The organism is Streptomyces morookaense, assembly GCF_013030945.1.
Classification (GTDB): domain Bacteria; phylum Actinomycetota; class Actinomycetes; order Streptomycetales; family Streptomycetaceae; genus Streptomyces; species Streptomyces morookaensis.
Window position 1 is genome coordinate 169,369 of record NZ_JABBXF010000004.1, and the last position, 115,343, is coordinate 284,711.

Below are 115,343 nucleotides of genomic sequence, written 5' to 3' on the forward strand. Positions count from 1 at the left end.
CGCGTGGTGGCGGACGTACTGCGGGACATCGCGGCGTACCCGGCCCGTCCCCCTGCACCGGCCGACGACCCGGACGGAGGGAGGGGCCGGTGGGAGCGGGACGGGTCGCCGGAGTGACCCGCGCCAAGGCCGTCCTCTCCAGACGCCTCGGGGCCTCCGGAGCGCGGGACATCGCGGCCTCCGGAACACCGGCCGGGGCTCTGCGGCGCCTGACGGACTCTCCGTACCGGCGAGGCGTCGACGCCGGAGCCACCCTGGAAGAAGCCCAACGCGCCGTGACCTCCACCCTGTTGTGGAATCTCCGGGTCCTCGCCGGATGGCAGCCCAGGGACGGAGTGAACGCGCTGCGGGTGCTCGCCGCCGGATTCGAGATCGCCAACGTGCGCGACCTGCTCCGTGCGTCGGCAGGGGCGGACAGCCCGCCGCCGTACCGCCTGCGGGCGTTGGCGACCGCCTGGCCGCGCATCTCCCGGGCCCGTACGAACACCGGCGTGCGCGCCGCACTCGCCGCGTCACCCTGGGGGGACCCGGGGGCGGACTCGCCCGCCGCCCTGGTCACCGGGATGCGGATCTCGGCCGCGGTCCGCATGGCGTCCACCGTGCCCTGCGCCGGGGACTGGGCCGCGGGCCGCGCCGCGCTGCTCGTGGCCCGCGAACGGTTCGTCAGCGGCCGCCGGCTGACGGAGCCGTCGGCACGCCGGGCCTCCCGCCTGCTCGGCCCGGAGGCCGTACGTGCCCCGTCCTTCCCCGAATTCCGGCGCCTGTTGCCGCGCGCCGCCCGCTGGGCGACCGAGGGCGCCGGCAGGGCCGAGGACCTGTGGCGCGCCGAGGCGCACTGGTGGAAGCGGATCGAACAGGACGGCCTCGCCCTGGCCCGGCGCTCCGGCTACGGCATCGAGCCCGTCGTGGGGGCCGTGGCCGTCCTCTCGGCGGACGCCTGGCGGGTGCGCGGCGCTCTCGAACTGGCGGCCCGCGGAGGACCGGCCGGGGAGGCCGACGATGTCCTGGTATGAGGCCGCACTGCCGGTGCGCATGCGCCGGGTGGCGATCGTCGCCCCCCGGGAGGCCCTGCGGGACACGCTCGTCCGCACCGCCGAAGCCGGCTGCGTGGAGATCGACACGGGCGGCGAGGCGGGGGACCGGCCCCGCGGGGAGGCGGAGCGCCGGTTCCTGCGGATGCGCGCGGGCACGGTGGCCCCGGTGCTCAGCGGCGGCGCCCCCGATCTCGACGCCCTGGAACGGGCCGGCCGCAGCGACCTGCTGGCCGGAGAAGCAGAGCTGGAGAGGTACGCGGCCGGCGCGACACGCCGGGGACCGGTCGCCGCACTCGCCGGCTGGTGCCCGGCGACGGACCTCTCCCGGCTCGGAGCACGGCTGGCCGCCGTCGGTGGCACGGTCGTCCCCCTGGAGAATCCCCGGGGCGTCGATCCGCCGACTTTGCTGCGCGGCGAGGGGCCGGTGCGCCGGTCCTTCACCTCGCTGGTCACGACCTACGGCACCGTGCCGTACGCCGACGTGGACCCCAGCTGGCCGGCCGGAGTCGTCTACGTGCTCATGTTCGGAGTGATGTTCGGCGACGCCGGCCACGGCATGCTGCTGCTCCTGCTGGCCCTGGCGCTGCGGTCCGGACGCCCGGCCCGGTGGGCGTTCCTGCGCCCCGTCCTGCCGTTCGTCGCGGGAGCGGGGGTCACCGCCACCCTGGCGGGCGTCGCCTACGGCGAGTTCTTCGGTCCCACGGGGGTCCTGCCCGCCCTGTGGCTCGACCCGCTGTCGGCGCCCGGGACGCTGCTGGCCTGTTCGGTCGCGGCCGGGGGCCTGCTGCTCGCACTCGCCCACGTCGCCGGGGCCGTCAACCGGTGGCGGGAACAGGGCCCGGCGTACGCCGCGTACGCGGCCTCCGGCCTGGCGGGTCTCGCCCTGTTCCTCGGGGTGGCGGGGGCGTTCGCCGGCGTGTACTTCCGCCAACCGGCCGCCGCACTCGCGGGAGCGGCCGTCGCCCTGTGCGGCCTGTCCCTGATCGGCACCGGGATGTACACCGCCTCGTCCGGCGGATTCGGCGGCGCCGTCCAGACCGGCGTGCAGCTCTTCGACACGGTCGTGCGCATCGGCGCGAACACCGTCTCCTTCGCACGGCTCGCCGCGTTCGGGCTGACCCACGCCGCACTCGGCGGGGTCGTGTGGCGCGGCACGACCGCCCTGGCGGGCCTCGGCCCGGCCGGAGTGCTCGGAGCCGCGGCCCTCTTCCTCGTGGGAAACGCCCTCACGTTCGCCCTGGAGGCCCTGGTGGCCGGGATCCAGGCGCTGCGACTGGAGTTCTACGAGCTCTTCTCCCGGCTCTTCGAGTCCCAGGGCCGGCCCTTCCGGCCCTGGCACCTGCCCGTCCAACGCACGGAGGCGACACCGTGATCACCGTCCTCATCTGCTGTCCCGTCGCACTGGCGGTCCTCCTCCCGGTCCGTCGGCTGCTCCGGCGGCGCGGTGCGGCCGTGCGCCGGAGGCCGGGCGTGGACGCGCTGCCGCTCGCCGCCGCCCTCGGACCGCTGATCGTGGCCCTGACCGCCGGGCCCGCGCACGCGGCCCCCGCGGCCGCCGCGTCGTCCGGGTCGAGTTCGGCCGCGCTCATCGGCGCGGCCGTCGCCGTGGCGGGGGCGTCCATCGGGGCGGCGATCGCCGTGGCCTACACGGGCGCCGCCGCCATCGCGGCGCTCAGCGAGCGACCCGAGCTGTTCGGCCGGGCGATGGTCATCGTCGGCCTCGCCGAGGGGATCGCCATCTACGGGCTCGTCATCGCCATCATCCTCATCGGCAAGCACTGAGGCGGGCGTCGGCCGTGGGCACGGTGGTCGCCGTGGGCGAGGAGACCGGGGTGGCGGGGTTCGCGCTGGCCGGTGCCGTGCTCCGCCCGGCCGCGCAGGCGGAGGAGGTCCGGGCCGTGTGGCGGTCCCTGCCCGCCGGCACCTCCCTGGTGATCCTCACACCGGCCGCCGCCGAGGCCCTCGGCGACGAGGCCCTGGAATGCCGCGACCCGCTGACCGTGGTGATGCCGCCATGACCGGGCCGGTCCAGGACGCGGGCGCGCTCGGCCCCGTACGCGCCGAACTGCTGCGCACCGCCCGGGCGGAGGGCGAGGCGCAGCTCGCCCGGGCGCGCGAGGAGGCCGCCGCGGCGGTCCGCGAGGCCCGGGCCGCGGCGGAGGAGATCCTCGCCGCCGCCCGTCGCCGGGGCGCCGCGGACGGTGCCGCGGCAGCGGCTGCCGAACTGGCCGGGGCCCGGCGCGCGGCGCGGCATCTGCTGCTCACCGCCCGGCGTGACGCCTACGACCAGCTGTGCGACTGCGTCGTGCAGCAGGTACGGGACCTGAGACGCAGCACGGACTACCCGCGTCTGCGCCGTCGGCTGGAGGCACGGGCCAGGGCGCTCCTGGGGCCGGGCGCCTCGCTCACCGAACCGTCCGGCGGCGGGGTGCTCGCCCTGGCCCCGGGGCGCCGCGTCGATCTCACCCTGGAGGCCGTGGCCGCCCGTGCGCTGGACCGGCTGGGCCCGGAGGCGGAGGATCTGTGGACGCCCTGACCGCGGCCGGACCACCGGAGTCCGGGCCGGGCCCCGCCACGATCGTGCGCGTCGCGGGCCCGCTGGTCGAACTGACGTGCTCCGGTGGTGTCGCGATGCACGATCTGGTCCGCCTCGGACGGGCGGGGCTGCTCGGCGAAGTGGTGGCGATCGGCCGCGACACGGCGACCGTTCAGGCGTACGAGTACACCGGGGGCCTGGCTCCGGGCCACGCGGCCCTGCCCCGGGGCCGTCCGCTGACGGCCCTGCTGGGTCCCCATCTGCTCGGCGGGGTCTTCGACGGGCTGCTGCGCCCGCTCTCCGGCGCCGGCGACCGGCTCGTACCCGGCCTGGCGCCCGAGCCCTCCCGGGACGACGGCCTGTCGTTCTCCCCGCGGATGCGGGCGGGCGACGAGGCCGGCGAGGGGGCCGTGCTCGGCGAGGCCGGCGGCCCGGGACCCGTGCCGTTCCGGGTTCTCGTCCCCCCGGGCGCCGGCGGAACGGTGACCTGGATCGCCCCCGAGGGGCGCTGCTCCACCCGGGAGCCGGTCGCCCGGGTGGGCCGGACAGACGTGTCCCTCACGACCGAGTGGCCGGTCCGCACGCCGCGGCCGGTGCGCGAGAGGGTTCCGGCGCGCGAGGCGCTGCACACCGGCCAGCGCGTCATCGATCTGCTGTTCCCGGTGGCCAAGGGCGGCACCGTCGCCGTGCCGGGCGGTTTCGGGACGGGCAAGACCGTCCTGCTGCAACAGATCGCCAAGTGGAGCGACGCCGACGTCATCGTCTACGTCGGGTGCGGGGAGCGCGGCAACGAAATGGCCGACCTCCTCACGGAGTTCGCCGGCCTGGAGGACCCCCGCACCGGCGGCCGGCTCGTCGACCGCACCGTCACCATCGCCAACACCTCCAACATGCCGATGATGGCCCGCGAGACGAGCATCCACACCGGCGTCACGGTCGCCGAGTACTTCCGCGACATGGGCCTCGACGTGGTCGTCATCGCCGACTCGACGTCCCGCTGGGCCGAGGCCCTGCGCGAGTTCGCCTCGCGCACCGGGGCCCTGCCCGCCGAGGAGGGGTACCCGGCCGAACTGGCCTCCGCCATCGCCGCGTTCTACGAGCGGGCGGGAGCGGTGACGACCCTCGGCGGCACGCGCGGCTCCGTCACCGTCATCGGAGCGGTCTCCCCGCCCGGGGGAGACATGACGGAGCCCGTCACGGCGCACACCGAACGATTCGTGCGCTGCCTGTGGGTCCTCGACCGCGACCTCGCCTACGCCCGGCACTATCCGGCCGTCTCCTGGGCGGGCTCCTTCTCCCGCGACGCCGACGTCCTCGACGCCGGGCGGGCACGGCCGGGGGACACCGCCGCCCCCGCCCCGCCCCCGGGCCGGGCGCGGGTCGCCGCCCTGCTGGCGGAAGCGGACCGGCTCGCCGGACTCGTCGACCTCGTCGGCATCACCGCGCTTCCCGCCCGGGAACGCATCAGCGTGCTGGCCGGCCGGCTGATCCGTGAGGGACTCCTCCAGCAGAGCGCACTCTCCGCCCGGGACGCCTTCTGCACACCGGAGAAGACGGCGGCGCTGGTCGATGCCACGCTCGCCGTCGTCGACCAGTGCACGCGGCTCGTCGACGCGGGCGTCGCCGTGACCGCGGTGGAGGAAACGGACTTCACCCCGCTCCTGCGGGCACGGGAGGAGACCGGCCCCGGCGACGCGGCGGGCGTGGCGGACCGGCGGGACGCCATGCTCGGCCGGCTGAGGGCGCTGCGATGACCCGTTGGAGCGAGACCGAGTACACCACCGTGCGCGAGCTGCGCGGCCCGCTGGCCGTCGTCCAGGGAGTCGGAGGAGTGGGCTGGGACGAGTACGCCCGTCTCACCCTCGCATCCGGCGAACGGCGCCACGGCCTCGTCCTGGAGGCCGACCGGGACCTCGCCGTCGTCCAGGTCTTCGAGGGCACCTCGGGCATGGACCCCGGGGGCCTGCGCGTCTCCTTCGCGGGCACCCCGCTGCGCATCCCCGTCGGGGACGGATGGCTGGGGCGGGTCTGCAACGGCCGCGGCGAGCCGCTGGACGGCGGACCGCCGGTCCTCGCCCCCACGAGCGCCCCCGTGAACGGAACCCCCGTCAACCCGGTCCGCCGCCGGCCGCCCGCCGAGCCCGTTCTGACCGGTGTGGGTGTCATCGACGTCCTCACCACGCTGGTCCGCGGGCAGAAACTCCCCGTCTTCTCCGCCGCCGGACTGCCGCACCTGCGGCTGGCGACCCAGATCGCGGCCCAGGCGAGCACGGAGGGCGAGGCGTTCAGCGTCGTCTTCGCCGGCATGGGCCTCACGCACGCGGACGCCGACTTCGCCCGGGACGCGCTGGAACCACGGGCCGCCGCCGGTGAGCTGGTGCTGCTGCTCAACACCGCCGACGCGCCGGTCATCGAACGGATCCTCACCCCGCGCCTGGCCCTCACGGTCGCCGAGCACCTCGCCTTCACGGGCGGCAGGCACGTCCTGGTCGTCATGACGGACATGACCTCCTACGCCGAGGCGCTGCGCGAGGTGTCGGCCGCCCGGGGCGAGGTGCCCGCCCGGCGTGCCTACCCCGGCTACCTCTACAGCGACCTCGCCTCGCTGTACGAGCGCTGCGGCCGGATCCACGGGCTGCCCGGATCCGTGACCGTGCTCCCCGTCCTCACCATGCCGGGCGGGGACATCACCCACCCGGTGCCGGACTTGACCGGTTACATCACCGAGGGACAGATCGTGCTCTCCCGCGAGATGCACGCCCGTGGCGTCTACCCGCCGGTGGACGTCCTGTCCTCGCTGTCCCGGCTGATGCGCAAGGGCGCCGGTGAGGGCCGCACCCGTGGCGACCACCTCGACGTCGCCGCACAGCTGATCGCCGCCATGGCCAGGGCCCGGGAGGTCCGCGAACTGGCCGACCTCGTCGGCCGCGCCGCGCTGAGCCCGGCCGACCTCCGGCACCTGGAGCTGGAGGAGAAGTTCGGCGGTCTCTTCGCCTCCCAGGGACAGGAGGAGCTCCGCACGCTCGACGACGCCATGGACCGCGCCTGGGAGGTGCTGCTCACCCTGCCGCGGAGTCAACTGGCCATGCTCCCGGGCGATTTGCTCGACGCCCACGGTGCCGGGGAGGCACGATGACCACCCCCCACCGGATCCCGCCCGGTCGCGCGGGACGTCTGCATCTCCGGCGCCGGCACGCGACCGCCACCCGGGCGGCGGACCTGCTGGAGCGGAAGCTGCGGGTGCTCCTGGCCGAGCACCGGCGCCTGCTGGAAGCGGAGGAGGAGACCCGCCGGGCCTGGCACGAAAAACTGCGCGCAGCCGGCACCTGGCTCTCCCGGGGCCTGCAGCTGGGCGGGGAGCAGGCCCTGGCCACGGCGGCCCTGCCGGGCCGGGCCGAGGTCACCGTCGAATGGACCACGACCATGGGCGCGCACCATCCCGCCCGGGCGGCCGTCGCCCCCGCCGTCCGGACCCCGTCGGAGCCGGCCCCCGGCAACACGGCCCTGGCCCGGGCGGAAGCCGCCTATGGCGACGCGCTGCGGGCAGCCGCCGCGCACGCCGTCGCCCGGGCCGCGGCCCGGGCCGTGGGCGAGGAGGTCCTGACGACCCGCCAGCGCATCCGCGCGCTGCGCCGGAACTGGCTCCCCCGCCTGGAACACGCCCTGGCCGCCGTCGAACTGGCCCTGGAGGAGGGCGAGCGCGAGGACACGGTGCGACTGCGCTGGGCGGCCGGCCGCCGCCCCGGGACGGGCCCCGGCTGAAGGCCGGGGGAGCGCGACCTCACCGAGGGCCCGTGGCGACACGGATGGTGCGCCCGCTGACCCGCGCCGGAACGATGCGGATCCACAGGCTCCGTACCCCGCCGGCCCACGGTTCCGCCCCCGGTCGTTCCGACAGGGACCGGACCGCGTCGGGATCGGTCACGTGATCCGCGCTCCCGGTCACGAGGACGCTCCAGCCGTTCTTCAGCTGTTCGTCGATGTGGTCGGTCTCGAAGGCCAGCCGGCTCCCGGCGGGCGCGGCCGCCGCACCTCCGGGATCCGTGCGGTAGACGACGGTGCGCGCGTCGACCAGGAAGTTGACGGGCAGCACCACGGGGCCGGCGTCCGTCGACAGGCCCAGGCGGCCGATGCCGTGGGTGCCGAGCCTGTTCCAGCACTCACGCTCCGTGAGCTGCATGAGGACCGGATGGGGCGCCGCCGGCGACCGGCCCGGCGCGGCGTCGCGGCGGCCCTCCACCAGGTCCTCGTAGGGCATCTCCAGCGTGGCGGCCAGCCGCATGAGGGCGGCGGGGTCGAAATCGCCGCCCATCGCCTCCAGATGGCGCAGGTACGCGACGGACATGCCGGCGCGCTCGGCCGCCTCTTCCCGTGTCATCCCGAGCTGCTCGCGCCGCAGCGTCGCACGGGTCGCCATGCTGTCGCCGCGGGACGATGCGGCGGCCGCGCCGCCGGGTTGCTCTTCGCCGTGCACGGCCGCTCCTCCGCCGCTCGCCCGTCAGTGTCTCCAGACGATCAGACAGGGCGGCGTCGTGCCAGCGCTGCTCGGCCGTTCAGCGGGGTGTCAGGCCTGCGGGCCGGCCGCGGGCGTGGTGAGCCGGAGCTCGACGTTCACGACGCCCTCCACCGCGCGGACGAGCCGGGCCACGAGGGGCACCATCGACGCGTCGGCCAGTGAGCCGGAGAGGGTGACGACCCCTTCCGTCACATGCACCTCCACCGTCGGCTCCTGGTTGCGGAACAGCCGGGCGACGATCTCCTCGCGGACCTCCCGGGCGATGTCCTCGTCGTCACGGAGGTACACCTTGAGCAGGTCGCTGCGGCTGACGATGCCGGCGAGCATCCCCTCCTCGTCCACGACGGGGAGGCGTTTGACGCCCTTGCGGGCCATCGCCCGGGCGGCCTCCGCCACGGTCGCGTACGCGTGGATCGTGACCGCGGGGGTGCTCATCAGGTCCTCGGCGGTGCTCCCGGCGGCCTTGGCCAGGTCGTCGATCCGGCGGAGCCGGTCGAAGCGGGCCGGATCGCTGTCCTTGAACTCCTCCTTCGGCAGCAGGTCGGCCTCGGAGACGACGCCGATGACGCGGCCTTCGCCCTCCAGGACCGGCACCGCGCTCACCTTCCACTCCGCGAGCGTCCTGGCGATCTCCTTGTAGGGGGCGGAACGGCTGACCGCCACGACCGTCTGTGTCATGACGTCGCTGACCGTGCGCTGGGTGCTGTTCATCTGTGACTCCTCGGCTCCTCGACTGCTCGCGCACCGGGGCTCATGGAGCGGGGAAGCGGCCGCCCGTGTCGTCGTCCGTGTAGGCGAGGTGCTCGTGGACCGCGACCACGCCGTCCACGGAACGGCACAGCCGCTCGATGACCGGGATCATGCTGCGGGCCTCGACCGTCCCGTTGAGCGTCACCTGTCCCTGCGAGACCTCGACGGTCACGGCCGACCGGGCCAGGCCCAGCGTCCTCTGCAGGAGGTCGCGGTGGATCTCCTCCCGGATGGCGGCGTCCTCGCGCAGGAAGACCCGCAGGATGTCGGCACGGCTGATGATGCCGACGAGCTTGTCGGTCTCGTCGACCACCGGGAGCCGTTTCACGCCCTGCACCGACATGAGCCGGGCCGTCTCCACCACGTTCCACTCCGGCCGGGCGCACACCGGGGGCGCCGACATCAGCTCCTCGGCCCTGGCGCCCTCGGCCTTGGCGCGCTCCCACGCCTCGAGGTTCGGGACCAGGGGGCGGCCGAAGGGATCGGGCTGGTCGGCGGCCTTGCGCATCAGGTCCGCCTCGGACACCACGCCGATCACCCGGCCGTCACGGGCCACGACCGGCACGGCGGTGACATCGTTCTCCGCGAGTTCCCTGACGATCTCCTTGAAAGGGGTGTCCGGTCGTACCTGGACCACTTTCCGGGTCATGAGCTCGTCGACCGTTCGGTGCTGGAGCATGGTCCCGCTCCTTCTCTCGAAGTTCTCCGTACCAGTTTCCAGCCTGACGGTCCGGAGCTGTACTGGAATGAGCCGGTCGGCCCAGGCCGGAGGACCCTCGGCCTCTCCCTGCGGCGGCCGGCCGGGGAGAGAACATGGAAGAGGGCCTGGTGGCCGGGCCTGCCATCCCCGGAAGGGAGATTCCGGTGACTGCACCACTCACGATCGACGACGCAGGCGTGGCGGAACTGGTGCGTGATGCGGTGGCCGCCCCGTCCATGCACAACGCGCAGCCCTGGCGGTTCCGCTACGCACGCGGCAGCCGCACCTTCCGGCTCCACGCCGACTTCGAGCGGGCCATGCCGCACTCCGACCCCGATGCCCGCGGTCTGCATCTGGGGTGCGGTGCTGCGCTGTTCAACCTCCGTGTCGCCGTCGCGAACGCCGGCTTCCACCCGGGGGTCACGCTTCTGCCGGATCCCGGCGACGCGACGCTGCTCGCCACGGTGGGGCTCGGCGCACCCGCCGCCGGTGACGTGGCCCTGGCCCTCCTCCACCCGGCGATCCACCGGCGGCACACCAGCCGGTACCCGTTCTCGGAGAAGGAGATCCCCGCGAACCTCCGGACGGCCCTGATCGAGGCCGCCCGGGAGGAGGGCATCGCGCTGGCCTTCCCGGCCTCCTGGCATCTGCGCTGGATGGAGGAGCTCGTCCAGGAGGCCGAGGCCCGCAACCTCACCGACAGCGGCAGCGAGGACGACCTGGCCCGGTGGACCCGCATCGGCGCGGCCGAGTCCGACACGGCCACCGACGGTGTGCCGGACTACGCCTTCGGGCCGCGCAAGCGCGGCGGCAGGGCCCCGATGCGCGACTTCTCGGGCGGCAGGCCGGCACCGGATCTGGGGTCCACGCCCTTCGAGAACGAACCGCACCTGGCCGTGCTGAGCACCGACGGCGACCGGCCGCGGGACTGGCTGTGCGCGGGCGAGGGCATGGAACGCGTCCTGCTCCTGGCCACCCTGGAGGGGCTGGCCACCTCCTTCTCCACCCAGGCCCTCGAATGGCCGGACCTGCGCTGGCCGTTGCGGGACCCGTCGTCCGGAACGGGCCATGTGCAGATGATGCTGCGCCTCGGGTACGGCCCGAAGGGGCCGAAGGTGCCGCGCCGGCCCGTCGAGGACGTCCTGGTCACCGAGGACTGAATCGAGGACTGAACGGCACCGGGGACTGAACGCCTCATCCGTGCGGGACGACCGCGACCGGGCAGCGTGCGTGATGCAGCACGGCATGGGCCACCGGCCCGATCCGGACTGCGGGCCCCGGCCGGTGCCCGCGCCGGCCGACGACGAGCAGGCAGGCCTCGCCGGCCGCCTCCACCAGGTGCTGCGCCGCCGGACCGGCCGGCAGCCATTCGTGGACCTCGACGGACGGCCACCCGCTCCGGTCCGGGAGCGCCTCGGCGGCGGCCCCCGCGTCCCCGGCCCGGACGATGTGCAGGTCCGCGCCCCGCACGGCCGCCGCCGCGAAGGCGAAGTCCAGCAGCGGGCCGTACGGCCCGTCGTGCCCCAGCCCGACCACGACCGGGCCTGCTCCGGACGGCCCGGACGGCTCCTCCGGGCCGTGCACGACCACGACGGGCCGGGACGCACGGGCGATCACCGGCAGGCTCACGGAACCCAGCAGGAACCCCTGCAGGACACCGAGCCCGCGTGAGCCCAGGACCAGGAACTCGGACTCCCGCGCGGCGTCGACGAGGGCCTTCACCGGCGGATCCGATACCCGGTCCACCTCGACCACCAGCTCCGGGCGGGTGACAGCCAGCTCCTCCCGCGCCACGTCGAGCCGGCTCTCGGCCCACTCCCGCTGGGCGGAGGCGCCGGGGGAGAACTGCAGGTTGCTCGCCCTCCACTCCAGGGCGTGCACGATGTGCAGCGACGTGCCGCGCAGCACGGCTTCCCGCCCGGCCCAGGCGGCAGCGGCCAGGCTCTCGGCGGATCCGTCGAATCCGACGGACACCGGTCGTACCACGAAGGTCACCTCCGGAGCTTCCGGGCCTGCAGGGGAGTCAGCGCACCAGGACGCGCTCGCCGGAGCGGGGGACGACCGCGGTCCAGCGGAGGCCGCGGTCGATCCGGTCCCGCAGCGCTTCGGCCGCCTCGGGCTCGCCGTGCACGAGGTAGGTGGCGTTCGGTGCCGGAGCCTCGCGGAGCCAGGCGAGGATCTCGGCGGCGTCGGCGTGCGCGGAGAAGCCCGGGACGTCGACGACTTCGGCGCGTACGGGGACGTATTCGCCGAACATCTTGAGCGTGCGCGCACCGTCGACGAGGTCGCGGGCCCGGGTGCCCTCGGGGGCGAACCCGCTGATGATCACGGTGTTCCGGGAGTCCGGCAGCAGGCGGTACAGGTGGTGCAGGACGCGTCCGCCGGTGGCCATGCCGGAGGCGGAGACGATGATGCAGGGCTCCCTGACGTTGTTGATCTCGATCGATTCGGCCGCGGAGCGGGCGGCGGCGAACGGGGCCGGGTCCAGCACGGATGCGCCCGCTGCCAGCACCTCCGGGCGGATCCCGTCGTCCTGGCCCGTCAGCGCGTCCTCGTAGACGTGCAGCGCCGCGAGGGCCATCGGACTGTCGACGTAGATGGGCACGTTCGCGGACAGCTGCCCGGATGCCCGGAGCCGGGCCAGTTCGTGGAGGACCACTTCCGTGCGGTCCACCGCGAAGGAGGGGATGACCACCAGCCCGCCGCGCCGGAGCGTGCGGTGCAGGGCGTCGGCGAAGACCGCACGGCTGGTCGCGGTGTCGTGCCGCCGGCTGCCGTAGGTGGATTCGAGGAGCAGCACGTCGGCTCCGGTGAAGGGCTCCGGCGGGCGCAGGAGCGGGTGGACCGGTCGGCCGAGGTCGCCGCTCGAAGCCAGCGTGTGCCCGTCCTCCAGGGTGAGGCACGCCCATGCCGAGCCGAGGATGTGTCCGGCGTGGTGCAGCCGCAGCCGCGTGTCCAGGGCGATCTCGGTGTCCTGGCCGAGGGGGACGGGCCGGAACAGTCTCATCGTGCGGTCGACGTCCATGTCCTCGTAGAGGGGTTCTGCGGGGCGGTGCTTGGAGTGGCCGCGCCGGTTGCTGTGCTCGGCCTGTTCCTGCTGCAGGCGGGCGCTGTCGCGCAGCACGATCTCGGCGAGCCGGGCCGTGTACGGGGTGCAGAAGACGTCGCCGTGGAAGCCCTGCCGGACCAGCCGGGGCAGGTAGCCGCAGTGGTCCAGGTGGGCGTGGGTGAGGACGACCGCGTGGATGGTGGAGGCATCGGCGGGGAGGGGCCGCCAGTTCTTGCGGCGCAGGTCCGCGAGCCCCTGGAACAGCCCGCAGTCCACCAGGATCCGCACATGGTCCGTCTCGACCATGAACTTGCTGCCGGTCACGGTGCCGACGCCGCCGAGGAAGGTCAGCAGTCCGGGTCGGCTCGTGCCGGTCATGCGGCATCCTCCAGGGTTCCGGTGGCGAACTCCCTCTCCGCGGCGGCCACATGCTGTTTCACGGTCACGAAGCTGTCCGGGGCGACCGAGAGGGAGTCGATGCCCGCCCGCACCAGGAACGCCGCGAAGTCCGGGTCGTCACTGGGGCGTTGGCCGCACAGCCCGACGGGCCGTCCTGCCGTGTGGGCGACGGCGATGAGGTGCTCGATGCTGCGGGTCACCGCCCGGTTGTTCTCGTCGAAGAGGTGGGCGAGTTCGGCCGAGTCGCGGTCCACGCCGAGAGTGAGCTGGGTGAGGTCGTTGCTGCCGATGGAGAAGCCGTCGAAGCGTTCGGCGAACTCCTCGGCCAGGAGGATGTTGGCGGGGATCTCCGCCATGACGTACACCTTCAGGCCGTCGCGGCCGCGCTCCAGGCCCTCCTGGGCCATGACCTCCAGCACCCGGTCCGCCTCGTGCGGAGTGCGGCAGAAGGGGATCATCACCACGACGTTGGTCAGGCCGAACTCCTGGCGCACCCGCGAGATCGCCCGGCATTCGAGGGCGAAGCCGTCCCGGTAGCCGTCGCTGTAGTAGCGGCTCGCGCCGCGCCAGCCGATCATCGGGTTGGCCTCGGCCGGCTCGAACGGACCGCCCCCGACGAGCTTGGCGTACTCGTTGGTCTTGAAGTCGCTGGTCCGCAGGATCACCGGTGCGGGCCAGCGGGAGGCGGCGATGGTGGCGATCCCGCGTGCGAGCCGGTCGGTGAAGTACTCGGCGGGGTCGGCATACCCTTCCGTGAACCGGTCGACCTGGCGCCGCACGTAGCGCACCAGCCGCTCGGGGTGCACCAGGGCCATCGGGTGCACCTTGACCTGGTGGGCCACCATGAACTCCATCCGGGCCAACCCCACGCCGTCCGCGGGGAGTTGCCACCAGCGGAAGGCGGCGGCCGGATCGGCCAGGTTCAGCATCACCCGGGTCCGGGTGCGCGGCAGGTCCGCCAGGTCGACCTCGGTCACCTCGTGGTCGACGAGCCCGGCGTAGACATGGCCCTCCGCACCCTCGGCACAGGACACGGTGACCGGCCGGCCCTCGGGCAGGACGGCGGTTGCGTCGCCGGTGCCGACGACGGCGGGCACCCCGAGTTCGCGGCTGACGATGGCGGCGTGCGAGGTGCGCCCGCCGTGATCGGTGACGATCGCGGCGGCCCGCTTCATCAGCGGCTCCCAGTCCGGGTCGGTGACCGGGGTGACGAGCACCGAACCGTTCGGGAAGCGCTCCAGCCCGACCGGTTCGGCCAGGGCGCACACCGGCCCGGCCCCGACGGCCTCGCCGACCGCGATGCCGGTCACCAGGCGTTCGCCGGTGCCGGTGAGGCGGTAGCGGCGCAGCACGGTGCCGCGGCGGCGGGAGCGTACGGTCTCGGGCCGGGCCTGCACGAGGAAGATCTCGTCCGTGCGGCCGTCCTTGGCCCACTCCACGTCCATGGGCGCCCCGTAGTGCTTCTCCACGGTGACGGCCCACTCGGCGAGTTGACGGACCTCGGCGTCGTCCAGGACACGGGCGGCCTGTTCGGCGGGCGTGGTGTCGACGGTGCGGGTGCTCCCGCCCTCCGCGTAGACGACCTTCCGGGCCTTGCGGCCGGTCTCCGCCCGGATGACCGGGTTGCGGGCCGGGTCCTCCAGCAGCGGCTTGAACGCCACGTACTCGTCGGGGTCGACCTGGCCGCTGACCACGCTCTCGCCGAGCCCCCAGGCGGCGTCGACGACCACGGCCCCGGGGAAGCCGGTCTCGGTGTCGAGGGTGAACACCACTCCGGCGCCGCCCAGGTCGGAGCGCACCATCAGCTGCACGCCGACGGAGAGCGCCACCGCGAGGTGGTCGAAGTGCATGCGTTCCCGGTAGTCGATGGCCCGGTCGGTGAACAGCGAGGCATAGCAGTGGTGACAGGCCTCCAACAGGGCTTGCCCGCCACTGACGTTGAGGAAGGTCTCCTGCTGCCCGGCGAAGCTGGCCTCGGGCAGGTCCTCGGCGGTCGCGCTGGAGCGGACCGCGACGTCGGGATCGGTACGCCCGGCCTCGTGAGCGAGCCGGGCGTACCCCTCGCCGATCTCCTCGGCGAGTGCGGGAGGCAACGGGGTGGCGAGGATGTCGGCGCGGATGGCGGTGCCGACCTCGGAGAGCGGAGCGCCCTCGTGCAGTGCGGCCAGCCGGTCGGCTGTGCGGCGGCGCAGACCGCCGGTGCCGAGCAGTTCCCGGTAGGCGTCGGCGGTGGTGGCGAACCCGTCGGGGACCTTGATGCCCGCGGGGGCGAGGCGGGTGATCATCTCGCCGAGCGAGGCGTTCTTGCCGCCGACGAGGCCGACATCCGCACGGCCCAGCCCGGTGAACGGGACGACACGTCGGTTCGGGGACATCGCCGCCTCCCTGGTGCCGAAGACCGCCCGCGTCCGCGGGCGGCTCCTGGGCGGGAAGGGCCCATCCGCTTCTCGCGGATCCTGATTGCGCGGTGCACGGTCTTTCACCGCTTCCCCGCGTCTCGCAGGTCCTTCCCGCCACTTCCAGCACACCACGCACCGGGCTTCGGCGCCAGGGCCGGGTGGCCCCGTCCCGGGACCGGCCGGCCCATGACCGCGGCACACTGGAAGCCGATGCTGGTATGAGCCGCATTCGGGATTCCGGAGCCCAGCACCGGCCCGGAGCGCACGGAGAGGGTGATGGCCCATGCGCGCGCACCTCGGAGACCGCCTCGTCGTCGAGAGCCCGGCGACGGGGGTGACCAAGCGCGACGGGGAGATCGTCGGCCTGCACCACGCCGACGGCACGCCTCCCTACGACGTGCGCTGGTCGGACAACGACAAAGTGACCATGGTCTACCCCGGGCCCGACGCCCACGTCCAGCACCTCGAACACGGGGCCGCGGCGCCGCGCTCCGGCTGAGCCCGTGCCGCCTCGGGCACAGGGGACGACGGCGACCGGGCAGGCCGCGTGGTGCAGCGCCGTGTGGCTGAAGCCCGCTCCTCGTGCGCGTAGGCGGTGTCGCCCGCCGCTGCGGTACGGTCCGCGGGCTGCCGATCGGTGCAGCGCCACGCCCGTACGGCCAGGACCTGGCGTCCGCGTGCAGCGGCCTCCCGGAAGGCGACCCGGCCGCATCCGCCACCGAGCCGAGCAGCACGCCCCGGACGGCTCCGCGTCCCGAAGGACCGGAGGCCGGGCGCCCACCCGGGCGGCCCGGCCCCTCCGAGCCCGGCGGCCGGCCGCTCAGTCGCCGCGCCGGACCGGAACGGTGCGGGTGACCGGTGTCTCCTCGGCCGCCCGCGGGACGGTCACGGTCAGGATGCCGTCGCGGTACTCGGCCGTGGGCCCCTCGTCCGGGATCGGGAACGGCAGCCGGACGGACCGTTCGAACGAGCCGTAGCGGAACTCCGAGTGCCGCTTGTCCTGCGTGCTCTCGGTGTGCTCGGCCCTGACCGTCAGGGTGTCGCCCTCGACCGTGATCTCGATGTCCTTCTCCGGGTCCATGCCGGGGAGCTCGGCACGCAGGACGTACTTCCCGCCGCCCTCCGTCACCTCGATGGGGATCACGTGGGAATCCCGGTGGCCCGGGACCACCGGCACATTGGGGAATCCTGCCCCCAGCCATTCCATCAGCTCCGGCAGACCTGACCGGTGCCGGTATGTCGATGAGCCTGCCATGACGGACCTCCTCGTGCCGTCTGCGCGTTTTTCCTCTCTTCCACCATCCTGCGCCGCGGCCCGCGACGCCCGGGGCCGGTCGTCGCACGTGTGGACCATTCGGCCCATGCCGGGCGGGGAACACACGGGATCATGCTCGAAGGAGCCCGGTCGGCACGACAAGGAGCACAGCACCATGGCGGGAATCGTCGCGTACGGAGTGACCACCGACGAGAGGCCGCTGCTGGAGCGCGCACTCGGCCGGGACCATGATCTGCGGTGCCTGGACCTCGTCCTCGACGCGGACACCGCGGCGACGGCGGCCGGCCGCAGCATCGTCTGCAGCAGTGTCAACGACGTCCTGGACGAGCACGTCCTGCGGACCCTCGCCGAGGGCGGCACCGAGCTGATCACCCAACGGGCCACGGGATACAACAACATCGACCTCGCCGCCGCCCGGAAGCTGGGGCTGGCCGTGTCCCGGGTGTCCTGCTACTCGCCCTACTCCGTCGCCGAGTTCGCGTGGGCCCTCGCTCTCGCCGTCGACCGCCGGCTCCCGCGGGCCGTCGCCCGCACCCGTGACTTCGACTTCCGCCTCGACGGCCTGATGGGCCGCGACTTCCACGGCCGCACCGCGGGTGTGCTCGGCACCGGCAGGATCGGTGCCGCGTTCGCCCGCATCGCCGCGGGGTTCGGGATGCGACTGCTCGGCCATGACGTCGTGCCGAACGAGGAGTGCGAGGCGCTGGGCATGAAATACGTCGACCGCAGGCGCCTGTTCACCGAATCCGACCTGCTCAGCCTCCATGCGCCGTTGGTGCCGGAGACCTATCACGTCGTCGACGCGGAGGCGCTGGCGCGGATGAAGGACGACGCCATTCTGATCAACACCAGCCGTGGCGGCCTGCTGGACGCCCACGCACTCGTCGAGACCCTGCGGGCCGGGCGGCTGGAGGGCGTCGGCCTGGACGTGTACGAAGAGGAAGCCGGCGTCTTCTTCTTCGACAAGTCCCTGGAGGTCATGACCGACGACACCCTCGCCCGGCTGATGACCTTCCGGAACGTCCTGATCAGCTCGCACCAGGCGTACTTCACGCGTGATGCGGTCGGCCAGATCGTGCGGACCACGGCGGACAACATCGCCGACCATTTCGCCGGACGGACCGGAGACAACACCCTCGTGCCGCGCCCTTCGCCTGTGTGAGCGACCGCCCTCACGCTCGTTCGACCGTTAGGTCGAGGAAGTGGGCGGAGCAGGAGATGCACGGGTCGTGGTTGCGGATGGCCCGCTCGCACAAGCGGGTCAGTTCGGCGTCCGTGGCGTCGCCCCGGGCGATCCGGTCCTGGACGATGCGGCGCAGGTCCTCCTCGATGGCGGCCTGGTTCTGGGAAGTCGGCGGGACGAGACGGGCGTCGGTGACGAGCCCCTCCGCGTCGAGGACGTAGCGGTGGTAGAGCGTGCCGCGCGGGGCCTCGGTCGCGCCGTGGCCGGTGCCGGGGCGTGGAATCACGTCCACGGCCGGGCGCGGCGGCGGCTCGTAGGCGTCGATCAGGCGCAGGGCTTCCCCGATCGCATACAGCACCTCCACGGCCCGGACGACGACGCTGCGGAAGGGGTTGCGGCACACGCCGTCCAGGCCCGCGGCGCGGGCGGCCTCCTGGACGGCGGGCGGGAGCAGGTGGCCGCTGATGGCGTACCGGGCGAGGGAGCCGGTCAGGTGCCGGCGGCCGTCGAGCCGGGCCTGGAGGGCGGTGGAGTACGGCACCTGCTCCTCCACCACGTGGGCGGTGAAGTCCCGCACGGGGAAGCTGCGCGGCTCCTGCCCGTCGCCGTAGGGGAGGACGGTGGGGATGCCGCCGTCGATGGCGTAGGCACCGGGTTCGGCGAGCGCCAGCAGATCCGCGTCGCATTCGGCGTCCGGGAAGTCGAAGCCCGCCACCCAGCGGACGGTTTCCTCCGCGTCGTCGCGCGCCCGGCGCAACTGCTCGGCCAGCGGCCGCAGTTCGGCACGGGTGGGCGTGCGGTGGAAACCGCCGACGCGGACGTTGACGGGGTGGATGGAGCGGCCGCCGAGCAGCTCCATGACGGCGTTCCCCGCCTGTTTGATCCGCAGGCCTCGTTCGATGTCCGCGCGGTGGTCGCGGGAGAGGTCGACGGCGCTGTCGTAGCCGAGGAAGTCGGGGGCGTGGAGGAGGTGGATGTGCAGGGTCTGGCTCTCGATCCACTCGCCGCAGTACAGCAGGCGCCGCAGTGCGGCCAGTTGACCGCCGACGGTGACGCCGCAGACGTCCTCGATCGCCCGGCAGGCGCTCGTCTGGTAGGCGACCGGGCAGATGCCGCAGACCCGGGAGGTGATGTCGGGCGGCTCGGTGTGCCGCCGCCCGCGCAGGAAGGCCTCGAAGAAGCGCGGCGGTTCGTAGATCTTCAACCGTGCCGCGGAGACCGTGCCGTCGTCGATGCGCAGGTGCAGTGCCCCTTCCCCCTCGACCCGGGTGAGGGAGCCGACGTGCAGGACACGCGAACCGCGGTGTGTCACGGCTCTTCCCTCTCCGGCTCGATCGCCGCGAACTTCGCGACGTTGAAGGTGTGGAGGATGCGCAGCACGTCCTCGTCGCTCATGCCGTCGCTGCGCAGCAGCGGGATCATCGCGGGCATGTTCGGCGAGCCGGACGGGCCGAAGCAGCCGTAGCAGCCGCGCCCGTACGCCGGGCACAGGGCGCCGCAGCCCGCGTGGGTGACCGGACCCAGGCAGGGGGTGCCGTGGGCGACGGTCACGCACGGGGTGCCGCGTCGTTTGCAGGCGAAGCAGACGCTGTGGCGGGGGATGTCCGGCCTGCGCCCGGCGAGGAAGGCCGTGATCACTTCCAGCAGCTGTCCGCGATCGATGGGGCAGCCCTGGAGTTCGAAGTCGACGGGGACGTGGGCGGCGATGGGGGTCGAGGTGGCGAGGGTCTCGATGTACTCGGGCCTGGCGTACACGATCTCGCGGAATTCGTCGACGTCCGCGAAGTTGCGCAGCGCCTGGACTCCGCCGGCCGTGGCGCAGGCGCCGATGGTGACGAGCGTGCGGGACTCGGCGCGGATCCGCCGGATACGTTCGGCGTCCTCGGCCGTGGTGACGGAGCCCTCGACGAGGGACAGGTCGTAGGGGCCCGGTCCGGGCGCACTGGACGCCTCCAGGAAGTAGGCGATGTCCATCTCCCCGGCCAGCGGCAGGAGTTCGTCCTCGCAGTCGAGCAGGGTGAGCTGGCAGCCGTCGCAGGAGGCGAACTTGAAGACGCCGAGTCTCGGACGGTGCGGGGTGGCGGCGTCCACGGTCACAACTCCCTCACCGAGAGCAGGGGCTCGGCACGTTCGTAGCCGACGACGGGGCCGTCACGGCACAGCAGCAGGGGCCCTAGCTGGCAGTGGCCGCAGTGGCCCGTGGCGCAGTGCATATTGCGTTCGAGGGAGACCAGGATCCGGTCCGGGGCCAGGCCGCGGTGCAGCAGGTCGCGGGCGGTGGCACGGATCATGATCTCGGGGCCGCAGACGAAGGCGGTGGTCCCGGCGGGGGAGAACAGCGCTTCGTCGAGCAGCGTGGTGACGACACCGACCCGCCCGCGCCACCCCGCCCCCGGGCGGTCCACCGTGATGCCGCAGTACGGCCTGGCCCAGCCGTCCAACTCGCCGCGGTAGAGCAGGTCGTCGGGGGTGCGGGCGCCGATGAGGACGTTCAGCCGGCCGTGGCCCTGGGGCGCGGCCAGGACGGCCTGCACCAGCGGCCGCAGCGGGGCCAGGCCGATGCCGCCCGCGACGACCAGCAGGTCGTCCCCTGCGGCCAGGGGCAGATCCCAGCCGGTGCCGAACGGTCCGCGCATCCCGACCACCGCACCCGGTGCGAGCGCGCACAGCGCACGCGACACCGCGCCGGCCGCGCGGACGGTGTGCAGCAGGCCGCCGTCGGGGAGGATACCGGCCACGGAAACGGGTGCCTCGCCCACGCCGAACGCGTACACCATCGCGAACCGGCCCGGTGCGAAGGGCGGCAGGGCCTCGTGGACCGGCTCCAGGCGGACGGTGACGGTGTCGGCGGTCTCGGGGCGGGTCTCCACCACGCGGTAAGGGAGGGGAATCGCCGTCACCGCGGCTCTCCGCTCCCGTACGGGCCGTACAGGTCGAGCAGGCGCGTGCGGGCGGACCGCAGCCGGTGGCCGATGGTCCCGACGACGTAGGTGAGCAGGGCGTGGTCGAGCGCCGGGTCGTGCTCGCACAGCCGCAGGACCTCCTGGGCGTCGAACTCCCAGGCGCGGACCGGGCTGACGGCCTCGGCGCCCAGGTGCCACTGCCGGGGCGGGCACACCCAGGACCAGCCGAGCAGTTCGCCGGCCCCGATGGTCTCGACGACGGCGGGGCGGCGGCCGGGCACGTGCAGGTCGAGGGCCACGGCGCCGGTGTGGAGGACCCAGAAGCGGTCGGCCTTGGACCCCTCCTCGAAGATGCGGGCGCCGGCGGGGAAGGCCACGTCGCGGCCGAGGTCCATCAGCCGGTCGCGGTGGTCCTCGGGGATGGTGGAGAAGAGTCCGGTCCTGGTCATGACGGGCTGTCCTTGTCGAGGGCCTCCTGGTGGAGGGCGTGGGCTTCCTCGGTGATGTCGATGGCGACCGGGCACCACACGATGCACCGGCCGCAGCCCACACAGCCCGAGCTGCCGAACTGGTCGTGCCATGTGCCCAGTTTGTGGGTCATCCACTGCCGGTAGCGGCTGCGCCCGGAGGCCCGGACCGGGCCGGCACCGGACAGATGCGAGAAGTCGAGGTCGTAGCAGGATTCCCAGCGGCTCCAGCGCTCCGCGTGGTCACCGGTGAGGTCGGTGACGTCCTCGGTGGTCGTGCAGAAGCAGGTGGGGCAGGCCATGGTGCAGTTGCCGCAGGTGAGGCAGCGGGAGGCGACGTCGTTCCAGCGCTCCGCGTCGAGTGTCCCGGCCAGCAGCGCCCGCAGGTCCACCGGCGGCATGGTGCGGCCCATGCGGCCCGCGGCCGCGTCGACCGCCTCGTGCGCCGCCGTGCGGGTGGCGGGGTCGGCGGCCCGGTGCGGCAACTCGGCCAGGACATCGGCCCCTTCGGCGGTGCCGGCCCGGGCGAGGAAGCGGTGCCCGGCGCCGTCGAGCACCTCCGTCATGGCGATGTCGTACCCCGGCCCGGCGGCCGGGCCGGTGCCCATGGAGACGCAGAAGCACGTGGCGCCGGGCTCGGTGCATTCCACGGCGATCAGGAACGCGCCGTCGCGCCGGGCCCGGTAGGCATCGTCCTTGTGGCGCCCGCCGGTCAGCACCCGGTCCTGGATCGCGATGGCGCGCAGATCGCAGGGCCGCACGCCGAGGAAGGCGTACGAGGCCGGATCGTGCCGCTCGGGCCGCACGGTCAGTTCGCCGTCGGGGCCCCGGTCGGCCGTCCACTGGCGCACCCGCTGCGGGAGCAGGAAGTTCTTCCAGGACTGGGGACCGGCGCTGTGGGCGAACGCCGCTTCGTCGTCGCGCCGGATCACCCGGTAGTGGCCGCCCTCCAGCTCCACGCCCCAGCCGTAGGGCAGTTCGGCCGCGGACTCCAGCTCGGCCAGGACGATGGCGCCGTCGCGCTGCGTGGGGCCGACCACCGTGCGGCCACGGGCACGGAGCACCCGGACGAGCGCGTCGAGTCCGTCGCGGTCGAGGACACAGGCGCTGTCCGTGGTCGCGGTACCCAATGGCCTCTCTCCTGTCCGGTCGTATGCTCCTGCTCCGATCGCCCTCTCAGCCTGACCACACTGTCCGGAACCCGCATGCTGAGTGTGGCGGGCGGCTCAGCGCAGCCGCCGCAAGTACGGGTCGTGCGCGCGGCGCGGTGCGAGCCGGATCCGGGCGTCGAGCGCCGTGACGCCGTCCGGGCACGCCACCACCGGGTTGAGGTCGGCCTCCACCAGCTGCGGCAGATCGCACGCCATCCGGGACAGCCGGAGCAGCAGCCCTTCCAGCGCCCCGAGGTCGACGGGAGCGATGCCGGGACCGCCGGACAGCAGGCGGGCGCAGCGCGGGGCGGTGAGCAGGTCGTCCACGTCGTAGGGGGTGAGCGGGGCGAGGCGGGCGGCATGGTCGGCCAGCACCTCGGTCGCGGTGCCGCCCTGGCCGAAGAGCACGAGGGGCCCGAAGACCTCGTCCTGCACCACTCCGGCCACCAGTTCGAGGACGGAGGACACCTGCGGCTGCACGACCACTCCGGAGAGCCTGTCGCGGAAGCGGCCCGCGAGGTCGCGGTAGGCGGCCCGCACCTCGTCGTCGCCCTGGAGTCCGAGCCGGAGGGCGCCCTCGGCGGACTTGTGCACCAGCCCCGGCCAGTACGCCTTGAGCACGACGCGGCCGCGGGGCCCGGCCAGTCGCCGCGCCGCGGCGACGGCGGCGTCCTCGCCGTGCACCCACTCCCAGGCGATCTGCGGAATGCCGTAGTGCCCCAGGATCCGTGCGCACACGGCCGGATCCGGCCAGCCGCCCTCCGGGTGCCCGGCGAGCCAGGAGACCACCTCGGCCCGTGCGCCCCCGGTGTCGGCATCGGGCGGTTCCGCCGCCTCCGCCTGCGGTCGTGCGCGCCACTTGGCGTAGCCGGCGGCGTACGCCAGGGCGCGGGCGGCGTCCTGCGGGTCGGAGAACGCCGGAACGGTGCCGTGGCCTTCGGCCGCCAGCAGTTCGACGCGCGTGGGCTGTTCGAGGAGCACGGCCGCCGTCGTGACGGGTGCGCGGTCCGGGCCGTGGGTGAGCGCGCGCGTCAGGTCGTCGCCGGTGGCCGCCGCGAGGGCCGTGGGCACGAACACGCCGAGCACGGCGTCGACGTCGCGGTGGGCGGCCAGCCGGTCGAGGCAGGCGCGCAGCTCCTGCTCGGAGACGGCCGCGGTGGCGTCGACCGGGTTGCCGACGGCGGCCCCGTCGGGCAGGACAGCTGCCAGTTCGGCCGCCAACCGGGGTTCCGGCGGCTGGACGTTCAGCCCCGCTTCGCTGCAGGCGTCGGCTGCCAGCACTCCGGCACCACCGGCATTGGTGACCACGACCACCGAGTTGCCGCCGGGCAGCGGCTGGGAGTGCAACAGCGCCATGGCATCGAGCAGTTCGCCGATGCTCCGGGTGGCGATGATGCCGGCCTGGGCGAAGAGCGCCTGCCGGGTCATGGTGGGCGTGGCGGCCGCGGCCGTGTGCGAGGCCGCCGCCCGGCGGCCGGCCTCCGAGCGGCCGGCGTCCACGGTGAGCACCGGCATCCGGCGGCCGACCCGGCGGGCGGTGCGCGAGAAGGCCCGGGGGTTGCCGAAGGACTCCAGGTGCAGGACGGCGAGGCCGGTGCGCCCGTCGCTCTCCCACCACTGGAGCAGATCGTTGCCGCTGACGTCGTACTTGTCCCCCAGCGAGACGAAGCTGGACACGCCGATGCCGAGCCGGGAGAGACCGCTCAGCAGGGCGATGCCCACCCCGCCCGACTGTGCGGCGACGCCGGCCGTACCGGGCAGGGGGGAGCGGGCCGCGAAGGTCGCGTCCAGCCGGACGCCCTCCTCCGTGTTGGCCAGGCCGAGGCAGTTGGGTCCGGCCAGCCGCATTCCGTACCGGCGGCAGGCCGTCCGCAGAGCCGCCGCCTGAGGGGCATCGAGCCCCGACGTCACGACGAGCAGCGCCCTCACACCGAACCGGCCGCACTCCTCCGCGACGGACGGCACGGCGGCGGCGGGAACCGCGACGACGGCCAGCTCGGGCGCTTCGGGCAGGTCCGGGACGGCTGCGTGGCAGGGGATGTGCTCGATGACGTGCGCGTGCGGGTTGACGGCGTGGACGCGGCCGGTGAAACCGCCGGCGCGGAGGTTGCGGAGGATCGCCCGGCCCACCGAGCCCGGCCGGCGGCCCGCGCCGATGACGGCGACGGACTGCGGACGCAGCAGCGGCCGCATGCTGGCGACGTCGGCGGTCCGGCCGCGGGTGTCCAGGGCGGCCAGGTAGCCCTCGTCCTGCGAGAGGCGGACGGTGACGTGGACCTCCGGCCCGTCGAACCGCCGGGTGAGCGGGAGACCGAGGTCCGCGAAGACCCTGAGGACCGGATAGTTCTCGCTGAGCGCCTCGGCGGTCAGGGCCTCCAGCCCGTCGGAGCGGGCGGCATCCACCAGGTGTTCCAGGAGCAGGGTGCCGACGCCGCGACCGTGCCACGCGTCGGCGACGGCCAGGGCGACCTCGGCCCGGGCCGGGAGCGCGGGGTCCGCGTGGTACTCGGCGAGGCCCGCGATCCCGCCGCCCGCTTCCGCGAGCAGGGCCCGCTCGCCCGGCCGCCCACCGGTGCACACCTCGTCCGCTGCCCGCTGTCCGTTGCGGGAGGAGCCCGCCGAGAAGAACCTCAGGCGCAGGCTCTCGGGAGACAACCGCTCGTACATCTGCAGGACGGCCGCGTGATCCTCCGGCAGCACCTGCCGGACCCTGACGGTCGTGCCGTCCGCCAACAGGGCGTGCACGGACGGTGAGGATCCGTCCGGGGTGTTCTTCATCCTCCCGCCGCCTCCCTCGGTCACTTCCAGCTTCGGCCGGGTCCGGCGCGGGCGGATGGGCCGGCCGGGCACGGGGCAGGGCCGTCCGGCCCGGTGCGCCCCGCGCGTCGCCCGCGTCCGTGGTGCCGCGCGATGTCCGCCTCGATGCGCTCCGCCAGCGGATCCACCGCTGCGGCGACGGCTTCGGTGAGCCCCGTCCCCAGCGAGATGTCGGCGCCCTCGACCGCGTACACGATCAGGCGCCGGGGCAGCCGGCCCAACGCCCGTGACAGTGCGACCGCCTCGGCGAGGCCGAGCCCGTGCGTGCCCGCGGTCCCCGGTTGCGGACACCCGCGCCCGTCCGGCTCCAGCCGGTGCACCCGCCCCGGGTGTCCTGGACGCGCGTGCGCGGCATCCACGACCACGGCCAGCCCGGCGTCCTCCCACAGGGCGATCAGCCGGCCCGGATCCCCGTCGCACGCCGACAATGTGGTCCCCGCCGGCAGCGGCCGGTCCGCGGCACGCGCCTGCAGCCGGGCGACGACTGCGGGGCCCACGCCGTCGTCCCGCCGGAACCCGTTGCCGATGCCGATGACCGCGATGCGGTCGGAGACCGCCATGCTTCGCTCCCTGTGCCGGGCCGCCCCCTCCCGATGATCTCCGGAACGGGCTGCCGGCACGATTCGCGGCGGGCGCGGGTACCCCCGTACGGGGAACCGCAGACCCGCCTGGCCGACCGGCGCCCTCCGTCGGCGGTCATGTCTGTTCTCCTGAACGGGAGACCGGAAGCGAGGACGGCCATGCCGGAGTGGACCTGGGAGTACACGGGCTACGACCCGGCCGCCGAAGGGCTGCGGGAAGCGCTGTGCACGCTCGGCAACGGCTACTTCGCCACCCGCGGCGCGGCGCCCGAGAGCCCGGCCGGGCACGGCCACTACCCGGGCACGTACGCGGCAGGCTGCTACGACCGGCTGGTCTCCACCGTGGCGGGCCGCGACGTCGAGAACGAGGACGTCGTCAACCTCCCGAACTGGCTGCTCCTGCGCTTCCGGCTGCCCGCGGCCGACGGTGCGCCCGGGCCGTGGTTCACCATGGGCGACGGCGAGGTCCTCGACCACCGGCTGGTCCTGCGCCTGCGCAACGGCACGCTCACCCGGACGTTCCGGTACCGGGCGCCCGGCGGCCGGGTGCTGAGGGTGGAGCAGTACCGGCTGGTCCACATGGGCGACCCGCACATCGGCGCCCTGCGGACCGTCTTCACCCCGGAGGGCTGGTCCGGCTGCATCGAGGTGGAGTCCGGACTCGACGGGAACGTCGTCAACGCCAACGTGGACCGCTACCGGGATCTCGACGGCCGTCACCTCACGGGGTTCGACGCCGGTACGGCCGAGCCGGACACGGTCTGGCTGCGGTGCCGCACCAGGACGTCGGACGTCGGCATCGCGATGGCCCAGCGCACCACCGTCACCGGCGGCACGCCGACGTCCTCGGTGACCGAGGCGGCGGGCCGTCGTGCCGTTCACCGCCTCCGACTCGCCCTGTCCGACGGGAAGTCCCACACCGTGGACAAGACGGTCGCGCTGCACACCTCCCACGACCGGGCGATCAGCGCCCCTTTCACCGCGGCCCTCGAACGGGTGAGGGCGGCCCTGGACTTCCCGGAGCTCCTGGCGTCGCACACCGTCGCCTGGGAACACCTGTGGCGGCGGGCGGACATCTGGGTGCCGGGGGAAGCGGGCCGCGTCCTGCACCTGCACCTCTTTCACGTCCTCCAGACGCTCTCCCCGCACACCACGGGCCTGGACGTGGGGGTGCCGGCACGCGGGCTGCACGGCGAGGCGTACCGGGGCCACGTCTTCTGGGACGAGCTGTTCGTCCTGCCGTACCTGAACCTGCACTTCCCGGAGGTGTCCCGGGCGCTGCTCAACTACCGCCACCGCCGCCTGCCCAAGGCGCTCCTGGCCGCGCGGCAGGAGGGACGGGCCGGGGCGCGGTATCCGTGGCAGAGCGGGAGCGACGGACGCGACGAGACCCAGACGATGCACCTCAACCCGCGCTCCGGCCGCTGGGTTCCGGACCGTTCCCGGCTCCAGCACCACGTCGGCTCCGCCGTCGCGTACAACGTGTGGCAGTACTGCCAGGCGACCGGGGACGCGAAGTACCTGCACACCAAGGGTGCGGACATGCTGCTGCAGATCGCCCGTTTCTGGGCGGGCAGGGCGGTGCCGGACTCCGGCGGCGACCGCGGCCGCCGATACCGCATCCGCGGCGTCGTCGGGCCCGACGAGTATCACGACGCCTATCCGGAGGCGCAGGCCGGGCAGCCCGGCATCGACGACAACGCCTACACGAACGTCACCGCCGCCTGGGTCCTCACCCGCGCCCTGGACCTGGTCCGGAGCCTGCCCGGCCGGCTCCGCCAGGAGCTCTACGAGCGCGAGACCCTGGACGCCGACGAGCTCGCGCGCTGGGAGGAGATCTCCCGCCGCCTGTACGTCCCCTTCCACCGGGGTGTCATCAGCCAGTTCGAGGGCTACGGGGACCTGGCCGAGCTGGACTGGGCCGGCTACCGCGAACGGTACGGCGACATCAGGCGGCTGGACCGCATCCTGGAGGCCGAGGGTGATTCGGCCAACCGCTACCAGGCGTCGAAGCAGGCGGACGTGCTGATGCTCGGCTACCTCTTCTCGCCCGCCGAACTGTCCACTCTGTTCGGGCGGTTGGGGTACGAGCTCACCGACGAGATGTGGCGCCGCACGGTCGACTACTACCTGCAGCGCACCAGCCACGGCTCGACCCTCAGCGGCCTGGTCCATGGGTGGGTGCTGGCCCGGGCCCGCCGTGCGGATGCGTGGCGGTACTGCAGGGAAGCGCTGGAGGAGGACGTCGCGGACGTCCAGGGAGGCACCACCGCGGAAGGCGTCCACCTCGCGGCCATGGCCGGCACCCTGGACCTGGTGCAGCGCGGCCTCACCGGTCTGGAGACCCGCGAGGACGCCCTCTGGCTCGACCCGGTGGAGCTCCCCGGGCTCTCCGAGTTCGGCTTCACCGTCCGCTACCGCGGCCACTGGGGGGTCGGCGTGCGGTTGCAGGGTGACCAACTGACCATCAGCGTCCCGGACTCGGCGGAGTCCGCGCCGAGGATCGTGCTGCAGGGCCGTTCCGTGACCGTCCCACCGGGGGAGACGGTCACGCTGGGGCTGCGTCGCGACGGCCGCTGATCCGGTCGGCTGCCGCAGGCTCATTCGGTGCCTGGCACGTGGAGCACCGAGCGGCCTATGCTCGTCGGCGCGCAGAGTCGATGAGTCGATGAATCGTTTCCCCAGGCGGAGGGTTGCCGTGACATCGGAGCTGGAGAACGAGCTGGAGCGCAAGGGAACCCCGGATCCGCCGACCATCGGTCTCGAGGAGGAGTTCTTCCTCGCCGACCGGGAGACCCGGGCGACGGTCGGCCGGGCACCCGACGTCGTCAAGCGGGCCCGGCAATGCCTCGGCGACCAGGCGGGATTCGAGCTCTATCCCACCATCGTCGAAACACGCACCCGCCCCGTCGGAACACTCGCGGAATTACGGCAGCAACTGCAGTGGCTGCGCGCGGGACTCGGCAGGGCGGCGGCCGAGGCCGGATGCCGGGTGGTGGCCTCCGGTACCGAGATCATCCCCGTGACCGGACCGCAGCCCATCGTCGACGATCCCCGCTACTGGCAACTGGCCGACCGGTACCCGCAGTTCGTCGGGGGCGACCGGAGCATCGCCTCCTGCGCCTGCCACATCCACATTCACGCTCCGGACCGTGAAGAAGCCGTGGAGCTCCTGAACCATTTACGGCCCTGGCTGCCGACGTTGCAGGCGATTGCGGCCAACTCGCCGTTCCGTGACGGACGGGACAGCGGGTTCGCGAGCTGGCGGTCCCTGCATTTCGGACAATGGCCGCACGTGGGCCCGACACCGCTGCTCCGGGATACGGCGGCATACGACAGCCTGCTGGACGCGCTCGTCGAATCCGGCATGCTGTTCGACCGAAGACACCTCTACTGGTACGCCCGCCTTTCGGAACGGTGGCCGACGCTGGAGATCAGGCTCCCCGACATCAATGCGGATCTGGACACCGTCCTGTTCGTCGCCTGCCTGGCCCGTGCCCTGGTCGGCGTGCTGCTGGCCGATGTCCGGCGGGGTGCGCCGGCCCCCGGCATCAGCGATCCGCTGCTGCGGGCCGCGCACTGGCGGGCCGCCCGCGACGGAGTGCGGGGTTCCGGCCTCGACCTCTTCACCGGCCGCCTGCGGCCCTTCCCGGACCTTGCCGTGCGGCTCATCGACCGGGTGGCCCCGGCCCTCGAGGAGACGGGCGCACTGCACTTCGTCCGGCACACGTGGCAACGCCTGCACGCGAGCGGCGGAGGGGCGGAGGAACAGCGGGCCGCGTACCGGCGCCGCGGGGATCTGCGGGACGTCGTCGACCTGCTGACCGTGGCCGGTGGGTCCGGCGAGTCCGAGGCGGACGCCCCTTCGCCGTGACCGGCGCCCGGACCGTACATCCGGGTCCGGTATCGTGCCCCGATTGCGACGCGGCGGAGGCCGCGTGCGGAGGGAAGGGCACGGAGTGACCTCGTACAGGAACAAGCTCGTCAGCGGCGTGGTGCTGCTGGTCGCGCTGGCAGGGCTGGGCTTCGCCGCGAAGACCCCGGCGATGACCCGCACGGACATCTCGGCGAACGAAGAGGTGGCGACCTGGCGGGACGGGGCACTGACCACGCTGGCCAAGGTGGCCACGCACGCGGCATCGTCCACGGTGGGCGTGGCCCTCGCCCTGCTGATCCCCGCGGTGCTGTGGCTGCTGCACCGGCGGCGGGACGCGGTGCGGACGCTGCTGGCGATGGGCGGCGCGCTGGCCGTCGCCTTCGCGGTGAAGATGGCGGTCTCCGAGCACCGGCCCCCGAGCCGGCTGTGGGTGATCCCTCCGGACAACGCGCAGAGCTTCCCCAGCGGCCACACCACGGTCGCCGCGGCCTTCGCGCTGGCCATGGTGATGCTGGTGCGCGGTCCGCTGCGGGGCCTGGTGGCGCTCGCCGGTCTCGTCCTGACGGCGGCGGTGGCCTTCGCCCGGGTCTACCTCGGTGTCCACTATGTGCCGGACGTGATCGGCGGCGCGGTCAGTGCGGTCGTCGCCGCCGTGCTGGCGTGCGCCATCGTGGAACTGCCGCCGGTACGGGACCGCTTGGACGCCCTGGAGGGCGGGTCCAGGGGCCGGGGGCGGCACGCCGGGCGCCGCGGGCGGTAACGAGCGGGATGCGCCGGCGGCGCATGGCGGCCGGTGCCCCGGCGGCGGGGTCACGGGCACCGGACCGCCCTCGCCGCCGCCCGCGCGGGGCGATCGTCTACCGGCGTGCGGACCCGGCGGACCGGCCCCGGCCGGAACCCAGCCGGGCGTCGACGGACCACGCGCCCGCACCCACGATGAGCAGGAAGAGACTGCCGCACAACTGGGCGAAGTCCAGACGGGCCTCGTGGGCGAAGTCCCACCAGCCGGACTCGCCGTGGAAGAGCCCCGAGCCGCCCCACAGGATCGGCACTTTGGTGATCAGCAGGGCGCCGAGCATGTCCACCACCATCGGCACCGCGGCGAGCCGGGTGAGCAGCCCGGCGAGGATCAGCACCCCGCAGAGGATCTCGAAGACCCCGTCCAGCGCGGCGAAGAAGTCCGGCGCGGGGATGCCGGCCTTGTCGAAGCGTCCGGTTCCCAGCGTGTGCTCGCGCAGGAACTTCAAGATCCCCTCGACGAGGAAGACCAGCCCCACGTACAGCCGGATGAGCACCACCGCACGCGGTGCCGTGGTGGCCGTCAGCCTCGTCGACCAGGCACTGAGCTGGGTCATGCTCGTCAGCCCTTTCGCATCAGCGGCATATCGGACACCGGTATCGTCCCGCGGGCCGCTCGTCCGCGGGCGGTTTCACGTCCATTCGGCGTAACCCGCCGGTTCTACGGCCGCCGGCGCGAGGCGAGGACCGCCCGCACCCCGTACGCGGCGACACCGACCGCCAGGACCACCGCTCCCCATATCACCGAGGACACCGGCAGGGCGAAGGCCAGGACCAGGCAGCCGACCAGCCCGGCGACCGGGACGACACGGGCCGGCCGGCCTTCGTCCGGGCCGAGGGTCCACGCGGAGGCGTTGGCGACGGCGTAGTAGACGAGCACCCCGAAGGACGAGAAGCCGATCGCCCCGCGCACATCAGCCGTCGCCGCCAGCACCGCCACCACCGCGCCGACGGCCAGCTCCGCCCGGTGCGGCACTTCGAAACGCGGATGGACGGCGGCCAGGGCGGCCGGCAGGTGCCGGTCCCGGGCCATGGCCAGCGTGGTGCGGGAGACTCCGAGGATCAGCGCGAGCAGCGAGCCGAGCGCGGCCACGGCGGCGCCCGTGCGCACCACCGGCACCAGCCCGTCGGCGCCCGCGGCCCGGACGGCGTCCGACAGCGGGGCGGCGGCATCGGCCAGTTGCCGCGGGCCGAGCACCGCGAGGGCGGCGACGGCGACGGCGGCGTAGACGGCGAGGGTGATGCCGAGCGCGATGGGGACGGCACGGGGGATGGTGCGTGCCGGGTCGCGTACCTCTTCGCCGAGGGTGGCGATGCGCGCGTATCCGGCGAAGGCGAAGAACAACAGGCCCGCAGCCTGCAGCACCCCGCCGAAGGTCGCATCGTCGCCGATGTCGAGGTGCGAGGCGTCCGCGGAGCCGGAGGAGAACACGGCGACCACCACGGCGGCGAGCACGGCCAGCACGACCGCCACGATCGCCCGGGCCAGCCAGGCGGACTTCTGCACCCCGGTGTAGTTCACCGCCGTCAGCACCACGACCGCCGCCACCGCCACCGCATGCGCCTGCCCCGGCCACACGTACGAACCGACCGTCAGTGCCATCGCCGCGCAGGAAGCGGTCTTGCCCACCACGAAGGCCCACCCGGCCAGGTATCCCCAGAAGCCGCCCAGCCGCTCGCGCCCGTAGACGTACGTCCCGCCGGAAGCGGGGTACCGCGCGGCCAGCCGTGCCGACGAGGTGGCGTTGCAGTACGCGACCACGGCGGCCACCGCCAGCCCCGGCAGCAGCCCGGAACCGGCCGCGCGCGCGGCCGGGGCCAGTGCCGCGAAGATCCCCGCGCCGATCATCGCCCCCAGGCCGATCACCACCGCGTCGAACAGTCCCAGCCGCCGGCCGAGTTCGTCCGGCATCGTGCCGACGGCCGACGGCTTGCTCATGGTTCGCTCCCGGAGGTTTCGGCACGACGGAATCCGATGTCCGGAGACGATATAGGGAACCGGACACTCCTGGGACGCGGCGGCGGCCGCGGCGCTGCTCCGGCCGGACGCGAGTGCGCGGCCGGATCGGCGTTTTCCGTGACCACTCACGGGTAGGTCGCGAGTCGTTCGGGACAGGTGGCCCATGCAATGAGTCACGTTGTACCCGGACTTGACCACGGGGCCGGGGAACGCGTGCGTACCTGGGGGCGAGTGTTGCGCGCAACGGGCTGCACGTACGAGGGGAGCCGGACCGGGTCGTCGAGGCCCACCGGCGCACCGGCGAGACGGAGCCGGCCGTTGCCGCGGGACTTGCCGCGGCCGCGCCCCTGTTCACCACGTCGGCCGTCGTGGTCGGTGCGGCGCTGCTCGGCCCGGCGGGGTGCGGCACGGCCACGATCAAGGTCATCGGTGTCACCGTGACGCTGTCGGTGACGGTCGACGCCTTGATCGTCCGCCCGCTGCCTACGTGAGTCCGAGGCCCGGGTCGACGCCGGTGAGTTCGCAACTGGCGTCCCACAGCTGTTCGGCGACGGCGGTGCGGGTCAGCTGATCCCACCGCGGCTCGCGCCGCGGTCTGCCGCGCAGGCCGAAGCAGCTCGGCCCCCACAACTCGCCCCCGGTCGCCTGAGGATCGAGAACGGCTCGCACCGCGGGCCATGCACCGGCGTCCTTGCCCTGGAGGACGAGTCCGGCAGGAAGGCCACGCAGCCGCCCTCCGGCGGTCCGTATGTGCACGGGCGGCCGTGAGGGGGTGAGGGAGTCCAGGGCGCCGCCGGGGTGGACCACCATGCTCAGCACCGTGCTGCCCGTTGCGCGCAGTCGGCGGTCGAGTTCGAGGCCGAAGCACATCTGGGCCAGTTTGGACCGGGCGTAGGCGCGTTTGGGCCGATAGTCCTTCACGGATTGCAGGTCGTCCAGGTCAAGTTGCTCGGACTTCGCCGCGAAGCTGCCGACCGTCACGACGCGCGCAGCGGGGGCGGCGGACAGCAGCGGTGCCAGCCACCGGGTCAGCGCGAAGTGCCCGAGGTGATTGGTCGCGAACATGAGCTCCAGGCCGTCCTCGGTTTCACGGCGCGGCGGGTGGTCGAGGGCGACCCCGGCGTTGTGGACCACGGCGTCGAGACGATCGAGGCACAGCCTCTCCGCAGCGGTGCCGACGGACGCCGGATCGGCGAGATCGATCCGTAGGTGCCCCAGACGTGCCCCGGGGACGCGCGAGCGGATCGATGCCATGGCACCTTCGGCCTTCACCTGATCGCGGCTGCCCAGCACCACGGTGGCCCCGGTGGTGGCGAGTTGCTCCGCCGTGAAGTAGCCGATTCCCGCATTGCCGCCGGTGACCAGGAAGGTTCTGCCGTCGGCGCGGGGCAGCCGGTGGACGTTCCACGGTCCGGTCCGTGACGGGTGTGACATGGGGCGAGCTCCCTTGTGCGAGTTGTACGAGTTGTACGAGCCCCCCTTGCACGGGCGGCGGGGCATGGGGGAGAGAAGCCCGGGTGCAGGTCCCAGCGTCGCAACGGCCACCGACAAGCTGCCGACGGCGAACCGATGACCGTCGAGCCGCTGGAGATGACCGATGTCCGGGGCCGCGTTGTCACATGTGCCAGACCGTGCCGCGCCGCTCGTACTCCTCGATCAGTTCCAGCTGCACCGCGAGATCGGACCCGGTCTCGCGCTGGACCGGCCACAACGCCAAGTCGATTCCCGACGTGACGCCGCCCGAGGTGACGAGGTCACGGTCGTCGACGACACGGGTGTCCTTCACCAGGCCGCCGTCCGAGCGCAGTTCCTTCTCGGCCCTCTCATGCGTCGTGCAGGGACGTCCCCCGGTGAGTCCCGCCGCCGACAGGAGCATGGCGCCGGTGCACACGCGATGGTCAGCCCGTCCCGCACGGCGGACGTCCATGACGGCTCCTTCGCAGCGATTCGCGCATGCGATGACCGGCCCCGCATGCTTGCGGGCCCGGACGGCAGCCAGAGGGCGAATCGGCCATGCGGAACGAGGGTGGGTGGATGGATGGGCCGGCGTCGGGCGCGTGGCCGAAAACGGAGCTGTGGGGCGGCCGTTGCGGGCGGACAGTGGATGCTCATGCCCGGCGGCGGTGGTTCCGAGAGGACGGCGAGAGATGACGTCGAGCGAGTCGCACCCTTCCCTGCCCGTCCTGATCAATGACGTGCGCGTCTTCGACGGCGTGCACGACGAAGTGAGCGCTACGCGCTCGGTGTACGTCGCGGACGGGAGGATCGCGGCCGAGGGGGAGACCCCCGCGCCGGAGGCCGAAGTCGTCGACGGCGGCGGGCGCGTGCTGATGCCCGGTCTCAGCGATGCGCATGTGCACATGTTCATGGCGGGGAGCACGGAGGAGGAGTTCCTCCACGCCCCCGCGGGGACGGTCCACTACAACGCGCTGACCGAGGCCGGGCGCATGCTCCTGCGCGGCTTCACCACCGTCCGGGACATGGGCGGCCCCGTGACCGCCCTCCGGCGGGCCGTCGACTCGGGCCGTTTCCCGGGGCCGAGGATCTACCCGAGCGAGGGGATGATCTCGCAGACGTCCGGGCACGGGGACTTCTCCGAGATCCATGACGCGGCGGTCCGGTTCGGCGGCCCGGAATCCCGGATCGAGGCGACGGGATGTGTGCGGGTGGCCGACGGGCGCGACCGCGTCCTGGCCGCGGTACGCGAGCAGCTCAAGAGGGGCGCGAGCCAGATCAAGCTGTATGCGGGCGGCGGGGTGTGCTCCCGGCACGACCCCCTGGACGCCCAGCAGTTCACGCCCGACGAGCTGCGGGCCGCCGTCGAGGCGGCGTCCGACTGGGGTACGTACGTGGCCGCGCACGTCTACAACTCCGCAGGCATCCGGCGTGCGGTCGAGGCCGGGATCAGGTCGATCGAGCACGGGCACCTCGCGAACGAGGAGACCGTGGCGATGCTCGCGAGGAAAGGGGTGTGGCTGAGCACCCAGCCGTGGCTGGAGAGCGACCACCACTACCCCGACCCCGACAGGGCGGAGAAGAACCGCCAGGTCTGCGAGGGCGTACAGCGGATCTACGCATGGGCCCGCGCGTACGGGGTGAAACTCGCCTTCGGGACCGACCTGTTCCTCAGCCCGGGCGAGACGCATCGGCAGAGCGAGATGTTCGCCCGCCTGTCCGGCCATTTCGGCTTCAGGCCGGTGGAGGCGCTGCGCATGGCGACGTCCGGCAACGCGGAGCTGTTCCGGTCGTGCGGAGCCCGGGACCCGTACAAGGGGGCGCGGCTGGGCGTGATCGAGCCGGGGGCGTGGGCGGATCTGCTGCTGGTCGACGGGGATCCGACACGGGACTTGGGCCTGCTGGCCGACCCGGGCAAGAACCTCGCGCTCATCATGAAGGGCGGCCGCATCCACAAGAACGGGCTCGGCTGAGCGGGAGCGCGAGGAACCTCACTCCAAGTGTGAGATGCGTGACGTTCTGTTGGGGAACCGGAAGTGGTCCTGCGGCGTTCCGGGTCACTCGTCGTAGGCAAACAGCGAGATGGCCGGTGTCGATTGACACGGAACAAGGGTGTGACAGGCGCCGAGGTGGCACTGGGTGCCTATATCCCCATGTGGCGGCGGGAGTTGACGTAACAGCGGATGCCGCCTCGTGCGGGTACGGTTATGCCCATCGATCCGCCCCTGGGGCCCAGGACGTCTCGTGAGCCTCCCGGGAGTCCACGAAGGCCGTGGACCCAGAAGGGGAGGAGCCCAATGGCACGGACGGAAGCGCCGGAGGGGCACTGCCGATGCTGCGGCAGGCGGGACCGCCCGTACAGGTGGGCCCGTTGGCTGGGGCCGGTCTACACGATCTACAAGATCGCGCGAGACCTGTGGTCCTGACGGTGCGATGTGCCCCGGCCCAACAGGCCGGGGCCACGCCGCAGACGGTGTGTTGAGAGAAGGCCTCACCTGGTTGCTTGGCCGGCACGGGGTGGGGCCTTCGCCGTTCCCGAATGCGTTACTGCGGCGTACGCAAGCCGAACGCCGCAGAAGTGACGCCGATCACGTTCTTGCGGCGACACGCTCCCCATCTTGCCTTGTCCTTCGCGCGGGGCGCGACGGGGGGAGCTCGATCGGTATGGTCCTTGCCCTGCGGGAGCCCGTAAGTAACCAGCTCATGGCGCCTCGCCGCACGGTCGTGTGACTCGGGTCACTGGGTGAATCAGTGCCGCAATTCACATGCAACCGGACGCCTGTTGACCGCATCTGATCGACTGTTTACGGGGTCACACAGACGTGCGAGCAGCTCTGGGGCAAAAGAGCTCAGAATGTCGACACCCACTGACACTCGTACGGGCTACGTCGGTGCGGGGCCGTGGTGGCGAACCGTACGCCCGGCGGCGACGGTTGATCAGCACCAGCTTCCGCGGGCGTTGGCGAACGACGCCCAGGCGGCCCTGGTCTTGGGCCCGGCGACGCCGTCGATGCCGCCCGTGTCCAAGCCGAAGGAGGCGAGGAAGCGCTGGAGGCCGCTGATGGTGTTGGGGCCGACGATGCCGTCGGCGGTTCCGGCGTCGTCCTCACGGAAATGACCGGTTTCGCGAGGCAGTAGAGGATTGTCGACGTCGCCGACCTCACAGCCGTCCGAGGACCGGACTTCCGGTCGTGTGGCCTAAGTGGCTGTTGTTGTTCCGATCTCGAGCGGTGCCGGTCGAACGGTCGGGGTCCCGTCGCTGCTCGCCGGGCCGTTCTCTCCGGGCGGGTCGGTGGTGCCGACCCGCCCGAAGGGAGCATGGCCTGCGCCGGGGTCGGTGCAGTCGGTGACATGGTCGCGTCGGCGGTCAGTTGGTGCGGTCGGACCAGCCGGCCGGGAGGTCGCCGGGGGCGACGGAGATGACGGACTCGTCGTCGGTGCCGACGTATTCGACGAGGGTGATCTTCGCGAACTCGGGGACGACGTAGATGGGGTAGGTGGGGCCCTGGTCGCGGTAGCGGCGCATGTCGTCCAGGTGGTCGTTCTGGAAGCAGACGGTGCGGTCGCCGTGCTGCTCGACCCAGTGCGGGAAGAAGATGACGCCGTGCAGGCGGCGCTTGCCGGGCATGATGTCGACCGCGACCGAGGTGCCGGTGGGCTCGTTCCAGGAGACCTTGTAGCTGTCGTCGTCCAGCTGGACGAGGTCGACATGCTGGTCCTTGACCCAGCGGCCGCCGACCATGCCGGAGTGGATCCGGTAGTCGATCGTGTGGTCGTTCTTCACGTACATCTCGTACTGCCAGCCGTTGGCGTAGGTGTAGATGATGCGGTGGCCGACGATCTTGGACAGGTCCTGCGGTGGGACGGGCTGCTCGACGGTGGTCTGGAAGGCCCCGTTCCTGGTGGTGTCGTCGTTTGTCATGGATGACCTCTTTGGGGGGTGCTTGCCGGCGTGGTGTGTCCGACCACTTCAGTTTGTCACAAAACTATTTTGCGACAAAATGATCTGGCTGGGAGAATCGCCGCATGGACACCGCTACCGAGTTCGGCCGCCTCATCGGCCCGCTGCGCCGGGCCGTGCTGCGCACCCGACGTGCCGCCGAGCTCCCCGATCTCCCCGAGGCCCAGATCGAGCTGCTCCGGGCACTCGCCGAAGCCGGACCGCTCTCACCACGCCAGGCCGCCCACCGACTGCGTCTGGCGCCCTCCACGATCAGCAACCTCGTCCGCACCATGACCGCCGCCGGTCTGGTCGAGCGCAAACCCTCCGCGACCGACCTGCGCACCGTCCACCTCATCGCCACACCGACCGCGCTGGAGATGCTCCACACCTACGACCGCACCAGCACGGCCGCCCTGCACCGCGCCTTGGCCAACCTGGCCCCGGACAACCGCGAAGCGATCGAGCGCGCCCTACCCGCCCTCGGCGAGCTGCTCACTGCCCTTGAAGCCGACAGCTGAAGCGTGTTGCAGAAGGCTGCGAGGCAGGTCCGCAACCTCCCGGGGAGCGACGGCACAACACGCCACCACTCCCACCTAGTTACCCACGCTATGCCTGACCAGCGAAGACGCTGCCCTCGGATGCGGAACGACAACAGCCGCCAAGAGGAGCCACTGCCGCAGACGACGGGCAGGCCGCCGTCGCGTCCGTGCCACCGTCCGGCTTCACATTGACCGGCCTCGTCCAGCACATGGCAGAGGTGGAACGGAACTGGTTCCGCCGGGTGTTCGCCGGAGAACAGGCCCCGCCCATCTACGACCCGCAGGCCGACCCGTCTGCCCCCGACGGCGGCTTCGAACTGGCTGAGGGCGCCACACTGCACGACGCCCTCGCCACCTGGCAGGCGGAGATCGCCCGCGCCCGTGAGCTCTGCGCCGACCGTGCTCTGACCGACGCGGGCCGCTTCATGGAGCAGGACGTCAATCTCCGCTGGATCTACGTCCACATGATCGAGGAGTACGCCCGCCACAACGGCCACGCCGACCTGGTCCGGGAGCGCATCGACGGCACCACTGGCGTATGACGCCACATCAAGTGGCGCCCGCCCTGCTGTGAGTGACGCGCCGCCGGTTCCGTGCCGGGCGGCGCGTCGTGCCAGGGTGCCCAGGGAGCTGAACGTGTGCGCGTGCGCGAGATCGATGACACGCTCGGCCGCATCCGACGGGTCAGGCGCCACAGCCCTCGGAAGGGTGGTTTGGAACCGGCTCTTCGCCGTCACGTCGAGCTGACCGGAAGGATGGGCCCGCTGTTGCCGGTCGGGAGCGACGTCCGGTCCGGCCGGATCAAGGGGAGGGAATCATGGTGGGAACGAAGTGGTCCGCCGCTCCATGGGGCACGGTGCTGACCCTGGTCACCGTCATGGCCGCTACCGCGGCACCGGCGGCCGCCCACGGCCAGGCACCCGACCCGGCCCGGCTGGCCCAGCGCATCACGCTCACGAACTCGGACAATGGCCGACCCGTGACCGCGAGCTTGGGCGACGACCTTCAAGTCCAGCTCACCGGCTCCCACGAAAACGGGCTCACCTGGAGCTGGAGCGCTCCGACATCCAGCAACTCCACCATTCTCCGGCGCACCACCGGCGGTACGAAGCCGAACGGTGACCCATCAGCGACCTTCCACGCGGAACATGACGGCACCGCCACTATCACCGCACAGCGACGCTGCCGCCCCGACTCAGGCCATTTGTGTCCCTTGGTGATCACGCCGTGGAAAGTCAAGGTCGAAGTGAAGTGACCTGCGGGCGGGCTGTGGGGTGCCTGGCGGATTCCGGCGAAGTCGTCGCTGCTGGACGCGGAACTCGCGGGTTCCCGGCCGTCTGTGATCACGTGGTGCTTCGCGCCAGGCCGGGCATTGGGACCGGCTGCACCAGATGCTGCTGACGAACACGATCCCCTGCAGGCACTCCCGGCCATCGAGTGATGGACGGCCAAGCTTGCGAAGCCGTTGCTGCGGCAGGCCGTCTGACACAAGCCACGGCGGCTCCTTCCCGCGACCTTCCCAACGAGCAGCGGAAGGAACGGGTATGGGCACCTTCTCCTCCTCGCAGCCGGGCACACGGCTGTGACCTGCTAGGTTGCGCCCAGGAGAACGTGTGTGCGGAGGTAGTGCTGTGATCGGGCTGGGAGCAATAGCAGGGATCGCCTTGGTGGAGCTCGGCATGGTGCTGACGCCGGGGCCGAACATGATCTACCTGGTCTCCCGCTCCATCGCCCAGGGCCGTCGGGCAGGGCTGATCTCGCTGGCCGGGGTCGCCCTCGGCTTCCTGGTCTACCTCCTCGCCGTGTCCGCGGGTATCGCCACCGTCTTCGCTCTGGTGCCGGAGATCTACCTGGCGGTCAAGCTGGCCGGGGCGGGCTACCTGCTCTGGCTGGCCTGGAAGGCCGTCCGGCCAGGCGGCCGATCCACTGTCGTCAACCAGGAGTTGACGCACGACAGGCCCCTCAAGCTCTTCCTGATGGGCCTCCTCACCTGCCTGCTCAATCCCAAGGTGGCGATCCTCTACATCTCGCTGCTGCCGCAGTTCGTCGATCCGGAGCGCGGCCATGTCGCCCTGCAAGGTCTGCTGTTGGGGCTGACCCAGATCGCGGTGGGGGTCGCGGGCAACGCGTTCTTCATCGTGACGGCCGGCTCCGTCGCCGGGTTCTTCGCCCGGCACCCGCTCTGGCAGCGCCTGCACCGCTATGTGATGGGCACCGCGCTGGCGGGCTTCGCCGTCAGGATCGCCACCGAACGAACGGGCGCGGCGGTCGCCCTGCGCTGACAGGCGATATCCACGCGGAGTTCCTCGAATTGGCCGGCTGCCGCGCGGCGGAGCACGCGGTTGGATGGTGGTGTGGTTCCAGGTATCCGATTGAAAAATGGCTGGAGTCGACAACGGCGCGGGACGGTCGGACCCGACTCGGGCCCGCTTCCTCGCCGATGGCGTCTGGAGCACACCGAGCACCCGGTGTGCCCGGCAGGGTGTTTGTCCACAGGGCCTTGCCGTTCGCCGAAACGATCGGGCAGCCAAGTTCCAGGGCAACAGCACCGCCCCCGCCGGTCGGCGTCAGCCGCAGTGTGAGTACGTGCCGTCGGTGCTGTAGCTGCCGTTGGAGAAGTTCCACGTCGGGGTCTGTCCGGAGCACGAGTGGCCACCGGCGGTGAAGTTCCAGTTGCCGTGGTACAGGCGGGTGTTCGACACGCCAGTCACCGGAATGTACCCGGAGTCCCACCACCATGTGCCGACGTTCGGCTTCGGTGAATCCGTGTTTGAGTTGTAGTGCGAGCTGGACTTCACGTCGATCAGGCCGCCGTGCCAGTTGCCGTTGACATAGTTGGTGTTCCAGAGGTTGACCTCGGTGTAGGCCTGCTTGCTGCAGGAGTTCCACGCGAGGTAGAACTGCCCAATCGTCCGCGAGCCCACTTTGATGCTCTGGATGGGGCCGAGCACCTGGCCACAGTCGGTTACGGAAGCGGAAGCGGATCCGGCTCCGGCCGTGGCGAACGTGAGGCTGCCCGCAACAACAGCGAGAGCAGCCGAAGCCGCGCGCACACGGGTACTTACCCGCATAATTCCCCCTGAGCAGCTATCGAGATGACGGGTGGACACCTGTTGGCGCGCTCATACTTCCATCGGACTTGCGTGCGGTCCAGCCTTCTGCGAGGCGTCAGAAGGGGGAGGGAAGGGGACCCTCGTGGACAGGGACCTCTGCCACCGGTGGATGCTGCGGGTATCACTTGAGCGTCGGCTGGGACGATCCCCAATACCGCGTCGTGTACAAGCGGTTGTCATCGCTGATCGCCCAGAAGCGCCGAGCCGGCACCTTCCCCTCCACCCCCGCCGACCTCGACCGGCCCGGGCTGCGGCAGTACGCTCTGCAGTCCGTCGGCGCCGCGCTCGCCGCAGGGGAGTGCCCTTGCGCCTATGCGGAGTTGGTGCGGCTGCGGCGGCCCCTGGAGGCATTCCGATGAGGATCGTGCAGGTCGCCAACTTCTACGGGCCCTCCTCCAGTGGCCTGCGCACCGCGGTGAACGCGGTCGGCGAGGGCTACGTCCGCGCGGGGCACGAGCGGGTGCTGATCGTGCCGGGCGGCCGGTACGGGTGCGTGCGCAGTGCCGCGCACGGCCTGCGGATGACGCTGCCGGGCATGCCCGTGGGCAGGGGCTACCGGCTCATGATCGCGCCGGGCGTGCTGCGCCGACTGCTGGAGCGGCTGGCTCCGGACTCGGTGGAGGTGTCGGACAAGTCCAGCCTCGTCCACGCCGGGACCTGGGCGCGCGCACGCGGCGTCCGCGCCGTGCTGTTCTCCCACGAACGACTGGATGCGATCCTCTCGCCCAAACTGCCGCGATGGGTGCCGCTGCGGCGCACGGCGGACACGTACAACCGCAGGCTGCTCACGGCGTTCGACGCCGTGGTCGCCGCATCGGCCTTCTCCTGCGCGGAGTTCGCCCGGATCTCGGCACCCGTGCTGCACCAGGTGCCGCTGGGCGTCGACTTGGAGATGTTCTCGCCCTCGGCGGCGGGCCCGGCGGCCGGACGCGACGACCATGGGATACGGCTGGTGTATGTGGGGCGGCTGTGGAGGGAGAAGTACCCCCAGCTGCCCGTCGAGACGCTGCGGGTGCTGCGCCGACGCGGCATCGCCGCGCGGCTGGACGTGTTGGGTGAGGGGCCCGAGCGGGCCGGGCTGGAGCGGCGGGCGGCCGGGCTGCCGGTGCGATTCCACGGCCATGTCGCCGGCCGCCGGGCAGTGGCGGCCATGACGGCACGGGCGGATGTCGCACTGGCACCGTGCCCGGTGGAGGCCTTCGGCCTGTCGGTCCTGGAAGCCCTGGCCTGCGGCACACCGGTGGTCACGGCGGACCGGGGAGGGGCGGCCGAACTCCTCGCCCCGGACGCCGGATTCGCCGCGCCGCCGTCCGCACCGGAGACGGCGGACGCCGTCCTCGCCGTGCTCGACCGCCCCGAGAGGCTGCGGCGGGCGGCCGCCCGGGCCCGGGCCGAGCAGTTCCCGTGGTCGCGAACGGTCGCCCGCATGCTGGCCGTTCACGCCGGGCCGACCGCGAGCTCGGCCCTGCCCCGAGCGGTCTGACCCAGACAAGAACGTGTGACAACGGCCGGACCCACTTCCCGGCTCGCGTGGGCGTGGGGCGACACGCGTTGACCCTTTGTTGAACGTGAGGCAGCAGTGTCCATTCCAGCAGCCGGCGCACAGTGCTCCGGCTCCTCGGAAACCGTCCTCACCCATGGAGCAAACATGAGATCCGTACGCACCGCACTCGCTCTGACGCTGGGCACCCTGGCCACCGTGGCGGCCGCCACCCCGGCCCTGGCGCAGCAGGGCACCGCCCCCAAGGCCGCCGAGGCCAGGCACTGCGTGGTCAACGTCGACAGTGGCGCCCGGTCCTGCTTCGGCACCTACCGGGAAGCCGTTGCGTTCAGCACGCACGGCCGGGTGACCGACGCCCCCAACGACACCAAGGCCGCGGCGCTGGACAAGACGCTCCAGGCGCGGATCAACGGCTCGGCGGGTGCCCGGAAGGCACTGGCCGCGGCGCAGTCGGACCAGGTCCTCGCCACGATCTACGCGGACAAGGACTTCGGCGGCGATTCCGTCAACCTCATAGGCAGTAGCTGCGGCACCCGCTTCTTCAGCCGCTTCGGGGCCGACATGAACGACCGCGTCAGCTCCGTCAACACCGGCGCCTGCAGGACCATCACCCTCTACCAGCACGCCGACTTCCTCGGCTTCAGCCAGTCCTACAGCGGCGCCGTCCCCTACGTGGGCGACACGATGAACGACCAGGCCAGTTCGGCCACCTTCTCCAACTGAGCGGCTCGGATGCACTCATGCGGGGCGCTGCGGGGCACGGTCCCGTACGCCCCGCATCGGCGCGTTCCGGTGTAACCCGCCGGGGCAGGCCGAACCGCTGACGCCCATGGGGCGGGCCGAGCAGTACGGGCGGATGGGGAGTGCGCTGCGCGGTGGTTACGTGGCCCCCTGGCAGCGGAAGGTGATCCGTGGGTTCGTCGTCGGGGCCGTCGTCGTCGGCGCGGTGTGTGCGCTCCTGGTGCTGTTCGGCTGAGCGGCAGGAGGCCGCTCAGCCGAACGCGGAGCCGGCTACCTGAAGTTGCGGAGCCGGAGGCTGTTGGTGACGACGAAGACCGAGGAGAAGGCCATCGCCGCCCCGGCGATCATCGGGTTGAGCATGCCGGCCGCCGCGAGCGGGAGGGCGGCGACGTTGTAGCCGAAGGCCCAGAAGAGGTTGCTCTTGATGGTGCCGAGGGTCTTGCGGGAGAGACGGATGGCGTCGGCGGCCACGAGGAGGTCGCCGCGGACGAGTGTGAGATCGCCGGCCTCGATGGCCGCGTCCGTGCCGGTGCCCATGGCCAGGCCCAGGTCGGCCGTGGCGAGGGCGGCGGCGTCGTTGACGCCGTCGCCGACCATGGCGACCGTACGGCCTTCGGCCTGAAGGCGCTTGACGACGTCGGCCTTGTCCTGGGGGAGGACTTCCGCGATCACCTCGTCGATGCCCACCTCGCGGGCCACCGTCTCGGCGACGGTCCGGTTGTCGCCGGTCAGCAGGATCGGGGTGAGGCCGAGGCGGCGCAGTTCGGCGACCGCCCTGGCGCTGGTGTCCTTGACCGCGTCGGCGACGGTGAGGATGCCGCGTGCCTCGCCGTCCCAGGCGACGGCCACGGCGGTGCGGCCCTCGGCCTCGGCAGCGGCCTTGGCGGCTGCGAGTTCGGCCGGCAGCTCGATCGCCCAGTCGGTGAGGAGCTTCTCGCGGCCGACGAGGACCGCGTGTCCGTCGACGACGCCCTGGACACCGAGGCCGGCGATGTTCTCGAAGTTCTCCGGTGCGGGCAGCGTGCCGGTCCGTTCCGTGGCGCCGTCGGCGATGGCCCGGGCGATGGGGTGTTCGGAGGCGTGCTCCAATGCACCGGCCAGGCGCAGCAGTTCGCTCTCACCGGCGCCGGGGGTCGTGATGACCTTGTGCAGGGTCATCTTTCCGGTGGTGACGGTGCCTGTCTTGTCGAGGACGACCGTGTCGACGCGCCGCGTGGACTCCAGGACTTCGGGGCCCTTGATGAGGATGCCCAGCTGGGCACCGCGTCCGGTGCCGACCATCAGCGCGGTGGGAGTGGCCAGGCCCAGCGCGCAGGGGCAGGCGATGATCAGCACGGCCACGGCGGCGGTGAAGGCCGCGGTGGCGTCGCCCGTGACCGTGAGCCAGGTGAGCAGGGTGCCGATGGCGATGAGCAGGACGACGGGGACGAAGACCCCCGAGATGCGGTCGGCCAGGCGCTGCACGGCGGCCTTGCCGTTCTGCGCGTCCTCCACCAGCCGGGCCATGCGGGCGAGTTGGGTGTCCGCGCCGATGCGGGTGGCTTCGACGACCAGGCGGCCGGAGGTGTTGACGGTCGCGCCGGTGACCGTGTCGCCGGCGGCGACGTCGACGGGGACGGACTCGCCGGTGAGCATCGAGGCGTCCACGGCGGACGTGCCCTCCACCACCGTCCCGTCGGTGGCGATCTTCTCGCCGGGGCGGACGACGAACCGGTCGCCGACCGCCAATTCCGCGGTGGGGATGCGGACTTCGTGTCCGTCGCGCAGGACGGCCACGTCCTTGGCGCCCAGTTCGAGCAGCGCGCGCAGGGCGGCACCGGCCTTGCGCTTGGACTTCGCCTCCAGGTAGCGGCCGGCGAGGATGAACGTGGTGACCCCGGCCGCGGCCTCCAGGTAGATGGACGAGGAGCCGTCCGTGCGGGAAACGGCGAAGTCGAAGCCGTGGCGCATGCCCGGCATGCCCGCGTCCCCGAGGAACAGGGCCCACAGGGACCAGCCGAATGCGGCGAGCGTGCCCATCGAGACCAGGGTGTCCATGGTGGCGGCGCCGTGCCGGGCGTTGGTCCAGGCGGCCCGGTGGAAGGGGAGGGCTCCCCAGACGACCACGGGCGCGGCCAGGGTGAGGGACAGCCACTGCCAGTTGTCGAACTGGAGGGCCGGGACCATGGCCATCAGCACGACCGGTACGGAGAGCAGCAGTGAGACCAGCAGGCGCTGTCGCAGCGGACCGGTTTCCCCGCCGTCTTCGTCCTGTGCCTGTTCCTGTTCCTGGACCGCCTCGGCTCGGGCCGTCGGCTCGGGCGGTTCCTCGGCCGTGTAGCCGGTCTTCTCGACGGTGGCGATGAGGTCGGCGACCTCGACCCCGGGAGCGTAGGTGACCTTTGCCTTCTCCGTGGCGAAGTTGACCGTCGCCGCGACGCCGTCCATGCGGTTGAGCTTCTTCTCGATGCGTGCGGCGCACGAGGCGCAGGTCATGCCGCCTATGGAGAGCTCGACCTCGGCGGAGGGCGGGGCGGGGGTCGCTGCTTTCTCGGGGGCGATGCTGGTCATGCGGGTGTCTCCCGGGAGGAGGGCCGGGCCGTGCGGCGTCCATATCAGTGGAGCGGTACGGCCGGGCAGGGGAAGGGGGGCCTCAGATGCGGCGGTCGGCGAGCTCGTAGCCCGCCTCGTCCACGGCGGCGCGGACGACCGCGTCGTCCAGCGGGCCGGCGGAGACGACGGTGACCCGGCCGGTGGCGGCCTCGGCCGTCACGGCGGTCACGCCGGGTATGGCGGAGATCTCCGCGGATACCGCGCCCTCGCAGTGGCCGCAGGTCATGCCGGCCACCTGGTAGACGGTCGTGGCGGTGTCGTCCCGGATGTCGGACGTCGTCGGGGAGGTCATCGTTGCTTCCTTCGGGTCGTCGAGCCTGTGCAGCTGCTTCAACGATATACCCCCCTGGGGTATTCCGAAAGGCCGGTGGTGTGGCGGCTGGGAGTGGTGTGAAGGAACGTCCGTACGGCGCGGCGCCCTCCCGGCGGCCGGTCCGCCGCGTAGACGTGGGCTCGCCCCCGTCACCGTTTCCAGGAGCGTGCATCGTGAACAGCTTCCGCCGTCGTCCGCCGCGCCGGGCGGCCGTGCTCGTCGCGGCCTCGGCCATGACCGTCGTCCTGGCCGCCTGCGGCGGCAGCACCGGCAAGGGCGGTGGCTCCCCGAGCGCGTCGGTCGCACCGGGCGGCACCGGCTCGTCCGCATCGGCCGGGCAGCACAACCGGGCCGATGTCGCCTTCGCCCAGGGGATGATCCCGCACCACCGCCAGGCCATCGACATGGCCGACATGGCCGCTGAGCAGGCCTCGTCCGGCGAGGTCAAAGCCCTCGCCGCGAAGATCAAGAAGGAACAGGCGCTGGAGATCGACACCATGGCCGCCTGGCTGAAGTCCTGGGGCGAGCAGGTCCCCCAGGGCATGAGCAGCATGAGCGGCATCGGCCACGGAAACCCGTCCGCGATGCCCGGCATGATGAGCAGCCACGACATGGACCAGCTCAAGGGGGCTTCCGGCAAGGCCTTCGACACCATGTTCCTGAACATGATGATCAAGCATCACGAGGGGGCGGTCGAGATGGCCGATGCCGAGAAGAAGCAGGGGGCGTATGGGCCGGCCAAGGCGATGGCCGGCGACATCGTCGCCGGCCAGAGTGCTGAGATTGCCCAGATGAGGGCGATGCTCGGTGGGGGGTCGCCGTCCGCGGGTAGCTCTTGACGGAAGCGGGTGGTTGAGCGCGGCGCGGGCCGGCTGTGGTTGCCCGCGCAGTTCCCCGCGCCCCTTCGGGGCGCTCTAGAACGCCGAGTTCGCGAACCAGCGGTCCAGCAGGTCCCCGTCCCCCCGCACCGCGAACGCATCCGCCTCGCGGTCGAGGCGGCCGTACACGAGCAGCAGCAGGTCCGCCGCCGCTCCCTCCACCGTCGCGTCGGCCGGCCCCGCCGTGCCGCCCTGCTCGACCTCGAAACTGTCCGGACGCAGGCGGATCAGCCACTCACCACCGGTGTCCGTGCACCGGAAACGAATCGTTTCGCCGTCGCCGCGCAGCTCCGCCACCTTGGGCGCGAAGAACGCCGCGAAAGGCAGGTTGACCAGGAATTCGTCCACGCCGTCCGCCGCCAGACCGGGGTCGATCTCCGGCCGGAGGCCGAGGGCGAGTTCCGCGTCGACGCGGTGCACCAGGGTCTCGAACAGCATGCGGCGCACCCAGAACCTGGCGTGCTGGTCGGCGCCCCACGCCCACATCGCGGCATCCGGGTCGGTGACGGCGAAGGCGCTTGCCGCCTCGGCCGCGCTGTCCGCCAGCCAGTCGGGGTAGCCGGCCTCGTCCTCCGGCAGCCGCAGGTCCACGTCGCGGCTGCGCGGCGGTTCCTGGACGAGCTGTCGCAGCAGGACGGAGAACCAGCGCTGGACGCTGCCCGTGTGCCGGACCAGGTCGGTCAGCGTCCAGCCGGGACAGCCGGGCACCGCGGTCGTCCGGTCGGCGTCCCGGACCAGGTCCACGAACCTGGCGGTCTCCGCCGCGATGGCGTCCCGGTGGGTGGCGGGGTTGCTCATTGTTCCGATCTCCTGGTCGTCGCGGGGCCCGGCACCGGCCGGCCGGGCATCCCACCACGCATCCTTTCACCAGCGTCTTGTCACCAGACGACCGGAATCCCCGCCGGCATGATCGCCATCCGGTCGGGGTGCCAGGGCACCTCCTCCAGTGGCACCGCCAGGCGTATGCCCGGCAGCCGGTCGAGCAGGACGCGGAAGGCGGTCTCGGACTGCCGGCGGACCAGGTGGGCGCCGGGGCAGTGGTGGCGGCCGTAGCCGAAACGCAGGTGGGGGTTGGGGGAGCGGGTCGGATCGAAGGAATCGGGGTCGGTGAAGGCGGTGGGGTCGTAGTTGGTCGCGTCCAGTTGGAGCAGGACGAGGTCGCCCTGCTGCACTGCCGTGGTGCCGATCTTGGCGTCCTCGGTGACGAAGCGGGGGATGGCGTTGCCCAGGACGATGCTGTGGCGCAGCAGTTCCTCCACGCACTGCGGCAGCGTCTCCGGTCGGGCGCGTACGGCGTCCATCACCTCGGGGCGCTGGAGGAGGTCGAGCGCCGCGACCCCGAGGAAGCTTGCGAAGTCCTCGTAGCCGCTGACGAACAGCACGGAGACGATGTTCGACAACTGCTTGTCGGTCAGCCCCTTTTCGTGTTCGTTTGCGTGTTCGTTGAGGTCGGCGAGGCGGTCGGCGAGGCCGCGCGGCTGCCCGGGGCGGCGGGCGGCCATGTGGTCGTGCATATAGACGCGGATCTCCTCCCAGTTGCGGGCGAGTTCCTCGTCGGTGGGCGTCACCATGGTCAGGTCGAGGTCGGCCCGTACCGCGAGCCAGGCGTGGTCCTCGAAGGGCAGTCCGAGCAGCCGGCACATGCATTGGCCGGCGACCCATTCCGCGAAGTGGTGCTGGAGATCTCCGGGGCTGCCCTGCCGGACCATGGTGTCCAGGCCCTCCCGGGTGATGTCGGCGACCCAGTCGGCGGGGAGTTCGGGCTGGTTGCGGCCGAGTGCCTTGAGGGCTTCGTCCCGCAGTCCGGCCTGCTGGAGGTGGTTCATGGCGTCGAGCAGTTCGGGCGCCAGGATCGGGGCGTCCTGGCCGGGCGCATCGGGGTCGCCCAGGACGGACCGGGCGAACTTCCGCTCGCGCAGCACGTGCTGGGCCAGTTCGTAGCCGGTGACGAGCCAGGCCTCGCCGCCGGAGTTGGTCCGGACCCTGGCCACGGGACAGCGCTGCTGCAGGTCGGCGAGTTCGGGGGCGAGGCGGTCGCCCCGGGTGCTGAAGGGGTAGTGGGGCAGCTCGTCGTGGTGCGGTGCGGTCACGGTGTCAGGCCTTCCCGTCGGTTCGTGGATGGTCGAGGAGGTGCGTCACCAGCGCACGGGCAGGCGGGCCGGGGCCCGCAACGGTGTGGTCTCGTCCCAGGTGACCGACTCCGCCGGCACGGCGAGCTCGATGTCCGGAAGCCGCTCCAGCAACACCTCGATCGCGGTGGCGAGTTGCAGCCGCGTCAGGTGTCCGCCGGTGCACGCGTGCGGCCCGTGTCCGAAGGCGATGTGCGCGTTGGGGGTACGGGTCAGGTCCAGCCGGTCGGGGTCGGTGAACGCGGCCGGGTCGCGGTTGGCGGAGGCGGGCACCGGGATGACCGCGTCCCCGGCCCGGATGTGCTGCCCGTGCAGGGTGAAGTCCTCCTGGGCGACCAGGATGTTGATGGCGTTCATCAGCGGGACGTAGCGCAGCAGTTCCTCCACCGCGGTGGCCACCCGCTGGGGCGCGTCGCGCAGCTCGCGCAACTGGCCGGGATGGGTGAGCAGGGTGAACAGCGCGTTGCCGGTGTGCTGGATGTTGGTCTTGTAGCCGGCCATCAGCATGGTGACGACGAAGCTGACCACGTCGTCCCGGACCAGTTCGCTGCCCGGGCGACGGCTCTCGGCCAGCAGCAGACGGATGTAGTCCTCGCCCTCGCCCTCCTTCTCCTTGCGGGAGATGAGCTCCTCCGCGTAGTCCTGCAACGCGTACAGGGCCGCCAGCACCTCGTCCATCGACAGGCCGGCGGCACTGAGCAGGGTGAGGGTGTGCGGCAGGTAGATCTCGCGGTCCTCGTGCGGCAGTCCGGTCGTCTCGCACAGCACACGCAGCGGCAGCGGTTCGGCGTAGGCGGCGATCAGATCGGCGGTACCGTCCTGTGCCGACTCCACCATGGCGTCGAGCAGTTCGCCGGCCATGGCCCGGATCCGGGGCGCCATGAACTCCAGGCGGCGCCGGCCGAAGAGCGGCAGCACGGTGCGGCGTACGCGCTCATGGTGCGCGCCGGTCATCTCCAGGAACGTCGGCAGGCACGGCGGGGGAGCGTCGGGTCCTTCGCGGGGCGGCCAGGCGGAGAGCAGCGGGCGGACGAGGCGGGGATCGGCGAAAGCGGCTCGCGCGTCCTCGTAGCGGCTGATCAGCCAGCCCGTCTCCCCATTGGGTAACTGGGCCTTGACCACCGGCTGTTCGGCGCGTAACCGGGCGTAGCCGCACGGCGGGCCGGCGGTGCCGGGCTCGACGGCGGGGACCGGGACGAGTTCCTCGGGACTGTTGTTCATGGGTGTGCTCCGTTATACGCAGGGCAGTTCTGTGCGGATATACCACCAATAATCCAGCCATAGCTGGTTGTTCGGCTGCCGAGACTGGACGTTCGCCCGCTGACTGTCAATCACCGACATCGTTTCCGGACACGGGGAGCAGGAACGACGCCAGGAGCGTGAGCGCGAGCAGCCCGGCCTCCGCGCCCAGAGTGATCTCCATGGCCCTGGCGTAACCGAGTTCGCCGGCGGCGCCCCGGCCGCCGAGCGCGGAGAAGAAGACCGTGCCCAGCACCGCACTGCCCAGCGCGCTGCCGAACTGCTGCACCGCCGTCAGCGTCCCGGCGGCCGAACCCGTCTCGTGCGGTTCCACGGCCGCCAGCACCGTCTGGAAGAACGGGCCCGTCACCAGCCCCATCCCCACCCCGACGACCACCAGCGCCGGGGCGCCCTGCCACACCGTCACCCGCGCACCGGCCGACCGCAGCGCACAGGCGAACGCACCGGAGCCGAGCGCCATCACCGCGACCCCGGTCTGCACCAGCGGGCGCCCGAACCTGCCCAGCACCCCCCGGCCGTCCAGCACCTGCACCACCGCGAAGCCGACGACCGTACCGGCCGACCACGGCAGCACGGCCAGCCCCGCCTTCAGCGGTGAAGCCCCGAGCCCCGACTGGAAGTAGAGACTCAGGGCCAGCGAGAAACCCGCCACCGCGGCGAACAGCGCGGCACCGGTCACCAGTCCGCCCGAGAAGGCCCTCTTGCGGAAGAGCCCCGTCATCACCAACGGGTCGCCGCCGGCGCGCGCTACACGCTCCTCGTACCAGCCGAACACCCCGAACAGGGCCACTCCGGCCGCCATCGACACGAACGCCCATATCGGCCAGCCCTGTTCGCGTCCCTGCACCAGAGGCAGGACGACCGGCAGTGCGGCGGCCGAGGCCAGTGCGGCGCCCGCCAGGTCCAGCCGGGCCGCGGCCGCCGGGCCCGACGCGGGCAGGAAGCGCCATCCGCCGGCCAGCGCGAGCAGCCCGAGCGGCAGGTTGACCAGGAACACCATGCGCCAGCCGGCCCCGAACCAGTCGGCACTCACCAGCCAGCCGGCCAGCACCGGGCCGCCCACGTAGGACAGCCCCATCACCGGCCCGTACATGCCCATCGCCCGGCCGAGTTCCCTGCCGCGGAACATCTCCTTGATCAGGCCGAGCCCCTGCGGGATCATCACCGCCCCGAACAGCCCCTGCAGCCCGCGCGCCGCGATGAGGAAGCCCGGCGACATGGCCGCCGCGCACAGCAGCGAGGCGCCGGTGAATCCCGCCGCGCCGAGCAGGAACGCCCGCCGGCGCCCCACGACATCCCCCAGCCGCCCGCCCGTGATCAGCCCGACCGCCATGGCCAGTGCGTACGCGGCCCCCAGCCACTGCGTGACACCGGGCCCGCCGCCCAGGTCGGCGCGGATCGACGGTGCCGCGACGGCGGCCACCAGGGAGTCGAGCATGTCCATGGTCTCCCCGGCGAGGAGCACCCACAGTGCCGCCCAGCGCCACCGGTAGGGCGGAGGTCCGAGCGCAGGGGAGGGGTCGCCGGGGGCGGGCCGGGCCAGTGCATCCGTTCGGGAGTCGGGCATGGAAAGGATCTTTCCCCGGAGCACGGGGAACGAGGCGGGCCCGGCGGCGGTTGGCGGGAAGTGAGCGCTGTCCCGATCGCGTGCCCGGGCCGAGGACCTGCGGACCACCGTTCCCCTCCGTCGGCCCTAAGGCCGACGGAGGGGCGGATTCCGCCTGCGGGCCGAAGCGGGATCCGGCCTCGGATTCCTAGGTTCGTGAACCAGGCGCCGCACGAGCATCAACCGCCACAGGAAAGCGCAGCCCAGGCTGTTGACGTGCGACGCCCGCTGCGCGAGCCCTCTGTGGAGTCCCCCGCAATGCCGATGATGACGGCAGCCCTCGTGCTGCTCTCCTTCGTGACCCCCCTGGCCACGGACATGTATCTGCCCGCGTTCCCCCGTATGACGGGCGATCTGGGCACCGACGCCTCCGGGGTCCAGCTCACCCTCACCTCGTTCCTGATCGGCATGGGCCTGGGCCAGCTGATCCTCGGACCGCTCTCGGACCGGTTCGGGCGACGCAAGCCGATCCTGGTCGGCTCGGCGGCCTGCGTCGTCGCCACGGCGTTGTGCGCGCTCACCCCCTCGCTCGGCTGGCTGATCGCCCTGCGCTTCGTCCAGGGCTTCACCGGCGCCGCTGGCATCGTCATCGGCCGCGCCGTCATCTCCGACGTCGCCACCGGCGAGAGGGCGGCGAAGCTGCTCGGCATCCTGATGTCCCTGCTGGGCGTCGCCCCCGCCATCGCACCGGTCCTGGGCGGCGTCGTGATCGAAACCGCCGGCTGGCGCGCGGTGTTCTGGGCCCTGGCCGCCACGACGCTCCTCGCCCTCGCCGGCACCCTCTTCGCGGTACCCGAGACCCTGCCCGCCGGACGGCGCCGGGCGGGAGGCGCCCGGGCAACCGCCCGGTCGGTGCGCGAGGTCCTGGCCGACCGGCCCTACCTGGGGCACACGCTCTGCTTCGGAATGTCACTGGCTGTGCTCTTCTGCTACTTGGGCGGCGCATCCTTCCTCTTCCAGAACCTGCTCGGCCTCGGCATCGGCCAGACCTCCGCAGCCTTCGGCTCCGTCGGCGCCGTCAGCGTCATCGCCGGCCTGGTCATCACCCGCCTCGTCGGCCGCTTCACGCCCCAGGCGCTGCTGCGCGCCGGCCTCGGAGTGATGCTCGCCGGTTCCATAGCCCTGTGCGTGCTTGCCCTGGCCGGCGGGCTGAACGTGCCGGTGGTGCTGGCCCTGCTCTACGTCACCTTCGTCGGCATCGGCCTGGTCAGCATCAACGCGGCCGCCCTCGCCCTGGAACGCGTGCCCCACGCCGCCGGAACCGGTTCCGCCCTCCTGGGCACCGTGCAGAGCGCCCTGAGCGCCGTCGCCGCCCCCCTGGTCGGTCTCGGCGGCGCACACACCGCCGTGCCCATGTTCGCGGGCATGACCCTCTCGTCCGTCCTCGCCGTCCTCGTACTGGGAGTGGCGAAGCCGTCCTCGGGCGCCGGAGCCTGAGCGTCAGCGCCCGGCACCCTCCGGCAGCGCCGCCTCCTGGGGGTCGGCCATGTCGAGCAGCAGCATGGCGCCGTGGTCCGGAGTGCCGGGTGATGGGGGAGAGCCTGCTGACCGCCGCCTGCCTGCTGGCCGTCACGGCGCTGGGTGCGGCGGCGCTGCTGCCGCGGCGGTGAGCGCGGGGCGGCGCGCCGGGGGTTGAAGTTGCCCCAGCGGCAGCCTCTACCGTCCTGAACAGGACCGGAGAGACCGGCCCGGTGGATCGTTCACGAGGGGGCGGCAATGGGGTGGCCGATCGCGGAGGTCGCACGGATGTCGGGCGTGACGGCCCGGACGCTGCGGCACTACGACGAGATCGGGCTGCTGCCGCCGGCGTGGATCGGCACCAACGGGCACCGCTATTACGAGGAGCGGCAGTTGCTGCGGCTGCAGCAGATCCTCGTCCTGCGGGAGCTCGGCGTAGGGCTTCCCGAGATCGGCCGGATCCTGGCCGAACAGCTCGACGAGCTGGACGCGTTGCGCGGTCACCGCATCCGGCTGCTCGCCGAGCGGGACCGCCTCGACGCGTTGGTCCGCACCGTCTCCCGAACGATCAGCGAACTGGAAGAGTCCAGGAAGGACGGTGGAGGCATGACGAGCATCAACCGGCCGGAGAACCTTTTCGAGGGTGTCCGGCCCGCCATGTACGAGGAGACCCTGCGCGACTTCCCCGAGCACGCCGAGGCGGTCCGGCGCCGCACCGCCGGGATGAGCGAGGAGGAGATCGAGGCGGGACACCGTCGGCGGACCGCACAGATGATCCGGATGGCCGAGTTCATGGCCGCCGGTCTGCCCGCCGACGCCGAGGAGGTGCTGGCCGAGATCGCGGCCCAGTACCGGGCGCTGACCGCCCTGCGCGCCGTCTCCGCCGAGGAGTTCCGGGCGATGGGGCGCTCCTGCGTGGACAACGAGTCGTGGCGCGCAGCGTGCGAGGCGATCGCGGAGGGCCTGGCCGCCTACCAGCGGGACGCCATCGAGGCGTACGCCACGGCCAGGCTGAACTGAGGTGAGCCGGGCCTGAGCCGAGGTGAGGTGGGCTGGGCTCGGCCGAACGGGCCGCCGCCGGGCACGGGGCCGGCGGCGGCCGTTTCCGGCCCGGTCACAGGTCTGTTCTGGTGTTGTAGGGGGGCGTACGACGCTGCCGCCCCGACACGGAACACCAGGGAGGACACCCCCATGACGCCCACCCCCGACGACCCGCCCGCGGCGCTGCCCGGCCGCCCGCCCATCGTCGACCTGGCCACCTGGCAAGCCGCTCGTGACGAGCTCCTGGTCCGCGAGAAGGCCCACACCCGCGAGGGCGACGCCATCGCCGCAGCCCGCCGCCGGCTGCCGATGGTGGAGTTCGACGGCGCCGTCGAGGTCGTCGGACCCGACGGCCCCGTCCCCTTCACGGACCTGTTCCAGGGCCGCGACGAGCTCGTCGTCTACAAGCACATGTGGTACGACGGCGCGCCGCACCAGGGGCAGTGCGAGGGCTGCACCACCACGGCCTGGCATCTGAAGGACGCCGTCTACCTCAATGCCCGCGGCGTCTCGTGCGCGATCCTGACCACGGGCCGGTGGGACGAGGTGGCCCCCTACGTCGAGTTCATGGGATACACCCAGCCCTGGTACTCGGTGCGCGACGTGGCCGCGCCGGTCGGCGGAGACATGGGGTACCTCACCTGCTTCCTGCGCGACGGCGAGCGCGTGTTCCTCACCTATTCCACGACGGGCCGCGGCAACGAGCCCGTCAACGGGTCACTCGCCCTGCTCGACAGGACGCCCTACGGCCGCGGCGAGGCGTGGGAGGACGACCCCGCGGGATGGCCCGAGGGGCGCAGCCCGTGCTGGTACTGGCGCACGGACGCGGACGGGAGCGCGACCTGGGGCCCGACCAGCCGCCCCGTGCCGCAGTGGACGCGCCCCGGCGCGACGCCTGTGGAGACCCTGGGCCGGCACGGCCACCACCGCTGACCTCAAGCCGGCCGGCAGGAAGCGCCCCGAAGCCTCTCCATGACGCGATTACGGAGGAGCTCGTACTCCTCGCGGAGCCGGCTCCACTCGGTCGCCGGCGGCCTGGGTATGACGATGCCGCCGGTGACGATCTCCTCCGGCCCGAACTGCTCGCGGGTGAGGTCGATTTCGATGCCCATGCCCAGGCGGTTCCACCAGTGGTAGTCCACGCGCCTGCCGTCGACAAGGACCTCGCCCCGGATCAGCTCGCCTCCCAGCAGGTCGTTCAGCACCATGGCGGTCACCCCGCACTGGTCCCGGGCCGGATTGTCCGGGCTCCAGCGCGACCGGAATTCGGGCGTACAGGTCTCGGCGCTCCAACTGCTGCGGACCGCCTGCTCGATGTCGGTGAGAAGCAACGGTGTCATGCCGGTGATACTCCCAGCCGGCACTGACAAGGGCCGGACACGGAGCGCCGCGCGGGGCTCGGTAGATTGATCGCATGTCTTCGGTACTTGTAGTCGGGTACGACCCCCAGGCGATCCCCGGCGTCGACGGTGAGGCCCTTCGTGCGGCCCTCGACAAGGAGTTGGCCCGGTTCGCCGAGCACGGCATCGACGCGGCCATGGCGCTGGTCGTGTTCGACGGTTCGGCCGAGTCCGCCCTCGTGGCGTCCTTGGCCGAACGCCCGTGGGACGTGGTCGTCGTCGGAGGCGGGATCCGCAAGGCGGAGCCGCTGCTTCCGCTCTTCGAGCGGGTGGTCAATCTGATCCGCCGTCATGCCCCGCAGGCCGCCATCGCGTTCAACACCAGTGGCGGCGACAGCGTCGAGGCGGCACAGCGCTGGCTCTGAGCATGTCAGCATGGAGAGCGGTTCATCGTGGCGGCGAAACCTCGGATGTCACCTCCAAGGAGCGTGAGTTGATGAGAAACACGTTGCACGTCCTGCTCGCGTCGGCGGCTGCCGTGGCCGCCGTCGCGCTGCCGGGCTCGGCGGCCCACGCGGCCGACGGGTACGACCGCTGCCCCGACGGCTCCTACTGCATGTTCTCCGGCCTCGACGGCACCGGCGACATGATCGCGCTGACGAGCAGCACGCCGGACCTCGGGGCACTCGGTATGAACAGCCGTGCCAAGTCGGACTGGAACCGCACCTCTTCCACCATCTACCTGTGGTCCGGCAACGACTACACAGGCTGCACGACCGTCACGTCCGCCGGCCCGACGGGCAAGGGCAACTTCTTCCCCGACTACCGGGACTTCTTCAACTCCGTACAGTTCGACGGCCCCGGCGGCCCAAGCTGCGGTACGCCACCCGGCGGGGACGGGTGAGTGCTCGATGGCAGGATGAGGCCATGGTGACGAACCAGCCGTGGACGGGGCTTCACGACGACCTGCTGTCGACAAAGGCATTGGTGTACGAACCCGGCGGTTTCGCCTGCTCGACTCCGGTGCCCGAGCCGGAGAGCGCCGAGTACGCCGCTTGCACGTTCATGGTCGACGGCCGCTCCGTCCGGTTCCGGGTGGCCAGGACCACCCCGACGAAGGCGGGCCAGTTCGTCACCGTATGGCAACGGTCGGCGGAAGGGCCGATCCGACCCTTCGACGCTGCCGACGGGGTGGATCTCTTCGTCATCAGCAGCCGTGACGATGACGGCTTCGGGCAATTCGTGTTCCCGTGTGACGTGTTGGTCCGACGCGGCATCGTCTCCCACGACGGCTCGGGCGGAAAGCGCGGGTTCCGTGTCTATCCGCCGTGGGTGACGACGACCAGCCGGCAGGCCCGGAGTACCCAGGCATGGCAGGTGGACCACTTCTTCCACCTCGGCCGGAACGGCCCTGTCGATCTGACACGTGCCCACGCCCTCTACCAGTCGTAGAAGCCCCTCGGCGGGTCAGGTGGTGGCCGGCAGAAAGTCCTCGCCGGTCGACGGGCGGAGGCCGTCGGTGCGGGCGGCGATCTCCGGCCTGCGCTGGGCGAAGGTGTCCAGGCCGGCTCCCAGGACGACGTACTGCGTCACGCCGCGGCCGGCCTGCTCGATGATCAGATCCTCGATGAAGCGGGCGCGGGCCACGACGGCCGCCCGGAATCCTCTGGTGGCCTGCGGGTCCATGCCGGGGCGGCGGCGCCAGTCGTCGTCGGGGGCCGCCAGGCGCAAGCTGGTCTCGTCCTCGAGCATGTGCGGAGGAGGGTCGACCTGGACGCGCATCGCCCGCCGGAGAGCGGTCCGCACCGCGGTGTGGTCCGGCGCCTCGCTCTGTTCGTCTGCCATGGTCCTCCCCTTCCGGCGGTGCCGGCACGCCGGCTTGCCGGCAACTCAGCCGAGGGGCACGACCGCGACCGGGCATGGCGCGTGGTGCAGCGCCGCATGGGCCACAGCACCCAGGGCCACGCCGAGGGGGTGCCGGTGTTCGCGCCGGCCGACGACGACGAGTGCGGCCTGCGCGGCCGCTTCCAGCAGGTGCTGGGCCGCGGAACCGGTCGTCAGCCACTCGTCGACCTCGACGGCCGGCATCCGCTCCCGCCAGGGGCGCAGCACCTCCGCCAGGGCGCTGCCGCCCCGCGGCTCCGGCTCCCCGGCGGCGGGTTCCCCGTCGGCGACCTGGACGATGCGCAGCACCGCGCCGCGAGCGGCGGCGGCCTGGAAGGCGAAGGCGAGCAGCGGGTCGTACGGCCGTGCGCGGCCGAGTCCGAGCACGACGGCTCCGCCCCCGTTCGACGGTTCGTGGACGACCACCACCGGACGGGGCGCATGCGTGGCCACGGCCAGGCTCACGGGCCCCAGCAGGAACCCCTGCACCGTGCCGAGCTCACGCGAGCCCAGCACCAGGACCTCTGCATCGCGTGCGGCGTCGACGAGGGCCCTGACCGGTGGTTCTGTCACCCGGTCCACGTCGACCCGCAGCTCCGGGTGCGTCTCGGTGAGCTGCTCCCGGGCCACTTCGAGCCGGCTCTCGGCCCACTCCCGTTCGGAGGAGGGCACGGGCTGCGCGGCGTCGGCCCGGACGTCCAGGACGTGCAGGAGGCGCAGCGGTACCCCGCGCAGCACCGCTTCCCGGCCCGCCCAGGCGGCAGCGGCCAGGCTCTCGGCGGAGCCGTCGAACCCGACGGACACCGGTCGCACCACGGGCCACCTCCCTGCACGGATACACGTCTGTCTACGGCCAGACTGCCGTTTGCGCCGTTCCCGCGCATCCGGGGGAGGGAGAGCGGCGCATCGGGTGCGCCGCATGCGGTGGCGGGGCCGCGGGGAGCCGCGGACAGGAGTGGACGGGAAGGCCTATCCACTTCTCGCGGATCCTGATTGCGCGGTGCACGGTCTTTCTCCGTTTCCCCGCGTCTCTCACAGGGGCCTTCCCGTCACTTCCAGCACACCACGTAATGGCGCTTCCCGCCAGGCCCGCTGCGCCGGCTCCCGAGCCGCGGGGCGGCGTGCCCGTGGTCAGGTGCGCGCTGCCGTGCGCCGCGGGTCCGTGGCGGGAGCCGTGACACCGACCGGGACCGCGCCGCGGGTCAGGAGCAGGCTGAGCGAGGAGAGCGCCGCGCAGATCGCCATGCCGAGGAACATCGGCACCGCCGTGTGTTCGCCGCCGAGGCCGACCAGCGGTGCCATCAGAGCGCTCAACGCGCTCTGCAGCGTGCCCAGGACGGCCGAGCCGGAACCGGAGGCGTGCGGGACACGGGCCATGGCCAGGGCCCCGGCATTCGCGGTCACCAGACGCATGCCGATGAAGACCGGGCACAGCAGCGCCATGGTGAGCGGCAGGGTCAGCGCCCCGGCGAGGGAGACGGTGCACAGTGCCGCGGTGCACGCCACCATCGTGCCGAGCCCGGTACGCAGCAGGCGCTCGGGGCCGTAGCGGCCGACGAGCCGGGTGCCGGTCATGCTGGCGAGGGTCCCGACGACGCCGATGCCGGCGAAGGCGAGGGAGGCGTGCCCGACGCTCAGGCCGAGCACCTTCTGGAAGAGGAAGGCGGACCCGGCGATGTAGGAGAAGAGCATGGCGAAGGCCAGGCCGAAGGAGAGCGTGTAGCCGAGGTAGGCCCGGTCGCCGAGCACCCCGCGCATGGCGCGCAGGGTGTCGCGCGGGCCTCCGGTGTGCCGCTTGCCGTCCGGCAGGCTCTCGGGGACGAAGATCACCGCGCCGAGCAGGGCGAGGGCGGACACGCCGGTCAGGGCCCAGAAGACGCCGCGCCAGCCGGTGGATTCGGTCAGTGCCGCGCCCACCATGGGCGCGACGATCGGGCCCAGACCGGTAAGGGTCATCAGGGAGCCGAAGAGCCTGGCCGCCCGGTCGCCCGAGGTGACGTCGGTGATCACGGCACGGCCGATGACCACGCCTGCGGAGCCGCTGAAGCCCTGGACGAAACGCAGGACGACAAGGACGCCGAGCGACGGGGCGAGAGCGCACAGCGCCGACGCCGTCACCATCACGGCGGCGCCGGCCAGTAGGGGCACCCGGCGGCCGAACCGGTCCGAGAGCGGGCCTATGAGCAGCTGCCCCAGGCCCATGCCCAGGAGGAAGGCGGTCAGCGTCAGCTGGATTCCGGAGGCGCTGCTGTGCAGCTCGCCCGTCAGGTGGGGGAAGGCGGGCAGGTACATGTCCGTGGCCAGGGGGGTCACGAACGCGAGCAGCCCGAGGGCGGCGGTGAGCCAGAACATCGAAGTCTCCCGGCGGGTTCCCCGGCGGCAGCGGCCGGCCCCGCGCAATGCAGATAGTTATAAATCTATAACTAAAGCTAGCATGGCTCCATGACCGAGCAAGACGACTGCCTGGCGGAGGCCGAGGCGCTGACCCCGGCCCTGCACGCCCTCTCCCGCGTGCTGCGCTTCCGCCTGCGCGGTACCGAGGAGGTCGGCCTCCAGCCCTTGCCGCCCGCCGAGTTCGAGGTGCTGCGCACCGTCCTGGACGAGCCCGGCATCGGGGTGGGCGTGCTCGCGCGAAGGCTCGGCCTGCACGCGAGCAACGTCAGCACCACCGTTCGCGGCCTCGTCGGCCGCGGGCTGCTCGTCCGCGAACCGGACCCCGCCGACCGGCGCGCCGTACGGCTGATGCCCACCGCCACGGCTCGCGCCGACCTGAGCCGGGTCGAGGAGAACTGGGCGAGGACGTTCGCCGCCACGCTGACGGCGCTGCCTGCGGAGCAGCGCGCGGCCCTCATGGCGGCCTTGCCCGCACTGGAGGCACTCGGAGCCGCGCTGCAGCGCAGCCCGCAGTCCTCCGGCTGACGGGCCCCGGCGGCGCGCGAGCGTCTACTCGGCGCGGCTCCCTCCCGCCTCCCACTGGAGAAGCCGCGGCGAGGCCTCGAACCCGTGGCGGGAGTATGCCCCGACCGCCCGGTCGCTGGAGTGCACCGTCACCCGTTCCAGGCCCAGCTCACGCGCCCACGCCAGCACCGCCTCGATCAGCGCGCCGCCCAGGCCGCGGTCGCGTGCGTCCGGCACGACGTACACGCACTGCACGTCACCCGACGCCCGCTCGAAGGCGCGGGGATGCGGGACGCGCGGGGCAGTCGCCAGCCACGCCATGCCGATGACCTCCTCGCCGCGGAGCAGCACCATGCACCGGTGCGAGGGCTCGTTCTCCCGGGCCCAGGCCACGAACCGCGGCACGAACTCGTCCGGCGCGGCATCGGGCGTCCCGTACAACTCCTGTACCCAGCGCCATCGGAGCTCGGCGACAGCGGCCAACTCGCCGGGGTGGACGGGGCGGATCTCGGTGTCATCCATGACCCCATCCTGGCCGTACTGCCGTTCACCCCGCCCAGGTCCAGTCGGCCACCTCCGGCAGGTCCGTCCCGTGTTCCCGGATCCACGTGTGGTGGCGGTTGCGCGTGTCCTCCATGGTCTGCCGTACCGCCGCGGCGCGCACCGCCAGGCCCGGGACGCGGTCGATGACGTCCATGACGAGGCGGTAGCGGTCGAGATCGTTGCGGACGACCATGTCGAAGGGCGTCGTCGTGGTGCCGATCTCCTTGTAGCCGCGTACGTGCAGGTGCGCGTGGCCGGTGCGGCGGTAGGCCAGGCGGTGGATGAGCCAGGGGTAGCCGTGGTACGCGAAGACGACCGGCTTGTCACGGGTGAACAGGGCGTCGTACTCGGCGTCGGTCATGCCATGCGGATGCTCCTCCGCGGGCAACAGGCGGGCCAGGTCCACGACGTTGACGACGCGCACGGCCAGTCCGGGCAGCCGGTGGCGGACGAGCTGGGCTGCCGCCAGCACCTCCTGCGTGGGCACGTCACCGGCGCAGGCGAGCACGATGTCGGGCTCCCCGGTGCCGCCCTCCGTGCCGGCCCACTCCCAGATGCCGGCGCCGCGGGCGCAGTGTGCCCGTGCCTGTTCCAGGTTCAGCCAGTCGAAGCAGGGCTGCTTGCCCGCGACCACGACGTTGACGTAGTCGCGGCTGCGCAGCACGTGATCGGCCACCGCCAGCAGGGTGTTGGTGTCCGGCGGCAGGTAGACGCGTACGGCTTCGGGGCTCTTGTTGAGGATGTGGTCGATGAAGCCGGGGTCCTGGTGGGAGAAGCCGTTGTGGTCCTGGCGCCAGACGTGGGAGGTGAGCAGGTAGTTGAGGGAGGCGAGGGGGCGTCGCCAGGGCAGCCGGCGGGAGACGCGCAGCCACTTGATGTGCTGGTTGACCATGGAGTCGACGATGTGGATGAAGGCCTCGTAGCAGGAGAAGAGACCGTGCCGGCCGGTGAGGAGGTAGCCCTCCAGCCAGCCCTGGCAGGTGTGTTCGGAGAGGATCTCCATGACGCGGCCGTGGCGGTCGAGGTGTTCGTCGACGGGCAGCAGCCCGGCCTGCCAGGCCTTGCCGGATGCCTGATAGACGGCCTGGAGCCGGTTGGACGCCGTCTCGTCGGGGCCGACCAGGCGGAAGTCGCGGCGTTCGGAGGTGGCCTCCATGACGTTCTCGAGCAGCTCGCCCAGCACGCGCGTCGGTTCGTGCAGGGACGTGCCGGGCTTGTCGACCGGTACGGCGAAGCGCTCCAGTGGTGGCAGGGGCAGGTCGCGCAGCAGCAGGCCGCCGTTGGCGTGCGGCGTCGCCCCGAGCCTTCGGGTGCCCTCGGGGATGCATTCGAGCACCTCGGGGAGGGGGCGCCCGTGTTCGTCGAAGAGTTCCTCCGGGCGGTACGAGCGCAGCCAGGCCTCCAACTGCCGCAGATGCTCGGGGTTCTCGCGGACCCCGGCCAGCGGCACCTGGTGCGCGCGCCAGGTGCCTTCGACGGGCAGGCCGTCCACCTCCGCGGGCCCGGTCCAGCCCTTGGGCGTGCGCAGCACGATGACCGGCCAGCGGGGGCGTTCGGTGATGCCCTCCTCCCGGGCGCTCTGCTGCAGGCGTGCGATCCGGTCGAGTGCGGTGTCCATGGCCGCGGCCATGGCCTGGTGGACGGCCAGGGGGTCGTCGCCGGTGACGTGGAGGGGCGCGTGGCCGTAGCCGCGCAGGAGTTCGTCCAGTTCGGGTTCGGGAAGGCGGGCGAGGACGGTGGGGTTGGCGATCTTGTAGCCGTTGAGGTGCAGGATCGGCAGGACGGCCCCGTCGTGGACGGGGTCGAGGAACTTGTTGGAGTGCCACGAGGCGGCCAGCGGCCCGGTTTCGGCCTCGCCGTCGCCGATGACGCAGGCGACGAGGAGATCCGGGTTGTCGAAGGCGGCTCCGTAGGCGTGGGAGAGGGAGTAGCCCAGCTCCCCGCCCTCGTGGATCGAGCCGGGCGTCTCGGGCGCCACGTGGCTGGGCACGCCGCCGGGGAAGGAGAACTGCCGGAACAGCCGCTCCATGCCGGGCGCATCGCGGCTCACGTCCGGGTACGTCTCCGAATAGCTGCCCTCCAGCCAGGAGTTGGCCAGCACCGCGGGCCCGCCGTGCCCGGGACCCCAGACGCACAGCGCGTCCAGACCGCGGGCGCGGATGACGCGGTTGAGGTGGGTGTGGACCAGGTTGAGGCCCGGCGAGGTGCCCCAGTGGCCCAGCAGCCGGGGTTTGATGTGCTCGGGGCGCAGCGGCTCGGTCAGGAGCGGGTTGGCCATGAGGTAGATCTGCCCGACGGCCAGGTAGTTCGCGGCCCGCCAGTGCGCGTCCAGGGCCCGCAGCTCCTGGTCGGTGAGGACGGTGGCCGGTTCCGGGGTCGTGACGTCGCGCATGTGTCTCCCTCCGGGAGGTCGGGCGGAGCCCGTGTGGCGTTCCTTTCCAGCGTGGGCCCTGCGGCCGGGTGATGCCAGGGCCGAGGGGGACGGAGCGGGGGCCGTTCGGTCCCCGGTGTAGCCGGGAGCAGTCCGTGGTTCAGCACGAGGGAGTCCTCGACCGCCCCGCCATGTCCTCCCAGAACCGGTGGAGTTCACTGCACGTCATGCCCTGCCACGGCGCCCTCCTGCGGTGCAGCGGGGCGAGCGGTCCCGAGCGGCCCGGTCCGCGGCCCGGGCGCAGCAGAGCCTGCTGCTGTCTGCAGAACGTCTCCCGCAGCTCGGCGCGCGGCTGTTCGCCCATGGCGGGGTAGGGGCAGAGCTCGAAGGGGCAGTCGCGCAGACAGGTGCTGCCGGACGGGGCGTTCTCCGCCATGCCCACGGTCCGGCGCGGCTGCAGCGGCCGGCGGTCCTTGGCGAGGCACGGCGGCAGGACGGTACGGTTCGCGCGGGCCAGCCGGGCCTCCAACTGGCCCGGCCGGTCCTCCCGTTGCACGAGGTTGAGCAGGAGCAGCACATCGGCGAGCAGTTGCTGGGCACGCGGATGCAGGGTGCTCCAGCCCACCGAGGGCGGAATCCAGAGGTTCTGCCGGCGGCAGGCGCCCGGTTCGGCGGGGGAGGAGCCGATGTTGTTCATCACTCCTGCTTCGTCGATCCAGAGGAACTGCTCGGGGTGCCCGCTCTCCAGGGCGAGGACCACGAGGGCGGCCGCCTCGGCCACGAAGGGGTGCAGCCGGTCGCCCTTGCGGGTGCGGTCGTCCGGGTGCCGGGCGAGCGGGTCCTGTTTGCTGCCCGCCATGGCGAGCCAGCGCTGCACCGCCTGTGCGGGGTCGGTCTGCGCCGCCGGTCGCGTCTCGCCGTCCCGCAGCTCCCACAGGCACAGGGCGTGCAGCAGCGTCAGCTGGGAGTACCAGAAGCGGGCGTGGGCGAGCATCGTCTCGGCCTGCTCGACGAGGAACTCGCGGGCCTCCTCGTGTGTGTGCGGATGGCGTTCCCTGCGGTTGGCGGCGCTCTTGAAGCCCTGTGCGAGGGCGATTTCGAGGGAGATCGGAAGGTCCGCCCGCTGCGAGGCGGAGTGCTCCGGTTCCAGGTGCTGCAGCCACAGGCGGAGCCGCTCCTTCGCCTGGCTCCGGTGCTTGTCACCGACCGAACCGACCATCATGGGGACGAGCCAGGCCCGCAGGACGAACGTCCGCCAGATGCGGGCCCGTCGGGCCTCGTTCTTCTTCTGCTGCTTCACGTACCGCGCGTGCGCCTGGTCGCCGGGGGCCTTGCCGAGGCTCTTCTCGCGGTTGCGGTGTTCCTTGAGCAGCTGCCTGCGGAGCTCCTCGGCGTACTGCCGCCACGGGTCGTGTTCCTCGGCGGGGCCCTTGGCGGGCAGGGGGAACAAGGTGCGCAGGGTGTCGAAGGCCTGGTCGCCCCCCGCCCCCATCTCCTGGGCGACGGCGAGCCGGACGGGGTACGACGGTTCGTTCTCGGCGATGCCGAAGAAGCAGCTGTACGCGGGTTCCGGGCCGCCCGCGGGCCCGCCGGACCGTGCCGCGACGGCCCGCAGCACGTCGCCGAACCGGTGCACCAGCGCCTGCTTGGACCCGTGGAGCGTTCTCGGGTCGCCGTCGGTGATGTGCTTCCACCGCTCGCACAGCGACTCGGCGATGTCCCGGTGTGCGGGTGACCCGTTGCCGCTGTCGATCTCCAGGGCGGCGGCGTACAGGTCGAGGGCCTTGGCGTCCGTGCGGGTCCGCGCCTCGGCGAGCAGGCGCTGCACGACGTCGTGTTGCCTTGCGCCCGGGTGCTGCCGGGAGTCCAGGACGAGCGCGGTGAGGAGTTCCCGGCCGGGCCCGGGCTCCTTCAGGGCTTCGGCCAGGGGCCGGAGCCCTGCCGTGCCGAGGTGGCCGGAACCGAGATAGGCCTGGAGGAGACTGTGGGGGAACCGGACGCGCTCGCCGCGGACCTCGACCAGGCCGAGCCGTTCGCCCTGGGTGGCGTACAGCGACAGGAGCGTGTGGCAGCGGTGTCCGTCGGTCCGGTCGGGGCAGTTCGGCAGGCGTGCCACGAGCCGCTCCCAGATGTCCGGGAACGCGGGGGCCGTGCCGTCCTCCGCCCCGGTCAGTTCGTCGAACCGGACTTCCAGCCGGTCGCGCAGCAGACCGATGGCGGCCAGCGTGGAGACGACCTCGAAGGTCGCCCTGCGCTTGTCGGGGCCCAGTGCGACCTCGCCGCGCATGCGCCCCGAGATCAGAGCCTTCCGCCACGTCTCCAGCAGCCGCAGCTGCAGACCCGCCCGGTCGGCGCTCCGGGTGTCCAGTTCCGCGCCGGGCCGCCCGCCGGTCAGGTGATCGAGCAGGTGGTGTGCCTGCAACTGCCGTGCAATCTGCAGGTACAGAGGGGATTCGGCGACCGCGGCCGTCTCGACGATCCAGGACGTGCGGTGCGGGTCGGGCTCCGTGCCGTCCTGCGTCAGGTATTCCAGGGCGGCCTCCTCGCTGAGCGGCTCCAGGTCGATGATCGCGGCCTCGGTCTGCTGCAGCGGGGGATGGGGGCGGGAGGCGATCACCAGCGGGAGTTGCTGCCGCTCCGCCCGCTGGATCGCGTGCCGGATGAGGATGTCCCGCTCCTTCTGCTTCTCGTCGTCGGTGAAGGTCTCTTCCAGACCGTCCGCGATGACGACGGCCTTGTCGTCCATGCACAGTTGACGCCAGACCCGTTCGGCCTGCCGGCCGGAGAGGACGCCGCGGTCCACCTCCTCGCAGAACCGCTTCATGCCCAACTCGCGGAAATCCAGCCGGGAGTCGTCCGTACCGGCGTCCCGCAGCCGGATCGGCACGGGGATGGCTCCCTGCCGGGCCAGCAGCTGGGTGAGCTGCACCAGCACCGACGTCTTGCCCGTGCCCACGCCGCCGACCAGGATGTAGGGCCGCCGGGTGCGCCGGTCGCGCAGCGCACGCGCGATGACCTGGCACATCTCCCGCCGCCCGACCACGTCTTCGGCGGCCGGTCCGGCCGTCGGCACCAGGCTGCGCGGATTCTTCCGGGCCGCCCTGCTCAACGGCCGGCGGACGGAGAGGTACTGCACGCCGAGGAAGATGGAGGTCGCCAGCCCGATGGTCAGAAACGGCGCCAGGAATCCGTAGGTGACCGTGCAGCCGTTGCCGCCGTTGTCCTGGCACCAGTTCTCGAGCGGGGACTTCGTGTGGGTGACGATCTCGTAGACCCCCGATCCCACCCAGATCGCGGTGATGGGGATCGCCAGCCAGCACAGGCGCTGCACCAGGGCAGTCGCCGAGGGTTTCGCCCACCAGCGCCGGGCCGCGGCCACCTGCGTGCGGGCGGCCGAGCGCACCCGTATTCCCCGGAGGAACCGCGCGACGGTGTCGACGGTGCGGGACACCCAGCGCCGCGGGCGCACCGCGTGCGGACTGCGCCGCGGTACGACCTTGCCCCGTGGATGTCTGACGGCATAGTTCATGATTCAGCCACCCTTGACGGGCTTGTCCCTCACGCCCATCGTGCGCGCGCACCGCCCCGCTGTCGAATCCCGGGCGGCCGGGATGCCGGGGCATCCGGGCCGAAATACGATGGCCGTAGCGCATGCGTGGAGGCAAGCCATGAGCCACGCCACCGAATTCGACACCGACCGGTTGCTGGCCATGTCACGCCCCGAGCTCGACCGGTTGTTCCGCGCGAGTCAACCCGGCGGGATTCCCCGGGGAAAGGGCCGGGGCACGGTGCTCCTCGGGCGCAGCCCGAAAGTGAACGCCGTGGCTGCCGCGTTGGTGCGCCGTCTCGCGTGGCAGGGGAAGGTCTTCGACCCCGCCCAAGGTGAACTGCGCAATCTGGTCACGCCGTTCGGGATCCGGGCGATACGTGCACGGGTCTACCGGAATGCGAGCTGGAGCGACGGCGGCGAGTGCATCGTCCTCGACTACTCGCACACCTCGCTCGTGGCCCACTGGATCCGGGACGAGATACGACGCGTCGGGAATGGGGCCTACCTCGGCAACGTGTACTGGGGGCGGCGCAGAATCCTGGATTTCAGCCTGACGTTCCGGGAAGCGAGGTCCTGAGATGCCGTATCAGACGGCGGTCACCGTCCGGGCCGCCCTGCCGCCGGACCGGGTTGCCGAGGTGCGGGAACTGCTGGGCGAGGCCGGGCGGAAGGGCACGGCGGGGGAGCTGTTCCCCTTCGCCGAGGTGCCGGGCATTCATTTCGCGCGCGTCGTCCTCGTTCCCGAGGGACCCGGTGGTGCTGCCGCGGGCATGCCGCCCAGCGTCGTGTACATGGGCGAGGTGGACGGTCCCGTGGAAGCGCATCTCGCCGATCTCGTCCGCACGGCGGGCGACGGCCTGGACCGGGTGTTCGGGCACTGCGCGGGATATCCGGCGGGTGGCTCCCCGGCTGCGGCGCGGATCGACTGGCTGCGTTCCCATTGCCTGCCCTGCGCGGCCTATTACGTCAACACCGTCGGCAGGGGACGGCAGCAGATCGAACAGGAGGCGCTGCTGCGCGAGGCCATCGAGGAGTTCCTCGACCGGAACGGAGCGGACCTGGCGGCGACGAGCCCGGCAGAAATCCGGGCCGCCGTCCAGGAATACGTCCGCGGCCGCGCGGACCTCGCCTGGGCCTGCACCGGATCCGCGCCGCCCCCGCTCGGGTGGCGGATCCGTCAGGTCGCCCACCTGGCCGGGGTTCCGCTGGCCGGCCTGGTGCTGCTGCCGTTCGGTGTGATCGCCCTGCCGGTCTGGGCCGTCCTGCTGAGAAGGCACGAACGCCGCGACGTCCCCGACCGGGCCCGGCCGGGCCATGACCGTATCCGCGAACTCGCGGGCTGCGAGGACTTCGTGGCGCAGAACCCCTTCACCGCCGTCGGCTCGGTCAAGGCCGGGCCGTTCCGGCGGATCACGCTCACCACTGTCCTCTTCGTCGTCGACTACGGCGTCCGCCATGTCTTCAATCGGGGGAATCTGGCCGGGGTCAAGACCATCCACTTCGCCCGCTGGCTGTTCGTCGACGGGAAACAGCGCGTGATCTTCGCGAGCAATTACGACGGCAGCCTGGAAAGCTACATGGACGACTTCATCGACAAGGTCGCCTGGGGTCTCAACGCCGTCTTCAGCAACGGCCAGGGCTATCCGCGCGTGCGGTGGCTCGTGCTGGACGGTGCCCGGGACGAGCAGGCCTTCAAGAACTACCTGCGCTGTCATCAGGTGCCGACGCAGGTCTGGTACTCCGCGTACGACACGTCGACCACGCGCAACCTCGACACCAACGCCCGCATCCGGGCAGGCCTCTTCGGCCGTCTCGGCCCGGCCGAGACGGAGGCCTGGCTGGCCCTGTTCTGAAGCCCGCGTGCAGCGAAAACGTGCAGCGCAGACGTGCAGCGCAAAGGGGTGACACGATGACGACGCCGCTGGAACTCGACGACATCCAGGGCCTGGTCACCCGCGGCTACCGCACCCTGACCTCGGCCTGCTTCCTCGTGCTCGCCGCCACCGGACCGGCGGTCGCCGCCCGTACCGCACTCGGGCGGCTGGTGCCCCGGGTGACGAACGGCCTCGCGGAGCCCTCGGACACCGCGGTCGACGTCGCCCTCACCTCGGACGGCCTGCGGCGCCTGGGACTGGAGACGTACGGACTGGACGGCTTTCCGTACGAGTTCGTCTCGGGCATGACCGACCCCGACCGCAGCCGATTCCTCGGCGACGTCGGGGAGAACGCCCCGCGCCACTGGCAGTGGGGCGGCCCGGCCGGACCGCCCGTGCACGTCCTGGTGATGCTCTACGCGCGCGACGGGCAGCGACTGCAGCAGCTGGAGACGGAGGCGCGCCAGGACGTCCTGGCCGGCGGCGCGTTCACCGAGACCGTGCGGCTGGGCACCACCGAGCTGTCCGGCCGTGAGCCCTTCGGCTTCCGCGACGGCATCTCCCAGCCCCTCGTCGAGGGGCTGTCCAAGGCCGGCGCGGGCGGCGACCAGGTGGTCAGGGCAGGGGAGTTCGTCCTCGGCTACCCCAACGAGTACGGGCTGCTGACGGACCGCCCGCTGCTGCCGCCCCGCTACGACCCCGTCGGCGTGCTGCCCCGCGCGCCCGAGGGCGGCGCGGACTTCGGACGCAACGGCAGCTATCTGGTCTTCCGGCAGCTCCGCCAGGACGTCGAGGCCTTCCGGGAGTACCTCGACGTGCAGACCCGGCGCCCCGACGGCAGCAGCGACCCGGCCGCACAAGAGGCGCTCGCCGCACGCATGGTGGGACGCTGGCCCGGCGGCGCTCCGCTGGTCCGTGCGCCGCGGTACGACGACCCCGCGCTGGCCACGGACAACGACTTCGGCTACTTCACCACCGATCCGGACGGCCTGCGCTGCCCGCTCGGGGCCCACATCCGCCGCGCCAACCCGCGTGACTCCCTCGATCCCCGCCCCGGCTCCGCAGATTCGGTCGCCGTCGGACGGCGCCACCGGCTCCTGCGCCGCGGCCGGCCCTACGGTCCGGACGCGACGGGGGACGGGCCCGGCGCACGCGGACTGCACTTCGTCGGCCTGAACGCCAACATCTCCCGCCAGTTCGAGTTCATCCAGCACACCTGGCTCGACAACCCGAACTTCAACGGGCTGCACGACGGCCCCGATCCGCTCGTCGCACCGCGCCTGGACCACCGCGCGACGTTCACCGAGCAGGGCAGGCCCGTACGCACCCGCCGGCTCGGCCTTCCGCAGTTCGTCACCGTGCAGGGCGGCGCCTACTTCTTCCTCCCGGGACTGAGGGCGCTGCACTACCTCTGCACGGCCGCACCCGCGGGCGGGCAGCCGTGACCGCCGGGCAGCGGCTCAACGACGCGATCCTGGGAGGCGTCCTGCTGGAGCGGCGTATCGACCCCTATGTGCGGCCGCTGTTCGACCGGACCCTGCTGCGTCCCGTGCAGGCCACGGTGCAGTGGTGCATCAACGCGCGCCGCCGGGACGAGCACCTGGGCCTTGCCGAGGAGCGGACCGTGCCCGGGGAGGATGCAGTCGCCGAGGCCGTCGCGCAGCAGATGGCCCGCTTCGTCCGGCGCCAGTACCGGCCGGGGGAGGCCCAACGGGCCGGGAACACCAAGACCTACGGGGTCGTGCACGCGGAGTTCACCGTCCGCGACGACCTGCCCGCACGGCTGCGGCACGGCGTGTTCCGCACCCCGGCCACCTATCGCGCCTGGGTCCGGTTCGCGGGTCCCGGCCCGCTCGCGCCACCTGACATCGAGGACAACGGGATCCTCAGCATCGGCGTCAAACTCCTGGGCGTCGGCGGCGAGAAGCTGATCGACGACGAGCAGTGGACCCAGGACTTCACGGGCATCAGCGTGCCCACCTTCACCACGCCCGATGTCGTCGAGAACCTCAGACTGCAGCAGCACGTGTTCGCGGGCACCCCGGTCCTGTACTTCCTCGACCCCCGGCACCCGCACCTCTGCGACATGATCATGCAGGGCCTGTACGCGAGGACCCCGTCCAGCCCGCTGGAGGCCCGGTACTGGAGCTGCACGCCGTACCTCCTCGGTGCAGGCCAGGCCGTGCAGTACTCCTTCGTACCCCGCGACGGGACCCGTAGCCGGGTGCCGTGGCACCCGCCCGACGACTACCTGCACCAGGCCCTGGCCGCCGCACTGCACGAGCGCGACGCCTGCTTCGACGTCCTCGTCCAGGTGCAGACCGACGCCCACCGGATGCCCGTCGAGAACGCGTCCGTGGTCTGGCCCGAACGCCTCTCGCCGTTCGTGCCGGTGGCCACCCTGCGCGTGCTCCGGCAGGAATGCGACCCGGCGGACCAGTTCGCCCGTGCCGACCGGCTGTCCTTCAACCCCTGGCACGCCCTGCCCGAACACCGGCCGCTGGGCAACCAGAACCGTGCCCGCCGCACGATCTACCTGCAGCTCTCGCGGCTCAGACAGGCCATGAACGGCACGCCGCACCAGGAGCCCGGAGAGGAGGCATGACGCCCGGCGCGCGCGCCGGAAGCACTTCCCATATCGTCGGAAACAAGGGCGTAGACATCCCCTGGATGTCCGCCGGGAAGGGGAGCCGAGATGGACGCGCGGACAGCCGCGCGCCACGCCCTGGCCGGAATCCGGCTGGTGAACGGCGCAGCGGCACTGCTGACCCCGCGAATGATGGCCCGCCGACTCGGTGCGGACCCCGAACAGCCCGCGCTGGTCTACGTGCTGCGCATGTTCGGTGTGCGCACCGTGGTCCTCGGCGCCCAACTGCTCTGTCCCGCCGACGCGGACGAGCTCGACCGGCTGCTGCGGACCGGCACGCTCATTCACGCGAGCGACGCCCTGGCGGCCGCCTGCGCCGGCCGCAACGGCCTTCTCCCGTGCCGCATGGCCGCGGCAGCCACGGCGATCTCGACGGTCAACGTCGCACTGACGCTCGTGGCCCGAGGCCGGCCGTGCCGGCCGCCCGAAGGGAGCCCCTCATGAGCACAGCACCGCACGGCAGGGCCCCGTGGTTCGTGCAGCTGCACGACCGGCTGGCGGTCGCCGTCGACCACAAGATCGGCTGGCAGAACCTGCCCAAACCCCTCGGCCTGCTGACCCTCGTCGGCCTGCGGGACAACCTGCGCCGCAAGAACCTCTTCGACACCGGCTCCTACCCGTCGTGCAACCTGCCGGAGGTCGGCCCCCCGGATGCGCGCGATCTCACCGGGCGCACGGCCGACGGGACGTACAACGACCTGGCGAACCCCCGCATGGGCATGTCCCGTTCGCGCTTCGGCCGCAACGTGCCGCCGGAGCACGCCTTCCCCGAACCCGAGCCGGACCTCCTGTCCCCGAGCCCCCGCGAGGTGAGCCGGGCCCTGCTGACCCGGCACGCGTTCGTCCCCGCCGAGTCCGTCAACGCCCTGGTCGCCGCCTGGCTGCAGTTCATGATCAAGGACTGGGTCAGCCACGGACAGGGCACCATGGACCGCCCCTGGCACATCGACCTGGCCGACGACGACCCGTGGCCCGCACCGCCGATGGTCATACCGCGGACCATCCCGGACCCCACCCGCCCGGACGGGGACGACGGCCTGCCGCCGACCTTCCTCAACGACAACTCGCCCTGGTGGGACGCCTCCCAGCTGTACGGCAACAACCTGGACGAGCAGCGGGCGCTGCGCACCGGCCAGGGCGGCAGGCTCCGGGTCCCCAACGGCCCGCTGTTCCCTGACGACCCGGACAAGGACCCGGCGGGCATTCCCGGCTTCTGGCTCGGCCTCGCCATGATGCACATGGTCTTCCTGCTCGAACACAACGCCATCTGCGACACCTTGCACGACGCCTACCCCACGTGGTCCGACGAGGAGCTCTTCCAGCGGGCACGGCTGATCACCGCGGCGCTCATCGCCAAGATCCACACCGTGGAGTGGACCCCCGCGGTCATCAGCCATCCGACGACCGTCACCGCCATGCACGCCAACTGGTACGGCCTGCTGGGCGAACGCCTGCACAAGCTGTTCGGCCGCCTCAGCAGGAGCGAGGTGCTCAGCGGCATCGTCGGCGGGCACACCGACCACTTCGGCGTCCCGTACTCGCTCACCGAGGAGTTCGTCGCCGTCTACCGCATGCACCCCCTCATCCCCGACGACTGGAGCTTCCGGTCGGCCGCCGACGACTCGCTGCTGCAGGAGGCCACCTTCCGGGAACTGACGGGGCGGCAGGCGTACGACATCCTCGGCAAGCACACCCTGACGGACCTGATCTACTCCTTCGGCACCTCGCACCCGGGCCTGGTCACCCTCCACAACTACCCGCGGTTCCTCCAGGAGTTCCGGCGCCCGGACGGCAAGCTCATGGACCTCGGGGCCGTCGACATCCTGCGCTCGCGCGAGGTCGGCGTGCCCCGCTACAACGAGTTCCGGCGCCGGCTCCACCTCCTCCCGGCCCAGGACTTCGACGCCCTCACGGACAACCCCGTCTGGGCCGACGAACTGCGCCGGGTCTACGGCGGGGACATCGAGCGCGTCGACCTCTCGGTGGGCATGTTCGCCGAACCCCGCCCGCAGGGCTTCGCGTTCAGCGACACCGCCTTCCGCATCTTCGTCCTGATGGCGTCCCGCCGCCTCAACAGCGACCGGTTCCTCACCACGGACTACACGCCGCAGGTGTACACGCAGACCGGCCTGGACTGGATCGAGAACAACAGCATGAGCAGCGTGCTGCTGCGGCACTTCCCGGAACTGCGCGCGTCCCTGCGCTCGGTGGACAACGCCTTCGCCCCGTGGACCGCGGCGGGGCCCCGATGAGAGCGGAGGCGGACGATGAGACACACCACGTGCCACCCGCACCGGCAGCCGCACGACCCGCCGCGCCTGTCGCGCGCATGCGGCGTCACGCTGGCCGTCGTGGCCCTCGCCGTCTTCGCGGCAGGGCTGTGGATCCGTCACAACGCCCCGGACGTCGACGACGTGCAGCTGCAACTGACGGGCAGCGCCCATGCCGCGCACACTCTCGTCGGCAACCGGACGGGCGATTTCCGCAAGGCGCTGACGGCCGACTTCTTCCTCATCGGGGCGTACACCATCGGCACAGCGCTCGTGTTCTGGCTGAGCGGCCGCACCATCGCGGTCCGCCTGAGACACCGCAGCCTCGTCCGGTACGGGATCGGCGCCGCCCTCGCCGCATGCGTGTGCGCCGTGACGGAGAAACTGCTGCTCCTGCACGGACTGGACGGCGCGGACGGGGTGTTCGCGTGGGCGGCGGGCCTTGCGACGGTCAAGTGGCTGCTGGTCGTCCTCACCCTGCCCGTGGCGGCGGTCCTGGCCGCGATCGTCCTCAAACGGGCCGTGTTCCACGGGTGCGCCCGGCGCAGATACGACAAGGAATGCAGCTGCGGGAAAACCGGCTCCGGCCCCCGGGGGCCCGATGTCGTCCCGCCCTGGCCCGTGATGGAGTGGGGCCGGCGGCGCTGGCCGGGCACCGCGCGCAGCGACCCTCCCCGCTCCCGGGCGGCACGCTGGGAGAACGGCAGCCGGGTGCCGCCCGGCCGGGAACAGGGCGGGACCGGCTTCTGCGTCTCGGGCGGCGGCATCCGCTCGGCCTGTGTCACCCTGGGCGCACTGCAGGCCCTCCGCGCCCAACTCTGCGGCGCGCGCTACCTGGTGTCCGTCTCCGGAGGCGGCTACACGACCGGCGCCCTGCAGCTGGCGCTGGCCGGGAAGGACGGGGACTGCGGGACGGGCCGGTACGAGGCCGGTCCCCGCGACGTCTTCATGCGCGGCACACCGGAGGAGGACCACACCCGCCGGCACTCGAAGTACGTGGCGGAGGGCACCGGCCAGTGGCTGGCCGCCCTCGGCGCCGTCCTGCGGGGACTGCTGGCGTCGCTGAGCCTGCTGGCCGCGACCCTGCTGGTGCTGGGCCTCGCCCTGAGCTGGGGCTACCACCTCGTTCCGCTGGCACACCCGGCCGGGCCGCAGGTCTTCCGGGCACCCGCGCTGTGGGCCGTCGTGATCCTCTTCGGCTGCGCCGCCGTGCTCTGGTTCTGCTGGCTGGTGTCCTTGATCTTCGCCAGACAGCGCCTGTCGGGCTTCCTGTACGACGCCTGCCTCACCTTCACCGTGGCGGCCCTGCTGCTGGCCGTCCTGGTGATCGTCCTCCCCGGTCTGGCGTGGGGCACGGCCCGGCTCGGAAGCCTGTGGAATCTGGACCCCCGGCGGATCGGGGCGAGCGCCGGAGGTGCGGCGCTGCTCACCTACGTGACCGCGCTGCTCGGCACCACATGGCGGCGCATCGAGTCGGCCGAGCAGACGATCGCGTCCGCCAAGAGGTCCCGACTGGTGCGCGCCGTGCCGAACCTCGCCAAGTACCTGATGGTGTGGGCGGTTCTCGCGGTGGTGACGGCGGCCTCCCTGCTCGTCCTGGGCGGGACGATCGTCGCCGGGCGCGGCTGGCCCGTACCCGTACAGGCCGGCCTTCCCGTCGTGCTCGGGCTGGTCGTGCTGAGCCTCGACCAGACCTGGATGAGCCTCCACCCCTTCTACCGCGCACGGCTGGTCAGCGCGTTCGCCGTCCGCCGCAGGACCGACCCCGACGGTGAACAGGTCGCCGTCCCCTACGAGTTCGACGAGCCGACGCCGCTTCCCTCCTACGACCGGCGGCACCCCGGATTCCCCCAGGTCATCTTCGCCGCAGCGGCCAACCTGTCCGGCGACGACCGGACACCGCCGGGGCGGCACGCGGTGTCGTTCACGCTGTCGCACGACTACGTCGGCGGCCCGGACGTCGGGTACGCCCGTACGGACGTGCTGTGGGACCACACCCGGAAGGTCATCCGCAAGGACCTCACCGTCGAGTCCGCCGTCGCCGTCTCCGGCGCGGCCTTCGCCTCGGCCATGGGACGCCAGGCCCGCGCGTTCCAGACGCTGTTCGCGCTCTCCAACGCCCGGCTCGGCACCTGGCTGCCCAACCCCGGTGTGCTGGGCGCCCTCTGGGCCGAGGACGCCGCCTGGTGGCTGCCGCCGATGCCGGGCATCCGCCGTCTGCCGTACCTGCTGCGGGAGGTGTCCGGCCGCTATCCGATGGAGGACCGGATGCTGCTGGTCACCGACGGCGGGCACTACGAGAACCTCGGCCTGGTCGAGCTGCTCCGGCACGGCGTCACCACCGCCGTGTGCGTCGACGCCAGCGGGGGTTCCGGGGCCTTCGGGGCCGCCCTGGGCGAGGCCATCGCCCTGGCCCAGGAGGAGCTCGGCGTCGAGATCAGGATCAAGAGGGAGGACTGGGAGAAGCTCGTCCCCGGCAGCGCGTCTCCCCTCACGCCCCAGCAGAACCCGCCTCCACCGGCCCCGCCGCCCCCGCCGGGCCCCCCGGCACCGCCGAACCCGCTGGCCGCCCTCAACTCCCGGCTCTCGGCCGAGGCGGTGGTCGAGGGCGAGATCGTCTACCCGCGCGCGCTCGTCGACGAGCACGGCCGGACGCTCGCCCCACGGGGACGGCTGATCGTCGCCCGCGCGACACTGACCGCCGAGATGCCCTACGAACTCCTCGCCTACGCCCAGGGCTCACCGGAATTCCCGCACGACGGCACCAGCGACCAGTGGTTCGACAACCGGCGGTTCGACGCCTACCGGGCACTCGGCCAGTGGATCGGCGAACGGGTCGCGGCACGGCTCGCCCCGCAGGCCCCGCCACGCCGGCGCCCCCTGCGCCGGAGCCGGAAGACCGGGCCCTGAGCAGCGGTTCCCGGTGCATGATGGAAGGACGGGCGGAACAGAGCCCGTGGGAGAAGAGCGGTTCCGTGATCACACGCATTCGCCTGCCGCACCGCCACCTGGCACCCCCGACGGAGCCCGGGCCGCCCGGCGGACCGTCGCCCAAACGGCCCGCACCGGCACCGCAGTCGCCCCGCTGGTGGCTGTGGGTCATGCCGTTCGTCATGCTGGGCCTGCTGATCGCCCTGGCGACGTCCCGCGGCCTGACGGGCCCGTCCGGCAACCAGGTCTCCTACAGCGACTTCGTCGGCAAGGTCGGAGCCGGCCAGGTGCAGACCGTCGAGATCAACGACAAGGGCACCGTCGAGGGAACCCTCAAGAACGGCACGCACTTCACCACCCAGCTCCCCACCGCCCTCGGCTCCGGCGGGCTGGAACAGCAGCTCCAGGCCCAGCACGTGAGCATCTCCGCCGTGCAGAGCAGCAGCGGCAGCCTCTGGCCCTCCCTCCTCGTGGCCTTCCTGCCGCTGCTGCTCCTGGCCGCCTTCTTCTTCTGGGGCTTCCGCCGGGCCGCCGGATCGCTGTCCGGCGGCATCAGCGCCATCGGACGCTCCCGCGCCAAGATCATCGAGGCGGAGCGGCCGACCACCGGCTTCACCGACATCGCGGGCTACGACGGGGTCAAACAGGAGATCAGCGAAGTGGTGGACTTCCTGCGCAACCCCGGCCGGTACGCCGCGGCCGGCGCCAAGGGACCGCGCGGCGTGATCATGGTCGGGCCGCCCGGCACCGGCAAGACGCTCTTCGCCCGCGCGGTCGCCGGGGAGGCCGACGTCCCCTTCCTGTCCGTGACCGGCTCCGCGTTCGTCGAGATGTTCGTCGGCGTCGGCGCGTCCCGGGTCCGCGACCTCTTCGACGAGGCCCGCAAGCGCGGGCCCTCGATCATCTTCATCGACGAGATCGACGCCGTCGGCGGCCGCCGCGGCGGCGGCACCCGGCTCGGCGGCAACGACGAGCGCGAGCAGACCCTCAACCAACTCCTCGCGGAAATGGACGGGTTCGACCAGAGCAGCGGCATCGTCGTGCTCGCCGCCACCAACCGGCCCGACGCCCTCGACCCCGCCCTGCTGCGCCCCGGACGGTTCGACCGGCAGGTCACCGTCCCCCTGCCCAACCAGGCCGAACGCGCGGCCATCCTCGCCGTCCACGCCCGCGGCAAGACCCTCGGCCCCGGTGTCGACCTGGACGCCGTGGCCCGCGGCACCCCCGGATTCTCCGGCGCCGACCTCGCCAACCTCGTCAACGAGGCGGCCATCAACGCCGTCCGGGCCGACCGCGCGACCCTGGTCCAGGGCGACCTGGACACCGCCCGGGACCGGGTGCTGCTCGGCCGGCGCGAGACCTCCAACGCCCTGCTCCCCGAGGAACGGCACTCCGTCGCCGTCCACGAGTCCGGGCACGCCCTCGTCGCCGCACTGTGCGAGCACGCCGACCCCGTCGCCAAGGTCACCATCCTCCCGGCCGGCGTCACGCTCGGCGTCACCGAACAACTGCCCGAGGCCGAACGGCACCTCTACAGCGAGGGCTATCTCACCGACCTCCTCGCCGTCCGCCTCGGCGGCCGGGCCGCGGAACTGGTCGTCTTCGGCGAGGGCTCCACCGGAGCGGCCAACGACCTGGCCGGAGCGACGGAGATCGCCACCCGCATGGTCCGCGAGTTCGGTCTCTCCCCGGCCCTGGGCCCGGTCGGCTACGCCTCCTCCGCCCTGCAGTACCTCGGCGAACCCGCCGGGGAGGACCTGCTGCGCCGCCCCGCGTACTCCGAGCAGACCCAGCGGATCGTGGACGAGGAGGTCGCCCGCCTGATCCGCCACGCCGAGGAACGGGCCCTGGGCATGCTCCGCGAACACCGTGGCGCCCTGGACCGGCTCGCCGGACTCCTCGTCGCCCGCGAGACCGTCGACGGCTCCGCGGTCCTCGACGCGCTGCGTCAGGACTCCGGGACGGACGGCTCCTGACGGGGGGCGGGGAGCCGCACCCGGAACGCCGTGTGCCCGGGCCTGCTGGCGACGCCGACGGTGCCGCCGTGCGCGGTGACGACGGCCTCGACGATCGCCAGTCCCAGACCGGTGCTGCCCGAGGCGCGCGACCGGTTGTGGTCGGCGCGGGTGAACCGCTGGAAGACCTCGGGCTGCAGGGCCTCGGGGATGCCGGGGCCGTTGTCGGTCACCGTGAGCTCGGTGCCGGCCGGGGATGCCGTGATGCTCAGCGTGACATCGGTGCCGGAGGGGGTGTGCGTACGGGCGTTGGCGAGGAGGTTGGCGATCACCTGGTGGAGGCGGTGCTCGTCGCCGGTCACCGTCACCGGCTCCTCCGGCAGGTCCAGCAGCCAGTGGTGACCGGGCGCGGCGACGCGGGCGTCGTCGACGGCGTCGAGGGCGAGCCGGGTGAGGTCGGCGGCCTCCCGGGCCAGCGGCCGCCCGGCGTCGAGCCGGGCCAGCAGCAGCAGATCGTCGACGAGGCCGCTCATGCGCTGCGTCTCGGACTGGATGCGCTGCAGCGCATGCCGGACCTCGCCGGGCACCGGTCCGGGGTGGCGCAGGGCCAGTTCGGCGTGGGCGCGCACGGTGGCCACCGGGGTGCGCAGCTCGTGCCCGGCGTCGGCGGCGAAGTGCCGCAGCCGCTGCTCGCTCGCCCTCCGCTGGGCGAGCGCGTCCCCGACGTGGCCCAGCATGCGGTTCAGCGCGGCACCCACCTGGCCCACCTCGGTGCGGGTGTCGGTGTCGGGCACCGGGGCAGGCATGGCGAACTCGCCGCTGGCCAGCGGAAGTTCCGTCACCTCCGCCGCGGTGGCGGCGACGCGCCGCAGCGGGCGCAGCGACAGTCTGACCCAGGCGGCGCCCGCCACCCCGGTGACGACGAGGGCGGTGCCGAAGACCACGGCCTCGACCAGCTCCAGGCGGTGGACGGTCTCCTCCACCCGGTGCAGCGGCATGCCGGTGATCAGGGTGTCGCCGTCGTCGCCGGCCACGGCCACCACCCGGTAGGAGCCCAGCGCCGACAGCCGGATGCCGTGCCCGCCTCCGTCGCGGGGGAGGGCCGCCAGGGCGTTCCGGTCCGCCGCGGTGAGCGGCACGGCCTCGTCCGTCTGCTCGCGCACGACGGCGGCCGTGGTGGTCCTGCCGTGCATCAGCCGCGCGCCGAAGGTGCCGTCGGACTGTCCGCGGGTGTCCGGCCGGTTGTCCCCGTCGGAATCCTCGTCGTGCTCCAGGCTGGCAGCGAACCTCCCGCCGGACGCGACGAGTTGTTGGTCCAGCCGCCCCACGAGGAAGGCCTGCAGGGCCAGCGAGGTCGTCACCCCCACCGCGAGGGAGGCCAGCGCGAGCAGCAGCACCAGCCCGGCGGTGAGGCGGGCGCGCAGCGTCCGGGGCGCTCTCACGCCGCCTCCGGCTTGAGGACGTACCCGACCCCGCGCACGGTGTGGATCAGCGGAGTGCGCCCCGCGTCGATCTTCTTGCGCAGATAGCTGATGTACAGCTCCACCACGTGGGCGCGGCCGCCGAAGTCGTAGGCCCACACCCGGTCGAGGATCACAGCCTTCGACAGCACGCGGCGGGGGTTGCGCATCAGGAAGCGCAACAGCTCGAACTCGGTGCGCGACAGCTCCACGGCCGTCCCCGCCCGGCTCACCTCGCGAGCCTCCTCGTCCATCACCAGGTCCCCGACGACCAGCAGGCTGCCGCTCGGCTCGCGGGCCATGCCCGCCCGGCGCAGCAGCCCGCGCAGCCGGGCGAGGACCTCCTCCAGACTGAACGGCTTCGTGACGTAGTCGTCGCCGCCCGCCGTGATTCCGGCGATGCGGTCCTCGACGGCGTCGCGCGCTGTGAGGAAGAGCACGCAGATCCCCTTCGCCTCCGCCCGCAGCTCGCGCAGCACGGCCAGGCCGTCCGTGTCGGGCAGCATCCAGTCCAGCACGACCGCGTCGGGCCGGAAGGAGCGCGCCGCGGCGACGGCCGACGCCCCGTCCGCGGCGCTGCGCACCTCCCAGCCCTCGTAGCGCAGGGCCTGGCACAGGACGTCGGTGAGGTCGTGCTCGTCGTCGACGACGAGCACACGGACGGGCCCGCCGTCGGGCCTGCACAGGGCGGGGGAGGGGGTGCGGTTCAGCATGATGCGTCCAGCATCCCGCATCGCTCTGTGCACCCGGGGGCCGGAAACCTGTGGGTTCCCTCTGAAAATCCTCCCGGGCCCCGTCTTCAGAGGGTTCTCAGAAGATGCGCTGCGAGGCTGTCCCCCGTCCACCGGAGAAGGTCCGGAGAAGGCCCGGAGAAGCTCCGGAGAGGGGAGGCCACGTGGCCATCAGTACGGACGGGGGCCGGGTCGCGGCACGGAGGGCGCGGGCCGTGCGCCGCCGCGCCCGGGTGACCGCGGCACCGGCCCAGCTGTGCATCTGGGCGGGCGCGGTGGCCGTGCTCGGGCTGTGGTGGAGCAACACCGCATCCGTCGTCGGAACCGCCGGCTGGCTCACCGGCGCCGGGCGGATCACCGGTCTGCTCGCCGGGTACGCCTGCGCCGTGCTGCTCGTGCTCATGGCCCGGGTGCCCGCGCTGGACCGCGGCGTCGGCACGGACCGGCTCGCCCGCTGGCACGCCGCCGGCGGCCGCTACACCGTCTTCCTCGCGCTCGCGCACACCCTGCTGATCATCTGGGGGTACACGCTGACCGCGCACACGAACGTCGTCGGCGAGACCACCACGCTCGTCCTGGACTACCCGGACATGCTCAAAGGCACCGTGGGATTCCTGCTGTTCGTGGTGACCGGTGCCGTGTCGGCCCGCGCCGCCCGGCGCCGGCTGAGCTACGAGGCCTGGCACTTCCTGCACTTCGCGACCTATCTCGCGATCTTCCTTGTCTTCGGGCACCAGTTGGCCAACGGAGCGGACTTCGTCGGCGACACGGCGGCCCAGCTCGCCTGGTACACGCTGTACTTGGCGGCAGCGGGGCTGCTGGTGTGGTACCGCTTCGTGGTGCCCGTCCGGTGCGGAGTGCGTCACCGGCTGCAGGTGGCCGAGGTACGGACCGAGGCGCCCGGTGTCGTCTCGGTGTACATGACGGGCGCACGCCTCGACGAACTCGCCGCCGAGCCGGGGCAGTTCTTCCGCTGGCGCTTCCTGGCCCCGGGCCTGTGGTGGACCGCGAGCCCCTACTCGCTCTCCGCGCCCGCCCACCCGCACCGGCTGCGCATCACGGTGAAGGCCCTCGGCGGGCACAGCGCGGCCGTGGCCCAGCTGGCCCCCGGCACCCGGGTCTGGGCGGAGGGCCCCTACGGGGGGTTCACCGCCGCCCGCCGGACCGCCCGCAAGACGCTGCTGCTCGCCGGAGGCGTCGGCATCACCCCGCTGCGCACGCTCTTCGAGACGCTGCCCGGCCAGGTCACCCTCGTCTACCGGGCCCGCCGCCCCGACGACCTCGCGCTGCGCGACGAACTGGACGCGATAGCCGCCTCCCGCGGGGCCAGGGTCCTGTACTCGGCCGGCGACCCGGCGGCGCACGGCTTCCCCTACCTCCCCCTCACGTCCGACTCCCTGCTCCGGCTGCTCCCGGACCTGGCCGAGCACGACGTCTACCTGTGCGGGCCGCCCGGCATGACCGAGGCAGCCCTGCAGGCCCTGCGCGGCGCGGGAGTCCCGGCCCGCCGCATCCACCACGAGTCGTTCGCGTTCTGACCCGAACACCCGGCCAGATCAGAGGAGTCCGAGCGTGCGCCGAGCCGCCGTCACCACGCTGTCGACCGCCGCAGGCGTCGTCCTGCTGCTGTCGCTCAAGCCGCACCAAAGCGCACCGCCGCCCGCCGTCGCCGCGCACCGGCCGGGGACGTCACCACCCGCCCACGCCCCGGGGAGCAGCCGGACGGGCACCTTCACCGGGGACGTGATCGACACCGACTACGGCCCCGTGCAGGTGGCCGTCACCCTCCAGCAGGGCCGGCTGACCGCGGTCAAGGCGCTCCAGGTGCCGTCCGACCGGGGCCGCAGCCGGGAGATCTCCTCCTACGCCGTGCCCCGGCTGACCCAGGAGGCGCTGGGCGCCCAGAGCGCGCAGATCGACGCGGTCTCCGGAGCCAGCTACACCAGCGAGGGCTACACGCAGTCCCTGCAGAGCGCATTGGACAAGGCCGGTGCCTGAACCGGCGCGCGGACTGCGCCACGTCGAGCACGCCATGGGCACGGTGTTCTCCTTCGACATCCGCGACCCGGCCACCCCCGCCGTCCACGCGGCCCTGCACGGGGCCGTCGCGTGGCTCCACCACGTCGACGCCGTCTTCTCCACCTACCGGCCGGACAGCGCCGTCAGCCGCCTGGCCCGCGGCGAGACCACCGTCGAGCGCTGCCCGGCGGAGGTCGGCGAGGTGCTGCGGCTGTGCGCGGAGGCGGAGCGCAGGACGCAGGGCTGGTTCAGCGCCACCGCGGGCGGGGTGCTCGATCCCTCCGGGCTCGTCAAGGGCTGGGCGGTCGAGCGGGCCTCGGAGGTGCTGTACGCGGCCGGGGCGCGCAACACGTGCGTCAACGGCGGGGGAGACATCCGGCTCCGGGGCGAGGGCGCGCCCGGCACGCCCTGGCGCATCGGCATCGCGGACCCGGCCCGGCCGGGGCGGCTGCTGACGGTGGTCGCGGGGCGGGATCTGGCGGTCGCCACGTCGGGGACGGCGGAGCGCGGGTGTCACATCCTCGACCCCCGGACGGGCCGCCCGGCCCGTGGCCTGCTGTCGGCCACGGTGACCGGTCCGTCCCTGACCTGGGCCGACGTCTATGCCACGGCGGCCTTCGCGATGGGCGACCTCGCCCGTGACCGGATTGCCCGCTTGGAGGGCTACGACGTGATGACCGTCTCACCGGCCGGGGAGGCGTGGGCGAACGCGGGTTTTCCGTGCATTGCCGACACCGTTCGCACCCAAGGCGCCTAGCCCGTTACCGCGCGTAACGTGTCCGGAAAAACAAAATCGCTTGAACTCTTGACGGGGTACTTACGCGCCTCACACCATTCAGCGCATGAGTCATCGGACCGGAACCGGCGCCGCCGCTTCCGTTTTTTGATGGCTCGCTCCCGGGGGCGATGTTCCATCGCCCGCCCGGCGTCGCCAGCCGGAACCGGACACCGAGCGGTCACGTACTTCGCGGCCGATCCCCACGACAACCGTCGGCCCGCTCGGTCCTGCCCCCCTCAGTGAAGGCGAAGACATCTATGAGTGACCGCACCCTGACTGCGGCCCCCCAGCCCGGAACGGCCGAACCGGCAGCGACGACCCCCCACGTCGACGCCGGCGACGCGGGCTACAGCAAGGACCTCAAGTCCCGTCACGTCAACATGATCGCCATCGGCGGCGCGATCGGCACCGGCCTCTTCCTCGGCGCCGGTGGCCGCCTCCACACAGCGGGACCCTCGCTCTTCATCGCCTACGCGGTGTGCGGGCTCTTCGCCTTCTTCGTCGTCCGGGCGCTCGGCGAGCTCGTGCTGCACCGCCCGTCCTCGGGCGCGTTCGTCTCCTACGCCCGTGAGTTCATGGGCGAGAAGGGCGCGTTCACGGCCGGCTGGCTCTACTTCCTCAACTGGGCCACCACCGGCATCGCCGACATCACGGCCGTCGCCACCTACACGCACTACTGGCACATGTTCAGCAGCATCCCGCAGTGGGTGCTCGCGCTGATAGCCCTCGCGATCGTGCTCACCGTGAACCTCATCTCGGTGAAGTACTTCGGCGAGATGGAGTTCTGGTTCGCGATCGTCAAGGTCAGCGCGCTCGTGATCTTCATGGTCATCGGAATCTTCCTGCTGATGACCCAGCACGACGTCGGCGGCAACGCCCCCGGCCTGTCGAACATCCTCGACCACGGCGGCATCTTCCCGGCCGGCGTGATGCCGATGCTCTTCGTCGTCCAGGGCGTCGTCTTCGCCTACGCCTCCGTCGAGCTGTGCGGCGTCGCCGCGGGCGAGACCGAGAACCCCGAGAAGATCATGCCCAAGGCGATCAACTCGATCATGTGGCGCGTCGGCATCTTCTACGTCGGCTCGGTCATCCTGCTGGCGCTGCTGCTGCCGTACACGGCCTTCCACGCCGGCGAGAGCCCCTTCGTCACCGTCCTGTCGAAGATCGGCGTCCCGTACGCGGCCGGCGTGATGAACCTCGTCGTCCTCACCGCGGCGCTCTCCAGCCTCAACTCCGGCCTCTACTCCACCGGCCGCATCCTGCGCTCGATGGCCGTCGCCGGCTCGGCGCCGAAGTTCACCGCGAAGATGAACAAGGGCCAGGTGCCCTACGGCGGCATCCTGCTCACCGCCGGGTTCTGCGTCCTGGGCGTCGGCCTGAACTTCGTGGTCCCCGCGGACGCGTTCGAGATCGTGCTGAACTTCGCCGCGATCGGCATCATCGGCACCTGGGGCATGATCATGCTCTGCTCGCTGCTCTTCTGGCGGCGCTCGAAGCAGGGCCTGGTCAAGCGCCCGTCCTACCGGCTGCCCTTCGCCCCGTACACCCAGATCATCACGCTGGTCTTCCTGGCCTCCGTGATCGGCCTGATGGCGTCCCAGAAGGGTGCCGACCGCACCACCGTGCTGTGCCTGCCGCTGATCGCGGCGGCCCTGGTCGGCGGCTGGTTCGTGGCACGCCGCCGGGTCGCCAGGACCAAGCAGGAGGCCGAGGCGCTCGGCGCAGAGGCCGGGAACCTCTGAGCCTGCCGGCCTGAACATGCGGTTCCACGGGCCGCCTGCCGACGGACATCGTCCGCCGGCAGGCGGCCCGTTTCGTTCGCGCCGCGGAACGTGCCGGGGTAGACATGGGGGTATGGCCCGAAACCGGGGCCGCTCCTGGGGGCCTCTGGGCCGTCGGCTCGGTGGCCGGCGTCCCGGCCGCCGGCCTGAGCGGCCACAGCGGCGCCCAGGATCCAGGGCGCCCTCGGGGCGGCGCCTGCGGTCGGTGGCGAGCGTCCGCAGCGTCGCCGGTCAGATGTTCGTGCTCCAGGTCCTCATCGTGCTGCTGCTCGTCGTGGCCGCCGTGACGACCCTGCTGCTGCAGGCCCGCAGCGACCGGATCCAGGCCGCCCGCGACCGCTCGCTCGCCGCCGCCCAGGCCTTCGCGCACGGCCCCGGCCTGGTGGCCGCCATGAAGGGCCCCGACCCCGCCAAGGTGATCCAGCCCGAGGCCAAGGCCGCCTGGACGGAGGGCGGCGTCGACTTCATCGTCGTGATGAACCGGGACGGCCTGCGCTACTCGCACCCCGATCCCGCACTCATCGGCAAGCACTTCGTCGGCACCATCGGCCCGTCCCTGCAGGGGAAGACCTACTTCGAGGAGGTCAACGGACCCCTCGGCAAGGAACTGCAGGTCATCGTCCCTGTGAAGGACTCCCGCGGTGCCATCGTCGGCCTGTGCTCCTCCGGCATCAAGATCAGCCGGGTGAGCAGCGCGGTCGATCAGCAGCTCCCGCTCCTCATCGGTGCGGGCGCCGCCGCCCTCGTCCTCGCCACGGCCGGCACCGCGCTGGTGAGCAGACGGCTGCGGCGGCAGACCCACGGCCTCGGCACGGCCGAGATGACCCGAATGTACGAACACCACGACGCGGTGCTGCACGCGGTGCGCGAGGGCGTCGTCATCGTCTCCGGCGACGGTCTGGTGCTGCTGGCCAACGACGAGGCGCGCCGCCTGCTCGGCCTGCCCCCGGACGTGGAGGGACGGCACGTCTCCGGGCTCGGCCTCGACCCCCGGATGGCGGAACTGCTGGTCTCCCGGCGCGTGGCCACCGACGAGGTGGTCCCGGTGGGCAAACGGCTCCTCGCCGTGAACAACCGGCCCACCGACCGGCGCGGCGGCCCGCCCGGCAGCGTGGCCACCCTGCGGGACACCACCGAACTGCGCGCCCTCGCCGGCAAGGCCGAGGTGGCCCGCAGCCGGCTGCGACTGCTGTACGACGCCAGCGTCGCGATCGGCACGACCCTGGACGTCCAGCGCACCGCCGAGGAGCTCGCCGAGGTGGCCGCACCCCGGCTCGCCGACTACGTCTCCGTCGACCTCGCCGAGGCCGTCCTGCGCGGCGAGGAACCCCGTACGACCACCGGCGAGGCCCCCGAACTGCGCCGTGTGGCGCTCGGCGGCACCCCCGACGGCCACCCGCTGTACCGGGCGGGCGAGCTGCACCGGTATGCCGCGCCCACCCCGCAGGCCCAGGGATTCGTCAGCGGGGAATCCGTGCTCGTCCCCTCCCTGGCGGACGCCGAGGGCTGGCGCACCCAGGACCCCTCCCGCACCCAGCAGATACTGGACTACGGCTTCCGCTCGCTCATCACCGTCCCGCTGAAGGCCCGCGGGGTACTGCTCGGAGTCGTCAACTTCTGGCGGACGCAGAACAGTGACGCCTTCGAGGAAGAGGACATGTCGCTGGCCGAGGAGCTGGCTGCCCGCGCCGCGGTGTGCATCGACAACGCGCGCCGCTTCACCCGTGAGCACGCCATGGCCGTGACCCTGCAGCACAGTCTGCTGCCCCGCGGCCTGCCCGAGCTGACCGCCCTCGACGCCGACTACCGCTATCTGCCTGCCCAGGCCGGGGTGGGCGGCGACTGGTTCGACGTCATCCCGCTGCCCGGCGCCCGGGTCGCGCTGGTCGTCGGCGACGTGGTCGGCCACGGCCTGCACGCCGCCGCCACGATGGGCCGGCTGCGCACGGCCGTGCAGAACTTCTCGTCCCTCGACCTGCCGCCCGACGAACTCCTGGGCCACCTCGACGAGTTGGTGGGCCGCATCGACCAGGAGACCGCCGACGTGCCGGACGAACCGGCCATCGCCGGTGCCACATGCCTGTACGCCGTCTACGACCCGACCACCGGCATCTGCTCGATGGCCAGGGCCGGCCATCCGGTGCCGGCCGTGGTCCGGCCCGACGGCACGGTGGAGTTTCCCGAACTCCCCGGCGGGCCGCCGCTCGGCCTGGGCGGACTGCCCTTCGAGGCAATGGAGCTGCATCTGCCGGAGGGCAGCAGTCTGGTGCTCTTCACCGACGGCCTGGTCGAGGACCGCGACCGGGACATCGACACCGGCCTGGAGATCCTCCGCGCCACCCTCGCCCACCCCGGCCGGACCCCGCGGGAGACCTGCGACGCCCTGCTCGACGCGCTGCTGCCCGAGCGGCAGAGCGACGACATCGCCCTCCTCGTCGCCCGCACCCGCATCCTGGAGCCGGACCGCAAGGCCGAATGGGAGCTGCCCGCCGACCCCGCCGTGGTGGCCCGGGCCCGCGCCGACGTCACCCGGCAGCTCGCCGACTGGGGCCTGGAGGAAGCGGTGTTCACCACCGAGCTGATCCTCAGCGAGCTCATCACCAACGCCATCCGGCACGCCTCGGGGCCGATCCGGGTGCGGCTGATGCGCGACCGTTGCCTGATCTGCGAGGTCTCCGACACCAGCAGCACCTCCCCGCACATGCGCTACGCGGCCGCGGAGGACGAGGGCGGCCGCGGCCTGTTCCTCGTCGCCCAGCTCGCCGACCGTTGGGGCACCCGCTACATTCCGGACGGCAAGATCATCTGGGCCGAGCTCCCCCTCGCCTGACCCGCTGGATACGGTGTCCCGAGCACAAGGGGACGCCCGCACGGGGCGCCGGAACGAGGAGGCACACCGTTGGGTGGGACGGGGCGGGAGCAGGCGCGTTTACCGCGGCTGAGGCTGGACGAACTGCTGGGCGAGCTGCAGGCCCGGCTGGACTCGGCCCGGGGCACCCGGGACCGGGTGCACAGCCTGCTGGAGGCCGTGCTCTCGGTGGGGCGCGAGCTCGACCTGGAGCACGCACTGCGGCGCATCATCGAGGCGGCCGTCGTGCTCGTCGACGCCCAGTACGGCGCCCTGGGCGTGATCGGCCCCGACGGGCGGCGGCTGACGCAGTTCCTCACCGTCGGGCTGACGGACGAACAGATCAGGGACATCGGCCCGTTCCCCTGCGGCCACGGCATCCTCGGCGAGCTCATCAGCAACCCCGAGCCGCTGCGCCTGACGAAGCTCTCCGAGCACCCGGCCTCGTACGGCTTCCCGCCCAACCACCCGCCGATGCACAGCTTCATGGGCGTCCCGATCCGCGTCCGCGGACAGGTCTTCGGCAACCTGTACCTGACCGAGAAGCGCGGGGGCGCGGAGTTCGAGGACGAGGACGAGGCGGTGCTGGCAACCCTCGCCGTGGCCGCCGGTGTCGCGATCGACAACGCCCGCCTGTACGAGGAGTCCACGCGGCGCGAGCGCTGGCTGCGGGCGAGCGGACAGGTGACCACGAGCCTGATGTCCGGCAGCCCGCGCGGGGCCGTCACGGCACTGATCGCCGAGCTGGCCCAGGAGATCACCGGGGCCGAACTGGCCACGTTCTCCGTCCCGTCGGCCGCGGGCGACGCCGTCACCGTCGAAGTCGCCCTCGGCGCGCACGCGGAGGAACTCCTGGGGCTGGTGCTGCCGGCCGAGGGCACGCTGGCCGGTGTGGCACTGGCCGCGGGCGAGCCGGCCTGCAGCCGTGACATCGGCGAGGACCTGCGCGTGACCGCGGCGCCCCGACGGTTCACCGGGATGGGCCCGGCCGTGGCGGTGCCGGTGATGTCCGGCAGTTCGGTGCGCGGGCTGCTGTTCCTGGCACGCGACCACGGGCGGCCGGAGTTCTCGCGGGCCGAGACCGAGCCCCTGCTGGCCTTCGCCGGCCAGGCGGCCCTGGCCATGGAACTGGCCGACCGGCGGGCCGACGCCGAGCAGCTGGCCCTGCTGGAGGACCGCGACCGCATCGCCCGCGACCTGCACGACCTGGCGATCCAGCGGCTGTTCGCCACGGGGATGACGCTGCAGAGCGCCGACCGGTTCATCGACCACCCCGAGGCGTCGGAGCGGGTGCAGCGCGCGGTCGACGACCTGGACGAGACCATAAAGATCATCCGGTCCACCATCTTCGGCCTGCGGTCCCGGCAGACCGCACCCCAGCACGGCCTGCGCACCCGCGTGGTGCGGGCCGTGGGGGAGGCGGCACCGCTGCTCGGCTGCGCGCCGAGCCTGCGGATGGAGGGCCTGCTGGACACGGGGGTGCCGCGCCCGGCCGTGGACGACGTGGTCGCGGCCCTGGGCGAGGCGCTGGCCAACGTGGCACGGCACGCGCACGCGGACTCGGTGGACGTGGCGGTGGTCAACGACGGCACGCACCTGGTGCTGACGGTCACCGACAACGGCGTGGGCATCCGCCCGGACGGCCGCCGCAGCGGCCTCCGCAACTTGACGGAACGGGCCGAACGGCATGGCGGGGGGCTGGAGTTGACCACTCCACCGGGAGGCGGAACGACCCTGACCTGGCGAATACCGCTGGCGTGAGCTACTCGCGCCCCGAAAGGGGCGCTGGGGGCACCTCCCAGCGGTAGCCGGGGGAGGAACTGCGCGAGCAACCCAGGGCAACCCGCAGTCAGCGCAGCGCCTCCGTGGCAATGACAGCCGCCTGAATCCGCCGCTCGACCCCCAGCTTGGCCAGCAACCGCGAAATGTGATTCTTCACGGTCTTCTCCGAAAGGAAAAGCCGCTGCCCGATCTGACGGTTCGTCAACCCCTCCCCGATGAGCGCGAGAATGTCCCGCTCCCGGGGCGACAGCCCGGCCAGCCGCTCGTCCTCCGGCGAGGAGCCCGGCTCCTCGCCGCGCAGGCTGCTCATCAGCCGCGCGGTGGTGGCCGGATCGAGCATGGACTGGCCGGAGGCGACGGTGCGGATGGCCGCGACCAGGTCGGCGCCCTTGATCTGCTTGAGGACGTACCCGGCCGCCCCGGCCATCACGGCGTCCATCAGCGCATCGTCGTCGTCGAACGACGTGAGCATCAGGCACGCGAGGTCCGGCATCCGCGACCGCAGCTCCCGGCAGACGGTGATGCCGTCCCCGTCGGGGAGCCGCACGTCCAGCACGGCCACGTCGGGGCGCAGCGCCGGGCCGCGGGTGAGGGCCTGGTCGATGCTGCCCGCCTCGCCGACCACCGAGATGTCGGCCTCGCCGTCCAGGAGGTCCTGGATGCCCCGCCGGACGACCTCGTGGTCGTCCAGCAGGAACACCCGGATGGGCCGCTCCTGGGAGAACATCCTTGACTGTTCCACTACCGGCTCCCTGCTCGACGTCGGCGCCCGCGCCCGGGGCGCTCTTCCGATCATGATCCCCCCGGCCTGCAGCATGCCATGGGCCGAACGGCCCATAACCGGCTGACCTGCACCGTCGTCCCGCCCGTCGCATCCGGACCGGAGCAGTGCGATGGTGCAGACAGAGGGAACTTTCCAGGAGAGGGAACTTCCCGCGAGGCGAGGCGGTGGGCACGATGACGCTTCCCCTGGTCGTGGGCGTGGACGGGTCCGACGGCAGTCTCCCGGCGCTGGACTGGGCCGCGGACGAGGCGGCCCGCCGGGAGATCCCCCTGCGCGTGGTCCATGCGTCGCTGTGGGAACACTACGAGGCCTCGGCACCCGCGTTCGGCCCCGACCGTCCCGAGGACAAGGGCATGGCGGAGCAGGTCGTCGCGGCCGCCCGGCACCGCGTCGAGCTGCGCGCCCCGGACGTCGCGGTGGACGCCGCGGTCGTCCCCGACGACGCCGTGAGCGCCCTGCTGGAGGAGGCGCACCGGGCCGCCGCCCTGGTCACCGGGGCCTCGGGCCGCGGAGCCCTGGCCGGGCTGCTGCTGGGCTCCGTGAGCCTCTCGCTGGCGGGTCGCGCCCACTGTCCGGTGATCGTGGTGCGCGGCGGCCGGCGCACCGTCCGCGGCGAGTGCGGACGGGTCCTTGTCGGCGTGGGCGACGCCGAGGAGTGCGCGGCCGCCGTGCGGTTCGCGCTGTACGAGGCCGGGCTGCGGCACTGCGAGCTGGAGGCCGTCCGGGCCTGGCGCAGTTCGCACCCCGCCGGGGGCGACTCGACGCGCCGCAGCGAGGAACGGGCCCTGGGCGCCCTGGGCGAGGCCCTGGAAGGACCGGCCCGCGAGCACCCGGACGTCCCCGTGCGGCGCACGGCGGCCGAGGGGCCCGCGCACAAGGTGCTGGTCGAGGCCTCGGCCGCGGCGGACCTGCTGGTCGTCGGCGCCGTGCGGCACCGCAGCCGGGTGGGTTTCCAGCTGGGCCGGGTCAGCCACGCGGTGCTCCACCACGCGGCGTGCCCGGTGGCGGTCGTCCCGCACGAGTGAAGCACGAGTGAACCGGGGACCGGAGGGTCAGGAGGCCGACTCGGCCTGTTCGTAGGCGGCCTTGGCCTCGTCACCGAAGTACGGCCCGAACATCGTGCCGGGCAGGAACGTGTAGCCGAAGCTGTTCACCGAGGCCTGCAGGCCCGTCCCCGTGGACTCGTCGAAGGACGTGAACCAGGGTCCGCCGCTCGAACCGCCCGTCATGTCGCAGCCGAGTCCGTGGTCCTTGGTGAGGAGGAAGTCCTGGGACGAATCCCCGCTGCAGTGGATGAGCTTGGTGCCGTCGTAGGGTGCCGCGGCGGGGAAGCCGAAGGAGTACATGGGCTTGTTGTAGGCGCCGTTGAACTCCAGGCCCTGTGCCCCGACGACGTCGGTGAGCTTCTTGCCGCCCAGCGGGGCGACGACGGCGAGGCCGACGTCGTAGTTCATGTCCTCGCTGGCCGACCACTGCGGCGTGGACAGCGTCTTGGTGGCCGTCCAGGTGCCGTAGGGCGCCTGGCCGTCGTGGTAGCCGGGGACGAAGGTCCAGTTGGTGTGCCAGCTGCCCTGGTACTTGACGCAGTGCCCGGCCGTGATCACGGTGCTGGCGTTCCTGCTGGTGATGGCGTCGCCCGAGCAGGAAGCGGTGCGGCCCTGGAAGGTGAAGAACACCCGGCCCGAGGTTTTGACCACGGCACCGCCGCCGGTCCAGGGGCCCCCGGACTGCGGGAAGGACGTCACGTGCGCCGAGGGCCGGGTGGGTGCGACGGCGGTGTGCGCGCCGCGGTGCTGCGGGGAGTTCAGGGCGCCGGGGCCTGCGGTGACCAGGTCGAGCGGGGTGGCCGTGCGCATGCGTTCGGGTGTCCAGAAGGCGGCGGTCCGCTGCTGTGCGGCCGACGTGTCCGCCCCGGCGTGGACGGCGGCGGAGGAGGGGGCTGCGGCGGCGCCTGCCGTGGTGGCCTGGACGCCGGTGCCGAGCAGGGCGCCGGTGACGAGGAGTATGCCGGCGGTGGCGCGGGGGGAGTGTCTCACGCGAACTCCTTCTGCTGTGGGGGTTCGCGGGAAGAGTGCCACGCTCCGCCGGGGATTGACAGGGGCGCGTCAAAGCGCGGGTAATTCCCGGCCACGGCGCCCCGTCAGGGGCGCTGCCCCTACGCCGCCCTCGCCGCCGGTGCGCTCGGCGCAAGGTGCGAGGTGAACCAGTCGCGGGCGAGCTCCGCCACGGCGTCCAGCGCCCCGGGCTCCTCGAAGAGGTGCGTGGCGCCCGGCACCACCGTCAACCGGTGTTCACAGCGCAGCTGTTGGGCGGCTTCCCGGTTGAGGTCCAGCACGGTCTCGTCCCGGCCGCCCACGATGAGCAGCGTCGGCGCGCGCACCCGGCCCAGCTGCGGTCCGGCGAGGTCGGGTCGGCCGCCGCGGGAGACCACCGCGGCGATGTCCGAGTCGTCCGCGGCCGCCCACAACGCCGCCGCGGCGCCCGTGCTCGCGCCGAAGTAGCACAGCGGCAGGGACTCCCGCCGCAGCCACTGCGACACCTGGGCGAGCCGGCGCGCCAGGGGCTCGATGGCGAACACATTGGCCCGGTCCGACTCCTCCTGCGGCGTGAGCAGGTCGAACAGCAGCGTGCCCAGCCCCGCCGCATTGAGCGCCTGCGCCACCGCGCGGTTGCGCGGGCTCGTCCGGCTGCTGCCGCTGCCGTGGGCGAAGACGACGATGCCGGGCGCCCCGGCGGGCAGCGCCAGATCGCCGGTGAGCGTGAACGCGCCGCCCTCGACCGGCACTTCGACGGGGATGCTGTGATCCGGACTGTTGCCGTCGGCGTCGCCGTTCCCCGACCGCACCGTGGCGCGGTTGCGCCGGAGCAGCTCCACGACCTCCTCGTCCGCGGTCTGGGAGAAGTCGCGGTACCACTCGCCGACGGCCGAGAACACGGCCGGCGTGAACGGGCAGACCAGCTCGTCCACTTCCGCGGTGAGCACGGCCACCGCGTCCGGCGGCGCCACCGGCACCGCCAGCACGACCCGCGCCGCGCCCTGGGCCCTGGCCACGCGGCAGGCCGCCGACGCCGTCGACCCCGTCGCGATCCCGTCGTCCACGACGACCGCCGTGCGGCCGTCGAGCGGGATCCGCGGCCGGCCGCCGCGGAAGCTGCGGGCCTGCTCCGCGAGCACCGCCTCCTCGCTGCGCTCGACCTCGGCGAGGTCGTCCTCGTCCACCCGGCTCATCCGGACGATGTCCTCGCGGACGACCTTGACCCCGCCCTCGCCGATGGCGCCGAAACCCAGCTCCCGGTGGAAGGGCACGCCGAGTTTGCGGACGAGGATCACATCCAGCGGGGCGCCGAGCGCGGCCGCGACCTCGAAGGCCACGGGCACGCCGCCGCGGGGCAGGCCCAGCACCACCGGGCGTTCGCTGCGCAGATGCCGCAGCCGCTCGGCGAGCTGCCGGCCGGCATCCGTTCGGTCCGTGAATCGCATGCTGCACCTCCGGTTCCGGGGCCCGGCTCCGGGAGGGGACGGCGGAGAACACCCCTCCTCCCACGATGCGCGGCTTCCGGGAGGATCGTCCACCGCGGGTCAGCCCCCGTCACGGCCCTCCAGGGCCTCCCGTACGCGCGCCGCCACCTGCGCCGCCTCCTCGTCCGAGGCATAGCGCGTGCGGGGCCAGAAGAAGCCCCGCAGGCCGTCCTTGCGGTTGCGCGGCACCACGTGCACATGGAAGTGCGGCACGGACTGGCTGATGCGGTTGTTGGCCGCGACGAACGACCCGGCCGCGCCCATGCCCCGCTCCACGGCCCCGGCGACGCGCTGCACCCGGGTGAAGAACGGGCCCACCTCCGGGGCCGGCAGGTCGGTGAGCGTCTCGGTGTGCCGCCGCGGCACGACCAGGACATGCCCGGGGAAGAGCGGCCGGGCGTCCAGGAACGCCACGGCCGTCTCGTCCTCCAGAACCAGGTGGGCGGTCTGCCCGCCCGTCGCGATGGCACAGAAGATGCAGTCCACGGCACCAGCGTGACGGATCCCGCCCGCCGGGGCAGGGATCGTCCATGCCCCTGCTCGTCGGAACCTCGGGATGGCAGTACACGGACTGGCGCGGCGACCTCTACCCCGACGGCTGCCCGCAGCGGCTGTGGCTGGAGGAGTACACCCGGCACTTCGCGACCGTCGAGAACAACAACGCCTTCTACCGCCTGCCCTCGCCCGGGACGTTCGCCGCGTGGCACGACCGCACCCCGCAGGGGTTCGTCATGGCGGTCAAGGCCAGCCGCTACCTCACCCACATCAAGCGGCTGCACGAACCGGAGGAGCCCGTGCAGCGCCTGATGCGGCACGCCGGCGGCCTGGGGGACCGGCTCGGGCCCGTCCTCCTCCAGCTCCCGCCCACGCTCAAGGCCGACGCGGGGCTGCTGGACACCGCACTGGCCTGCTTCCCCGCCGGTACCCGCGTCGCCGTGGAACCCCGGCACGACTCCTGGTGGACCGACGAGATCCGCTCCCTCCTGGAGCGGCACCACGCCGCCCTGTGCTGGGCCGACCACGACTCCCGCCCGGTGACCCCGCTGTGGCGCACGGCCGGCTGGGGCTATGCGCGCTTCCACTGCGGCCGCGCCCGCCCCTGGCCGCGCTACGGGCGCCAGGCGCTCGCCACCTGGGCCCGCCGCATCGCCGACACCTGGCCCGACCGGGCCGATGTGTACGCCTACTTCAACAACGACCCCGGCGCGGCCGCCGTCCACGACGCGGCCGCCTTCGCCCGCGCCGCGGCCCGGCTGGGGCGCACGGTCAGCCGTACACCGGACGGGAGTTGAGAGGCGGGACGTAACGGGGGGATCGCCGGGAGGGCGGCAGGGCCCTGGAGCCGGACCGGCCGGGCCGCCTCTGGGCACTACCGATGGAGGATCGGGTGCACACTCCGAAACCCTGATCGCCGGGCCTCCATCACGTTGGGTCATGGTTGGCGGTCAGGGCGTGTTCGATGGATCGGCGCCGATTGGTCGGACACGCCTCAGGGCCGCCGGGTGGGCGTGGGCCGTCAGGGCGCGGACCGCGTCGCGTCCGTGTAGTCGGCCCAGATCCGCTCCGGGAAGCCGTTGCCGCGCTGCGATGTGTCACCACCCACGTCCGACATCGGCAGCAGCTTCCCGTCCTCCGGCTTCATGCGGAACATGGTCACGGCGGTGGAGATCTCCTTCGAATATCCCACGTACCAGGCCGACTTCAGCCGGTCCTGGTCGCCCGTGCGGCCCGCGCCGCCCAGCGCGTCGGAGACGTCCTGCGCCACGGCCTTCGGCAGCGCGCGCCGCGCCTTGGCCCGGCTCTCGAAACCCCCGACCGGCTGGCCGTCCTTGAGGAGCTTGGTCACCGAGTAGGGATCGTTCTGCAGGCCCTGATCGGCGAATGTGCCGTACGCGCCGGCCATACGGATCGTGCTGGGCGTGGACGTGCCGACGGAAAAGGAATCGTCCAGCGGCGCCATGCTGTTCTCGAGCAGCCCCGAGCGGATGGCGGTGTCCCGCACCTGGTCGGTTCCCACCTCTTTGCCGAGCCGTACGTAGGTGGCGTTGCCGCCCTTCACGAGAGCCTGGCGGAGGCTGGGGTGGGAATCGTCGGGCTGTGCCTTCTCCGACGGGTTCTGCAATTGTCCGTCGTCGCCGTAGAAGCTGTCGGGCTGTACGTCCTGCCGGTCGCCGTTCTTCGTCTCCGTGCCGTACTGGAGGGCGGCGGCGAGGACGAACGGCTTGAAAGCGGAGCCGACCGGCACGCCCGATGTGTCGGCGTTGTTGGTGAAGTGCTTGGTTGCGTCGGGGCCGCCGTAGAGCGCGAGGACGGCGCCGTCGGAGGGTCGCACGGATGCAGCGCCCACCTGCACGTCCTCGTCGGCCGACCGCTTCTTCGGGTCGATGTTGTTGTCCAGCACGCCCTGCACGGACGCGGTCAGTTGCTGCACCCGCTTCTTGTCGAAGGTCGTGTGGATCTTGTAGCCGCCGTGGGCGAGATCCTGATCGGTCAGCGTCGAGTGCGCCTTGATGTATTTGTTGGCGACATCGACGAGATAGCCGGTCTGGCCGCCGAGGCTGGTGGCCATGGACTGTTTGTGGGGCTCGGGGAAGGTCCGGTACTTCTCCCGCTCCTCCTTCGACATCAGGCCCGCCTTGACCTGCCGGTCGAGAATCCACTTCCAGCGCTCCTCGGCGCGCTGGTGATTGCCGGCGCCGGTCGAGGGGTCGTACAGCTCGGCCCCCTTCAACAGCGAGGCCAGCAGAGCGCCTTGGGAGGGGTCGAGCTTCTTGGCGGGAATGCCGTAGTACGCCTGGGCGGCGGCGTCGATGCCGTATGCGCCCCGGCCGAACCAGCTGGTGTTCAGGTAGCCCTGGAGTACTTCCCGCTTGCTCTTGGTCCGGTCGACCTTGAGCGAGATGATGAACTCCTTGGCTTTCCGGGTGACGGTCTGCTCCTGGGAGAGATATGTGTTCTTCACGTACTGCTGGGTGATCGTGGAACCACCCTGTGTCTCCTGTCCCTGCGCCGTGCTGACAAGGGCCCGGAGGATGCCCTCGGGCGATACGCCGTGATCGCTGTAGAAACTCTCGTTCTCCGCCGCTATCACGGCGTGCTGCACGGATTCGGGCACGTCGGCGAGCCGCACGATATTGCGGTTGACCTTGCCGATGCTGACCATCTGGGTGCCGTCCGCCCAGTAATAGGTGTTGGCCTCCTGGACGGCGGCCGCGTTCTCGTCGGGAATGTCCACGCTCACGTACACCCAGGCGAACAGGCCGGCCAGTGCGCCGACGCCCAGCACGAACATGCTCAGCAACTGCCGCCAGGACGGCAGCCATCGGCGCACTCCGCTCCTGCCGCGCCGGGGGTAGTCGATGAACCACTTTCCGCGTGCGTGCGGTTGTCTCGTGCGCAAGGTTCGAAACGCTCCTGCAAATCGGTGTCACCGTCGGAGACGGCCGCGCCGGGGCGCGCGGTTGGCCGATGTGTATGAGCGTTGTGTGACAGCCCCGCATGCGCGGGGCCGCGCGTCACCCCTGATACTCCGTGAGGTCGATGGCGTGGATGCTCAGCGCGTGGCCGTACTCCGGGTGCGTCGTCTCGCGCTCCGGCTCCATGCCGAGCTTGCGGATGACATTCGCGGAGGCTTCGTCGCCCAGGCGGCTGATGCTGATGACGCGGTCCAGATTGCGGTCCTGGAGTGCGAACTCCAGCGTCGCCTGCGCGGCCTCGGCTCCATATCCCTGACCCCAGAACTGCGAGCCGATCCGCCAGCTGATCGCCACCTCGTGCGCCGCCTCCGGCAGGAATTCCGGCACGGAAAGACCCGTGAACCCGATCAGCTCACCGGAGCCGAGGAGCTCGACGGCGAAGAGCCCGAAGCCCTCGTCGTCCCACTCCTCCTCCCAGCGCTCGATGTCCTCGGCCGTCTCGTCCAGGCCGCGCACGGAGCCGTCGTCGACCCATCGCATGACCCGCGGGTCCGCGTTGATGTCCGCCATGGGCGCGAGGTCGTCGTCGTGCCAGCGACGCAGGATGAGGCGGGGGGTGCGGATCTCGGTCATGCCCCTATCTTCGCCGGTCGCCGGCGCGGGCCGCACATCGCCCACATCGGATGGCGGTTGATCGGGTGGCGACGCCCGCCCCGCACACGGGTGACCCCGCTGACGGACCTGGGACGGTTCCCCCCCCCGCCACGTACACGATGGACTGGGGTCGTCGGCCCGAAGTGATCACCACCGACGGCATATGGACCTCACCGCCCCCGCCCCCGGCACGCCCGTCCGCTCTGCAGCACCCACGGACGGCCTCCTCCTTGTTCGGTCGGCTGGGTTCACTCGCAGGTCGGCCCGCTACTCGTACCGGTACTTCAGCGAGTCCGCCTCCGCCTGCTCGATGTCAGCGATCGTCAGCTCCGGCATCCGCAGTTGGGCAAGCGTCACCTCGGCCGAGGTCGGCTGGGCGTCCGTCGGCAGCCACTGCTCCGGCTTCCAGGCCGCGCTGCGCAGGAGCGCCTTGGGGCAGTGCGGGTAGACCTCCTCGATCCCCACCACCAGCGCACTGGCCGGCGGCTTGCCCACGGCGGTCAGCTGCGACAGCAGCTCCGGGCGGGTGGAGACGCAAGCCCGGCCGTTCACCCTGAGCGTCGTGGTGCGCCCCGGGATGACGAACAGCAGCCCGGCCCGTCCGGTGGCGACGACGTTCTGCAGGGTGTCCAGACGCTTGTTGCCGGTCGCGTCCGGTATCGCCACCGTCCGTGTGTCCAGGACAGCGACGAACCCGGCGGGGCCGCCGCGCGGGGAAACGTCACAGTTGCCCTCGGTATCCGCACTCGCGATCAGGACCAGCGATGAGCATCCGATCAACCGCCGGGTCTGTTCGGTGAGTTCGGTCATCTGCTTGCGCACGGCCGCGTCGCCGGGGAGTTCGTAGACCTGGCGCAGCGCCTCCTGGTCGGGCACGGCGTCGAGGCGGAGCGAGTCGAAGGCACTGCTGGCAAGGGATGTTGTCATGCCTCCGACTCTAACGAGCCGACCTGAGATCGATCTTGGCTGGTAGGGCCGGGGACATGGATGCGGCCGCGCAAGTTGTCCGGTGTGTGAAGACCGGACAGGCCCGCGCGGCCATGCCCCATCCTGCCTTCATCTGGCAGCGAGCGGTGTGCGTCCGCCTGCTCGGCCGTGGCAAGACCGTGCCCGAGGCCGCCTGCCTGAGGGCAATCGCCCGCCCGCCTTTCACGCTGTAGACGCGCGGCCGATGCTTCTCGTGTGGTGGCTGGTCAACCGGCTGTCCCTCCGAGGGCTCACATGGTCGAACTCCTCACCCCGCACACCGACTTCACCACCAGCGGCCACCCGGCCGGGCTAGTCGCCCTGCCAGGTCACGCGCATCGTCTCCGGCCCCCGGACGTGCGGCCGTTTCTTCCACGTGACGTTGCGGACGGTCAGCTGCGGGGTCCTGGTGAGCAGCACCCGCAGTCCCTCCTGGAGTTCGATGCGCCCGAGCTGGGCGCCGGGGCAGTAGTGCGCGCCATGACCGAAGGTGAGGTGTCCACCGCGTGGCCGGGTGAAGTCGATTGCGTCGGGGTCCTCGAATCGGGCCGGGTCGTGGTTGGCCGACTCGTTGACGACGGTCAGGGCTTCGCCCGCGCGCACCAGCGTGCCGCCGACGTTGACATCCTCCCGCGCATAGCGGACGAACATGCCGGCGCCGGCGGAGGCGTTGTTGCGCAGCAGTTCCTCGACCGCGGCCGGCAGTTCGGCCGGATTCGCCCGCAGCCGGTTCCAGAGCACACGGTCGCCCCGCGTGAGGACGTGGACGCAGTTGGGAATCTGGGTGATGATCGTCTCGAACCCGGCCACCAGCAGGGTGAAGACCAGGTCGATCAGCTCGGTGTGGGTGAGCCGGTCCTCGTCGTCCCGGGCCTCGATCAACGCGGACATCAGGTCGTCGCGGGGGCGGGCCCGACGCTCGGCGATGAACTGCTCGGTGCAGGTGCGCAGGACACCGAATCGCCGCGTCATGTCCTCGGGGCCGACGCCGCTGCCGGGGAGCAGCGCCGCGCTGGTCGACTCGAACGCCTCCCGGTCCGAGGCCGGCACGCCGAGCAGGTCGCAGAGGGACCGCACGCTGATCTGCTGCGCGTAGTCCACCACGATGTCCATACCCGGCCCGGCCTTCATCGCCGACGACAGCAGATCGTCCGCCGCCGCGTGCACCGTCGGGCGCTGCGCGTCCATACGGGATTTGCTGAGGGCTTTGGCCAACAGTTTGCGCAGCCGGGTGTGTTCGGGGGCGTCCAGGGTCATCAGCCGGGCCACGTCCGTCCCCTCTTCCTGGCGCGGGTAGTCCCGGCCGATCGACATCGCGCGGCTGAACCGCGGATCGCCCAGCACCAGCCGGGCGTCCTCGTAGCGGGTGACCAGCCAGGTGGGTTCACCGTAGGCGAACCGCACCCGGTACAGCCCCTTGCGCTGCCGCAGTTCCCGGAATCGCTCGTTGACCCCGATGCCGCGGCCGTCGTCGAAGGGGAAGTGCTCCAGCGCCTCTGCGGCGTCGGGGAGATCGGGAACAGTCGTCATGCGGGCTGCACCTCCGTCAGCCAGTCGTGCAGGTTCGCTGAGATCAGGTCGGCGTGCTGGGACAGGAGGGTGAAGTGATCGCCGGGCAGTCTGCGCACGCGGTGCGCCAGTTCGGCCGGGAACGGGTGGTCCTCCGTACTGGTGGGCATACCCGCGACGACCTCGCTGGCGAGCAGGTGCAGGACCGGCGCCTTCAACGGGCCGGGCCGCCAGCCGCTGAAGATCCTGCTGTAGCCGCCCATCGCCGCGATCTGGCCGCTGGTGGTCACTGTCCGGTCCGGACGGTCGAGCGACATGCCCATGAGGTCACGTCGTCGGATCTGCTCGCGCATGAACTCGCTGCGGGTCTCGGTCCGGTCCATCTCCTCCTCCGGCAGGTACGAGTCCAGCAGCAGCAGCGCGGTGACGGGGACACCGGTCTGCTCCAGGTGCGCGGCCAGGTCGTGCGCCAGCCAGCCGCCCGAGGAGTAGCCCGCGATGATCAACGGGGTGCCGGCCAGCTCACGGCGCAGCGGTTTCGCCAGCATCTGCATCAGGGCTGCACGGTCGGCGGGCAGCGGAGCCTCACCCGCGAATCCGGGCGACCACAGCGACCACACATCGGACGCCGGGTCCAGCCCGGCGTGCAGGTAGGAGTAGGGCAGGTCCAGGTTGGGGAAGATCGGCGGGGTGAGGCCGACGATCGTGGGGCCACCCGTGCCCGCCCCCACCTTGCGCAGTTCGGCGAGATCGCGCGGATCGTCCTGATCGAACGTGTCGCGGGTCTCGGAGGCCGTGCGGGCCAGGCGGAGGGCGACGTCGATCCGGCCGGTGCGGATCGCCCGGATGTAGAACGAGGCCAGGCTGCCGTCGCTTTCGTCGGCGTTCCCGGGCGCCGGGTCCACCGGCCCGGTGCCGGGTTCCGGGACCTCGTCCCCGGCCCGGGCGGTCTCCACGATCTCGTCGAGCGTGCCCTCCTCGGCGCGGGCGGCCAGCTTTTCCAGCACGCGCTCGGTGAGGTCGACCACCGTGGGGTAGTTCAGCACGTCGGCGAGTTCGATCTCCACACCGGCACCGGTGGTGAGGCGTTTGCGCAGACTCTCGGCGCTCAGCGAATCCATCCCGAGATCCCGGAACGTGTCCTCGGCGTCGACCTCGTCCTCCGGCCCGTAGCCCATCGCCCGGTCCAGGCACTCACGGACCAGCGTCTCGACGCGGCCGGTGCGCTCCTGCTCGGGCAGGGCCCACAGCAAGGCCGCGGGCGAGCGGCGTTCGGCCTCGTGCGTCCCCGGGTCGTCGGAGACCAGCACCGGCATGGCCCACTCGCGCTCGATCCAGTAACGGCTGCGCTGGAATGCGTAGCCGGGCAACGGGATACGCCGTGCACCGGAGCCGGCCAGGACGACGCGCCAGTCCACCGCCGCGCCCAGCACGTGCGCACGGCCCAGCGCGCGCACGATCGCCGCCGAACCGGTCACCGCGCTCTCCGTCTCCTCCGGCACAGCCAGAACGGCGGCGCCGTCGGACAGGGCGGCGGTCATGCCCGCGGTGTCCCCACCGAACACGAGCAGCAGTCGATGGCCGTCGGCCCGCAGTTCGCGGGCGACCGAGTCGGGTGCGGCAGCCGGCACCATGCGGTAGTCGCCCTCGGCCGGACGGTCCCGCAACCAACGGCCGGTGTCCCCGCACAGCACCGGTGCACCGGGCGCGGGAGGCGGGACATCCACGGTGTCGGGTTCGACGCCGGCGGGAGACCCGGCCGCGATCCGCAGCGCCGAGGGCAGGGAGAGCCATCCGACTGCCCAGGACGCGGCCAGCAGGCCGGATCCGCGTCCCGCCAGCGCCGCCGGGAGTACCCCGGACGCGCACCATGTTCGTGTCACGCCGGTCAGCACGGCCAGCGTGGCCGGGGCCAGCACGTCCGGCCGGTCCAGTGGCGGGGCGTCCGGGTCGCCGCGAAGGACGTCCGCCAGAGACCAGCCGACCAGCCCGGCCAGTGCGGCCTCACATGCGGAGAGGTGCTCGGCGAACGGCTCGGCCTCGGCGTACTGCGCGGCCAGCGTGCGCACCACGGCCGGGGTGCACTCATGTGGGTACACGAACGCCGTGGTGCCGTTCCGCACGACGCTGCCGGAGACCACCGCCGTGGCGCTCCCGGTGTCGTTCCGGCCCGTGCTCAGCGCGGTCAGGCCCGCGGCGAGGTCGGCCGGGCGGGAGCCGAACACCACCGCGCGGTGCGGCAGGTGCGCCCGGGTGGTGGCGAGCGACCAGGACAGGTCCAGCAGATCCGGGCGCGCCCGGTCGAGGTACTCGTGCAGCGCGGCCGCCTGCGCGGACAGCGCCTGTTCGGTCCTGCCCGACAGGGTCCAGGCCAGCAGTGGCGGGACGGCCCGGTCGCCGGGCCCGGTGTCCGGGTCGGGTCCCGGGTCCTCCAGGATCACGTGCGCATTGGTGCCGCCGACTCCGAACGCGGACACTCCCGCCCGCCGGGGACGCCCGTCGCGTGGCCACGGGACTGCGCTGGTGAGCAGTTCGACCCCGCCCTGCGCCCAGTCGACCCGGGGGGTCGCCGTGCCGATGTGCAGGGTCCTGGGCAGCGTGTTGTGCCGCATGGCCAGCACCATCTTCACCACGCCGGCGACTCCGGCTGCGGCCTGGGTGTGGGCGAGGTTCGACTTCACCGCGCCGACCAGCAGCGGCGGCCGGTCGCCGCGGTGGCGGCCGTACCCGGCCAGCAGCGCCTGCGCCTCGATCGGGTCGCCGAGCGCGGTGCCCGCGCCGTGCGCCTCCACCGCGTCGACGTCCGCGGGCGAGAGGCCGGCCGAGGCGAGCGCGTCGGCGATCACCTGCTGCTGCGCGGTTCCGTTCGGGGCGGTCAGCCCGGAGGAGGTGCCGTCGGAGTTGATCGCCGATCCGCGCAGCAGCGCGAGCACCGAGTGGTGGTTGCGCCGTGCGTCGGAGAGCCTCTCCAGCACCAGCATTCCGGCCCCCTCGCCCCACGCGGTGCCGTCGGCGTCCGAGGAGAAGGGCTTGCACCGCCCGTCCGGTGACAGGGCACGCTGCCGGGCATAGTCGATGAACAGCAGCGGGCTGGACAGGATGGTCACCCCGCCCGCGAGCGCCAGGGTGCACTCGCCCGAGCGCAGCGACTGCACGGCCAGGTGGATCCCGACCAGGGACGAGGAACAGGCGGTGTCCACCGTGAGCACGGGCCCCTGCAGGCCGAACACATAGGCCAGCCGACCGGAGGTCACGCTGCCCGCGTTGCCGATGGAGAGCTGGCCCAGCATGTCCTCGGGCATCTCGCGGACCGCTGTGGCGTAGTCCGCGTTGGACAGTCCGAGGAACACGCCGGTGCGGCTGCCGCGCAGCCCGGACGGATCGATACCGGCGGACTCCAGCGCCTGCCAGGCGACCTCCAGCGCGATCCGCTGCTGCGGGTCCATGCCGAGCGCCTCGCGCGGCGAAATGCCGAAGAACTCGGCATCGAAGTCGGCCGCGTCGTCGAGGAAGGCACCGTGCCGGACGTAGGAGCGGCCCGGCGTGCCCGGTTCCGGGTGGTAGATCCGGTCTTCGGTCCAGCCGCGGTCGGCCGGGAACCCGGTGATCACGTCCCGCTCCGCGGCGAGCAGTTCCCACAGTTCCTCCGGCGAGCCGACCCCGCCGCCGAACCGGCAGCCCATGCCGACCACGGCCACCGGGTCGTCGACGGGGTTCTCCAGCTCCCGCAACCGCTCCCGGGTGCGCTGGAGTTCCGCGGTGACCCGCTGGAAGTACTTGACGAGCTTCGGATCCTCGCCCACGGCTTTCGATTCCTCTCCGGTCGGCCGGGCGGACCCGGCTGCTGGTTCACGCATTGCCGAGCTCCCGGTCCACGAAGGCGTAGAGCTGGTCCACGGAGGCCGAGCTCAGCTCGTCCGCCCCGGGCCCCGGCTCGTCGTCCAGCGCGCGCAGCGCCGCCCGCAGTCGTCCGCGCAACGCGTCGCGCTGCGCGTTCTCGCCGGCCAGTGCCTCCTCGACCGCCTCCTCGACCGCCTGCGCGAGTGCGGAGAGCCGATCCGGGCCGCGTTCGGCAGGGCCGTCCGCCGGTTCCTCCGGGCCGGCGGCATCCGGCGCGATCTCCGGACCGAGGTACGCCGCGAGGACGGCCGGAGTGGGGTGGTCGAACACCAAGGTGGCGGGCAGGTTCAGGCCCGTGGCGGTGTTGAGCCGGTTGCGCAGCTCGACCGAACTCAGTGAGTCGAATCCGAGATCTCCGAACGGGCCGTCCGCGGGCACCTGGTCCGCGGACGGGTGGCCGAGCACCGCCGCGATGTGCCCGAGCACCAGGTTGAGGAGCTGCCGGTCCCGCTCGGCGGGGCTCAGCCCGCCCAGCCTGCGGGCCAGGTCCGCCGGGGACTCGGCGGGCGCGGCGGACCGCGTGGAGCGCCGGCGGCGAGCCGGGCGGACCAGATCGCGCAGCAACGGCGGAATGCCCTCCTCTCCCAGGCCGGCCACGGTGGCCAGATCCAGCCCGATGGGCACCAGATGGGCCCTGTCCGAGCCGGTCGCGGTGTCCCAGAGGGCCAGGCCCTGCGCGACGGTCAGCGCGCGGATCCCGGTGCGGTCCAGGCGGGCCCGGTCCGCGGCGGCCAGCCCGCCGCCCATCCCGTCGGCCGTGCCGGTCCCGCTGTCCGGGGCCCACAGGCCCCAGCCCAGCGAGCGGGCCGGGAGCCCGGCGGCGGCCCGCTGGTTCATGAGCGCGTCCAGGAAGGCGTTCGCCGCGGCGTAGGCCCCCTGGCCCGCCGTGCCGAACACGCCGGCGGCGGAGGAGAAACACGTGAACCCGGCGAGATCGAGCTCCCTGGTCAGCTCGTGCAGATGCCAGGCTCCGTCGACCTTCGGCGCCAGCACGTTTTCCACCTGCTCATCGGTCAGCGACTCCACCAAGCCGTCGTCCAGCACACCGGCCGCATGCACCACGGCGGTCAGCGGGTGTGCCGCGGGCACCTCGGCCAGCACCCGGGCCACGTCGTCACGCCGGGCGACATCGCCGCGCGCCAGCTCGGCGTGCGCGCCGAGCCGGCCGAGTTCGGCGACCAGTTCCGCGGCGCCGGGGCTCTCCGCGCCACGGCGCGAGAGGAGCAGCAGCCTGCGGGCGCCCCGGCTCGCCAGATGCCGGGCCAGTGTGCGGCCCAGCGACCCGAGTCCACCGGTGATCAGCACGGTGCCGTCGGGATCGGGCGTGCGGGCGGCCGAGCCGCCGTCGCGCTCCGCCGGAGCGTCGGCGCGGTGCAGCCGGGGCACCAGCAACTCGCCTGCGCGCAGCGCCACCTGGGGCTCACGGGCCGCGGACGCGACGGCGACCGCGTCGCGGAACGCGGCGTCGGTCGGCTCGTCGACGTCGACCAGCAGGAGGCGACCCGGGTACTCGCTCTGTGCCGAGCGGGCCAGTCCGCAGGCCGCGGCCAGTGCCAGGTCGGGTTCGTCGCCCGCACGCACCCCGAGCGCGCGCTCGGTGCAGACCACCAGCAGCGAACCGGCGAACCGCTGGTCGGTGAGCCATCCTTGCAGGTACCCGGTCAGCTCGGTGAGCGCGGCGCGGACCCGCGCGGTGACGTCGTCCCCGGTGGGACGGGCCGGGCGCAGCACCACCACCGGCGGGACCGGGTCCTCCGCGTCCGCCAGCCGCGCGAGGTCGAGCCCGCCGATCCCCGGGTCGTGCCACCCGCCGGGGTCGTCCACCGTGGAGGGCCGGCGCAGGGGCACCCAGTCCTGTGCCAGCAGTTCCGCGCCGTCCTCGGCCGGTCCCAGCAGGTAGGACTCGTCGGCGGGCAGCGGCCGGAACAGCAGGGAGTCCACCGTGGCCACGGTGGCGCCGGTCTCGTCCGCCAGCGTGATCGCCACATCACCGTTCCCGCCGGTGGCGTGCACCCGCACCGTCGAGGCTCCGGCCCGGAACAGCGACAGTCCCGACCACGAGAACGGCATCGAGCCGCTGCCCTCGTCGATCCCGTCCAGCTGCGGGCCGAGACCGACCGCGTGCAGTGCCGCGTCCAGCAGCGCCGGATGCAGGCTGTACCGCTTCGCGTCTCCCGCCGCCTCGGCGGGCAGGGCGACCTCGGCGAACATCTCCGAGGTCCCGTCGGGGCGGTCGCGTTGCCAGAGGGTCCGCAGACCCCGGAACGCGCCCTCGTAGCGGAAGTGCCTGCCCTCCACCACTTCGTCGTAGACGTCCGCGACCGGGATCTCCCGCACATCCCGCGGCGGCCACTGCGCGAGGGCCGTGTCCGGCGCCGCGGTGCGGATACCCAGGTAGCCGAAGGCATGGGACCGCCATGGGCCCGGCTCGGCCCGGCCCGCGCCCTCCGGCCGGGAGTACACCCGCACCGGGCGGCGGCCGGTCTCCTCGGTGTCGCCCACCACCACCTGCACCGACACCCCGCCGTGCTCCGGCAGGACCAGCGGCGCCTCGACGGTCAGCTGTTCGAGCAGGTCGCAGCCGACCTGCTCGCCCGCGGCCAGCGCCAGTTCCACGAAGCCGGTACCGGCCAGCAGGGGGATGCCGCGCACCTGGTGGCCCCCCAGCCAGGAGTGCGACTGGAGGGACAGCCTGCCGGTGAGCAGCACGCCGTCGCCCTCGGCCGCGGACAGCACGGCGCCCAGCAGCGGGTGGCCCACCGGGAGCAGCCCGGTGGAACGCAGGTTCAGCCCGTGCCCGTCCGGCACCAGCCAGTACCTCTCGTGCTGGAACGCGTAGGCGGGCAGGTCCGCCGTCCTGGCGGGCGCGGCGGGCAGCACGGCGGGCCAGTCCACCTCCACGCCCTGGGTGTGCAGCGCGCCGAGGGCGAGCAGCACGTCCTCGGTCTCGTCACGGTCGGCCCCGCGCAGGGTGGGCACCATCGCCTCGTCCGGCCCGGCATCCCGCCCGGCCAGCGCGGAAAGCACCGCGCCCGGCCCCAGTTCGAGCAGGACGCGTGCACCGGCCTCGCGTGCGGTGCGCAGCCCGTCGTGGAACCGCACCGCCTGACGGACGTGCGCGGTCCAGTACTCCGGCGAGCGCAACTGCTCCGCCGTGGCCATCTCGCCGGTGAGGTTGGAGATCACCGGGATGTCCGGATCGTGCGCCGTCAGCCCGGCCAGAACCGTGCCGAACTCGGCCAGCATCGGCTCCATCAGCGGCGAGTGGAACGCGTGGCTGACCCGCAGCCGCCGGGTCCGCCGTCCCCGGGCCGCCCAGTCGGCCTCCAGTTCCGTGATGTCTTCGTCCGCACCGGAGACGACCACCGTGTCCGAGGCGTTCACCGCCGCGACGGACACCCGCCGCGCGCGCCCCGCCAGCCAGGGGGCCAGGTCCTGCTCGGTGCCCTGCACGGACAGCATCGCGCCGCCCTCGGGCAGCGCGGCCATCAGGCGGCCTCGGGCGGCCACCAGCCGGACCGCGTCCGGCAGCGACCACACCCCGGCCACGTGCGCCGCGCTGATCTCCCCGATCGAATGTCCCAGCAGCAGGTCGGGGCGCACACCCCAGGAGTGCATCAGCCGGAAGAGCGCGACCTCCACCGCGAACAGGGCGGCCTGGGCGTAGTCGGTGCGGTCGAGCAGGTCCGGTTCTTCGCCCTCGAGCACGGTCCGCAGCGGAGTCGGCAGCTCCCGGTCGAACAGCTCGCACACCTCGTCGAACGCCTCGGCGAACACCGGAAAGGAGGCGGCGAGCTGCCGCCCCATGCCGGGCCGCTGCGCGCCCTGGCCGGTGAACAGCATGCACACCCCGCCGCCGGCCGCGGCGCCCACCGCCACACCGGGGACCAGGCCGGTGTCGAGGTGGCCGCGCAGCGCGGAGACGAGGTCGGCCCGGTCCCGGCCGGTCACTGCCAGCCGGTGGCGGAAGTGGGTGCGGCGGGTGGCCAATGCGTACGCCAGACCCTCGGCGGAGGGCGCATCGCCGGACTCGGCGAAGGCCAGCAACCGGGTCGCCTGGGCGCGCAGCGCGTCCTCGGTCCGGCCCGACACCGTCCACACCAGACCGGCGGACGGCACGCCGGGCTCCGGCGCCTCCGGCTCGATGTGCTGTTCCAGCACGACATGGGCGTTGGTGCCACTGATCCCGAAGGAGGAGACGGCGGCGCGGCGCGGACGGCCGGTCTCCGGCCAGGGCAGCGCCTCGGCGAGCACGCTGACCCCGTCCACTCCCCAGTCCACCTTCGGGGTGGGGCTGTCCACGTGCAGGGTCTTCGGCGCGAGACCGTGCCGCATCGCCATGATCATCTTGATGATGCCGGCCACGCCGGCCGCGGCCTGCGTATGCCCGATGTTGGACTTCAGCGAGCCCAGCAGCAGCGGCCGGCCGGGCGGCCGGTTCCGGCCATAGGCCGCCACCAGCGCGGTGCCCTCCACCGGGTCGCCGAGCGGGGTGCCGGTGCCGTGCGCCTCGACCACGTCGACGTCCTGGGCGGACAGTCCGGCGTCGGCGAGCGCGGTGCGGATCACCTCCTGCTGGGCGGTGCCGTTGGGCGCGGAGAGCCCGTTGCTGGTGCCGTCGGAGTTGACCGCCGAGCCGCGCAGCACCGCGAGCACCTGATGGCCGTGCCGCCGCGCGTCGGACAGCCGCTCCAGCACCAGGAGACCCGCCCCCTCGGCCCAGATCGAGCCGTTGGCCCCGGCCGCGAACGCCTTGATCCGGGCGTCCCGGGAGGTGACGCCCTGGCCGCAGAACTCGACGAACGTCTCCGGAGTGCTCAGCACCGTCACACCGCCCGCCAGCGCGATCGGGCACTCGCCGGCGCGCAGGGCCCGCATCGCGAGGTGGGTGGCGACCAGGGAGGACGAGCAGGCGGTGTCCACGGTGAGGGCCGGGCCGTGGAAGCCCAGGGCGTAGCTGATCCGGCCCGAGATCACGCTCATGGTGTTGCCGGTGATGCCGTACTGGGAGAACTGGTCGGTGCCCTGCCAGAGCATCTCGTAGTCGTTGCTGGACGCGCCGACGAAAACCCCGGCCCGCTCGCCCACCAGCGAGTCCGGCAGGATGCCCGCGGACTCCAGGGCCTCCCAGGCCAGCTCCAGCACCAACCGCTGCTGAGGATCCATCACCAGCGCCTCGCGCGGGGAGATCCCGAAGAACGCGGGGTCGAAATCGCCCGCCCCGCTGAGGAAGCCGCCCTCGCGCACGTAGGTCCGCCGCGCCTGCGGGGACTCCGGATCGGCGTCGTAGAGCTCCTCGATCGGCCAGTGCCGGTCCTCGGGGAAGGCCGAAATGGCATCCGTGCCCGCAGCCACCAGGTCCCACAGCTGGGCGGGCGAGGCCACGTCGCCGGGCAGCCGGCACGACATGCCGACCACCGCGATCGGCTCGGCGGACTGCTCGGTCGCGTCCCGCAACTGCTCCCGGGTGCGTAACAGATCGGTGGTGACCTTTTTCAGATAGTGGCGGAGCGTGCTGACTTCATCGGACATGAACGACTCCCTGCGACAAGTGGCCGGTCAGAGTTGGAAGGTGATGCGTTCGGTTTCGAGACCGCGGACGACCACGTGCCTGCGATAGCTCAGTGAGTCCTCGTGCACGTGGAAGCCGCGCAGCCGGCGGGCCAGCTCACCGAACACGATCTCCGCCTCCAGCCGGGCCAGGCTGCTGCCGAGGCAGTAGTGCGCGCCGGCGCCGAAGGCGAGGTTCATCACGGCCGGCTTCCGGTCCGCGATGAACTGACCGGCCTTCGGGTGCACCTGCTCGTCCCGGTTGCCGGACGCGAGGACCAGGGTGACCACCGAGCCCTCGGGGATGTCGAGGCCGTTGATCCGGTCGGACCGCAGCGCGACACGGCCGGTCAGCATGATCGGGCAGTCGTAGCGCAGTGCCTCGCCGACCACGTCACCGGCGATCGCCGGGTTCTGCCGGAGCAGCTGGAACTGCTCCGGGTGGCGCGACATCGCGAGCAGGCCGTTGGTGATCAGGTTCGTGGTGGACTCGTGGGCCGCGGTGAACACGGTCACCACGACGTTCGTCACCTCACGCCGGCTCAGGCCGCGCCCGTTCTCCTGCGTGGTGAGCAGGCTGGATATGAGGTCCTCGCCGGGGTTGCGGCGGCGCTTGTGGATGAGGTCCGCGAAGTAGCCGTGCAGTTCGGTGGTGGTGCGGACGATGCGGACGAGTTCCTCGCGGTCGAACATCGCGGTGGAGTGGAAGCTGGCCACCAGCGTGGGCAGTTCCGTGGACAGCGCCATGTCGCCGGACCACTCCCGCAGCATCGGGATGTCCTCGGCCGGGATGCCCAGGAGCGTCGCGATGACCCGCAGCGAGAGCACCGCGGCCAGGTCCTGCACGCCGTCGAACTCGCCGTCGGCCAGGCAGTCGCGGAGCAGTTCGTCCACGATCTCGCGAATCCACGGCTCGAAGCGCGCGGTGATCCGTGGCGTGAAGGCCTTGCTGACCAGATTGCGCTGCCGCCCGTGTCCGGGATCGTCCATGAAGAAGATCGAGTTGAGCACCGGCTCGTCGCCGCGGTCGCCGAAGAGTTCCCGCATCCCCGGCGCGTTGAACGTGTCACTGCCCATGGTCGTGTGGCTCTTGAGCACGGCCAGACAGTTGGCGTGGTCGCTCAGCAGCAGGGAACCGTCCGACGTCCACATCGGACCTTGCTCCCGCCACCGCTCGAACAACGGGTAGGGGTTCGCGAGCACCTCCCGGTCGAGCAGGGCGTGCAGCGGGTTGTCGAGTACGGTGACCGGTGGGCGGCTTGGCACCGACATGGGCTAGCTCCTCTCCGTGGCACGGCCGGCAGTGCGACCGGTGGCCGATTGCGCGTCGTCGAGCACTTCGTCGATCAGCGTGAACATCTCGTCGTCCGTGGCGCCGCTCAGGTCGGGCACCGTGGCCTGTTCATCGGCGGTGCCGTCTTCCTGGCCGCGCAGCAGCCGCCGCAGTGTCGTAGTGATCACCTCGGGGAGGGGCACGGACGCAGGCCGCCGGAGCAGGGCCGCCTCCAGCTCCCTCAGGCGGTCCAGCACGACCCGCTCGGCCGGGTCGCCCTCGTCGACACCGAGCGCGTCGCCGAGGTGCCGGGCCAGCGCGGCGGCGGTGGGATGGTCGTAGACGGCGGAGGCCGCCAGCGGCACTCCGGTGTCCGCGCCGAGCAGATTGCGCAGCCGGACCCCGGCCAGCGAGTCCAGGCCCAGCTCCTGGAACGGCCGGTGCGCGTCCAGCTCTCCGGCCGGCCGGCCCGAGACGACGGCGACCCGGGCGGTGACCAGCTCCAGCAGCACCGACGACCGCCGCTGCGGCGCGGTGGCCGCCAGCCGTTCCCGCAACGCGCTCGCGGGTTCGGGCCCGGTGTCCGCGCCCACCCCCGGCAGTCCGGAGCACAGGTGCCCCGGCCGTGCGGCGGCGAACTGCGGCCAGTCCACGGCACCGACCGCGTACTGCGCCGCGCCGCCGGACAGGGCCCGCTCCAGCGCGTCCAGCGCCCGGTCGGCGGGCATCGGCGTGGCGCCGCTGTCCGACCGCGGGCCGACCGGCCAGGAGGTGGTCATCCCGGTGTCCAGCCAGGGGCCCCAGGCCAGGCTCGTCGCGGGCAGGCCGCCGGCCTGCCGGTGGGCTGCCAGCGCTTCCACGACGGCGTTGGCCGCGGCGTAGTTGCCCTGCCCCGGCGAGCCTGCGGTGCCGGCCAGCGAGGAGCACAGCACGAAGAAGCGCAGCGGATGGCCGGCGGTCAGCTCGTGCAGGAAGCGCGCGCCGTCCGCCTTGGCCGCGAACACACGCGCCAGCCGGGCCTCGGACAGCGCCTCCAGCACTCCGTCGTCGAGCACCCCGGCGGCGTGCACCACACCGGTGAACGACCGCCCGGCGAGCAGCCCGGCCAGCGCCTCGCGGTCCGCCACGTCGCAGCCGGCGATGTCGACCTCGGTACCCAGCGCGGTGAGTTCGGCGTGCAGTTCCGTCGCGCCAGGGGTGTCCACGCCCCGGCGGCCGACCAGCAGCAGGCGGTCCGCTCCCCGGGCCGCCAGCCGGCGGGCGACGTGAGCGCCGATGCCGCCCAGCCCCCCGGTGATCAGCACGGTGCCGATGGGCTCGGCCGTGGCGGGTTCGGTGCGTGGCACCGGGACCAGTCGCCTGGCGTACAGCCGCCCGTCCCGGATCGCGATCTCGTCCCGGGCACCCAGCGCGGCGGGCAGCGCGGCCAGGTCCCCCGCGGCCGGTCGCAGCGGCAGGTCCACCAGGCCGCCGTGCAGCCGGGGCGCTTCCATGCCCGCGGCCCGGACCAGCCCGCACACGGCGGCCTGCTCCGGATGCGGCACGGTGTCGGCCATGCCGGCCTGCACGGCGCCGCCGGTGATCGACCACAGGGGCGTGTCCGCGCCTCTGGACAGCAGCGCCTGCAGCAGCGCCAGGGTGGCGGCCAGACCGGTCGGCACGCGCGTCGTGTCCGAGCCCTCGGCCATCGCCAGGAGGGACACGATGCCGCCGCCCGGCAGGTCGGGCAGCAGCCGGTCCCAGTGCTCGCCGTCCACGGCGTCGCCGCGCACGGTGCGGGTCCCTTCGCCCAGCACGCCCGCCACGTCCTCGGTGAGCCGGTCCCAGTCCGCGCCCGGCGGGGCCACCACCAGCCACGGTCCCGGCGCGTCGGCGACCGGGCCGGGGACGGGCAGCCACTCGACAGCGTGCAGCAGAGGGTCGGCGGGGGCCCCGTCGTCGGGCAGCCAGAACCGCTGCCTGGCGAACGCGTAGCCGGGCAGTGGCACCGCCCGCCCGCCGGTGCACCAGGCCGCCCAGTCCACGTCGGTCCCCCGGGCGTGTGCGGTCGCCAACGCCGTCAGCAGGCCGTGCAATTCGTCGGCGTCCTGTCGCAGCAGCGGCAGGAAACCGTCCCCGCCCAGCGCCTCCTGGCCGAGCGCGCTGAGCGTCGCGCCCGGTCCCAGCTCCAGGTAGGTGCTGGTGCCGGCCGCGTCCAGAGCGCGCAGGCAGTCGTGGAAGCGCACCGGTTCCCGCGTATGCCGGACCCAGTACTCCGGGTCAAGAAGCTCGTCGGTGACGGGTGCGCCGGTCACCGAGGACACGACCGGAATCACCGGCGTCCGGAGGTCCAGTCCGGCCAGCACCTTGCGCAAGGGGTCCAGAACCGGGTCCATGTGGTGGGAGTGGAACGCGTGCCGCACCGCCAAGGGGTGCACGCGGGCCACCCGTTGCGAGATCTCCCGCACCGCGTCCGCGTCCCCGGCGAGCACCACCGAGGCGGGCCCGTTCACCGCGGCCAGCGCCACCCGGTCCTCGTGGCCGCGCAGCAGTTCCGGCACGTCGGCTTCCGGTACCGGGACCGCCACCATCGCGCCCTCGCCGCCGAGTTCGCGCATCAGCCGCCCGCGCGCCGCCACCAGTGCGCAGGCGTCGGCCAGTGAGAACACGCCCGCGGCGTGCGCTGCGGCGATTTCGCCGACCGAGTGCCCGGCCACCGCGTCCGGCCGCACCCCCATCGTGGTGAGCAGCCGGAACACCGCCACCTGAACCGCGAACACCGCGGCCTGCGCATGGTCGGTGCGGTCACCGGGTCCGTCCCGGAGGATCTCGGTGAGCGGCCGGTCCAGCAGTGGGTCCAGCTCGGCGGCGATCTCCTGGAGGGCGGCCGCGAACACCGGTACCCGGTCCCGGAGCGATGTGGCCATGCCCGCGTACTGCACGCCCTGGCCGGGAAACAGGAACGCGGTCGCGCCGTCGCCCGCCACTCCGGTACTGCCGGTCCCGGCCCGCAGCGCGGCGGCCAGCTCGCCGGTGTCCGTGCCGAGCACGACGGTGCGGGCAGGCAGCCGGGCCCGCGTGGTGGCCAGCGAATAGGCCACGTCCAGCGCGGACGGCGAGCCGTTCCCGTCCTCGTCGCCCAGCCGGCGGAGCAGGGCCTCGGCC

At 72.5% G+C, this 115,343-nt stretch carries 94 protein-coding genes and 2 pseudogenes (2 of these 96 only partly in view); 49 read left to right on the top strand and 47 right to left on the bottom strand.

The window, feature by feature from the left end; translation table 11 throughout:
• The 9 genes in view from HG542_RS02460 to HG542_RS02500 are tightly spaced (at most 14 nt apart) and all read left to right on the top strand, a layout consistent with a single transcriptional unit that may run on beyond the window.
• A protein-coding gene (locus HG542_RS02460; protein WP_171078315.1) for a hypothetical protein crosses the window boundary here: on the top strand, positions 1-117 show its final stretch. It extends 384 nt beyond the left edge of the window; the window shows 117 of its 501 coding nt (coding positions 385-501); its start codon lies off the left edge, out of view; its stop codon occupies positions 115-117.
• On the top strand, positions 90-1,013 hold the full coding sequence (locus HG542_RS02465) for a hypothetical protein (RefSeq protein ID WP_171078316.1): 924 nt from the start codon (positions 90-92) through the stop codon (positions 1,011-1,013). Before HG542_RS02460 ends, HG542_RS02465 begins: the two co-directional genes overlap by 28 nt.
• The gene (locus HG542_RS02470) at positions 1,000-2,406 is read left to right on the top strand and encodes a V-type ATPase 116kDa subunit family protein (protein ID WP_218038994.1); all 1,407 of its coding nucleotides are present in this window, start codon (positions 1,000-1,002) and stop codon (positions 2,404-2,406) included. The genes HG542_RS02465 and HG542_RS02470 overlap by 14 nt, the downstream gene beginning before the upstream one ends.
• A complete protein-coding gene (locus HG542_RS02475; protein WP_171078317.1) occupies positions 2,403-2,816 on the top strand; it encodes an ATP synthase subunit C in 414 nt (137 codons plus the stop codon). Before HG542_RS02470 ends, HG542_RS02475 begins: the two co-directional genes overlap by 4 nt.
• 14 nt (positions 2,817-2,830) lie before the next feature.
• Positions 2,831-3,052, top strand: coding sequence for a hypothetical protein (locus tag HG542_RS02480; protein WP_171078318.1), 222 nt, complete (start codon positions 2,831-2,833; stop codon positions 3,050-3,052).
• Positions 3,049-3,570 (top strand): hypothetical protein, encoded by a 522-nt coding sequence (locus tag HG542_RS02485; protein WP_171078175.1) that lies wholly within the window; start codon positions 3,049-3,051, stop codon positions 3,568-3,570. The genes HG542_RS02480 and HG542_RS02485 overlap by 4 nt, the downstream gene beginning before the upstream one ends.
• A complete protein-coding gene (locus HG542_RS02490; RefSeq protein WP_229922465.1) occupies positions 3,558-5,324 on the top strand; it encodes a V-type ATP synthase subunit A in 1,767 nt (588 codons plus the stop codon). Before HG542_RS02485 ends, HG542_RS02490 begins: the two co-directional genes overlap by 13 nt.
• The gene (locus tag HG542_RS02495) at positions 5,321-6,706 is read left to right on the top strand and encodes a V-type ATP synthase subunit B (protein WP_171078319.1); all 1,386 of its coding nucleotides are present in this window, start codon (positions 5,321-5,323) and stop codon (positions 6,704-6,706) included. The genes HG542_RS02490 and HG542_RS02495 overlap by 4 nt, the downstream gene beginning before the upstream one ends.
• The gene (locus HG542_RS02500) at positions 6,703-7,332 is read left to right on the top strand and encodes a V-type ATP synthase subunit D (RefSeq protein ID WP_171078320.1); all 630 of its coding nucleotides are present in this window, start codon (positions 6,703-6,705) and stop codon (positions 7,330-7,332) included. Before HG542_RS02495 ends, HG542_RS02500 begins: the two co-directional genes overlap by 4 nt.
• Before the next feature lie 19 nt (positions 7,333-7,351).
• Here HG542_RS02500 and HG542_RS02505 read toward each other — a convergent pair whose 3' ends face one another.
• The 3 genes from HG542_RS02505 to HG542_RS02515 all read right to left on the bottom strand — a co-directional run bounded on the left by HG542_RS02505 (position 7,352) and on the right by HG542_RS02515 (position 9,515).
• Complete coding sequence (locus HG542_RS02505) at positions 7,352-8,044, bottom strand: pyridoxamine 5'-phosphate oxidase family protein (protein WP_227722789.1); 693 nt, start codon at positions 8,042-8,044, stop codon at positions 7,352-7,354.
• Between the two features lie 90 nt (positions 8,045-8,134).
• Complete coding sequence (locus tag HG542_RS02510) at positions 8,135-8,797, bottom strand: CBS domain-containing protein (protein ID WP_171078321.1); 663 nt, start codon at positions 8,795-8,797, stop codon at positions 8,135-8,137.
• A gap of 40 nt (positions 8,798-8,837) precedes the next feature.
• Entirely contained in the window at positions 8,838-9,515 is a 678-nt protein-coding gene (locus tag HG542_RS02515; RefSeq protein WP_171078322.1) for a CBS domain-containing protein, read from the bottom strand.
• 185 nt (positions 9,516-9,700) lie between these two features.
• Here HG542_RS02515 and HG542_RS02520 point away from each other — a divergent pair, with 185 nt between their 5' ends.
• On the top strand, positions 9,701-10,696 hold the full coding sequence (locus HG542_RS02520; RefSeq protein ID WP_438816687.1) for an Acg family FMN-binding oxidoreductase: 996 nt from the start codon (positions 9,701-9,703) through the stop codon (positions 10,694-10,696).
• 34 nt (positions 10,697-10,730) lie between these two features.
• On the opposite strand, the gene HG542_RS02525 is transcribed toward HG542_RS02520, so the two are convergent.
• Genes HG542_RS02525 through ppsA form a run of 3 tightly spaced genes read right to left on the bottom strand, consistent with a single transcriptional unit; the run spans position 10,731 to position 15,359 of the window.
• Entirely contained in the window at positions 10,731-11,522 is a 792-nt protein-coding gene (locus HG542_RS02525) for a universal stress protein (protein ID WP_171078323.1), read from the bottom strand.
• Positions 11,523-11,559: 37 nt separating this feature from the next.
• Positions 11,560-12,963: an MBL fold metallo-hydrolase RNA specificity domain-containing protein gene (locus HG542_RS02530; RefSeq protein ID WP_171078324.1), complete on the bottom strand. Its 1,404-nt coding sequence runs from the start codon at positions 12,961-12,963 to the stop codon at positions 11,560-11,562.
• Positions 12,960-15,359, bottom strand: a complete 2,400-nt coding sequence (gene ppsA, locus HG542_RS02535) for a phosphoenolpyruvate synthase (RefSeq protein WP_171078325.1) — start codon at positions 15,357-15,359, stop codon at positions 12,960-12,962. The genes HG542_RS02530 and ppsA overlap by 4 nt, the downstream gene beginning before the upstream one ends.
• Positions 15,360-15,666: 307 nt before the next feature.
• Between ppsA and HG542_RS02540 the strand changes: the two are divergent.
• Positions 15,667-15,870: pseudogene (locus HG542_RS02540) on the top strand (DUF1918 domain-containing protein); the annotation flags it as partial.
• 333 nt (positions 15,871-16,203) lie between these two features.
• Here the strand turns inward: HG542_RS02540 and HG542_RS02545 are convergent.
• Positions 16,204-16,638 carry an Hsp20/alpha crystallin family protein gene (locus HG542_RS02545; protein ID WP_227722783.1) on the bottom strand — a complete coding sequence of 145 codons (435 nt, stop codon included), beginning with the start codon at positions 16,636-16,638 and terminating at the stop codon, positions 16,204-16,206.
• Between the two features lie 175 nt (positions 16,639-16,813).
• Here HG542_RS02545 and HG542_RS02550 point away from each other — a divergent pair, with 175 nt between their 5' ends.
• Positions 16,814-17,821: a 2-hydroxyacid dehydrogenase gene (locus tag HG542_RS02550; RefSeq protein ID WP_171078327.1), complete on the top strand. Its 1,008-nt coding sequence runs from the start codon at positions 16,814-16,816 to the stop codon at positions 17,819-17,821.
• Positions 17,822-17,831: 10 nt separating this feature from the next.
• Here HG542_RS02550 and HG542_RS02555 read toward each other — a convergent pair whose 3' ends face one another.
• From HG542_RS02555 to HG542_RS02585, 7 genes are all read right to left on the bottom strand, one after another.
• Positions 17,832-19,154 (bottom strand): Ni/Fe hydrogenase subunit alpha, encoded by a 1,323-nt coding sequence (locus tag HG542_RS02555; protein WP_171078328.1) that lies wholly within the window; start codon positions 19,152-19,154, stop codon positions 17,832-17,834.
• Positions 19,151-19,933 carry an NADH-quinone oxidoreductase subunit B family protein gene (locus HG542_RS02560; RefSeq protein WP_171078329.1) on the bottom strand — a complete coding sequence of 261 codons (783 nt, stop codon included), beginning with the start codon at positions 19,931-19,933 and terminating at the stop codon, positions 19,151-19,153. The genes HG542_RS02555 and HG542_RS02560 overlap by 4 nt, the downstream gene beginning before the upstream one ends.
• A gap of 2 nt (positions 19,934-19,935) precedes the next feature.
• Positions 19,936-20,742 (bottom strand): FAD/NAD(P)-binding protein, encoded by an 807-nt coding sequence (locus HG542_RS02565; RefSeq protein WP_171078330.1) that lies wholly within the window; start codon positions 20,740-20,742, stop codon positions 19,936-19,938.
• Positions 20,739-21,194, bottom strand: a complete 456-nt coding sequence (locus HG542_RS02570) for a Crp/Fnr family transcriptional regulator (RefSeq protein ID WP_171078331.1) — start codon at positions 21,192-21,194, stop codon at positions 20,739-20,741. The genes HG542_RS02565 and HG542_RS02570 overlap by 4 nt, the downstream gene beginning before the upstream one ends.
• On the bottom strand, positions 21,191-22,342 hold the full coding sequence (locus HG542_RS02575; protein WP_171078332.1) for a 4Fe-4S dicluster domain-containing protein: 1,152 nt from the start codon (positions 22,340-22,342) through the stop codon (positions 21,191-21,193). Before HG542_RS02575 ends, HG542_RS02570 begins: the two co-directional genes overlap by 4 nt.
• Before the next feature lie 96 nt (positions 22,343-22,438).
• Positions 22,439-25,141: a bifunctional acetate--CoA ligase family protein/GNAT family N-acetyltransferase gene (locus HG542_RS02580; RefSeq protein ID WP_171078333.1), complete on the bottom strand. Its 2,703-nt coding sequence runs from the start codon at positions 25,139-25,141 to the stop codon at positions 22,439-22,441.
• A gap of 20 nt (positions 25,142-25,161) precedes the next feature.
• Positions 25,162-25,740, bottom strand: a complete 579-nt coding sequence (locus HG542_RS02585; protein WP_171078334.1) for a hydrogenase maturation protease — start codon at positions 25,738-25,740, stop codon at positions 25,162-25,164.
• Positions 25,741-25,920: 180 nt separating this feature from the next.
• On the opposite strand from HG542_RS02585, the gene HG542_RS02590 reads away from it, so the two are divergent.
• From HG542_RS02590 to HG542_RS02600, 3 genes are all read left to right on the top strand, one after another.
• Complete coding sequence (locus HG542_RS02590) at positions 25,921-28,341, top strand: glycoside hydrolase family 65 protein (RefSeq protein WP_171078335.1); 2,421 nt, start codon at positions 25,921-25,923, stop codon at positions 28,339-28,341.
• A 118-nt stretch (positions 28,342-28,459) separates the two neighbouring features.
• The gene (locus HG542_RS02595; RefSeq protein ID WP_171078336.1) at positions 28,460-29,635 is read left to right on the top strand and encodes a carboxylate-amine ligase; all 1,176 of its coding nucleotides are present in this window, start codon (positions 28,460-28,462) and stop codon (positions 29,633-29,635) included.
• 85 nt (positions 29,636-29,720) lie between these two features.
• Entirely contained in the window at positions 29,721-30,398 is a 678-nt protein-coding gene (locus HG542_RS02600; protein ID WP_171078337.1) for a phosphatase PAP2 family protein, read from the top strand.
• 97 nt (positions 30,399-30,495) lie between these two features.
• Here HG542_RS02600 and HG542_RS02605 read toward each other — a convergent pair whose 3' ends face one another.
• Both HG542_RS02605 and HG542_RS02610 read right to left on the bottom strand, forming a co-directional pair.
• On the bottom strand, positions 30,496-30,993 hold the full coding sequence (locus tag HG542_RS02605; RefSeq protein ID WP_171078338.1) for a DoxX family protein: 498 nt from the start codon (positions 30,991-30,993) through the stop codon (positions 30,496-30,498).
• A 104-nt stretch (positions 30,994-31,097) separates the two neighbouring features.
• Complete coding sequence (locus HG542_RS02610; RefSeq protein ID WP_171078339.1) at positions 31,098-32,375, bottom strand: APC family permease; 1,278 nt, start codon at positions 32,373-32,375, stop codon at positions 31,098-31,100.
• Between the two features lie 389 nt (positions 32,376-32,764).
• On the opposite strand from HG542_RS02610, the gene HG542_RS34680 reads away from it, so the two are divergent.
• On the top strand, positions 32,765-32,887 hold the full coding sequence (locus tag HG542_RS34680) for a hypothetical protein (protein WP_255315731.1): 123 nt from the start codon (positions 32,765-32,767) through the stop codon (positions 32,885-32,887).
• Here the strand turns inward: HG542_RS34680 and HG542_RS02615 are convergent.
• Together HG542_RS02615 and HG542_RS02620 are read right to left on the bottom strand one after the other, a co-directional pair.
• Complete coding sequence (locus HG542_RS02615) at positions 32,880-33,830, bottom strand: SDR family NAD(P)-dependent oxidoreductase (RefSeq protein ID WP_171078340.1); 951 nt, start codon at positions 33,828-33,830, stop codon at positions 32,880-32,882. The genes HG542_RS34680 and HG542_RS02615 overlap by 8 nt on opposite strands.
• Positions 33,831-34,011: 181 nt before the next feature.
• Positions 34,012-34,323 carry a DJ-1/PfpI family protein gene (locus HG542_RS02620; RefSeq protein ID WP_171078341.1) on the bottom strand — a complete coding sequence of 104 codons (312 nt, stop codon included), beginning with the start codon at positions 34,321-34,323 and terminating at the stop codon, positions 34,012-34,014.
• 220 nt (positions 34,324-34,543) lie between these two features.
• Between HG542_RS02620 and HG542_RS02625 the strand changes: the two genes are divergently transcribed.
• Positions 34,544-35,824, top strand: a complete 1,281-nt coding sequence (locus tag HG542_RS02625; RefSeq protein ID WP_171078342.1) for a metal-dependent hydrolase family protein — start codon at positions 34,544-34,546, stop codon at positions 35,822-35,824.
• 1,394 nt (positions 35,825-37,218) lie between these two features.
• On the opposite strand, the gene HG542_RS02630 is transcribed toward HG542_RS02625, so the two are convergent.
• Positions 37,219-37,773, bottom strand: a complete 555-nt coding sequence (locus HG542_RS02630) for a phenolic acid decarboxylase (RefSeq protein WP_304414283.1) — start codon at positions 37,771-37,773, stop codon at positions 37,219-37,221.
• A gap of 104 nt (positions 37,774-37,877) precedes the next feature.
• Here HG542_RS02630 and HG542_RS02635 point away from each other — a divergent pair, with 104 nt between their 5' ends.
• The 4 genes from HG542_RS02635 (at position 37,878) to HG542_RS02650 (ending at position 40,615) form a co-directional block, all read left to right on the top strand.
• Positions 37,878-38,312 carry a MarR family winged helix-turn-helix transcriptional regulator gene (locus tag HG542_RS02635; RefSeq protein WP_171078343.1) on the top strand — a complete coding sequence of 145 codons (435 nt, stop codon included), beginning with the start codon at positions 37,878-37,880 and terminating at the stop codon, positions 38,310-38,312.
• A gap of 110 nt (positions 38,313-38,422) precedes the next feature.
• Positions 38,423-38,875 carry a DinB family protein gene (locus HG542_RS02640; RefSeq protein WP_373313076.1) on the top strand — a complete coding sequence of 151 codons (453 nt, stop codon included), beginning with the start codon at positions 38,423-38,425 and terminating at the stop codon, positions 38,873-38,875.
• 275 nt (positions 38,876-39,150) lie between these two features.
• Positions 39,151-39,588, top strand: coding sequence for a hypothetical protein (locus HG542_RS02645; protein WP_171078344.1), 438 nt, complete (start codon positions 39,151-39,153; stop codon positions 39,586-39,588).
• Positions 39,589-39,964: 376 nt separating this feature from the next.
• Positions 39,965-40,615: a LysE family translocator gene (locus tag HG542_RS02650; protein ID WP_171078345.1), complete on the top strand. Its 651-nt coding sequence runs from the start codon at positions 39,965-39,967 to the stop codon at positions 40,613-40,615.
• Between the two features lie 285 nt (positions 40,616-40,900).
• Here the strand turns inward: HG542_RS02650 and HG542_RS02655 are convergent, their stop codons facing one another.
• Entirely contained in the window at positions 40,901-41,386 is a 486-nt protein-coding gene (locus HG542_RS02655; RefSeq protein ID WP_171078346.1) for a hypothetical protein, read from the bottom strand.
• A gap of 185 nt (positions 41,387-41,571) precedes the next feature.
• Here HG542_RS02655 and HG542_RS02660 point away from each other — a divergent pair, with 185 nt between their 5' ends.
• The 4 genes from HG542_RS02660 (at position 41,572) to HG542_RS02675 (ending at position 43,923) form a co-directional block, all read left to right on the top strand.
• Positions 41,572-41,805: a hypothetical protein gene (locus HG542_RS02660; RefSeq protein ID WP_171078347.1), complete on the top strand. Its 234-nt coding sequence runs from the start codon at positions 41,572-41,574 to the stop codon at positions 41,803-41,805.
• Positions 41,802-42,929: a glycosyltransferase gene (locus tag HG542_RS02665; RefSeq protein ID WP_171078348.1), complete on the top strand. Its 1,128-nt coding sequence runs from the start codon at positions 41,802-41,804 to the stop codon at positions 42,927-42,929. Before HG542_RS02660 ends, HG542_RS02665 begins: the two co-directional genes overlap by 4 nt.
• A 165-nt stretch (positions 42,930-43,094) precedes the next feature.
• Positions 43,095-43,670 carry a hypothetical protein gene (locus HG542_RS02670; protein WP_171078349.1) on the top strand — a complete coding sequence of 192 codons (576 nt, stop codon included), beginning with the start codon at positions 43,095-43,097 and terminating at the stop codon, positions 43,668-43,670.
• A gap of 106 nt (positions 43,671-43,776) precedes the next feature.
• Complete coding sequence (locus tag HG542_RS02675; protein ID WP_171078350.1) at positions 43,777-43,923, top strand: hypothetical protein; 147 nt, start codon at positions 43,777-43,779, stop codon at positions 43,921-43,923.
• 35 nt (positions 43,924-43,958) lie between these two features.
• On the opposite strand, the gene HG542_RS02680 is transcribed toward HG542_RS02675, so the two are convergent.
• A complete protein-coding gene (locus HG542_RS02680; RefSeq protein WP_171078351.1) occupies positions 43,959-46,238 on the bottom strand; it encodes a heavy metal translocating P-type ATPase in 2,280 nt (759 codons plus the stop codon).
• An 82-nt stretch (positions 46,239-46,320) separates the two neighbouring features.
• The gene (locus HG542_RS02685) at positions 46,321-46,572 is read right to left on the bottom strand and encodes a heavy-metal-associated domain-containing protein (RefSeq protein ID WP_171078352.1); all 252 of its coding nucleotides are present in this window, start codon (positions 46,570-46,572) and stop codon (positions 46,321-46,323) included.
• A 254-nt stretch (positions 46,573-46,826) separates the two neighbouring features.
• Here HG542_RS02685 and HG542_RS02690 point away from each other — a divergent pair, with 254 nt between their 5' ends.
• Positions 46,827-47,432, top strand: a complete 606-nt coding sequence (locus HG542_RS02690; protein WP_171078449.1) for a DUF305 domain-containing protein — start codon at positions 46,827-46,829, stop codon at positions 47,430-47,432.
• Between the two features lie 75 nt (positions 47,433-47,507).
• On the opposite strand, the gene HG542_RS02695 is transcribed toward HG542_RS02690, so the two are convergent.
• From HG542_RS02695 to HG542_RS02710, 4 genes are all read right to left on the bottom strand, one after another.
• The gene (locus HG542_RS02695; RefSeq protein ID WP_171078353.1) at positions 47,508-48,269 is read right to left on the bottom strand and encodes a maleylpyruvate isomerase family mycothiol-dependent enzyme; all 762 of its coding nucleotides are present in this window, start codon (positions 48,267-48,269) and stop codon (positions 47,508-47,510) included.
• Positions 48,270-48,349: 80 nt separating this feature from the next.
• On the bottom strand, positions 48,350-49,561 hold the full coding sequence (locus tag HG542_RS02700) for a cytochrome P450 (protein WP_229922466.1): 1,212 nt from the start codon (positions 49,559-49,561) through the stop codon (positions 48,350-48,352).
• Between the two features lie 45 nt (positions 49,562-49,606).
• Entirely contained in the window at positions 49,607-50,821 is a 1,215-nt protein-coding gene (locus HG542_RS02705) for a cytochrome P450 family protein (RefSeq protein WP_171078354.1), read from the bottom strand.
• Positions 50,822-50,927: 106 nt separating this feature from the next.
• Positions 50,928-52,427, bottom strand: coding sequence for an MFS transporter (locus tag HG542_RS02710; protein ID WP_171078355.1), 1,500 nt, complete (start codon positions 52,425-52,427; stop codon positions 50,928-50,930).
• 297 nt (positions 52,428-52,724) lie between these two features.
• On the opposite strand from HG542_RS02710, the gene HG542_RS02715 reads away from it, so the two are divergent.
• The 3 genes from HG542_RS02715 to HG542_RS02725 all read left to right on the top strand — a co-directional run bounded on the left by HG542_RS02715 (position 52,725) and on the right by HG542_RS02725 (position 55,898).
• Complete coding sequence (locus HG542_RS02715) at positions 52,725-53,903, top strand: multidrug effflux MFS transporter (RefSeq protein WP_171078356.1); 1,179 nt, start codon at positions 52,725-52,727, stop codon at positions 53,901-53,903.
• A gap of 279 nt (positions 53,904-54,182) precedes the next feature.
• Positions 54,183-54,944 carry a MerR family transcriptional regulator gene (locus HG542_RS02720; protein WP_171078357.1) on the top strand — a complete coding sequence of 254 codons (762 nt, stop codon included), beginning with the start codon at positions 54,183-54,185 and terminating at the stop codon, positions 54,942-54,944.
• 171 nt (positions 54,945-55,115) lie between these two features.
• Positions 55,116-55,898, top strand: coding sequence for a DUF899 domain-containing protein (locus HG542_RS02725; protein ID WP_171078358.1), 783 nt, complete (start codon positions 55,116-55,118; stop codon positions 55,896-55,898).
• A gap of 2 nt (positions 55,899-55,900) precedes the next feature.
• Here HG542_RS02725 and HG542_RS02730 read toward each other — a convergent pair whose 3' ends face one another.
• Positions 55,901-56,305, bottom strand: a complete 405-nt coding sequence (locus HG542_RS02730) for a YunG family protein (protein WP_171078359.1) — start codon at positions 56,303-56,305, stop codon at positions 55,901-55,903.
• A gap of 74 nt (positions 56,306-56,379) precedes the next feature.
• On the opposite strand from HG542_RS02730, the gene HG542_RS02735 reads away from it, so the two are divergent.
• The 3 genes from HG542_RS02735 to HG542_RS02745 all read left to right on the top strand — a co-directional run bounded on the left by HG542_RS02735 (position 56,380) and on the right by HG542_RS02745 (position 57,757).
• The gene (locus HG542_RS02735; RefSeq protein WP_171078360.1) at positions 56,380-56,730 is read left to right on the top strand and encodes a hypothetical protein; all 351 of its coding nucleotides are present in this window, start codon (positions 56,380-56,382) and stop codon (positions 56,728-56,730) included.
• A 71-nt stretch (positions 56,731-56,801) separates the two neighbouring features.
• Positions 56,802-57,209 (top strand): peptidase inhibitor family I36 protein, encoded by a 408-nt coding sequence (locus HG542_RS02740; RefSeq protein WP_171078361.1) that lies wholly within the window; start codon positions 56,802-56,804, stop codon positions 57,207-57,209.
• Positions 57,210-57,232: 23 nt separating this feature from the next.
• Entirely contained in the window at positions 57,233-57,757 is a 525-nt protein-coding gene (locus HG542_RS02745; protein ID WP_171078362.1) for a MepB family protein, read from the top strand.
• Between the two features lie 69 nt (positions 57,758-57,826).
• Here HG542_RS02745 and HG542_RS02750 read toward each other — a convergent pair.
• The 3 genes and pseudogenes from HG542_RS02750 to HG542_RS02760 form a co-directional block, all read right to left on the bottom strand.
• Positions 57,827-58,150 (bottom strand): annotated as a pseudogene (locus HG542_RS02750) (class I SAM-dependent methyltransferase); the annotation flags it as partial.
• A gap of 45 nt (positions 58,151-58,195) precedes the next feature.
• Positions 58,196-59,005, bottom strand: coding sequence for a universal stress protein (locus HG542_RS02755; RefSeq protein ID WP_171078363.1), 810 nt, complete (start codon positions 59,003-59,005; stop codon positions 58,196-58,198).
• A 315-nt stretch (positions 59,006-59,320) separates the two neighbouring features.
• Entirely contained in the window at positions 59,321-60,541 is a 1,221-nt protein-coding gene (locus HG542_RS02760) for a multidrug effflux MFS transporter (protein WP_171078364.1), read from the bottom strand.
• A 90-nt stretch (positions 60,542-60,631) separates the two neighbouring features.
• On the opposite strand from HG542_RS02760, the gene HG542_RS02765 reads away from it, so the two are divergent.
• Positions 60,632-61,108 carry a MarR family winged helix-turn-helix transcriptional regulator gene (locus HG542_RS02765; protein WP_171078365.1) on the top strand — a complete coding sequence of 159 codons (477 nt, stop codon included), beginning with the start codon at positions 60,632-60,634 and terminating at the stop codon, positions 61,106-61,108.
• Positions 61,109-61,132: 24 nt separating this feature from the next.
• On the opposite strand, the gene HG542_RS02770 is transcribed toward HG542_RS02765, so the two are convergent.
• From HG542_RS02770 to HG542_RS02780, 3 genes are all read right to left on the bottom strand, one after another.
• Positions 61,133-61,609, bottom strand: coding sequence for a GNAT family N-acetyltransferase (locus HG542_RS02770; protein ID WP_171078366.1), 477 nt, complete (start codon positions 61,607-61,609; stop codon positions 61,133-61,135).
• 25 nt (positions 61,610-61,634) lie between these two features.
• Positions 61,635-64,022: a phosphoketolase family protein gene (locus HG542_RS02775; protein WP_171078367.1), complete on the bottom strand. Its 2,388-nt coding sequence runs from the start codon at positions 64,020-64,022 to the stop codon at positions 61,635-61,637.
• Between the two features lie 139 nt (positions 64,023-64,161).
• Entirely contained in the window at positions 64,162-67,530 is a 3,369-nt protein-coding gene (locus HG542_RS02780; protein ID WP_171078368.1) for an NACHT domain-containing protein, read from the bottom strand.
• 139 nt (positions 67,531-67,669) lie between these two features.
• Between HG542_RS02780 and HG542_RS02785 the strand changes: the two genes are divergently transcribed.
• The 8 genes from HG542_RS02785 to ftsH all read left to right on the top strand — a co-directional run bounded on the left by HG542_RS02785 (position 67,670) and on the right by ftsH (position 79,249).
• The gene (locus HG542_RS02785; protein ID WP_171078369.1) at positions 67,670-68,128 is read left to right on the top strand and encodes a hypothetical protein; all 459 of its coding nucleotides are present in this window, start codon (positions 67,670-67,672) and stop codon (positions 68,126-68,128) included.
• Position 68,129: 1 nt separating this feature from the next.
• A complete protein-coding gene (locus tag HG542_RS02790; protein WP_171078370.1) occupies positions 68,130-69,404 on the top strand; it encodes a hypothetical protein in 1,275 nt (424 codons plus the stop codon).
• A gap of 56 nt (positions 69,405-69,460) precedes the next feature.
• Positions 69,461-70,870, top strand: a complete 1,410-nt coding sequence (locus HG542_RS02795; protein ID WP_171078371.1) for a Dyp-type peroxidase — start codon at positions 69,461-69,463, stop codon at positions 70,868-70,870.
• On the top strand, positions 70,867-72,030 hold the full coding sequence (locus tag HG542_RS02800) for a catalase family protein (protein WP_171078372.1): 1,164 nt from the start codon (positions 70,867-70,869) through the stop codon (positions 72,028-72,030). Before HG542_RS02795 ends, HG542_RS02800 begins: the two co-directional genes overlap by 4 nt.
• Before the next feature lie 90 nt (positions 72,031-72,120).
• Entirely contained in the window at positions 72,121-72,516 is a 396-nt protein-coding gene (locus HG542_RS02805) for a hypothetical protein (RefSeq protein ID WP_171078373.1), read from the top strand.
• On the top strand, positions 72,513-74,324 hold the full coding sequence (locus tag HG542_RS02810) for a peroxidase family protein (RefSeq protein WP_171078374.1): 1,812 nt from the start codon (positions 72,513-72,515) through the stop codon (positions 74,322-74,324). The genes HG542_RS02805 and HG542_RS02810 overlap by 4 nt, the downstream gene beginning before the upstream one ends.
• Positions 74,325-74,339: 15 nt before the next feature.
• The gene (locus tag HG542_RS02815) at positions 74,340-77,252 is read left to right on the top strand and encodes a hypothetical protein (protein WP_229922467.1); all 2,913 of its coding nucleotides are present in this window, start codon (positions 74,340-74,342) and stop codon (positions 77,250-77,252) included.
• Between the two features lie 65 nt (positions 77,253-77,317).
• On the top strand, positions 77,318-79,249 hold the full coding sequence (gene ftsH / locus HG542_RS02820) for an ATP-dependent zinc metalloprotease FtsH (RefSeq protein ID WP_171078375.1): 1,932 nt from the start codon (positions 77,318-77,320) through the stop codon (positions 79,247-79,249).
• On the opposite strand, the gene HG542_RS02825 is transcribed toward ftsH, so the two are convergent.
• Both HG542_RS02825 and HG542_RS02830 read right to left on the bottom strand, forming a co-directional pair.
• Positions 79,222-80,670: a sensor histidine kinase gene (locus HG542_RS02825; protein WP_171078376.1), complete on the bottom strand. Its 1,449-nt coding sequence runs from the start codon at positions 80,668-80,670 to the stop codon at positions 79,222-79,224. The two genes, ftsH and HG542_RS02825, sit on opposite strands and share 28 nt — an antisense overlap.
• On the bottom strand, positions 80,667-81,401 hold the full coding sequence (locus HG542_RS02830; RefSeq protein ID WP_304414284.1) for a response regulator transcription factor: 735 nt from the start codon (positions 81,399-81,401) through the stop codon (positions 80,667-80,669). Before HG542_RS02830 ends, HG542_RS02825 begins: the two co-directional genes overlap by 4 nt.
• 182 nt (positions 81,402-81,583) lie before the next feature.
• On the opposite strand from HG542_RS02830, the gene HG542_RS02835 reads away from it, so the two are divergent.
• The 6 genes from HG542_RS02835 to HG542_RS02860 all read left to right on the top strand — a co-directional run bounded on the left by HG542_RS02835 (position 81,584) and on the right by HG542_RS02860 (position 90,606).
• A complete protein-coding gene (locus tag HG542_RS02835; protein ID WP_373313063.1) occupies positions 81,584-82,957 on the top strand; it encodes a ferredoxin reductase family protein in 1,374 nt (457 codons plus the stop codon).
• A 34-nt stretch (positions 82,958-82,991) separates the two neighbouring features.
• Positions 82,992-83,417 carry an FMN-binding protein gene (locus tag HG542_RS02840; RefSeq protein WP_171078378.1) on the top strand — a complete coding sequence of 142 codons (426 nt, stop codon included), beginning with the start codon at positions 82,992-82,994 and terminating at the stop codon, positions 83,415-83,417.
• Positions 83,410-84,195, top strand: coding sequence for an FAD:protein FMN transferase (locus HG542_RS02845; RefSeq protein WP_373313064.1), 786 nt, complete (start codon positions 83,410-83,412; stop codon positions 84,193-84,195). Before HG542_RS02840 ends, HG542_RS02845 begins: the two co-directional genes overlap by 8 nt.
• Positions 84,196-84,473: 278 nt before the next feature.
• On the top strand, positions 84,474-85,958 hold the full coding sequence (locus tag HG542_RS02850) for an amino acid permease (protein ID WP_171078379.1): 1,485 nt from the start codon (positions 84,474-84,476) through the stop codon (positions 85,956-85,958).
• Positions 85,959-86,070: 112 nt separating this feature from the next.
• A complete protein-coding gene (locus HG542_RS02855; protein ID WP_171078380.1) occupies positions 86,071-88,827 on the top strand; it encodes a SpoIIE family protein phosphatase in 2,757 nt (918 codons plus the stop codon).
• A gap of 69 nt (positions 88,828-88,896) precedes the next feature.
• Positions 88,897-90,606, top strand: coding sequence for a sensor histidine kinase (locus HG542_RS02860; protein WP_171078381.1), 1,710 nt, complete (start codon positions 88,897-88,899; stop codon positions 90,604-90,606).
• An 88-nt stretch (positions 90,607-90,694) separates the two neighbouring features.
• Here HG542_RS02860 and HG542_RS02865 read toward each other — a convergent pair whose 3' ends face one another.
• Entirely contained in the window at positions 90,695-91,354 is a 660-nt protein-coding gene (locus HG542_RS02865; protein ID WP_171078453.1) for a response regulator, read from the bottom strand.
• 230 nt (positions 91,355-91,584) lie between these two features.
• Between HG542_RS02865 and HG542_RS02870 the strand changes: the two genes are divergently transcribed.
• Entirely contained in the window at positions 91,585-92,436 is an 852-nt protein-coding gene (locus HG542_RS02870; RefSeq protein WP_171078382.1) for a universal stress protein, read from the top strand.
• 27 nt (positions 92,437-92,463) lie between these two features.
• Here HG542_RS02870 and HG542_RS02875 read toward each other — a convergent pair whose 3' ends face one another.
• From HG542_RS02875 to HG542_RS02885, 3 genes are all read right to left on the bottom strand, one after another.
• On the bottom strand, positions 92,464-93,447 hold the full coding sequence (locus HG542_RS02875; protein ID WP_171078383.1) for a trypsin-like serine peptidase: 984 nt from the start codon (positions 93,445-93,447) through the stop codon (positions 92,464-92,466).
• Positions 93,448-93,566: 119 nt separating this feature from the next.
• Complete coding sequence (locus HG542_RS02880; protein WP_171078384.1) at positions 93,567-94,892, bottom strand: alpha/beta family hydrolase; 1,326 nt, start codon at positions 94,890-94,892, stop codon at positions 93,567-93,569.
• Positions 94,893-94,991: 99 nt separating this feature from the next.
• Positions 94,992-95,417 carry an HIT family protein gene (locus HG542_RS02885; RefSeq protein ID WP_171078385.1) on the bottom strand — a complete coding sequence of 142 codons (426 nt, stop codon included), beginning with the start codon at positions 95,415-95,417 and terminating at the stop codon, positions 94,992-94,994.
• A gap of 44 nt (positions 95,418-95,461) precedes the next feature.
• Between HG542_RS02885 and HG542_RS02890 the strand changes: the two genes are divergently transcribed.
• Positions 95,462-96,223: a DUF72 domain-containing protein gene (locus HG542_RS02890; protein ID WP_171078386.1), complete on the top strand. Its 762-nt coding sequence runs from the start codon at positions 95,462-95,464 to the stop codon at positions 96,221-96,223.
• 224 nt (positions 96,224-96,447) lie between these two features.
• Here HG542_RS02890 and HG542_RS02895 read toward each other — a convergent pair whose 3' ends face one another.
• From HG542_RS02895 to HG542_RS35625, 8 genes are all read right to left on the bottom strand, one after another.
• Positions 96,448-98,331 (bottom strand): transglycosylase domain-containing protein, encoded by a 1,884-nt coding sequence (locus HG542_RS02895; RefSeq protein WP_227722720.1) that lies wholly within the window; start codon positions 98,329-98,331, stop codon positions 96,448-96,450.
• Between the two features lie 115 nt (positions 98,332-98,446).
• Positions 98,447-98,980 carry a GNAT family N-acetyltransferase gene (locus tag HG542_RS02900; RefSeq protein ID WP_171078387.1) on the bottom strand — a complete coding sequence of 178 codons (534 nt, stop codon included), beginning with the start codon at positions 98,978-98,980 and terminating at the stop codon, positions 98,447-98,449.
• Positions 98,981-99,268: 288 nt separating this feature from the next.
• Positions 99,269-99,928, bottom strand: a complete 660-nt coding sequence (locus tag HG542_RS02905; RefSeq protein ID WP_171078388.1) for an MSMEG_1061 family FMN-dependent PPOX-type flavoprotein — start codon at positions 99,926-99,928, stop codon at positions 99,269-99,271.
• Between the two features lie 351 nt (positions 99,929-100,279).
• On the bottom strand, positions 100,280-101,497 hold the full coding sequence (locus HG542_RS02910) for a cytochrome P450 (RefSeq protein ID WP_171078389.1): 1,218 nt from the start codon (positions 101,495-101,497) through the stop codon (positions 100,280-100,282).
• The gene (locus HG542_RS02915; protein WP_190076194.1) at positions 101,494-105,279 is read right to left on the bottom strand and encodes a type I polyketide synthase; all 3,786 of its coding nucleotides are present in this window, start codon (positions 105,277-105,279) and stop codon (positions 101,494-101,496) included. Before HG542_RS02915 ends, HG542_RS02910 begins: the two co-directional genes overlap by 4 nt.
• A 46-nt stretch (positions 105,280-105,325) precedes the next feature.
• Positions 105,326-110,908, bottom strand: a complete 5,583-nt coding sequence (locus HG542_RS02920; protein ID WP_171078391.1) for a type I polyketide synthase — start codon at positions 110,906-110,908, stop codon at positions 105,326-105,328.
• A gap of 27 nt (positions 110,909-110,935) precedes the next feature.
• Positions 110,936-112,198 (bottom strand): cytochrome P450, encoded by a 1,263-nt coding sequence (locus HG542_RS02925; RefSeq protein WP_171078392.1) that lies wholly within the window; start codon positions 112,196-112,198, stop codon positions 110,936-110,938.
• 3 nt (positions 112,199-112,201) lie between these two features.
• Positions 112,202-115,343, bottom strand: partial view of an SDR family NAD(P)-dependent oxidoreductase gene (locus HG542_RS35625; RefSeq protein ID WP_438816688.1) — the 3' portion only. The gene runs 6,407 nt beyond the window's last position; the window shows 3,142 of its 9,549 coding nt (coding positions 6,408-9,549); its start codon lies beyond the right edge, outside the window; its stop codon occupies positions 112,202-112,204.

Excerpts from the sequence above, each read along its gene's own strand:
- HG542_RS02470 (WP_218038994.1), top strand. The coding sequence starts at position 1,000 with ATGTCCTGGTATGAGGCCGCACTGCCGGTGCGCATGCGCCGGGTGGCG.
- HG542_RS02485 (WP_171078175.1), top strand. The coding sequence starts at position 3,049 with ATGACCGGGCCGGTCCAGGACGCGGGCGCGCTCGGCCCCGTACGCGCC.
- HG542_RS02495 (WP_171078319.1), top strand. The coding sequence starts at position 5,321 with ATGACCCGTTGGAGCGAGACCGAGTACACCACCGTGCGCGAGCTGCGC.
- HG542_RS02500 (WP_171078320.1), top strand. The coding sequence starts at position 6,703 with ATGACCACCCCCCACCGGATCCCGCCCGGTCGCGCGGGACGTCTGCAT.
- HG542_RS02510 (WP_171078321.1), bottom strand. The coding sequence starts at position 8,797 with ATGAACAGCACCCAGCGCACGGTCAGCGACGTCATGACACAGACGGTC.
- HG542_RS02515 (WP_171078322.1), bottom strand. The coding sequence starts at position 9,515 with ATGCTCCAGCACCGAACGGTCGACGAGCTCATGACCCGGAAAGTGGTC.
- HG542_RS02530 (WP_171078324.1), bottom strand. The coding sequence starts at position 12,963 with ATGACCGGCACGAGCCGACCCGGACTGCTGACCTTCCTCGGCGGCGTC.
- ppsA (WP_171078325.1), bottom strand. The coding sequence starts at position 15,359 with ATGTCCCCGAACCGACGTGTCGTCCCGTTCACCGGGCTGGGCCGTGCG.
- HG542_RS02545 (WP_227722783.1), bottom strand. The coding sequence starts at position 16,638 with ATGGCAGGCTCATCGACATACCGGCACCGGTCAGGTCTGCCGGAGCTG.
- HG542_RS02550 (WP_171078327.1), top strand. The coding sequence starts at position 16,814 with ATGGCGGGAATCGTCGCGTACGGAGTGACCACCGACGAGAGGCCGCTG.
- HG542_RS02570 (WP_171078331.1), bottom strand. The coding sequence starts at position 21,194 with ATGACCAGGACCGGACTCTTCTCCACCATCCCCGAGGACCACCGCGAC.
- HG542_RS02580 (WP_171078333.1), bottom strand. The coding sequence starts at position 25,141 with ATGAAGAACACCCCGGACGGATCCTCACCGTCCGTGCACGCCCTGTTG.
- HG542_RS02585 (WP_171078334.1), bottom strand. The coding sequence starts at position 25,740 with ATGGCGGTCTCCGACCGCATCGCGGTCATCGGCATCGGCAACGGGTTC.
- HG542_RS02590 (WP_171078335.1), top strand. The coding sequence starts at position 25,921 with ATGCCGGAGTGGACCTGGGAGTACACGGGCTACGACCCGGCCGCCGAA.
- HG542_RS02605 (WP_171078338.1), bottom strand. The coding sequence starts at position 30,993 with ATGACCCAGCTCAGTGCCTGGTCGACGAGGCTGACGGCCACCACGGCA.
- HG542_RS02610 (WP_171078339.1), bottom strand. The coding sequence starts at position 32,375 with ATGAGCAAGCCGTCGGCCGTCGGCACGATGCCGGACGAACTCGGCCGG.
- HG542_RS02615 (WP_171078340.1), bottom strand. The coding sequence starts at position 33,830 with ATGTCACACCCGTCACGGACCGGACCGTGGAACGTCCACCGGCTGCCC.
- HG542_RS02620 (WP_171078341.1), bottom strand. The coding sequence starts at position 34,323 with ATGGACGTCCGCCGTGCGGGACGGGCTGACCATCGCGTGTGCACCGGC.
- HG542_RS02625 (WP_171078342.1), top strand. The coding sequence starts at position 34,544 with ATGACGTCGAGCGAGTCGCACCCTTCCCTGCCCGTCCTGATCAATGAC.
- HG542_RS02630 (WP_304414283.1), bottom strand. The coding sequence starts at position 37,773 with ATGACAAACGACGACACCACCAGGAACGGGGCCTTCCAGACCACCGTC.
- HG542_RS02635 (WP_171078343.1), top strand. The coding sequence starts at position 37,878 with ATGGACACCGCTACCGAGTTCGGCCGCCTCATCGGCCCGCTGCGCCGG.
- HG542_RS02645 (WP_171078344.1), top strand. The coding sequence starts at position 39,151 with ATGGTGGGAACGAAGTGGTCCGCCGCTCCATGGGGCACGGTGCTGACC.
- HG542_RS02665 (WP_171078348.1), top strand. The coding sequence starts at position 41,802 with ATGAGGATCGTGCAGGTCGCCAACTTCTACGGGCCCTCCTCCAGTGGC.
- HG542_RS02670 (WP_171078349.1), top strand. The coding sequence starts at position 43,095 with ATGAGATCCGTACGCACCGCACTCGCTCTGACGCTGGGCACCCTGGCC.
- HG542_RS02675 (WP_171078350.1), top strand. The coding sequence starts at position 43,777 with ATGGGGCGGGCCGAGCAGTACGGGCGGATGGGGAGTGCGCTGCGCGGT.
- HG542_RS02680 (WP_171078351.1), bottom strand. The coding sequence starts at position 46,238 with ATGACCAGCATCGCCCCCGAGAAAGCAGCGACCCCCGCCCCGCCCTCC.
- HG542_RS02685 (WP_171078352.1), bottom strand. The coding sequence starts at position 46,572 with ATGACCTCCCCGACGACGTCCGACATCCGGGACGACACCGCCACGACC.
- HG542_RS02690 (WP_171078449.1), top strand. The coding sequence starts at position 46,827 with ATGACCGTCGTCCTGGCCGCCTGCGGCGGCAGCACCGGCAAGGGCGGT.
- HG542_RS02695 (WP_171078353.1), bottom strand. The coding sequence starts at position 48,269 with ATGAGCAACCCCGCCACCCACCGGGACGCCATCGCGGCGGAGACCGCC.
- HG542_RS02705 (WP_171078354.1), bottom strand. The coding sequence starts at position 50,821 with ATGAACAACAGTCCCGAGGAACTCGTCCCGGTCCCCGCCGTCGAGCCC.
- HG542_RS02710 (WP_171078355.1), bottom strand. The coding sequence starts at position 52,427 with ATGCCCGACTCCCGAACGGATGCACTGGCCCGGCCCGCCCCCGGCGAC.
- HG542_RS02715 (WP_171078356.1), top strand. The coding sequence starts at position 52,725 with ATGCCGATGATGACGGCAGCCCTCGTGCTGCTCTCCTTCGTGACCCCC.
- HG542_RS02720 (WP_171078357.1), top strand. The coding sequence starts at position 54,183 with ATGGGGTGGCCGATCGCGGAGGTCGCACGGATGTCGGGCGTGACGGCC.
- HG542_RS02725 (WP_171078358.1), top strand. The coding sequence starts at position 55,116 with ATGACGCCCACCCCCGACGACCCGCCCGCGGCGCTGCCCGGCCGCCCG.
- HG542_RS02730 (WP_171078359.1), bottom strand. The coding sequence starts at position 56,305 with ATGACACCGTTGCTTCTCACCGACATCGAGCAGGCGGTCCGCAGCAGT.
- HG542_RS02735 (WP_171078360.1), top strand. The coding sequence starts at position 56,380 with ATGTCTTCGGTACTTGTAGTCGGGTACGACCCCCAGGCGATCCCCGGC.
- HG542_RS02740 (WP_171078361.1), top strand. The coding sequence starts at position 56,802 with ATGAGAAACACGTTGCACGTCCTGCTCGCGTCGGCGGCTGCCGTGGCC.
- HG542_RS02745 (WP_171078362.1), top strand. The coding sequence starts at position 57,233 with ATGGTGACGAACCAGCCGTGGACGGGGCTTCACGACGACCTGCTGTCG.
- HG542_RS02760 (WP_171078364.1), bottom strand. The coding sequence starts at position 60,541 with ATGTTCTGGCTCACCGCCGCCCTCGGGCTGCTCGCGTTCGTGACCCCC.
- HG542_RS02765 (WP_171078365.1), top strand. The coding sequence starts at position 60,632 with ATGACCGAGCAAGACGACTGCCTGGCGGAGGCCGAGGCGCTGACCCCG.
- HG542_RS02770 (WP_171078366.1), bottom strand. The coding sequence starts at position 61,609 with ATGGATGACACCGAGATCCGCCCCGTCCACCCCGGCGAGTTGGCCGCT.
- HG542_RS02775 (WP_171078367.1), bottom strand. The coding sequence starts at position 64,022 with ATGCGCGACGTCACGACCCCGGAACCGGCCACCGTCCTCACCGACCAG.
- HG542_RS02780 (WP_171078368.1), bottom strand. The coding sequence starts at position 67,530 with ATGAACTATGCCGTCAGACATCCACGGGGCAAGGTCGTACCGCGGCGC.
- HG542_RS02785 (WP_171078369.1), top strand. The coding sequence starts at position 67,670 with ATGAGCCACGCCACCGAATTCGACACCGACCGGTTGCTGGCCATGTCA.
- HG542_RS02790 (WP_171078370.1), top strand. The coding sequence starts at position 68,130 with ATGCCGTATCAGACGGCGGTCACCGTCCGGGCCGCCCTGCCGCCGGAC.
- HG542_RS02795 (WP_171078371.1), top strand. The coding sequence starts at position 69,461 with ATGACGACGCCGCTGGAACTCGACGACATCCAGGGCCTGGTCACCCGC.
- HG542_RS02805 (WP_171078373.1), top strand. The coding sequence starts at position 72,121 with ATGGACGCGCGGACAGCCGCGCGCCACGCCCTGGCCGGAATCCGGCTG.
- HG542_RS02810 (WP_171078374.1), top strand. The coding sequence starts at position 72,513 with ATGAGCACAGCACCGCACGGCAGGGCCCCGTGGTTCGTGCAGCTGCAC.
- HG542_RS02815 (WP_229922467.1), top strand. The coding sequence starts at position 74,340 with ATGAGACACACCACGTGCCACCCGCACCGGCAGCCGCACGACCCGCCG.
- HG542_RS02830 (WP_304414284.1), bottom strand. The coding sequence starts at position 81,401 with ATGCTGAACCGCACCCCCTCCCCCGCCCTGTGCAGGCCCGACGGCGGG.
- HG542_RS02850 (WP_171078379.1), top strand. The coding sequence starts at position 84,474 with ATGAGTGACCGCACCCTGACTGCGGCCCCCCAGCCCGGAACGGCCGAA.
- HG542_RS02855 (WP_171078380.1), top strand. The coding sequence starts at position 86,071 with ATGGCCCGAAACCGGGGCCGCTCCTGGGGGCCTCTGGGCCGTCGGCTC.
- HG542_RS02865 (WP_171078453.1), bottom strand. The coding sequence starts at position 91,354 with ATGTTCTCCCAGGAGCGGCCCATCCGGGTGTTCCTGCTGGACGACCAC.
- HG542_RS02870 (WP_171078382.1), top strand. The coding sequence starts at position 91,585 with ATGACGCTTCCCCTGGTCGTGGGCGTGGACGGGTCCGACGGCAGTCTC.
- HG542_RS02880 (WP_171078384.1), bottom strand. The coding sequence starts at position 94,892 with ATGCGATTCACGGACCGAACGGATGCCGGCCGGCAGCTCGCCGAGCGG.
- HG542_RS02890 (WP_171078386.1), top strand. The coding sequence starts at position 95,462 with ATGCCCCTGCTCGTCGGAACCTCGGGATGGCAGTACACGGACTGGCGC.
- HG542_RS02900 (WP_171078387.1), bottom strand. The coding sequence starts at position 98,980 with ATGACCGAGATCCGCACCCCCCGCCTCATCCTGCGTCGCTGGCACGAC.
- HG542_RS02905 (WP_171078388.1), bottom strand. The coding sequence starts at position 99,928 with ATGACAACATCCCTTGCCAGCAGTGCCTTCGACTCGCTCCGCCTCGAC.
- HG542_RS02910 (WP_171078389.1), bottom strand. The coding sequence starts at position 101,497 with ATGACGACTGTTCCCGATCTCCCCGACGCCGCAGAGGCGCTGGAGCAC.
- HG542_RS02920 (WP_171078391.1), bottom strand. The coding sequence starts at position 110,908 with ATGTCCGATGAAGTCAGCACGCTCCGCCACTATCTGAAAAAGGTCACC.
- HG542_RS02925 (WP_171078392.1), bottom strand. The coding sequence starts at position 112,198 with ATGTCGGTGCCAAGCCGCCCACCGGTCACCGTACTCGACAACCCGCTG.